Here is a 113,904-nt window from a genome sequence, read left to right as displayed (position 1 = left end):
GGCATCTTTGGTGGCACCCATTATCAGTGTCGTTGTCACCGTATTCTCGCCTGTTGTGGCAGCAGTACGTCTGTTGGTGCGCGGCGTTTTGCGCCTCTTCGGCGTTCGGATCGATCCCGACAGCAACATTCTGGCTGTCCGGGAAGAGATCGCCGGTGCATTGCAACTGGGACACTCGGAAGGTGTGGTCGAAAAGGAAGACCGCGACCGAATTCTTGGCGCGCTCGATCTGGGTGACCGCGCAGTTGAAGAGATCATGCTGCACCGCTCGAACATCGAGATGATTGACGCAGACGACGCGCCCGAGGCGATCCTTCAACAATGTCTGAAAAGTCCTCACACCCGCCTGCCCGTCTTTCGGGACGAACCCGAGAACATCGTAGGCGTCGTCCACGCCAAGGACCTGTTTCGTGCCATGTATGCCCACGCCGGGGATCGCGAAAGTCAGCCGAACCAGTTGGAGAGTTTCGATATCTCGAAGGTGGCCAACGATCCGTATTTCGTGCCTGAAACCACCACTCTTGACGATCAGATGCGAGAATTCCTGCGGATGCACAGCCATTTTGCGCTGGTCGTGGATGAGTATGGTTCGCTGCGCGGATTGATCACGCTCGAGGATATTCTGGAAGAGATCGTTGGTGAGATCGCGGACGAGTTTGATCTGGAAGAAGATGTCCCCGTCACACGCACAGATGATGGTCAATATCTGGTTGAAGGCGCGATGACGATCCGTGACGTGAACCGGGCCATGGAATGGTCCCTGCCAGACGAAGAGGCAAACACCGTCGCGGGTCTTGTCATTCACGAGGCGCAGATGATCCCCATCGTAGGTCAGGTCTTTTCCTTCCACGGCTTCCGTTTCGAGGTCACCGCACGCGAGGGTAATCGGATCACCGAGCTCAAAATCCGACCGTTGTAACGAACAATCCGCGACACCTCGTGTCGGGAACGGAACAGTAAACCCGCACCCGCCCTTGCAGGTTCGGGTAAATGCGGATGGAGGCGAGGACGTGAAGACGACAACGCAAGTGGCAGTTATCGGCGGCGGCGTCGTCGGCTGTTCAGTCCTTTATCACCTGACCAAGCTGGGTTGGTCCGACGTCATGCTATTGGAGCGCTCGGAACTTACCAGCGGGTCCACGTGGCACGCGGCGGGCGGGTTTCACACGCTGAACGGCGACACCAATATGGCCGCGCTGCAGGGCTATACGATCCGCCTGTACAAAGAACTGGAAGAGATTACCGGCATGTCCTGTGGCCTGCACCATGTTGGCGGGATCACTTTGGCGGACAATCAGGATCGGTTCGACATGTTGTTGGCCGAACGCGCCAAGCACCGCTTCATGGGGCTGGAAACCGAGATCGTCGGACCGGATGAAATCAGGAAAATTGCGCCAATTACCAATACGGACGGCATCATAGGCGCGCTTTATGATCCCCTGGACGGGCATCTGGACCCATCCGGCACGACTCATGCCTATGCCAAGGCTGCGCGCTTGGGTGGGGCCACGATTGAAACCCATTGCATGGTGCACGAAACCCTGCAACGGCGGGATGGCACTTGGGATGTGGTCACCGACAAGGGCATCATTCACGCGGAGCACGTGGTGAATGCAGGCGGCTTATGGGCGCGCGAGGTCGGGGCGATGGCGGGCGTCTATTTCCCGCTGCACCCGATGGAGCATCAGTATCTGGTCACCGACACGATCCCTCAGATAGAAGCCATCATTGATGCGGGCGGAGAGCATCCGCATGTGATGGACCCAGCCGGAGAAAGCTATTTGCGGCAGGAAGGGCGCGGGCTTTGCATCGGGTTTTATGAACAACCCTGCAAGCCTTGGGCCGTGAATGGGACGCCTTGGGAGTTCGGGCATGAATTACTGCCCGACGACTATGACAAGATTACCGATAGTATCGAATTCGCATATCGCCGCTTCCCGGTCCTAGCCGAAGCCGGGGTGAAGTCGGTAATCCACGGGCCTTTCACCTTTGCGCCGGACGGGAACCCTCTGGTCGGCCCCGTCCCCGGGTTGCGCAACTACTGGTCTGCCTGTGGTGTAATGGCGGGCTTCAGCCAGGGCGGTGGCGTGGGTCTGACGCTGGCGCAATGGATGATCGAAGGCGAACCCGAGCGCGATGTCTTTGCCATGGACGTGGCCCGGTTCGGCGACTGGATCAGCCCCGGCTATACTCGCCCCAAGGTGATCGAGAACTATCAGAAACGCTTTAGCGTTTCCTACCCGAACGAGGAACTGCCCGCCGCGCGCCCAAATCGAACCACGCCGATGTATGACATCTTCACCGATTTGGGTGCGGTCTGGGGTCAGCAATACGGGCTGGAGGTTCCAAACTATTTCGCCCAGCATGGTGAGCCCGAATACGAAACACCTTCATTCCGCCGGTCTGACGCATTTGCGGCCACTGGACGCGAGGTGCATGCGGTGCGCAATGCAGTGGGTATCAACGAGGTCCACAACTTCGGCAAATACCGTATCACCGGCCCTGATGCGCGAACATGGCTTAATCGGATCATGGCCGGGCGTATCCCGCAGCCTGGTCGCCTGTCACTGACGCCGATGCTGTCACCCAAAGGCAAGCTGATCGGGGATTTCACCGTATCTTGCCTGGATGAGACCGAGTTCCGCCTGACCGCATCCTATGGCGCGCAAGCATTTCATATGCGGTGGTTCCTGCAGCATCAGGAAGGCGATGTTCACATCGAAAACATCAGCGATCGCCTGAACGGGTTTCAGATTGCTGGCCCCAAGGCCACGGAAGTTCTAGCGGCGTGTACCCGAGACGACCTTTCGGACCTGCGTTTCATGGATGTCCGCCGAATGACCTTCGGTATGACTGACTGTATCGTGCAACGTGTAAGCTACACCGGAGATCTGGGTTACGAGATCTACTGCGATCCGATGGCGCAGCGGCAGCTTTGGTGGACGCTCTGGCAAGCCGGAGAGCCGCTCGGCATGACCCCTTTCGGTATGCGGGCCATGATGAGCCTGCGTCTGGACAAGTTCTTTGGGTCATGGATGCGGGAATATTCGCCCGACTACACCCCAGGTGAAACCGGGTTGGATCGGTTCATTTCATTCTCGAAACCTGATGACTTCATCGGACGTGCCGCCGCAGAACTAAAGCGCTCGGAAAAACCTGCGCGCAGGTTGGTTTCCTTCATCGTTGATGCCGAAGACGCCGACGTGAATGCTTATGAACCGATTTGGCTACAGGGTGAGGTTGTGGGCTTCTGCACCTCGGGTGGGTATTCCCACCATGCGCAACAATCGGTTGCTTTGGGTTTCCTTCCTGTTGAACACATCGCGGAGGGAACAGAGGTCGAGATCGAAATTCTTGGTCAAATGCGTAAGGCCCGGATGGTGTCGACGCCTTTGTTTGATGGTGACGGAACCCGAATGCGGGGATGACATCAGCCAGCCAGAACGTCATTCTAGGCACATGAAAAAAATACCAATTATCTTGCTGGCTGCCGGTCAGTCCAAGCGCATGCGTGGACAGGACAAATTGCTACAACAGGTGGACGGCATGACCCTGATACGCCGATCTGCGCTAACTGCAATGGATGTCGGAAAGGTTTTCGTCGCGCTGCCCCCAAGGCCACATGATCGGTATGCCGCATTGGACGGGCTGGACCTGCACAGGGTCGAGGTTGTCGATGCCGCGGAAGGGATGAATGCCAGTTTACGCCGTGCATTGGCTCAAATCCCAAACGATGTCCCGGCGGTCATGGTTTTATTGGCCGATTTGCCCGAGATCACGGCGCAGGACATAACCGCAGTCTTGTCCGCCGTGATCGATCACCCTGACCACCTGATTTGGCGTGGAGCCACAGCCTCGGGTAAGCCCGGTCATCCGGTGGTTTTTGACCAAAGTCTGTTTTCCGAGCTTAACACCCTGTCCGGTGATGAAGGAGCCCAATCCGTTGTGCGTGCCCATTTGGACAAGGTTTTCTTGCTGCCCCTGCCCGGCGAACATGCGCTACTGGATTTGGACACACCCGAGGATTGGGCTAGATGGCGCAATCAACGTTAAGTCAAAAGTAACACGGCCCGGTCTTTCCAGACCGGGCCGGTACCCAAAGCGGGACTACCACGTTTCACACGTTCCATAAGCGCAGCCAGAAATGCCTGTAGCACCTTGGCTATTCCGCTGCCGAACCTAAACAAGACCCCCTCGTTAACATGCCGCTGAGCGCTTCTGGTAACAGTGACGAGCTTTTGGCACCCCCTAGTGCCATCAGCTTCCCCTCGCTTGGGCATGCCTATCGTCACCGATCCGCCCCGCGCAAACAACGCTAAAACAGGAATTTCGGTTAATTTTCGACATATCAGAATGGTTTTTCCGCAACATCTCTGAAATCGGCAATCTACCTAAAGATGTTTATTAACCCCCGATGAATGCAGGGAAATTCGAATATGATCAGATCTATATGAAAATTGATTTATGTTGTTCATGGTTGTTTGCGTTTAAGTGGTCTCTTCACGAGAACAACCCACAACCTAAAGGCGATCTTAGGGGATGTAAAAACCCCCTTGCATCATTTGTTATCGAATTTGTCTCAATTCTTCACTTTTCTCTTTCTGGCCCCTCATTGGGAAACAATTTGGAAGATTCGCTGGTTTGATTCGTCCCGTTTTGCACCTTCCATCCATTCAGATCGGCGAATAAGACATCCGATTTGTGGCAAAATTAAGATTTCTTAACCTTTGTTAAAGGAAATGATCAGACTGGTGCCGCATCTGCTGTCTTAACGCGCGACCGCATCCGCGTGATATAAACAGGAGACCAAAATGAGCATCCGAAAATCTTCTCTTCTCATGCCGCGCACAACCAGTTGGGTTGGCGTCAGCGCCTTAAGCGCCGCGCTTCTTGCGACGACCGCCCTGCCCTCCAAAGCAGACGAAGCGCTGGCGGATCTGGTCGAAAGCGTATCGCCGTCAGTCGTGACCATTGTCGCGGAACAGAAAGCGCGCCAGATCCCGACCCAGGGACAGAACTTTGATTTTGAAGGACATCCGTTCGGTGAATTTTTCAAACGTTTCGGCGCGCCTGAAGGCTTCGATGCTCCGCAACGCGGTCCGGCACAGGGTCTGGGATCGGGATTTGTACTTGATGAGGCAGGCTACATTATCACCAACCACCATGTCGTCGACAATGCCGAGTCTGTGACCGTCCGTCTAAGCGACGACCGCACGTTCGAGGCCGAAGTCATCGGGACCGACCCTTTGACGGATATCGCCGTGCTCAAAATCGACGCTGGTGAGGACCTGCAAGCCGTCGAACTGGGCGACAGCGATATTATCCGTGTGGGCGAAGATGTTGTCGCCATCGGAAACCCGTTTGGGCTCAACTCGACCGTGACTACGGGGATCGTTTCGGCCAAGGGTCGCAACATCTCGCAGGGGCCATACGCCGAATTCATCCAGACGGATGCCGCGATCAACAAGGGTAACTCGGGTGGACCTTTGTTCAACATGGATGGAGAGGTCATTGGGGTGAACTCGGCCATTTACTCGCCAACCGGAGGATCGGTGGGCTTGGGCTTTGCAGTAACGTCCAACATCGTGGACCACATCGCCTCTGATCTGCGCGATGACGGTCAGGTTAGCCGAGGCTGGTTGGGTGTTTCGATCCAGAATGTCAGCCCCGAAATCGCCGCCGCGATGAGTATCGATGCTTCAACCGGCGCGCTGGTGTCTGACGTCGTTGAGGGCAGCCCGTCAGAGGGTATCCTCAAGCAGGGCGACGTTATTGTGACGTTCAACGACGAACCCGTCGAATCCAGCAGCGACCTGCCAATTCTTGTCGGAACGACCAAAGTTGGTACCGACAGCACTCTAACCGTTCTGCGTGACGGCAAGGAACAGCAGCTTGAGCTGACCGTCGGCCAGTATCAAAGCGCCTCGGCCGATATCGACACGTCTGTAGACGATGCGATCGAAGGCACCGCTCTGGGTGTGACGGTTGCCCCACTGACCGATGCCAACCGCACCGAGATGGGATTAAGCGAAAACGTCAGCGGTGTTGTGGTCACCGCGCTTGAAGCCGGTAGTCCAGCCGCCAAAGCCGGACTGCAACGTGGCGACGTGATCGTAAAACTGGGCAGTCAGAACACAACCACACCGGATGCGTTGAAGGCTGCACTGGACAGCGAAAAAACCGGCCCTGCGTTGGTTCTGATCAACCGAGCAGGCAACCAGATCTTTGTTGCGGTGGAAATCGCCTGATCTGACACCCGCGCGCGCCACGTGATGGGGAATATCTGGCGTGCGCCTCCCCGGCGGGTTGATTTGTCCGCTCTCCGCCGGGACTGCCGGGTGCGCAACGACGCACCCGGCACGTTTTTCTCCAAACACAGTGCGTGACCCGACATTCTGTGGTTAAATTCAAAGTGAAAGGAGTTCGCATCATGAGCCGTCGCCTGTTGATCGTCGAAGATGACGCAGACACCCGCGAGTTCATCGCCAAAGGCTTTGGCGAGGAAGGCTATGTGGTCGAACAGGCCGCAGATGGCCGCGAGGGCCTGTACCATGCCACCGATGGCGGGTTCGATGCCATCGTGCTGGACAGAATGCTGCCGGGGCTGGACGGATTATCTCTGATCCGTTCCCTTCGGGCTGCCGGAATGAAGACCCCGGTGTTGATGCTCACCGCAATGAGCGCCGTGGATGAGCGGGTCAAAGGGCTGCGGTCGGGCGCAGATGACTATCTGGTAAAACCTTTTTCGTTCCAAGAGTTACACGCCCGTATTGAAGCACTTTTAAGGCGACCACAGGAATCTGAGGAAAGTGCGACACTGACCTGTCGCGATCTCGAAATGGATCTGCTGACCCGCAAAGTAACGCGCGAAGGACACGAGATCACGCTGACACCGCGCGAATTTCAGATCCTCGAATACTTCCTGCGACGCAAGAACAGGGTGGTGTCCCGCACCATGTTGCTAGAAGGTGTGTGGGATTATCATTTCGACCCGAACACCAATGTTGTGGACGTCCATATCTCAAAACTGCGGAGGCAGTTGGATGAGGACGGTCGGACACCATTGATTGAAACCGTCCGCGGTGCGGGTTACATGATATCTGATGGATAACATACGGCTTTCGTTCAACAATTCTAGGACGCGCCTTGTCTTGGCCAGTATGGCCCTCAGCACATTGCTGACAGCGACGGTGCTTGCGCTGGTCTATGTAACAGCAAATCGCAGCATCGAGGGCGAAACGCGGTCGGTTGTGTCTGCAGAATTGACTGGCTTGGCGGATGAGTACGAGCGTCGGGGATTGATAGGATTATTAACAGCCATTGAGCGCCGCCTGCCCTCGGCCTCAGAACGAGATGCGCTTTACCTGCTAACTGACCGATTTGGCGCGAAACTTGCTGGTAACCTGAAACAGTGGCCAGCCGATATCACCGCGGGCAGCGGTTGGGTCGAACTTGAGCTCCACCGGGCAGACAATGACCAGTTGGTACCGATTTCGGCGGCTTCGATCCGCCTACCTGGTGGAGAACGACTCTTGGTCGGTCGAGACGCGTTGGCGCGGCAACAATTTGACCGGGTTTTGTTACGTTCGGTTGGAATAGCGCTGGGAATTGCCCTGGCGCTGAGTGTTTTGACCGGATGGTTGTTTACCAGGTTGGTCTTTTCGCGCCTGTCCGACATTGCCAGCACCGCGGAAAACATAGTCTCTGGGGACTTGTCCCGCAGAATGCCAATGCGCGGGACCGGAGACGAGTTTGATCAGGTGGCTGGAACACTGAACACGATGCTGGACCGCATCGAGGAATTGATTAGCAATCTGCGCACGACTTCGAATTCCATTGCTCATGACCTCCGCTCCCCTCTGTCGCGTCTCAAACAAAGGGTCGAGGCGTTGTCAGACCCCGCCAAAACGGATCACGAAAGAGAAATCGATGTCGCCCGTGCATCCGTTGAAATCGACCATGTTTTGCGTGTGCTGGGTCAATTGACCGAGATTTCACGCGCCGAAGCCGGTGTCGGTCGTGAACAGTTCGAAACCGTCGATCTGCAGCAGCTTGTCGGAGATGTTGTGGAACTCTATGAACCGGTCGCCGCTGATCAGGGGTTAAATCTTGAAGTTGTGGGGTCGGTCGCTCCGATACAGGGTCACCGTCCACTGTTGTCTCAGGCGTTGTCCAACTTGCTCGAGAACGCCCTGCGATATGCTCCTGAACACACAGCGATAACTGTAACAGTCAGCGAAGATGGCCCTAACGCCATCCTTAGCGTTCGTGACCACGGCCCCGGAGTTCCACCAGAAGATCTGCCGCGCTTGCAGGTGCCATTTGTCACGCTGGATCCTGCCCGTACCGAGCGTAACTCAGGGCTTGGATTGGCCCTTGTCGCCGCGATTTCACATATGCATGGCGGTGCCTTCACTGCGCGTAATTGCAACCCCGGCCTTGAGGCGACAATCAAACTGGCACGCCATTAATCGCCATTATTTTGTTCTTGTAGCGTTTATCTTCCGTGACATCCGCGCCAAACCAGTCCGGAGGCGCATAGGCTAGCGCCTCGGGTTCAGAAAGGAATTCCACCTCGACCAGGCGCAACGGGGCGAGATCGCCGAAGAAGATATCCAACTCGAACACCCGACCATCTTCCATGCGGCCCGTGTACCGCTCTTTTTCGACCCGACGTCCGTCAGTTTCAGGCCAGAAGGTCTCAAATTGCTCTGCCGATATCTCTGCCTCACGTTCGATCCGTACCAATGACCCGGCGCCCTTTAACGTCAAGTAGTAGCGGTCGCCTTTTTGCCGCAGGCGCAGCTCGGTGGAATCATCAGGTGCAGTCAAATAACCCTGACGCACCACTGCCCTTTCAGCCCTGCTCAGATCGGGCAGTTCCGCCACCAGGAATTTACGTTCAATCTCGGCGCTCATCTTTTTGAAACCAATACATCTTCCAGTTCATCGAACAATGCCTGATAAGCTGCACAGGCTTGACTACGCGGAGCGTAGATACTGATCGGTGCGCGGTTCTGGCCCATGCGTTCAATATCTGCGGCAAACGGAATTACGGTCTGCAAAAACCTTTTACGATACTGTTTGCGCATGCTTTCCATCGTTTCTTGGTGCAAGGACTTGCGTTGCTGAACCATCGAAAAGAAAGCCTTTATCTTCTTTCTGGGCAACTTCTTTTGCTCAAAGAAGCCAACCAACTGATCGAAAGTTCGTTCAGACAAAGTAGTGGGTATAACGGGCACGACGATCTGATCCGCTGCCTTGAAAATGTTCTCGGACAGGGTCGAAAAGTTCGGTGGGCAATCCAGTATGATTACGTCGTAGTCGCTCCCTGCACCAACCAAGGCCTTTTTCAACCGCGAGCGCTTGTTGCGCATACGCGACAGAAACACGTCGAAGTCCCTAAAAGTCATGTTGGCAGGCAGAACATCAAGCCCGTCGAAGTCGCTGGCACGGATGGATTTTGTAAACCTCTCAACGTCTTCGAAGAACGTGGCCTCAGTCAGTTTTTTGGACGGTTTGACGCGCAGATAAAAGCTGGATGCCCCCTGCGGATCAAGATCACACAAAAGAACAGTGCTCCCGTCCTTGGCAAAAGCGTAAGCTAGGTTAACTGACGTCGCGGTCTTACCAACCCCGCCCTTATTGCTGTAACAGGCAATGATTTTCACGCCCTAATCCTCCTTTTGGTGAAACAGGCTGCGAAACATGTTTCTGACTTGTGGGCTATCGAAGTTCTGGAAGTTAGCAATCACATGCGCGCGCTCGACTTTTTGCCGTTGGTCCAAGACCGCAATAAGACCTCCGACTGCCATCGCCAATTGCGCATCCGCTCGGTGCTGGGTGTTTGTCCGCTGCTGGATAAAGTCAATTAACGCCTCTTGCTGAACCGCGGCGTCATTGAAAAACCCAAGGTTATCTTGCAATTTTTTCAGAGGCTTGAGGATTTTTTTGAAAGTACTTTGGTCAAAGAGTGGGCCAAAAAACTCCATCAGGTAGCGTAACTTTTTGCAGTCAATCCTAAGATCATGAACCAAAGCATCTGGTGTTTCCCGAGTGATCATGCGCGCGCGTTTACAGACTTTACGATAACGCTTCCAAATCAACGCACAGGCGTAATCGTAAGCGCCGAGCTGCGCGTTGGGGCCGGGCTCAAAGTTGGATGCATCTGAAAACAGCTTCAAAGTCGCGCTGACCTGTTTATTGTATTTCGCTGATCGCAAACGCCTACACAACGCGGCCTGTACCTGCTTTCTCTCGTCTTCGAGCAATGTAAACATGATACCCGCACCATCATGAAGACTTGGCGGTAACAATTTGAAATAATTATTCTTCTCTAGCAGATAGACATCCAGATCCCGCACTCGCCCGGTTGGCGCCATAAGATCAGAAAACGTTCGTTTCAACTTGATGGTTTGCCGCTCGGAAAACACGCCTTTAAACAGGCTGAGAACTGACCGCACGCGCCGCAGGGACACGCGGTAGTCGTGAAGAAACTCGGTGTCGATGTCCGCAAGCAACCCCGCCTCATTCTGCCGCGCGACGGTCAGGAAGGTATGGATCAGGTCAGTCGCCACCTCGACCGAAGGCTCGGTTTTTCCCAGTCTTATTTCTGGCTTTGCCCGGTAAGGAACAACGTCTGGAAAGAGGGTAACATACAGAGATTGCAGTCCAACATTCACGTCCAAATCTATGTTATTACGCAATAATTGAAATGTTCGATCATAGCCTTTCATGCACCCAAATGTCAGAATACAGGCTTGGCCGCGCTCCGACGTCAACGTTGTCAACACCCCCCGCACCTGCGTTTTTTGCAGGTCGTCTAAGACAGATAAATCTTGGGTCGACATCACACCTGATCCGATGCGCATAAACGCTCGCAGTTTCGGAAAATCACCCAGTGCGTCGCGAACGGGGCCAGCAGTAAGATCGCTTAGAAAACAGCCTTCTGCCCGACCTTTCTGCGTCAAGACCATACCGTCGCCGACCAATTTCAGTTCATCGGATATCTGGAAAAGTACGCGACCCGTGGCTCGGATTGACTGGTCGTGACAATCCAAGACATGAAAAGGCTGGTGCGAAAGCCCTTTTTCGACCGATAAAACATACCCTTTTAGGCGTGACGAAATACGCCGCGCGTCGAAGCCGCCTGCCAAAATGAAAACAGCGTCAGTATCCGTCATCGCAAACAACCCCTGCCCGATGAGACAAGACGCTGTCAGGAGATGGCGATTCCGCCCCGAAATCAACCCTTTCTCACGCCTGCACAGGGCTTGGCGAACTTGCCGATGACAGAGCCGACGCATCGGGCTAAGACGTGACTATGTCTGATCCTGTTTCCTCGATCCGAAACCTTGGCCCTGCATTCGAACAGGCCTGTGCCCGCGCCGGCATCCATTCGGCACAGCAGTTGCGCGATCTGGGTGCGGATGCTGCGTATACCCGCCTGCTGCGCAGTGGCTCGCGCCCACATTTCATCGGCTATTACGTGCTGGTGATGGGGCTACAGGGGCGTCCATGGAACGATTGCAAGGGGGATGAAAAAAAGGCGCTGCGCGAACGGTTCGATGCGATCAAGGCCGGGGTCAATACCGCGCCTGAGATGCAGATCATCGCTGATCTGGATGCGATCGGCGTGCGGGTCTCGGCTGCGGACCTCAAACCCGAATGAAAAGGACCGCCCCCGGTGACGGGAGCGGCCCTGAATTCTACTGTGGCTAAAGATTAGCCGACCAGTTCAATGCCCGAGAAGAAATAGGCGATTTCTACCGCTGCGGTCTCAGGTGCGTCGGAACCGTGGACCGAGTTTTCGCCAACAGATTCAGCAAACTCGGCACGGATGGTGCCGGCCGCTGCGTCTGCAGGGTTGGTTGCGCCCATGACTTCGCGGTTCTTGGCAATGGCGCCTTCGCCTTCCAGAACCTGAACAACGACCGGAGCCGACGACATGAACTCGCACAGCTCGTCATAGAACGGACGCTCGGCGTGAACTTCGTAGAACTTGCCAGCTTGCTCTTTGGTCATGTGGATGCGCTTTTGCGCAACGATGCGCAGGCCTGCGTCTTCAAACTTGGCGTTGATCTTGCCAGTCAGGTTGCGGCGGGTTGCATCGGGTTTGATGATCGAGAATGTGCGTTCCAGTGCCATGTCGGCCTCTCCTTACAATGTGGCGCGTGGTGTGCGCCGAAATCCATCGCGCGCCGCCTAGCACGGTATGTGGCCCAAGAAAAGTGTTATATGGCGCTGCACTCAGATCGTGTCCGGCAATGGGTTAAACTGGTCGACCCGGCGAACATAGAGGATCGACAGAAGCCCGGCGAAACTGCTGAGACACATCATGCCGAGAACGAGATAAGGACCGTTCTCGGCAGTAACCAAGGCCCCAGTGGCCATGGTCAGCACGGCTCCCAACGCCACGGTCATCGCGCCCGACAATCCCGCCGCGCTGCCTGCCAGTTGCGGACGCACCGACATCAGCCCGGCAGTCGCATTGGCCACAGTCAACCCGTTGCCGAACCCCACTAGAATAGCCGAGCCGAAAAAGGTCCAGACGCTGCCGCCTTCGGCCGCGAAAACCACGAAACCCATCAATGGCCCGACCGAGGCTATCACCCGCCCCGTCAAAATCATGGAATTCAACCGGATCCGCGCCGCTAGACGCCCGGTCAGGTAGCTGCCCGCCATGAACCCCAGCGTGATGATCCCAATCCCCAATCCCAGCAGCGCGGGGTTCAGGTCGAACCACGTCGCCGCAACTAAGGGCGCGCCAGTGATGAAGGCGTAGAACCCGCCAATCGAAAACGCGGCGCAGAAGGAATAGCCCCAGAACCGGCGTGAGTTGAAAAGCTGCGGATAAAGCCTCATCTGCGCGGCGAAAGTAGCGGTTGTGTTAGTGTTGGTCTCGCCCAGATCGACCCAGATCAACGCCAAGAGGCCCGCGCCGAGCAGAACATACAAAACAAACGCGGCCCGCCAGCCGAATAGCATCTCGAGCAGACCGCCCAGCATCGGCCCCAGCATCGGGGCCAGCGCCATGGCCATTGAGACATAGCCAAGTTTGGCAGCAGCCTCATTCGGTGGGTGCATGTCGCGGATCGCGGCGCGGGCCAGCACCTGCCCCGCGATCACCGCGCCCTGCAGCATTCGGAACCCAAGAAACACCCAGATCGAATTTGCCAGCGCACAGCCGATTGAGGCCACCACGAAGATAACCATGCAGACCAGCAAAACCGGCCTGCGCCCGAAGCGGTCGGACAAAGGTCCCATGATCAGCTGAAGCACCGCCGACAGCGCCAGATATCCCGCGACCGACAGGTTCACCAAGGCATAGTCCGCCTCTAGCGATACACCTATGGCGGGCAGAGACGGCAGGAACATGTTCAGTGACAGCACTGACAACCCGGTCAGCAGGACCAGTGTGATCATCGACGGTGGTGTCTGCGCGGGCTTCATCGAGGGTTCCAGTTCATTCAAACATGTCAGCGCTATCACACTGATCGCATGATGAACATGCCAAGCCGCTGGCGGCGGCATCACGGCTCTGCTAAGAGCGGCCCATGCTACGGATCGAAGACATCAATTACGCCGTCGAAGGCCGCCCTTTGTTCGATGGGGCCAGTGCAACCATTCCCGATGGGCACAAGGTTGGGCTTGTGGGCCGCAACGGCACCGGCAAGACAACTCTGTTCCGCCTGATCCGAGGGGAACTGGCGCTGGAATCGGGCAATATCGTGCTGCCCAAACGCGCGCGGATCGGCGGTGTGGCGCAAGAGGTGCCCTCCTCCGATGTCTCGTTGATCAACACCGTTCTGGCGGCTGATACCGAGCGTAGTTCCCTGATGGAGGAGGCCGACAGCGCCACCGACCCCTCGCGCATTGCCGAGATTCAGACTCGCCTTGCCGATATCGACGCCTGGTCCGCCGAAGCCCGCGCAGCATCGATCCTGAAGGGCCTGGGGTTTGATGATGAGGATCAGCTGAAACCCTGCTCGGATTTCTCGGGCGGCTGGCGGATGCGGGTTGCGCTGGCAGCGGTGCTTTTTTCGCAGCCCGACTTGCTGCTGCTGGACGAGCCGACCAACTATCTGGACCTCGAAGGCGCTCTGTGGCTGGAGAGCTATCTGGCCAAATACCCGCACACGGTCATCATCATCAGCCACGACCGCGGGCTGTTGAACCGCGCGGTGGGGTCGATCCTGCATCTGGAAGATCGCAAGCTGACCTACTACGCGGTGCCTTACGACAAATTCGCCGAACGCCGCGCCGAACGCATTGCTCAGGCGGAATCGGAGAACGCCAAGGCCAAGGCCCGCATCGCCCATCTGCAAAGCTTCGTGGATCGCTTCCGCGCCAAGGCGACTAAGGCGGTGCAGGCCCAGTCGCGCCTGAAGATGATCGAGCGCATTCAGCTTGTTTCGACCCCGCAAGAGGCCGCCCTGCGCGCGTTCTCTTTCCCTGAGCCCGAGGAGCTGTCACCCCCGATCATCCACCTTGAGGGCGGTATCACAGGCTATGGCGACACCGAAGTGCTGCGCCGTCTGAACCTGCGCATTGATCAGGATGACCGCATCGCCCTGCTGGGTAAGAACGGTCAGGGCAAATCGACTCTGTCGAAACTGCTGTCCGACCGCCTGCCCCTGATGGCAGGCAAGATGACCCGCAGTTCCAAGCTGCGCATCGGCTATTTCGCGCAGCATCAGGTGGATGAGCTGTATGTGGACGAAACCCCTCTGGACCACCTGCGCCGCCTGCGCCCGGATGAGGCACCGGGCAAATGGCGATCCCGTCTGGCCGGGTTTGGCCTGAACGCCGATCAGGCGGATACAGAGGTCGGGCGTCTGTCGGGCGGTCAGAAAGCACGCCTGTCGCTGCTGCTGGCCACGATCGACGCGCCGCATATGCTGATCCTGGACGAGCCGACCAACCACCTGGACATCGAAAGCCGCGAAGCGCTGGTCGAAGCGCTGACTGCCTATTCCGGCGCGGTGGTTCTAGTCAGCCACGACATGCACCTGCTGTCGCTGGTTGCGGATCGGCTGTGGCTTGTCTCGGACGGGTCGGTAAAACCGTTCGAGGGCGATTTGGAGGCCTATCGTGCCCTGCTGCTGGCCCGCGACAAGCCGGTCAAGGAAAAGCCTGCCGCCGCGAAGCCAAAACGCCCCTCGCGGGATGCGATGCTGGCCCTTCGCGCCGATCTGCGCAAATGCGAAGAACGGATTGAGAAGCTGACGGATATGCATGAAAAGCTGTCTGCAAAACTTGCCGATCCGGCCTTGTATGAAGACGATCGGATCAACGATCTGGAAACCTGGAATCGCAAATTCGCTGAGGTGGTTGAAGCGATGCAAAAAGCCGAAGCCCTTTGGGTGTCCGCCGCAGAACGTCTGGAGGAAGCCGAAGCGTCATGACATCCCCCGTGTCCGATACCAACGCCATGATCTCTGGTATGCGCCCCGCGCTTCAGCCCGGTGAATATGCCTTTGTTGTCTGGCCGCCCGACGCAGAATGGCCAAGGGGCACGCGAGCCAGCTGTATCGAGGCCGAGGGCCTTTCGCTGATCGTTCCATTCGAGGCAGCGCAGAACGGCACTGTACCTATGCGCTGCATTACCCTGCGGGTGCATTCCTCGCTTGAAGGTGTCGGCCTCACCGCTGCCGTCTCAAGTGCGCTTGCGCAAGCTGACATTCCGGCAAACATGGTTGCGGGGTATCACCATGACCATGTTTATGTTCCCAGCGATCAGGCCGATAGGGCTGTGGCAATCCTGACAGAACTTCAGGGCGGTGCCACAGAATGATCGACCTAGCCTTTTTCGTCACCGCATTCACCACCCTGTTCGTGGTGATCGACCCGTTTGGCACCACGCCCATCTTCGTGGCGCTGACACAGGATATGGATGCCGCAACCCGCCGCAAAACCGCGATCCGCAGTTGCCTGACCGCTGTTTGCATCCTGATCGCCTTTGCGGCCTTTGGCGAGGCGGTGCTGGGCTTTGTTGGCATCTCGATGGAGGCGTTCCGCGTCGCTGGTGGGGCATTGCTGTTCCTGACCGCGCTGGACATGCTGTTTGACCGCCGCACCAAACGCCGTGAGGACCGGGCTGAGGAAGAGGAACACCCCGACCCGTCCGTGTTCCCGTTGGCCATTCCGTTGATCGCGGGGCCGGGCTCGATTGCCACGATCATCCTGCTGGCCGGGCAGCACCCCGGCGTTCTGGGTATCGTCGAGGCTTGCATCGTCATGCTGGCCGTCATGGCCGTTGTTTTCATTTTTTTCCTGTCGGGTGGCGTGATCGCGCGCATTCTGGGCAAAACCGGTTTGAACGTGCTGACCCGTTTGTTGGGAATGCTGCTGGCGGCTCTGTCTGTTCAGTTCATATTGGATGGTCTCAAAGCCTTTGGTTTTGCGTCCTGACCCCCCATATATCTTTCAATGGAATTGGATAGGATGATGGTATGGACGGCGACAGCTTTGCACGTTTGGCATATTTGAGCCTGCTTGGCGCGGCTGTTGTGGCGTGGTTTTTTTCGCAAAACCGGCAATCCCTGAACAAAACCTTGCAACAGGCGATGGCCTGGGTGTTCATTTTCATTGGCGTTATCGCCGTGGTCGGCCTATGGGAAGATATCCGCTCAACTGTTGGTCCTTCGCCTCAGATGACCGTAACCGGCGAGGTGATCGAGGTCCCCCGTGCGTATGATGGTCACTACTATCTGCCGGTCGAGGTTAACGGCCAGTCGATCACTTTTCTTGTTGATACAGGAGCCAGCCAGATTGTGCTGGCCCAGCGCGACGCCGAACGTCTGGGCATTGATACTGATCAGTTGAACTATATCGGCCGCGCCGCAACGGCGAATGGCGAGGTCCGGACGGCACCGGTGCGTCTGGATACGCTGACGCTGGGCCCGGTTACAGACCGCAATGTCTCGGCCTGGGTAAATGAAGGAGAGCTGTTCCAGTCGCTGCTGGGCATGGACTATCTGCATCTTTTCTCGAACATTCAGTTTGCGGATGGGCGCATGATCCTGTCTCGCTGACTTCAATCCCCCGTTGAGAACAAAATAAGAACATGCTAACCTGAATGCATGTCTGCACATCTTCTTGATCGTAAAGCCAAACGCACAGCAGCGGGCCTGGCACTGCATCCTCAGATCACCTTACAACTGGGCCGCGTGCACGAAGCCTGTGGCCCTGCTCGACGCAGTTTCGCCACCTGGCTGGCCGGCCAGACGCAAGGTCCCGTGCTGTGGATTTCCCCCGCGTGGGAGCCGGGCCAGTTGAACCCTGACGGCATGATGCCCTTTGTCGATCCCGGCCGCTTCATCTTTGTCCACCCAACCCGCGCCGAGGATATTTTATGGTGTCTGGAAGAGGCCCTGCGCAGCGGGGCGATCCCGCTGATCATCGGTGACCTGCCTGGTGCGCCCAGCCTGACGCCCGTGCGCCGAATGCATCTGGCCGCCGAACAGGGGGGCACGCTGGGGCGGGCTCCGCTGGGGCTGTTGCTGACACCGGGTGATGGCGGCGCGCAGGGGGTTGAGACGCGCTGGCACATGGCCGCGAACCATACTCAAGAGGCCCGCCGCTGGACCCTAACCCGCCGCCGTGCCCGCGCCCTGCCCCCGGTCACATGGCAGGCCACCCAGACCAAACCGCGCGCGGGATTGAACCTGCAAAGAACGGCAACCGACGAGGTATCGGCGTGACACCACAGCGTGATCACGAAAGAAGTGACTAGCCAACCCCTACCCTGCGCCCTAGCGTTCCGGGAATGAGCCACGCAATCCACGACAGCCGCTATTCTTGGCTACGCCTTACAATCACGCTTGCCATCGCGATGGTGGCGAATGTGGGCATGTGGGCGGTCATCGTGGTCATGCCCGCGATTGAGACACAGTTCGACGCGGGGCGGGCCGAAGCCTCGCTACCTTACGTTATGACCATGATCGGCTTTGCGCTGGGAAACATGTGGCTGGGGCAACTGGTCGATCGGCTGGGTGTGACCAAAGCGTTGATCGGAGCGGCCGTGCTCAGCACCGTCAGCTATGTGCTGGCAACCCTTGCTCCGAACATGGTCATGCTGTCGCTGGCACATCTGTTAGTGGGGCTGGGCACCTCGATCGGGTTTGGTCCGCTGATCGCCGATATCTCGCACTGGTTCATGAAGCGGCGCGGCATTGCCGTGGCACTGGTGGCCAGCGGCAACTACTTGTCGGGCGCGATCTGGCCCACCCTTCTGTCCGATATTCTGGCGCGCGACGGCTGGCAGCAGGTCTATCTGACGCTGGCTCTAATAACTCCGGTGGTTGTCATCCCCCTGTCCCTATTGCTCCGACGTCAGGTTCCGGCCGAGGCGCATCAGACCGCAGCCGCGAGCGCCAGCATCAAGGCAAACAGCGTCGGGATCTCGCCGCGCGCGTTGCAATACATTCTGGGTCTGGCCGGGATCGGGTGTTGCGTTGCGATGTCGATGCCGCAGGTCCATATCGTCTCGTATTGCGTCGGGCTGGGCTATGGGCCCGCCGTCGGGGCCGAGATGCTGTCACTGATGTTGCTAGGCGGCGTGGTCAGCCGCGTGATTTCCGGGATGGTGGCCGACAAGCTGGGCGGGTTGATGACCCTGCTGATCGGGTCAGTACTGCAATGCATCGCCCTGTTTCTGTTCCTGCCCTATGACGGGATGGTTTCGCTTTACATCATCAGCCTCATGTTCGGGCTGGCACAGGGTGGGATCGTACCCAGCTACGCGCTGGTTGTGCGCGAATACATGCCTCCGCAAGAGGCCGGAGCGCGCGTGGGCTTTGTCATGATGATGACCATCATGGGGATGGCTCTGGGCGGCTGGATGTCGGGCTGGATTTACGACGTAACCGGAAATTATCAATTGGCCTTTATCAACGGCATTCTCTGGAACGGGCTGAACATCGCAATCCTGCTGATGTTGCTGAAGCGCTCGCGCCCCCGCAGGCAGGAGGTCATGGTATGACCCAAGTAACACGACGCGCCGTACTGGCAGGCTTGGCTGTACTGACCCTTGCGGGTTCAGTACTAGCTGCGCCGCGCACGTACCAATTGGTGCCGGATGGAACATCCGTCGATTTCACCTTTGACCTTTCCGGCATCTCACAATCCGGCACCATGCCCATCGAGTCCGCCGACATTCGGATCGACCTGAACGACCTGCTGAACAGCCGTGTTGACGTGATCCTGAACGTCGCCAAAGCGCGCACCAAGCTGCCATTCGCACGCAAACCAATGCTGAGCGAGAGCGTCCTGGATGCCGAAGGGTTTCCGACCATCCATTTTGTGTCAACGAGCGTACAACTTGGCGAAAGCGGCCGCATCTCTCAAGGCGCCAAGATCAGCGGGGATTTGACCGTTCGTGGCGTCACCCGCCCAATCGAGTTGAAAGCTGATTTATTCCGACCTCCGGGCAGTGCCGCTGACAATCTGGACGATCTTTCCATCCGCCTGACCGGAGAGTTGAACCGGCACGATTTCGGAGCGTCAGGCTATGCTGATCTGGTACAGGACACCGTAGGCTTGGACATCCGGGCGGAAATCCAACGCTCACAATAGCAAAAAAACGACGCGTCAAGGTCGATAAGCTGCGCGCATCTCGCTGCGGATGTCCCAAGGTGGTGTCGTTATGCGCACGATGATTTCTTTTGCCGCCCTGTTTCTTTCGGTTATTCTGTTGCAGTTGTCGACCGGCGGCGTGGGGCCGCTTGACGCCATCTCGGGACTGACGCTGGACTTTTCAACCGAGCAGATTGGTATGCTCGGATCGGCGCATTTTATTGGCTTTTTTGTGGGTTGCTGGTGGGCGCCTCGTCTGATGGGCAGCGTGGGACATTCCCGCGCCTTTGCTGTCTGTACGGCATTGGGCGCAATGGGGTTGCTGGGGCATACTCTGACAGAAAACCCGAACGTCTGGGCCGTGCTACGGATCGCGTCAGGCACCTGTGTCGCTGGGTGCTATACAGTGATCGAGGCCTGGCTGAACGCCAAGGTCACCAACGAGTCGCGTGGCCGTATCATGGGCAGTTACCGCATCGCCGATCTGGGCGCGTCGCTCTGTGCCCAGTTGATCATCGCCGTGCTGCCGCCCGCATCTTATGTCTCATACAACTTGCTGGCCATTTTATGCTGTGCCTCGCTGTTGCCACTGACCTTGACCAAGGCCAGCCAACCCAAAACGCCCGACGCCCCTCGCCTGCGTCCTAAACTGGCATGGCGCAGTTCACCGCTGGCTGTGGCGGGCGTGATCGTCGCGGCGCTCAGTTCGGCATCCTTACGTATGGTCGGACCGGTCTATGGACAAGAGGTCGGACTTGGCGTCGACCAGATTGCTTTCTTTCTGGCGTCCTTCGTTCTGGGCGGGGCACTGGCGCAATACCCGGTGGGTTGGTTGGCCGACAAGTATGACCGTCGCTGGGTGTTGATCTGGCTGTCTGCAGCAGCGGTCCTGAGTTGCGGCATCACAATGGCAGCCGGTGGGGCGGGAACAATAGGCGTGATGTTGGCTGCGGGTATCTTTGGATTGACGACTTTCCCGATCTTTTCCGTCTCGTCTGCGCACGCAAACGACTTTGCCACAACCGAAGAACGGGTCGAGCTTTCAGCCGCATTGATGTTCTGGTTTGCGCTGGGTGCGATCGCCTCACCCTATGTATCGTCTAACCTGATTCAGCAGTTCGGCCCCGGCGCGTTGTTTGCTTTTGTTGCTTTGGGTCATGTCTTCCTGATCGTATTTGGCCTGGCACGAATGCGGTCGCGTCCGACACCGGATGAGCGAACAAACTATGTCTACGCTCCACGAACATCCTTCACGATTGGGCGACTGCTGAAACGGTCACGTGAGGCCGATAAAAACAGCCGCTGAACCGGTCGAATTGAGTTAACAAATAACACCACACGCAAAAGCCGGGCTTTTGCTGCCCGGTTACATAAGGTAGACGGGCGCGCAGACAGTTACGTGGACACGCAAAATGGCTCGGATTCTCATCACCTCGGCGATCCCCTACATCAACGGGATCAAGCACCTCGGCAACCTGATCGGCTCGCAGCTGCCGGCTGATCTGTACGCGCGCTATCAGCGTGGCCGCGGAAATGAGGTGATGTTCCTGTGCGCCACCGACGAACACGGCACCCCGGCGGAACTCGCGGCCGCCAAGGCGGGTAAGCCTGTGGCCGAATACTGCGCCGAGATGCATGGCGTTCAGGCCGATATCGCGAACCGGTTCGGACTGAGCTTTGATCACTTTGGCCGGTCGTCCAGCGATCAGAACAAGCACCTGACCCAGCATTTCGCGGGCAAACTGGACGAGGCCGGGCTGATCCGTGAGGTCAGCGAAAAACAGGTCTATTCCAACGCCGATGGCCGGTTCCTGCCCGACCGCTATATCGAGGGCACCTGCCCCAATTGCGGCTATGACCGCGCACGCGGCGATCAGTGTGAGAACTGTACCAAACAGTTGGACCCCACCGACCTGATCGAGCCACGCAGCGCGATCAGCGGCTCGACTGATCTTGAAGTCCGCGAGACTAAGCACCTGTATCTGCGTCAATCCGCGATGAAAGATCAGCTGGATGCGTGGATCGAAAGCAAAGCTGACTGGCCAATCCTGACCACCTCGATTGCGAAGAAATGGTTGCATGACGGAGACGGCCTGCAGGATCGTGGTATCACCCGCGATCTGGACTGGGGCGTTCCGGTCAAGAAAGGCGATCAGGACTGGCCGGGAATGGAAGGCAAAGTCTTCTATGTCTGGTTCGACGCGCCGATCGAATATATCGCCTGTGCCAAGGAATGGGCCGATGCCTGTGGAAAACCGGATGCCGAGTGGGAACGCTGGTGGCGCACCGACAAAGGCGCAGATAACGTGCGCTATGTGCAGTTCATGGGCAAAGATAACGTGCCCTTCCATACGCTCAGCTTCCCGGCCACCATTCTGGGATCAGGCGAGCCGTGGAAGATGGTCGATCACCTGAAATCCTTCAACTATCTGAACTATGATGGTGGCCAGTTCTCGACCTCTCAGGGTCGTGGCGTATTCATGGATCAGGCGCTTGAGATCCTGCCCGCCGATTACTGGCGCTGGTGGCTGCTGAGCCATGCACCCGAAAGCAGCGACAGCGAGTTCACATGGGAAAATTTCCAGCAGTCGGTGAACAAGGACCTGGCCGACGTGCTGGGCAACTTTGTCAGCCGGATCACCAAGTTCTGCCGTTCGAAATTCGGTGAGGCCGTGCCTGAGGGTGGCGTTTTTGGTGAGCGTGAACAGGAGCTTATCGCAGAGCTTACCCGCCGGGTGCGCGCCTATGAAGGCTTTATGGAATCGATGGAGGTCCGCAAATCAGCGCAAGAACTGCGTGCAATTTGGGTCGCAGGCAACGAATACCTGCAATCCGCCGCACCGTGGTCAACCTTCAAGGAAGACCCGGCACAGGCTGCCGCACAAGTACGCCTTGGTCTGAACCTGATCCGACTGTACTCCGTGTTAAGCGCACCGTTCATCCCGACCACCTCGGCTCGGATGCTGAGCGCGATGAACACGCTGGACACCGATTGGCCAGAAGACATCGCAGCCGCGTTGAACGCCCTGTCCGCTGGTCATGAATTTGCTGTTCCAGATGTTCTTTTCGCCAAGATTACGGATGAACAGCGCGAAGACTGGCAAACTCGTTTTGCTGGCACCCGCGACTGACGGTTCACCACATCACAAGAACACAGGGGGCCTTGGTGGCCCCTTTTTCGTTTAGGGTCGCTTCAATTCGGCGCATCAGTGAGTAAATATAAGGATCATCAGCATAATTTCCGCAACCAAAAGCCGGGTCGCAGCGTTCAACATGCTTGAGAAATCAACTTAAAACCGCCATCCTCACAGAGAGTTTAGTCGACTCGGCCGCCCTGCAAGTGCCGAGGCGCGTACAGTTTTACTTCAGTGAGGCGATTGCAATGCCCCTTTCACAGACGATTTCCAGACTCTGCCTATCCAGCGTGACGCCGGCTTTCGTGCGGCGCACGACCGCGGCGGCTTTGATCGGGGTGGCATCAACAGCCACGGCGCAAGACCAAAGCGAAGCCCCGCCGCCTAAGGTTTCTATTGCTGCGGCCTACACTCAGGAAATAACCGAAGAAGCGACGTTTATCGGCCGCGCCGAGGCGCTGGACAAAGCCGATATTGTTGCTCGCGTCAGTGGTTTTCTGGACAGCCAGAACGTCGAAGACGGGGCTTTGGTAAACGAAGGCGATCTACTGTTCACTATCGAACCCGACCTTTACCAAGCGACATTGGATGCCAGGAATGCCGATCTGGACCGCGCTGAAGCGAACTTGGAATTGGCCAAGGTCGAACTGACTCGTAAACAGGAACTCTACGAACGGGATGCCACACCAGAATCTGAGCGAGATATCGCGCGCGCCAATGAACTGGTCGCCGAGGCCGAAGTCAAATCCGCAAAGGCAGCGATCCAGCAAGCTGAACTGGATCTGAGCTATACCCAGATACACGCCCCCTTCACCGGCCGTATCGGCCGTGTCGCCATCAGTGTCGGCGACGTCGTTGGCCCCACAAACCCGCCATTGGTGAATATCGTCAGCGAGGCACCGATTTACGTCAATTTCTCGCTGAACGAAAAACAGTTCACCTCGGTTTTGGAAACGGTTGGCGAAAATGCAGCCACTCTGGCGGAAAGCAACAAAAGTCCGGTCGTCAAGTTGATCCTGCCCAACGGATCAGAGTTGGACGAGACCGGCCAGATCGTGTTCGTTGACAACCGCATCGACCCACTCACCGGCGCAATCACGATGCGCGCCGAATTTCAGAATGATAAACGTCTGATCGTGGATGGGGCTTTCTTGTCCGTACAGATTGAAGCACTCGAACCCACCCTGGAAGTTCTGGTTCCGCAAGCTGCGCTGCAACGCGACCAGCGTGGTGACTTTGTTCTGGTGGTGAATGACCAGCAAATGGTTGAACAGCGCTACATCACCACAGGCACGACCGAAGGGACAGCGATCATTGTAAAGGATGGTCTGCGTGAAGGTGAAAGCGTGATCGTTGAGGGCCTGCAGCGGGTGCGTCCCGGCGTGGCTGTAGATGCTGTAGTCGCCTCTGAGCAGCCGGGAGAGTAAAGAATGTTCTCTGCCCTGTTCATTAGCCGGCCCAAGCTGGCACTTGTTATTTCGTTGGTGCTGACCATCATGGGCGGTATCGGCTATCTGGTTCTGCCGGTTGCGCAATTTCCTGACATCACACCGCCCGTGGTCAGCGTTTCGACCACGTACACCGGCGCCAATGCCGAAACCGTAGAAAACACCGTCGCCGCGCCAATCGAGGCTCAGGTCAATGGTGTGGACGACATGATCTATATGACGTCGACTTCATCGGATAACGGCTCCTACTCGTTGAATGTCACATTCGAGGTCGGCACCGACCCCGATATCGCATCTGTCAACGTGCAGAACCGCGTGGCGCAAGCGATGTCGTCGTTGCCGACAGAAGTGACCGCGTCCGGTGTCGTGACCCAAAAAGCATCCACCAATATGCTGCTGTTGGTGACGCTAACGTCGCCAAACGGGACATATGACAGTGTTTTCCTCTCCAACTATGCCTCAATCAATCTCAAAGACGCGCTGGCGCGGGTTCAGGGGGTCGGTAAGGCGGATGTTCTGACCAATCTGGAATACGCGATGCGGATCTGGATGGACCCTGACAAAATGGCCGGCCTGTCCATCACACCCGGCGACGTGATCAGCGCCATTCGTGAACAAAACGTCGAGGTTTCGGCAGGCTCAATCGGCGCACCTCCGGTGCCTGAAGGGCAAACGTTTCAATATACCATCAAAACCAAGGGACGCCTGACATCCGCCAACGAGTTCGGTGAGATTGTTATTCGCACCGGAGATGCAGGCGCCATCGTGCGTGTCAAAGACATCGCCCGGGTCGAGCTTGGCGCACAGTACTACGCCGCTTCGGGCTATTTCCAAAGCGTACCTGCGACGGTCATCGGCATCTATCAGGCGCCGGGCGCAAATGCGCTGGCTGTTTCGGAACGGGTGCAGGCTGAACTTGACCGGCTGTCTCGGTCATTCCCGACAGATGTAGAATATGCTGTGCCGTTCAATACCACCGACTTTGTTGAACAATCGCTGAACGATGTGGTCTCCACCCTGATCCTGACATTCATTTTGGTGATCTCGGTGGTGTTTGTCTTTCTTGGCAGTTGGCGAGCAACCATCATTCCAGCGGTCGCAATCCCCGTGTCTTTGATCGGGACCTTTGCCTTCTTACTGCTATTTGGAATGTCCCTGAACACGATTTCGCTGTTCGCCTTGGTTTTGGCCATCGGGATCGTGGTCGATGACGCCATTGTGGTGGTCGAAAACGTCGAGCGTATCATCGCAGAAGAAGGCCTGCCTCCGGCCGAGGCGACCCGCAAGGCTATGGGCCAGATCACCGGTCCCGTCATCGCGACAACGCTGGTTCTTTTGGCGGTTTTCGTCCCCGTGACCTTCATGCCCGGCATCTCGGGGCGGCTATACTCGCAGTTCGCCGTGACGATCTCGACCGCGGTTGTGATCTCATCGATCAACGCATTGACGCTGTCGCCCGCGCTTTGTGGTCTTGTGCTGCGCGCACGATCTGGTCCACCGACAGGGTTGCTGGCTGTGTTCGAGCGGTTCATCGGTTCGGTGCGATCAGGCTATGTCGCCATCGTTCGCCGGTTGCTGATCTTGCCGATCGTTGCGCTGGGGATCATCGTAGCTTTGGCGATGGGGACCGGGACAATCATGTCCAAAACCTCCAGCGGGTTCCTGCCGCTTGAAGATAACGGCTACTTGTTCGTCGATGTGCAATTGCCCGATGCGGCAACTCTGGAACGTACCGAAGTTGTCACCAAGCGCGTGGATGACCAAATCCGAGAAATTCCGGGTGTGGCCAACACGGTTCTGATTAACGGCTTCTCGATCCTGAACGGGACGTCGACCAACGGTGCCGCGATCTTTGTGAACCTCGACAACTGGGACGAGCGTCAGGAAGACGACCTGAGCGCAAATGCCATTCTGGAGAAGGTGCTGGCCATTGCATATGGCGAAACCGCTGCATCCATCGTGGCCTTTAACCCCCCCCCCATTCAGGGCCTTGGCAACTCGGCCGGGGTCGAGATGGAGGTTCAGCAAACCGGTGGGGGTACCCCACAGGACCTCGCCTCGGCCGTTGGCTCTTTCGTCTATGCCGCGAACCAGCGCCCCGAGATTGGGCAAGCTTACACGACCTTCCGGGCAAACGTGCCGCAGCTGTTCGTCGATCTGGACCGCGAAAAGGCCAAGACACTGCAAGTGTCAGTCGCCGAAGTGTTCCAGACCATGCAAGCGCAATTGGGATCCTACTACGTCAATGACTTCAACCTGTTCGGACGGGTGTATCGTGTGATGATCCAGGCGGACGGGACGTATCGGGACAATGTCGACGATATCTCGAACCTGTATGTGCGATCGCAAAAGGGTGAAATGGTTCCTCTGGGCACTCTGATCGACGTTGAAAACGTACTGGGCCCGGTTTTGCTGAAACGTCACAACCTGTTCCGATCGGCCACGGTCACGGCTGTCCCCGCCGAGGGGCTATCGACCGGCGACGCCATCTCTGTCATGACCGAAGAATCTGCGAGCGCCCTGCCCCCCGGATACGCGTTTGAATGGACCGGCACGGCCCAGCAGCAGCTGGCCTCGGGCGGTCTGGTGATCGTGATCCTTGGACTGGCGATCTTGTTCGGATACCTGTTCCTTGTCGGACAATACGAAAGCTGGTCGCTTCCAGTTTCCATTCTGCTGTCTGTGATTGTCGCGCTTTTCGGAGCGGTTGCTGCCGTAGCTATCGTTGGCAGCGACATCAACCTATATACGCAGATCGGGATGATCATGCTTGTGGGGCTGGCGTCTAAGAACGGCATCCTCATCGTGGAATTCGCGATGGAACAGCGCGCCAAAGGACTATCAGTCAAAGAAGCCGCCGCCGAAGCTGCGCATCAGCGTTTCCGCGCGGTGATGATGACAGCGCTGTCGTTCCTTTTGGGGGTCGTTCCGCTCTTGGCCGCTAACGGAGCAGGTGCAGCAAGCCAGAAAGCGATCGGTGTGGCTGTGTTCGGCGGAATGCTGGCCGCTACCCTGATCGGCGTGATCCTTGTTCCAGTTCTCTACGCCCTGCTGCAAGGCTTGCGAGAATGGTTAAAGGGCACCAAGGATGATCCTGGCCCCGCTGAGGAAACCGCCTGAACCCAAAAGCCCCGCCATTTGAGCGGGGCTTTTTTCTAGCGATTTTCGATCCAGTCTTGGATATGGGCTATCTGATCCTGCGTCAGTCTTAGGCCCAGTTTATTACGCCGCCAGACGATGTCTTCGGCGCTGCGCGCGTATTCCTTCTCGACCAGCCACTCCAGCTCTTTCGAGGTCAGATTCGCGCCAAAATCTTCTCCCAAATCCTCGGTGATTTGCGCGTCACCCAGAATTGTACGAGCCTCAGTGCCATACGCGCGAACCAAGCGTTCTGCCCATGCCCTGTCTAGAAAGGCATAATCAGCTTCCAAACCTGCTATCACATCCTGCACACCATCAACGGGAAAGTCACCTCCTGGCAGGGACACACCAGCCGTCCATGGCCCCGGCAGATCAGAGAAATGCTCTGCCACCTTCTCCATCGCGCTTTCAGCCAGCCGTCGATAGGTGGTGATTTTTCCCCCGAACACGTTCAAAACCGGGGCACCACCTGTCGCATCGACCTTAAGCGTATAATCACGGGTCGCAGCAGTGGCGCTGCTGGCCCCATCGTCATACAAAGGTCGCACGCCGGAATAGGTCCAGACGATGTCGTCACGCGTGATCGGCTGCTCGAAATACTTCGTCGCAAAGGCGCAGAGGTATTCTTGCTCGACCTCGGTGCAGACTGGCGGCTCTGATGGATTGGGGTGGTCCTGATCAGTGGTTCCAATCAGGGTAAAATCCCTCTCATACGGTATGGCAAAGATGATGCGGCCATCTTCGCCCTGAAAAAAGTAACACTTATCGTGGTCAAACAGCCTGCGCGTTACGATATGACTGCCTCGGACCAAACGAACCCCCTCCCGAGAGTTCACACGTATCTTGGTCTGTATGATGTCCCCGACCCACGGCCCGCCCGCATTGATCAACATCTTCGCGCGGACGACGCGGGTTTCATCGGTTCCCTTATTGCGGATCGTGACGTGCCAGAGGTCCGCAACACTTTCGGCCGAAAGAACCTCGGTCCGCACCATGATATTTGCACCTCGGGCTTCGGCGTCGCGGGCGTTCAATACAACTAGCCTGGAGTCTTCGATCCAGCAGTCCGAGTATTCATAGGCCGTTTCAAACTTGTTTTTCAGCGGGGCACCTTCAGGCGCAGATCGCAGATCCAAAGAGGAGGTACCGGGCAAAATCTTGCGCCCTCCAAGGTGATCATACATGAACAAGCCCAGCCGGATCAGCCAGGCCGGACGACGCCCCCGCATCCATGGCATTACGGTGCTTAACAGCCTCGAAGTCGGCGTATCCGAGTCGAACCGCATGTCCTCGTGATACGGCAGGACGAAACGCATCGGCCAACTGATATGCGGCATCGCACGCAGCAGTGTTTCGCGTTCAATCAGCGCCTCACGCACAAGGCGGAATTCGAAGTACTCCAAATATCGCAAACCACCATGAAACAGCTTGGTCGAGGCCGACGAGGTGGCCGAGGCCAGATCGTTCATCTCGGCCAAAGTAACCGACAATCCGCGCCCGGCCGCGTCGCGGGCAATGCCACAACCATTGATCCCTCCGCCGATAATGAAAAGGTCGGCCACATCGTCTGTTTGCACTGTCATACCCGGTGAGTCCCGATGTTGAAAATCTGCCGCCATTAACCCGGTGTGACCTTGGGTCGTCAACGATATTTTTCGTTTATGTTCGTTTTGGCTCGCTCCTATTTGTCGCATTTCTGGACAAATTGCACATTCACCTGTTTCAAAGGTTGATATTTTTCAAAAAGAGAAGAAAACCGAAAAAGCATTCCAACCGGAGGATCACGTGTCCCTTTCGTTTCGACAATCCGATATTCTGGAAATCGCCAAGCAAGATGGCCGTGTCGCGGTTGAAGACCTTGCCGCGCGTTTTGAGGTCACTGTTCAGACCATCCGACGTGACCTGTCCGATCTAGCGGACATGGGGAAATTGGACCGCGTTCACGGTGGCGCCGTGTTGCGGTCCGGCGTGTCAAACATCGGCTACGAGGATCGACGCGCCCTAAATGCCGAGATCAAGACCCGGATCGCGCAGTCCTGCGCGCGCGACATTCCAGACGGTGCATCGGTGTTCATGAACATCGGAACCTCGACCGAGGCGGTCGCGCGCCAACTTTTGTCTCACAAAGACCTCATGGTGGTGACGAACAACATGAACGTGGCCAACATACTTGTCGAAAACCCACACTGTCAGATCGTGGTTGCAGGTGGCGTGCTGCGCCGGTCGGACGGAGGGCTGATTGGCAACCTTACGACCTCGACGATCGAGCAATTCAAATTTGACTACGCTGTGATCAGTTGCTCTGCGCTTGACGCCGAGGGCGACTTGCTGGATTTCGACTTTCAAGAGGTCCATGTCAGTCAAACGATCATAGCACAGGCGCGGCATGTCATGCTTGCGGCAGACAGTTCGAAATTCCAGCGCTCAGCACCAGCGCGCATCGCATCCCTGTCTGATGTGGATGTCTTCTATACCGATGCTCAGCTACAACGCAGCTTGGTCCAGAAATGCGCTGACTGGGGCACGCGATTGGAAATCTGCACCTGACCTCCATTTTAGGCGAACTTTGACCCTCAAGTTCTTGCCAGACGCGAGCTAAGCTGACAATATTTAAACATATTGCAATTCTTATGATTAGAGGGGTGCGAGACATGATCGCACTACTATTCGCGCTGCTTACAACAGCTATAGGGCTGATCTACTATCGGATGAAAAAGGCTGCCAACGCGGTTTTTTTCGTAACCCTGGCGCTGAGCGTCTACTGGTTCCGTTATCACGCGACCAGTCAACTGACCATTCAGCTTTAGGAGACGGCAGTGACACCCGAACTGTCTCGCAGCCTAAATGCGATTGGGGCCCTAGCGGTTAGCATGATACTGTTGCTGGCTTTCGTTTATCAGTTAGCCTTGTACGAACTGCCTTGCCCTTTATGCCTGTTGCAGCGCGTGGGTTTCATGGCGGTCGGGGTCGGATTGGCGCTAAACCTGATATACGGCGCGCAACCGCAACACTATGCGCTAATGCTGATCTCGGCGCTGTTTGGGATCAGTGTTTCGATCCGACAGATCTTTCTGCACATCGTACCAGGAACCGGCCATTACGGGTCGCCCGTTCTCGGCTATCACTACTACACCTGGGCCGCGATCTGCTTCTTGCTGATCCTGCTGGGAACCGCCATTATGCTGTTGTTTTCGCGCCAATACACCGACGTTTCAAATGAGCAACCCCGATTTGGCGGCAATATACTGGCAAAAGTCGCGTTCTTTACCCTATTGGGCCTCGGAGCTCTAAACACAGTGTCGGCCCTGCTGGAATGTGGTCCCGGTATCTGCGCTGACCCTCCGACAAGCTATAAATTGATTGACGAAGTGGATGCTAACAAATGAGGATGGGTCAACCTTCCCATAAGGAGGCACGAGCATGGGATTATTGGGGCAGCCGCTAGGCTACTATGACTACCTGACATTTGTCGCCCTCATTTTGCTGCTGGCTGCAGTGATGGCACTGTTTTTGTTCATCATGGGACTGCCAGGGCGCATTGCAATCAAGCGCAACCACCCCCATGCCGAGGCCGTTAAGATCATGGGGTGGATGGGGTTTCTGGCCATCGTGCCTTGGGTTCACGCGTTTATCTGGGCCTTCCACGATGGCACCACTGTCGATATCCGCCGTATGCCCGACGACGAACGCGATGCGGTGCGCAAGGAAATCAAACGGTTAGGCGGAACTCTGACCGAAGAATATCGCGACCCGCTGGATCCTGAAGACAGTCAGAGAAGCTAAGGCCAAAGGAAATCTCACACTATGTTTGTCGCCTTGGGCATTACGCTTTTTTACCTCATTTTTGTTTGGCTGATCTTTTTCAAACTGCAATGGCTCAGATTCAATATCGCCTGGGGCATCGTCTCGTTCTGGGTAGGGGCGCATCTGCTGTTGATCTTTCTTGTGGCCCTGCGGTTCTTTCAGCCGTTTTCCATCGACAGCCATGTGATCCGCTCGACCATTCAGATCGTCCCTCGCCTGACGCAACCGACCATCCTGACCGAGGTACTGGTCGAGCCGAATACGCAGGTCAAAAAAGGCGATCCACTCTATCGCTTTGACGATACTGTCTTTTCGCTTGAGGTAGATGAAGCCAAAGCGCAGTTGGTCGCTGCCCAGCAAAACGCGAAAATTTTGGAACAGGACGTGATCGTCGCCGCCGAAAATGTCGAGCGCGCAAACGCGCAGCTGGCTTATGCACTGACGCAACAGACCCGCTATGAAAACCTGGTGCCCGCAGGTGGCGCACGGCAGGATGAGCTGGACCGCTGGAATGAACAGGTGACCGAGGATCAGGCCCAGATCAAAGAGGCCGAGGCCAATCTGGAAAAAGCCCAACTGGCGCTGGATTCCCAAATTAACGGGGTCAACACAGGCATTCTGCAAGCGCAAGCGCAGCTGGATAAAGCGCAGTATTTCCTGGACAACACGACGATTTACGCTCCTGAAGACGGCATGATCGTCTCGCAACAGGCACGTCCCGGCATGGTTGTGGGGGAAATCCGGCTGGGCGCTATTGCCAGTTTCGTCACCATGGATAATCCTTATATCTTGGCCACTTACCGCCAACAGAACCTGAAATTCGTTGAACCGGGGCAAGATGTTGAGGTGGCACTGGACCTTTATCCCGGTGAAATCCTCACCGGCAAGGTCGAGGCGATCTGGTGGGCCACTCGTCAGGGGCAATACCTACCTTCGGGCCGCCTGCCCGGCTTTGAGCTGCCCAAGCTGCCGGGCCGCATTGCGGTGCAAATCTCGGTCGATATTCCTGATGGTCACACCTTCCCCGCAGGCGGCCACGCGGCGGTCGCGATCTATACCGGTCAGGGCAAAAGCTTTGAGTTCCTGCGGCGCATCAACATTCGCCTATACTCATTTGCGAACTTCATCCGCCCGCTGGATATCTGAGGACATAGCGCATGAAACGAACCCGCCTGACCCGCCAGATGATGGGCACCGCGCTATGCGCCGCCCTTTTGGTCGGATGCGCACCGGTGGGGCCGGATTTTGTGCGCCCGAACTCTCCGGTCGTGAAGGAATGGATCGAAGTCAACAGCCCAAGTGTCGGCGCCAGCGGATTGACCTCGCGCAGCGCGCCCGTGGTCAAATGGTGGGAGACATTCAATGACCCCACTCTCAATAGGCTGATCAACGAGGCCTATGCCCAAAACCTCGACTTGCAGGTAGCTGGGGCTCGCGTGTTGCAAGCCCGAGCGCAGTTGGGCATCGCATTTGGCGAGTTGTACCCGCAATCACAAGCCATCGGCGCCTCGATCGAGCGGCGTCAGGTCAGCGAAAACCTCGGCCCAATTGCCGATATTCGCGAGATCATCCCGCTGGACACCGAGTTTTCGACATCACAAGCCGGGTTTGACGCACAGTGGGAACTGGACGTTTGGGGCCAGCAACGGCGCGGCGTGCAGGCGGCGCGGTCCAATCTTGCGTTGCAGGTGGCCAATTACGATGACGCGCTGGTGACGCTGACGGGCGATGTGGCCGCGCTCTATGTCAATATTCGCGCCCTGCAGGAGTCGTTGGCGGTCGCACGGGACAATATCCAGCTTCAACAGGAATCGGCCGACCTGACCCAATTGCGCTTCAACAATGGCGTCACGACCGAATTGGACGTCCAGGAATCCACGGCCCTTTTGAACAACACCAAAGCGCTGGTGCCCGCGCTGGAAAGCGATCTGCAACAGACCAAGAATGCGCTGGCGGTTCTGCTGGGCACGACACCGTCGCGTATGACCAGTCTGTTGGGCAATTCCGGGCGTATCCCCTCGGCCCGGTCAAACGTCGCTGTGGGTGTTCCGGCCGAACTGCTACGCCGCCGTCCCGATGTGCGCGCAGCGGAACTGGCCGCAGCCACACAATCGGCGCAGGTTGGGATCGCGATCGCAGACCTGTATCCGCAATTTATCCTGTCAGGCTCGATCGGCGTGCAGGCGTCCGGTGGGCGTGACCTGTTCACATCAGCCAGTTCAACCGGTCTGGCCAATGCGGGCGTGGTGTGGAACGTGCTAAACTATGGGCGGATCAAGAATAATGTCCGCGCGCAGGACGCCGCCTATCAAGCGTTGATCGCGAATTATCAGAACACCGTCCTGACCGCCTATTCCGAGGTTGAAAGCGCCATGGTCGCTTATACCCAATCGCGCAAGCAGGTAAGGTTTTATGAAAACAGCGTCGCCGCCTCGCGCCGCGCGGCCGAGATTGCGGTCGACCAATACCGGGACGGCATCGTGGATTATTCCCGCATCCTGAACACGCAGACGGCATTGCTGAATTCGCAAGCCAATCTGATCGAGGCACGCCAGCAGGTGTCCAGCAATCTGGTCGCTGTTTACAAAGGTCTGGGCGGCGGCTGGCAGATCCGGCAAACTCAGGAATTCCTGCCTGAAACGGTACTAGCTGAAATGGCCTATCGCACCGATTGGGGCGACCTGCTGGAACAAGACCCCACACGCGCCAGCCTGAACTAAGGGCTATTTCGTTAGCCCTCGCAGCCCGCCCGAGATCAGGATGTTCACTTCGTACAAGATGCGGGGAGCCGCCAGCCCACCGGGGCTGGCCAGATAATTCGGGCTCCATTCCGGGTCAAATTTCTGTTTGAAACTGCGCAACCCTTCGAAGTGATAGAATTGCTCGCCATGTTCGTAAACAAACCCACCGACGCGATTCCAGAATGACGCCAGTTGCCGGTTCTCGATCCCTGAAAACGGTGCAGCGCCCAATGAGAACCACTGGAACCCCTGCTCGGCACCCCATGCCATCATCTCGGCAAATAGCGCGTCCATGACGAAGCTGGCGCTGTCAGGTTCATATCGCATCAGGTCCAGTGACAGCTCCGATTTATGGCCGCCCTGAAACAGGTTGGCGAAGGCCACGATCCGCCCGCCTTCGCTTTCACGCAGCACGGCGTGGTCGAAATAGGACAGATAGTCGTCATCGAACCCGCCAAGCGCGAACCCCTTCTCCTCTCCGGCCTTCTGGGCCAGCCAGTCATCCGAGATTTTCCGCAGCTCTGGCAGAATCGGCGCAAGGTCTTCCTTGCGAATGATCTCAAAGACATAGCCCTCACGCTCAGCTCGGTTTTTCGCCTGCCGGAACCGTTTGCGCGATTTACCATCCAGCGAGAAATCCTTGAGTGGCACGCGGGCGACCTCACCGATTTTCAGGATCGACAGGCCAAGATCCAGAAAGGTCGGCAGGTATTTCGTCGAGACGCTGTAGAACGCGCACAACTTACCTTCGCGATCCGCCATCTCGCGCAACTGCCAGATCAGTTGCTGCCCGGCTTTTTCATCACCCACTGGTTCGCCCTTGGTGATCAGTGCGTTGCCGGTATCGGCATAGGCCAGAAACGCGCTGTCATCGGGGGCGATCAGGAATTGCTTATCCCCGGTCAGGGAAATCTGCGCCTCGGTATCCTCGCTCTCCATCACCAACCGTTCAACCACCGGAGGGATCTCGGTGCGTTCCGGCACAGGAATTTCGCGTCCGAACAGAGAAGTCACGGCCACGATCCCAAGGATTAATGCTACCACTAGACTAGAGCGCAAAAACCGCGAGGCGTCGCCATTCCATGCGAATTCCCACCATAGGGCATTCTGATATTCGACATGGGAATAGGCAAACAGACCGATCCAGAAAATCACGGCCAACAGGGCCATGACGCTGACCAGCCACGGAATATTCAAACGAAAAATCGACGCGCCGCTTACCCGATAAAAGGCATCGCGGAACATGGCCAGCACCCCAATCGTGGCCAACATGCTGATCGCTTCATGCGTATCCAACCCTTTCGCAATCGAGGCCCCAAAGCCGGCCACCATAAGCAACATCGCAACCACCCACGCGCGGTACAGCTTACGAAACAGGCCGCGCGACACCAGCAAAAGCAATACGCCCACCGCGCTACCGACCAGATGCGATGCCTCAACAAATGACAGCGGCAGAACATCCCGCAAAACCCCAAGGTTTTCACTGCTGGCTGGCAGAGCACCCGACACCAGCAAAATGACACCTGCAACCGCAGCAACGCCGGCTGCGACCATTGGAACGATGGGTCGGATAACGCGATACACCCACGTGGCGGCACCTGTGATGTGGTGCCGGTGGCTCAGGGCCGAGGCGACCGCAATCGAGAGGCTGGCTATCACGAAGGGCAGAAACGTGTAAACCAGACGGTACAGCAGCAATGCGGCGATCACATCCGAACGACCCGAGGCCCCCAAACCTGCGATCATGGTGGCCTCAAACGCGCCGATACCGCCGGGAGCGTGGCTGACAATCCCGACCGCGATTGCCGCAATGAATATAGTGAAGAAATAGGGAAACCCGACGCCCAGATCACTGGGCATCAACGTATAAAGCACCATCGACGCGCCAAACAAATCCCCCAGTGCAGCAAGCGTCAGAAGACTGGCTAACTTGCCGTTTGGCAAGTTGAAGCCCACGCCCCCATAGGCCAGACGTCGCCCACCATTGGCAAGCCACAGGAACAGACCCAGCAATGCGGCAAGCATACACAGGCCGATCACCGTCTCGGTTGTGTCACTTATCGGAATAACCTTGGATATCCCATCGGGATGCAGCGTCAGAAGGATGCCCAGAAGAAGCACCATGCCTGACCAGAAGGCGATCCACGAGGTCGCGATGACCCCCGCAACCCTGCTCAGATCCAGACCCAAAGATGCATAGATCCGATACCGGATCGCGGTCCCTGTAATATAAGAGAACCCGAGGCAGTTCGACACAGCATATCCGCAAGCCCCGGCCATTCCCGCTACTGGCAATGGCACTTCGCCATCCGCTACGCTTTGCACAGCGAACACGTCATAGAGCGACAGCGACAGGAAGCTTACCATCGTCCAGCACAGCGCAAAAAACATCAACTTCCAAGAAGTGTTAGCCACATCCGACTGCACATCGGACCATTTTACGTGCGAAGACAACTCGTGCAGGACAGTCAAAGCCACCAGCATAACCAGAACGGGGACCAGGATTTTAATCCAGGGACGTTCCAGAAACCCGGCCACACGTTCAGCCAAACGAACAGCCCAGAGGTCGTGGCCGGTATCCTGATCGGTCATATTTGTTCTCTGCTCTTGAGGTTTTGGTTGCTTGCGTGCTGTAGCAGTTTTACACAAATTCGTTGAACCTCAAAGCACTACGGCTCTTACATCCGGCCCTTACGTGTGGACAAAAGCAGATTGGTTTCCGATCGGGTGATCCCCTCCATCCGGCGGATTTGAAACAGGACTTCGTCCAACTCGGCCAAGGTATCTGTGCTGATCTCGGCTATGAGGTCCCAGCTACCGTTGGTTGAATGAACGGCGCGCACTTCGGGCATGGCTGATATACGAGCCATCGTACGTTCGGTGCCGCGGCCCTCGATCTCAAGCATCATTAACCCGCGAACCGGACTTTGGGCCACATCCTGTCGGGTCAGGACTGTGAAACCCACGATCTCGCCCGATTGCTTGAGCCGCTGCAATCGACTGCGAACAGTCGTGCGTGTTACGCTAAGCGTTTCAGCAAGTTCAGACAGGGATGCGCGCGCATCGCGATGCAGTGCGCTTAACAACCGATTGTCCAGTTCGTCCATATCAACTTCCCATTTCGAGATATCAAAGTTCTTTTTGAGCATTTTGATGACTTTTCGCAACCCACTATGACTGCGTAAATAAGCACATGAAAAACACAAATATCATACTGGTTGGCAGCCCCATGGATTCGGGTAAACGCCGACAGGGCTGTCGGATGGGCCCCGACGCCTATCGGGTCGCAGGGTTGCAGACCGCTCTCAACAGTCTTGGGCATGCTGTTCAGGATATTGGCGACGTCGTCCCCGACCAATTGGATGTGGCTGAACACTCGCACCTATTCGCGCTGCCTGAATGTATCGGTTGGACCCGTGCATTGAACCGGGCCGCTCAGGCGGCGGCGCAAAAGGGCATGCCGATATTCATGGGCGGAGATCACGCCCTGTCGATGGGGACCGTTTCTGGTATGGCCGAACACGCACAGAAGCTTGGCCGCCCCCTGTTTGTACTGTGGCTTGACGCACATAGCGATTTTCACACACCGCAGAGTACCGACAGTGGCAACCTGCACGGAACACCTGTTGCCTATTTCACCGGCCAATCGGGTTTTGAGGCTTTCCCACCGATCACTGCGACAGTCCCGACGGACCGAGTTGGCATGATTGGGCTGCGCTCGGTCGACCCTGCCGAACGGGCCCAGCTGGAAAAAGATCACGTCATGTTGGCAGACATGCGCAGCATCGACGAACACGGCATCAAAGCACCACTTATGGCCTTTCTCGAACGCGTTCGCGCCGCAAACGGGATGCTGCACGTGTCACTAGACGTCGACTTTCTGGACCCCTCCATCGCGCCGGCTGTTGGAACGACCGTACCCGGTGGAGCGACCGAACGCGAAGCGCATCTGGTCATGGAGCTGCTGCACGAAAGCGGCCTTGTCTGTTCGCTTGATCTGGTCGAGCTCAACCCGTTTCTTGATGAGCGCGGCCGCACTGCAAAATTGATGGTCGATCTGGCCGCGTCCCTTCTGGGGCGGCGCATCTTCGACCGACCGACCCGGAGTTTCTGATGACCCAACCGTCCGATAAAGCCCTCGTTCCATTTGTATCTGTCGACAACATGATGCGACTGGTGCACCACATCGGCGTGGAACACATGATCACTCAGATCGCGGCGCAGATCGAAGCTGATTTCAAAAGGTGGGAAAGCTTCGACAAGACCCCGCGCATTCCCGCCCATTCTCCGCATGGGGTTATTGAGTTGATGCCCACCTCTGACGGCGAGGCTTATGGGTTCAAATACGTCAACGGCCATCCCAAAAACACATCTGAAGGCCTTCAGACTGTCACAGCATTTGGACTGCTGGCAGATGTCTACACCGGGTACCCTACCCTGCTGACGGAAATGACATTGCTGACAGCCTTGCGAACAGCGGCCACGTCGGCCCTTGTGGGTCGCTACCTTGCCCCCAAATCCGCCACAACGATGGCCATGATTGGAAACGGTGCGCAATCCGAGTTTCAATGCCTCGCCTTCAAGGCGATGTGCAACATCAACACCGTTCGCCTGTACGACACTGACGCCAACGCCACCGAAAAATGCGCCGCGAACCTCAAGAATTCAGGACTGACTGTTGTTCTCTGCAAAACGCCCGAGGATGCCATCGAAGGCGCGCAGATTATTACGACCTGCACAGCAGACAAGAAATACGCAACCATACTTACAGATAACATGGTTGGGCCCGGCGTTCACATAAACGCAATCGGAGGAGATTGCCCCGGAAAAACCGAACTCCACCGGGATATCCTTCTCCGCTCGGAGATTTTTGTCGAGTATCCTGAGCAGACAAGGATAGAAGGAGAAATTCAGGCCTTGGCCTCGGATCATCCCGTGACAGAGATGTGGCAGGTTATGACCGGTCAAGCCACAGGCCGTAAAGACGACCGGCAGATTACCCTGTTTGACAGTGTCGGCTTCGCAATCGAGGATTTCTCGGCGCTACGGTTTATCAAAACTGCCATCGAAGGCACGAATTTCTATGAACCGTTGGACATGTTGGCGGACCCGGACGACCCCAGAGATCTGTTCGGCATGTTGATGCGTGCCGGCTAAACCGGGGGCGCTGCCCCCGCCGCCCTGCGGGCGACGCCCCCGAGATATTTTTGGCCAGATGAAGCTAGGTATCCTATTTTCATCTGGCAGCAAATATCCCGAAGCGCGAGGCAGAGCCTCGCAAAGAGCTCTCTATCCCGCCAACGATGGTAAGTAGAGCACGATACCGGGAAACGCGACCAGAAGCGCGATAGTGACTGCGTCCGCGATAAAAAACGGTGTCACGCCCTTGAATACATCCTGAACGCTTAAATCTGGACGTACTCCGGCGACAACAAAACAGTTGAGACCAATGGGCGGTGTAATCAGACAGAACTCTGCCATTTTTACAACCAGTATCCCGAACCAGATCGCGCACATTGGACCAGACATACCAAAAGCGCTGTCAGCCGCACTGACTGTCTCGCCCCCGTTCAAGGCCATCACCGCAGGGTAAACCACCGGCAAGGTCAACAGAAGCATCCCTATGGCGTCCATGAACATTCCCAGAACCGCATAGGCCAACAGGATGCAGATCAGGATCAGCATGGGCGACATCTCAAGCGATGTGATCCAATCCGAGAATGCGCCGGGCAGATCGGCGAAACCGAGGAACCGTACGTAGATCAGAACCCCCCAGATGATCGAGAAGATCATCGCCGTCAGTTTGGCTGTTTCCAGCAGCGCGGATTTCAGTTCGGTCCAACGCATTCCGTGAAACAGGGCAAAACAGAAGACGATGAAGGCTCCGATAGCGCCGCCTTCGGTGGGGGTGCCCCAAGCCTTTTCGCCAAATGGGTTGTAGACGAAGCAGATGATGATGAGGATCACGGCGACGATGGGGAACGCGCCGGGCAAAGCGGCAAAGCGCTGTTTCCAGGTGAACCCGGTTACGGGCGGACCGACAGATTTGAAAACAACCGCGATACCCACAATCAACAGGCCGTATATGACTGCCGAGAATGCGCCCGGAATGAAACCCGCCAACAGCAGTTTCCCCACATCCTGTTCGACGATGATCGCGTAGATTACCAGAATCGCAGAGGGCGGGATCAGCGAGGCCAGCGTTCCGCCAGCAGCGACGACGCCTGCCGCGAATTGCTTGTTGTAGCCGACCTTTAGCATCTCGGGGATGGCGATGCGCGCAAACACGGCAGAAGTGGCGACCGAAGCGCCCGACACTGCCGCAAAGCCAGCCGTGGCAAAGACGGTGGACACGGCCAACCCGCCCGGCACCCACGCGACCCAGCGCTTGGCAGCCTCGAACAGCGCGCGGGTCAGGCCTGCGTAATAGGCCAGATATCCGATCAGGATAAAGGTCGGAATCAGGCTGAGCGTATGGGCTGCAACCTTGGAATGCGGCACCTGCCCTGCCGTTTTGACCGCCACGGTCAGTGCTTTGCCAAAGCGGTCGGGGTCATAGCCGAACTTGGCCCAGAAAATCCAAACCAACCCAACCAGACCTGCCAAACCTGCTGCAAAGGCCACGCGCATTCCAGTGACGACCAGAACCAGAAGGCCGCCTGTGACCCACAGGCCGATATCAATCGTGTCCATCTAGTCCTGCCCTTCGAATTGCTCGGCCTCGGCAGCCGCCTGGGCGGCGACATCCTGTATCAGGGGTACAGCTACGGGGTTTTCCAGCCCCAATACAAAAGCGCGACCATAGCCCCAGATTTGTAGGATCAGCCGCAGACACAGGACCGAAAACGCAACCGGAGCCAACAGTTTCGCAGGCCAAAGCGGGATACCGATGTCGATTGAGCTGTCGCGGCTCCACAACGGTGCGCCGAAATCGAATGAGCGGTCGAAATGGGACCAGCTGCCCCAGACCAGCGCCAGCATAAGCACAAGGATCAACACGACCGAGATCAGCTCGAACAGCCACAGCGCACGCCCGTGCAGGCGTGAGATGACGATATCCATTCGGATGTGACCGCCATCCCGTTGGACAAAGGAAATGCCAAGGAACGCGATCAGCGGCATGGCTTGTTCGATCCAATCCACATAGCCCGGCAAAGGCGCGTTAAACGCATTGCGCCCACTGACGGATACCACCGCCAGAACCATCAGCCCAAAGACAGCAATCCCGCTGATGAGCGCTAGGAGCTTCTCCAATCGCAATAGGTGATGATCCAGACGGCTGAGACGGCTGCCGTCTTCAAGCACCGTGGCCTGTCCTGCCATGCCGGTGTTCCCCTGTTGTCTTTATAAGTGTCCGGGCGCCGAACAGGCACCCGGACTTAGTGATCAGTTACCGCCGCGCTGTTGCTTCAACGTTGCCTGAACCAGATCATAGAGGTCTTGCGCAGGCAGACCCTGTGCTGACATATCCGCAATCCACTGCTCGCGGATCGGATCCGCGGCTTTTGTGCGGAACTCCTCGATTACGGCATCGTCGATTTCAACTTTCGCGACGCCTTTTTCGGACAGGACGCTGTCCCATTGCTCCAGCAGGCCGCCATAGTTGGCGAGGTAATGGTCAATCGCCTCATCAATCGAGCTATTCAGCGCCTCGCGGTGCTCGGCAGGCAGCGCTTCATAAGCGTCGATATTCACCACGACCGGGCAGTTCACCGTGCCGGGATTGAGGTTCGCGGTCCACCAATCCGCCTCGTTGATGGTGCCGAAGGACAGATGCGCATGCTGGGCGAAAGCCACAGTATCCACAACACCCGATTCCATCGCATTGAACGCCTCAGTCGCAGGAACCGAGGTCGGGACACCCCCAACCGCTTCGAACGCCTGCCCCAGACCGCCGGTGGCGCGCACACGCATACCATCAAAATCGGCCAGCTCGTCGCGCGGGTCACCTGTGCCGACAAGATTGTACTGTGGCATGGGTGAGGTCATGATGATGCGCGCATTCCACTGTGCCATCTCATCTTTCACCGCCGGGTGATCGTAAACCGCGTGGCTAACAGCAACCTCTTCTTCAAGGTTACTTACACCCAGAAATGGGAGTTCGAGCACAGTGATGGCGCGGTTTTTGTCCCGGTGATAGCCCGCGCAGAACTGCGCCATCTCGAACGCGCCGATTTCAATGCCGTCCAGATTCTCTCGCGGCTTGGACAAGCCCCCGTAGCTTACATTGATAGTGAATTCACCGCCGGTTTTTTCACTGACCAGCTCGGCCAGCTTTTCAACGTGCTCGGTAAAGGCGCGGCGTTTACCCCAGACCGAGGCGCTCCATTCGGTTGCCGCGGCCTCGGATACGAACGCAACGGTCAGGGCGGCGACAGCGGCACCGCTCAGCATCTTTTTCATTATGATCTCTCCCTTATCTGCGCCCCTTGTCGAAGCGCTTGATGCCAAAGCTAGCGCCAACATCTGAGTGTGCCAACCCCCGGAAGATTTCACGGAACCAAGATCATCAGATCAAGTGACCGCTAACACGCTAAAGATGAATTTCCGATGCCATTTTTGGGCCCAACCAACGCAAACACGAGGATCGAAATCCGTTACAATTATCATATTGATATTAATAGATAATTACCACCTTTATCCAAAAATGTTTTCACCTCAACGGCATTTAGAGAAATTTTTTTACAAACTAATCCATAGTTTCCGGTAATTTATTCCCTTGTTTTCTGTTCTCCGTATTATTCGGTATGGGGAGGAAGCGGGTCGACATTGTCAGTTTAGCAGGCAAAATTCGGCCCCACGAAATTTAGTCCAGAGGGAGGAGCCTCAGAATGACAACCGCTGCCCAGGCAGATGCCAAAACCTATCCGCCATCAGCAGACACTGTTGCCCGTGCACATGTCGATGCCGACAAATACAACGAGATGTATGCAGCCTCCGTCAACGATCCTGTTGCCTTCTGGGACGAACAGGGCAAGCGTATCGACTGGATCAAACCCTATACCCAAGTCAAGGACGTCAGCTTCGATTTCGGCTCGGTCGGTATTAACTGGTACGCCGACGGTACTCTGAATGTTTCGTCCAACTGCCTGGATCGCCATCTGAAAACCCGTGGAGATCAAACCGCGATCATCTGGGAGCCAGATGATCCAACTGATCCCGCTCAGCACATTACATATGCCGAGCTGCACCGTCGCACCTGCCGAATGGCCAACATCCTGGAATCAATGGGTGTGCGCAAAGGTGATCGAGTTGTCATCTACCTCCCGATGATCCCCGAGGCTGCTTACGCAATGCTGGCCTGTGCCCGTATCGGCGCAATTCATTCGATCGTGTTTGCCGGCTTCTCGCCCGATGCGCTGGCGGCACGGGTCAATGGCTGTGACGCCAAGGTCATCATCACAGCGGACGAAGCCCCGCGTGGCGGCCGCAAGACCCCGCTGAAATCCAACGCAGATGCGGCGCTGCTGCATTGTAAGGACACGGTGAAATGCCTCGTCGTCAAGCGGACTAACGGTCAGACCACATGGATCAACGGTCGCGACTACGACTATAACGAAATGGCGCTGGAGGCCGACGACTATTGCGCCCCCACCGAGATGAATGCCGAAGACCCGCTGTTCATTCTTTACACCTCTGGCTCGACCGGCCAGCCCAAAGGCGTCGTTCACACGACCGGCGGTTATCTGGTCTACGCCGCGCTGACCCATGAGGTAACATTCGACTATCACGAGGGTGATGTTTACTGGTGTACTGCGGACGTCGGCTGGGTCACAGGCCACAGCTACATCGTTTACGGTCCGCTGGCCAATGGCGCTACAACGCTGATGTTTGAAGGCGTCCCAACATACCCCGATGCAGGCCGTTTCTGGGAGGTTTGCGCGAAGCACAAGGTCAACCAGTTCTATACAGCCCCCACCGCGATCCGCGCGCTGATGGGTCAGGGCAACGAGTTTGTCGAGAAGCACGACCTGAGCGACCTGCGCCTTCTGGGCACTGTCGGCGAACCGATCAACCCAGAAGCCTGGAACTGGTATAATGAGGTGATCGGCAAGGGCAAATGCCCTATCGTGGACACTTGGTGGCAAACCGAAACCGGCGGTCATCTGATGACCCCCCTGCCCGGTGCGCACGCAATGAAGCCTGGCGCGGCAATGAAGCCGTTCTTTGGCATTCAGCCAGTGGTTCTGGACCCGCAATCGGGTGTGGAAATCAGCGGCAACGGGGTCGAAGGCGTGCTGTGCATCAAGGATAGCTGGCCCGGTCAGATGCGTACCGTTTGGGGAGATCATGAGCGGTTCGAAAAGACCTATTTCTCGGACTACAAAGGCTACTATTTCACAGGTGATGGGTGCCGTCGGGATGAGGATGGCGACTACTGGATTACTGGCCGCGTAGATGATGTGATCAACGTATCCGGGCACCGCATGGGCACCGCCGAAGTCGAAAGCGCGCTGGTCGCCCACGCTGCTGTGGCCGAAGCCGCCGTGGTGGGATATCCGCATGAAATCAAAGGACAAGGCATCTATTGTTATGTCACTTTGATGAATGATCGCACCCCCTCGGATGAGCTGCTGAAGGAACTGCGCACCTGGGTGCGGACCGAGATTGGACCGATTGCCTCTCCGGATGTGATCCAGTGGGCACCGGGCTTGCCGAAAACGCGCTCGGGCAAGATCATGCGCCGCATCCTGCGCAAAATTGCCGAGGATGACTTTGGCGCGCTAGGGGACACTTCGACGCTTGCCGATCCGTCGGTGGTCGAAGACCTGATTGAAAACCGCGCGAACAAGTGAGGATGTGATGGACGCTGCCACGATCACCACACCCGTCGTCCTGATCCTTCTCGGCCCTCCGGGTGCCGGGAAGGGTACACAGGCTCGTATGCTTGAACAGAAGTTCGGGTTGGTTCAACTCAGCACCGGAGACTTGCTGCGTGCCGCCGTCGCGGCCGGGACTGAAGCAGGTTTGGCCGCCAAAGCCGTGATGGAGGCCGGAGATCTGGTCAGCGACGATATTGTCATCGCGATCCTGCGCGATCGACTGGCCGAGCCGGACTGCGCGAAAGGAATCATCCTTGACGGCTTTCCCCGCACCACGGTTCAGGCACAGGCGCTGGACACTTTGTTGGCCGAATCTGGGCAAAAGATCAATTCGGCCATCAGCCTCGAGGTAGAAGACGCTGAAATGGTGATCCGGATTTCGGGTCGCTACACCTGCGGCATGTGCGGTGAAGGCTACCACGACACGTTCAAGCTGCCCGCGGTTGAAGGAAAATGCGACAAATGCGGCGGCTCAGAGTTCAAACGGCGCGCAGATGATAACGCTGAAACTGTTGCGTCCCGGCTGACGGCCTATCACGCGCAGACGGCACCTCTGATTGACTACTATCAGGCCCAGGGAGTGCTGAAGGGTATCGACGCAATGGGCCAGATAGATGACATCTCAATCGACCTGCAAGGGTATGTGCAAGAGGTCATGACTTAAAGGGTGGATCAAAGCGCAGGGCTTTAATCCTAAATCAGAATACTTCGAAGGAACTGCCTTGGCAGAACCGAGGAGTTTTACCTGACGTCACGGGGCGTTGGGCAAAATCGCAAAGCGACCTGACGCGCACGAGGAGTTGTGTGCCAGGCCGTACGGCGAAAAAGCGAAGGAGGAACCCGCAATGGCGGATCAATCATCAAACTCCGCGCAGGCTGCCGAGTCCGACAAGGGCTATTGGCAGGCCAACCTGCGCCTAATTTACATCAGCCTTGTGATCTGGGCGCTGGTGTCGTTTGGATTCGGCATTCTGCTGCGTCCGCTGCTGTCGGGTATTTCCGTGGGCGGTACAGATCTGGGCTTTTGGTTCGCACAGCAGGGTTCGATCCTGGTCTTTCTGGTGCTGATCTTCAACTACGCCTGGCGCATGAACAAGCTGGACGCTGAATACGGCGTGGACGAGGAGTAACAGCATGGACCAGTTTACCATCAACCTGCTGTTTGTCGGCGCGTCTTTTGCGCTGTACATCGGCATCGCGATCTGGGCCCGCGCGGGTTCCACATCGGAATTCTACGCCGCCGGTCGCGGCGTTCACCCGGTCACCAACGGTATGGCGACAGCAGCGGACTGGATGTCTGCGGCCTCGTTCATCTCGATGGCGGGCCTGATTGCCTTTACCGGCTATGACAACTCGACCTTCCTGATGGGTTGGACCGGTGGCTACGTGCTGCTGGCTCTGCTGCTTGCGCCTTACTTGCGTAAGTTCGGCAAATACACCGTCTCGGAATTCATTGGCGACCGTTTTTACAGCCAGACCGCCCGTGTCGTTGCGGTGATTTGTCTTATCGTTGCCTCGGTAACCTACGTGATCGGTCAGATGACCGGTGTCGGCGTGGCCTTTGGCCGCTTCCTTGAGGTGTCGAACACTTCTGGTCTGCTCATCGGTGCCTGTGTGGTGTTTGCCTACGCGGTGTTTGGTGGGATGAAGGGCGTGACCTACACTCAGGTCGCTCAGTACTGCGTGCTGATCACCGCCTACACCATCCCGGCCATCTTCATCTCGCTGCAGCTGACCGGCACCCCTGTTCCGGCGCTGGGTTTGTTTGGTGACACCGCAAGCGGTGAGCCTCTGCTGACCAAGCTGGATGCCATCGTGACCGAGCTGGGCTTTAACGAATATACAGCCCACCACTCGAACACGCTGAACATGGTTCTGTTCACCCTGTCGCTGATGATCGGTACTGCGGGTCTGCCGCACGTCATTATGCGCTTCTTCACCGTTCCCAAAGTGTCTGACGCCCGCTGGTCCGCTGGCTGGACGCTGGTGTTCATCGCACTGCTGTACCTGACCGCCCCTGCGGTTGGCGCAATGGCTCGTCTGAACATCACCGACATGATGTGGCCTAATGGTGGCATCGAGGGCGGCGCTGTTTCTGTCGAAGCAATTGACACCGACCCGCGTTACGACTGGATGGCCACGTGGCAGAAAACCGGTCTTCTGGATTGGGAAGACAAGAACGGTGACGGTAAAATCCAGTACTATAACGACGCAAACGCCGACTTGCAGGCAATTGCCGAGGAAAAAGGCTGGGTTGGAAACGAGCTGACCAAGTTCAACCGTGACATCCTGGTTTTGGCCAACCCCGAAATTGCCAACCTGCCGGGTTGGGTGATCGGTCTGGTCGCAGCTGGTGGCCTTGCGGCTGCGCTGTCGACCGCCGCGGGTCTGTTGCTGGCGATCTCGTCGGCGGTGTCCCACGACCTGATCAAGGGAGCGATCAACCCGCAGATCTCGGAAAAAGGCGAGCTTCTGTCAGCGCGTATTGCAATGGCTGTAGCCATCGCTGTAGCAACGTGGCTGGGCCTGAATCCTCCGGGCTTCGCGGCGCAGACGGTGGCCTTGGCCTTCGGCCTGGCGGCAGCCTCGATCTTCCCGGCGCTGATGATGGGTATCTTCTCGACCCGCATCAACAACACCGGTGCGGTCGCGGGTATGCTGGCTGGTCTGGTTGTAACACTGATCTACATCTTCCTGCACAAGGGTTGGCTGTTCATTCCGGGCACCAACTCTTTCACTGATGCTGATCCGCTGCTGGGTCCGATCAAGTCGACCTCGTTCGGGGCGATCGGTGCCATGGTCAACTTTGCCGTCGCCTACTTCGTGGCCGGTGCGACCAAGGAAACTCCGCAGGAGATCAAAGATCTGGTCGAAAGCGTCCGCATTCCCCGTGGCGCGGGTGCAGCTCAGAATAAATGAGCACGATGCGGCCCAAAGCCTACTTGCCAAAGGCCGCGTCTTTCGACTGACTACTCCCGCCCGGCACTCCACCGGGCGGGATTTTTAAACCGGAAACCGAGGAGTATTCCATGCCCCTGTCCCATGATGAGATCACCCGGTTTCTGAAATCCGTACACCCTTATGACGCCCTGCCAGCTAATGTCTTGGATGCCATCGCACACCAGATCGAGGTGTGGGAGGTCGAAGAGGACTTCACGGTCTACAAATTGGGTCATTCTTTACCCGGTGTTTTTGTGATCTATGAGGGACAGATTGAGATCAAAGACCGGAACGATGTCGTCGTTTCGCATCTTGGCCTACGAAACTCATTCGGTGAACGTGGGCTTTTGAAGGATGGCAAGGCAATCACCAAGGCACGCGCCGACGCCTCATCGGTGCTGTTGCTTTTGCCTCCGGATCTGGTGCGCGAATTGATCGCCGGACATGAAGTCGTCGCAAAGTTCTTCAACCGCAGCCGCACCACACGCGCGGGACCTCAGAGTCTAGCCACCAGTTCGATCGACGTTCTTATGGCGCGCAACCCAGCCACATGCCCGCCTGATACATCAGTCCGAGAAGCCGCGCAGCTGATGCGTGACAAGCATATCTCATCGCTGTGCGTGACGGATCAGGAAACTCTTCTTGGCATCGCGACCCTGCGCGACGTGTCTGGCAAGTTTGTCGCGGACGAAATGCCAGCGGACACGCCCGTTGCCTCGATCATGACCGCTAACCCGATTACCCTGTCACCTTCCGATATCGGCTCGGATGTTCTGCATATCATGATGGAACGGGGGATTGGCCATGTTCCAATCTCCGAAGGTGGGCGGTTAGTCGGTATCGTTACTCAAACCGACCTGACCCATTATCAGGCCGTCAATTCGGCCGAACTTGTGCGCCAGATTGCAGCCGCGCAGACAGCGGAACAAATGGCTACTGTGACCGATGAAATTCCACAGCTTCTGGTACAGCTTGTTGCCGCTGGAAACCGGCACGAGATCGTCACGCGCCTGATCACGGACATCGCTGACACAGCCACTCGTCGACTGTTAGCCTTGGCCGAAGCCAAGCTTGGCCCGCCCCCCGTACCCTATCTGTGGCTGGCCTGCGGATCGCAAGGGCGGCAGGAACAGACTGGTGTCTCTGATCAGGACAATTGCCTGATGCTGGACGACAGCGTGACCGACGGTGACATGCCCTATTTCCATGCGATGGCACAGTTTGTATCGGACGGGCTGGACACATGCGGGTACTTCTATTGCCCCGGCGACATGATGGCGACAAACCCGCGCTGGTGCCAACCGGTACAGGTGTGGCGCGACTATTTCAAAAGTTGGATCGCCAAGCCAAATCCCGAAGCACAAATGCTGGCATCCGTCATGTTTGACCTACGCCCGATCGGTGGCGCATTCGAGCTGTTCGACAAGCTGCAAGCCGATACGCTGGTTGCGGCCCGGGCGAATTCGATCTTTGTGGCGCACATGATTTCAAACTCATTGAAACACACGCCTCCGCTTGGCTTGTTACGGGGATTTGCGACGATCCGGTCAGGTGAGCACCGCAATACACTGGATTTAAAGCACAACGGTGTCGTTCCCGTCGTCGATCTGGCCCGGATTTACAGTTTGCAGGGCGAGCTTCCCGAGGCGAACACGCGCGCGCGTTTACGGGCGGCCGGAGCGGCTGGTATCCTTAGCGAGTCCGGAGCGCGGGACCTGCTGGATGCATATGATCTGATTGCTGAAACCCGTCTGGAACACCAGGTGCGGCTTGTAAAAAGTGGCGAAAAGCCGGACAACTTCATGCCACCCACGGCCCTGTCCGATTTCGAACGCAGCCATCTTCGGGACGCGTTCGTCGTGGTCAAGACGATGCAATCGGCGGTGGGCCACGGAAAAGGTATGCTGGGTTGAACCGGCCGAAATTGGGAGAAACACAATGTTCCTGGAACTGATCGCCACACTCTTCGCAGGCGTCGCATTTGCAGGCGTCGTGATGCTGGTGAACAAGGTGACGGGCGGTCGCTTGCCAAGGTGGGCTGCCCCTGTTGCAGCCGGTTTGGGGATGATCGGAATGACCATTTCCAGTGAGTATTCCTGGTATGACCGCACCAAAGATACGCTGCCTGAAGGCATGGCGATTATTCAAGAAATCGAAAGTCGCGCGTTTTACCGCCCCTGGACCTATGCGGTGCCGTTTGTTGAACGTTTTGCCGCGATTGACACAGCCTCGGTTCGGACCAACGAACAGGTGCCCGAGCAACGGTTGGTAGACCTTTACTTTTTTGGGCGCTGGTCCCCGGTTTCCAAGCTGCCGGTCGCTGTGGATTGCGCACAAAACCAGCGCGCCAATCTGGCGGACGGGGCCGAATTCGGATCCGAAGGTCAGCTGCTGAACGCCGACTGGATAAACGCAGAAACCAACGACCCCATCATCGAGGCCACCTGCGGAGTGTAACATGCTGACCCGGTTAAGCCTGCGCTTACGCATCTTCCTGTTTTTTTGCCTGCTGGCTGTTGGCGGGTTAGCTGTCAGTTCTCTCGCCTTGTGGATCAGTTATCGGCGCGTTGCAGATCCTGAATTGGTCAACGCCTTCATCTTTGCTGAAATCCTTATGGCTTTTGGCTTTGTGGCGCTGATAGCCGCCGTTTGGTTGCTGTTTGATGACAACGTCGCCAAGCCGATCGAGCGTCTTTCGGCTGAGCTGCGCGCGCGCGCGCACGCAGGCGTCAACCGGGAAATGGATGTTCAGGCCGCGCGTTACCTGGGTGATCTAGCCCCTGCTGCGGCTGGTCTGGCCGACCAACTGTCAGAGAAGACTATGAGCGTAGCCGAAGCCGTCGCTGCTGAAACCGCCCATCTGGCTGCCGAAAAGCAGAAGCTGACAGCCTTGCTGACCGACATTCCGGTGGCCATGCTGCTGGCCAGCCCGACGCATAAGATCGTGCTCTATGATGGTCAGGCGGCCGAAGTTCTTGCACAGATTTCACATCCCCGCCTGAATGCGTCGATGTCCGAGTATTTTCAGATGGGTCCCTTGGAACAAGCCTTTGCCAAACTTACCAAAACAGGGCTTGAGGTCGGTTGCGCTCTTACAACTATCGACGGCACACAAAACTATATGACGCGCATGAAACCCTTGGGCGACGCACCAGGTTACATGCTGATTTTTGACGACAGTGCCACAAACATCGCGCCCGAGGCCGCGCGGCCGCTGGTCTATGACTTTGCCCTATTGAACTCGGCTGCCAATAAGGAACTGCGTACACTTGACCTGCGCGAGCTTTGCTTTGTTGTGTTCGATACCGAAACCACGGGGCTGCTGCCACACAAGGACGAAATTGTGCAGATCGGAGCAGTGCGTGTCGTAAATGGCCGGATCATTGAAGGCGAACGGCTGGATATATTGGTCAACCCCGGTATGCCAATCCCTGCTGCCTCGACCAAGGTTCACAAGATCACAGACAATATGGTCTCGGGCGCGCCTGGAATCGCCGAGGCTGGCAGGGTCTTTCATCAATTTGCGCAGGACGCGGTGATCGTGGCCCATAATGCGCCATTCGACATGGCCTTTCTGCGCCGTCATGCGAACCGGATGGGCGTTGAATGGAACCACCCAATTTTGGATACTGTCCTGCTGTCCGCCGTTCTGTTCGGTGCCAGTGACACACACACGCTGGACGCCGTGTGCGACAGGCTCGACATCACTATCCCGCCAGAGTTGCGCCATACGGCGCTGGGGGATGCGGTCGCAACGGCCGAGGCGCTGGTTCGTATGTTACCGATGCTTGAGGCGCGCGGCATGACCACCTTTGGCGCGGTGATCGAGGCGACCCGTCAGCACGGACGCTTACTGGAAGATCTGAACTAGGCTGGAAAAATACAGTTTCAAGCGCAGCTTTTCGTGGACAATTTCATTGGGCCGTGGCACCTGAGGCGCGGCCACTGAATGAGCGCGTGATGACCGAGACCACTTTCACCCCATCCCCCGACCAAAGCATCGCTTTCCGCGAAGCATTGGGCTGTTTCGGAACAGGGGTCACCGTTGTGACAACGCATACCGAAATGGGGCCGCGGGCGATCACGGTGAATTCGTTTTCGTCGGTCTCGCTGGATCCACCTCTGGTTCTTTGGTGCCTTGCAAAGGACTCAAACCGGTTCGGCGCGTTCCATAACTGCCAGCATTATTCGATCCATGTCATGGCCGAAGATCAGCAGGATCAAGCACTGAAGTTTGCCGAAAATGGCGAAGACTTCTCGCACGCAGATTGGACAGCTGACCATGCCAAGCGTCCCCACCTGTCTGATTGCCTTGCTCGGTTTGATTGCACGCTAAACGCCCAACACGATGCCGGAGATCACCTTATCCTGATTGGCCAGGTCGAAAAGGTGATGTACCGCACAGGCAAGGGTTTGATTTTCAAGCGTGGACAATTTGGGGGTTTTGCCGATCTAATATAGATCAATAAGCCCAAATTACATTGCTATATCTGAATAATATAGCAATGTAGTGCGATGATCGGCACCAGGAATAAAATAGTCTTCGTCCACATACCCAAAACCGGCGGAAGCTCGGTCGCATGGGCGTTACGTAAGGAATTTGATCGGCCGAATCCGTTGCAGCGGATGTTAAAAAGCTTGGACGGTCGAACGATAAACAGGGGCATCTACCAAAAGTCGCGGTTCCAGCCACTTCCAGATCATGCCAAGGCGATAGACTATCTGGAACGCTTGGGCCCAGTGTATTGGACAATGCGCTCAGTTGCATTCGTTCGTAATCCATTCGACTTGTTGATTTCACTTTATAGCTACATCCAACAAACCGAAATTCATCATGACCACCAGGCGGTCAAAGGTATTTCTTTTAAAGAGTTTATATTGACGCGCTGCGGAGGCGAGCTTTCACCTTACAGACAAACAAGTTTTCTGTTGGACGAACAGAACCGATGTCTTGTCAGCTATGTTGGCCGAATGGAAAACCTAGGCACCAACTTCCAGAGTTTTTGCGCGAAAGTCGACATCCAAGCCAGTTTAAGCCACCAAAACAAGTCCAATAGATCAAGGGTAGTTGCGGATCACTACAACTCCGAGATGATAGATATTGTCGTCGAAACGTTCCGCGCGGATTTCAACTTACTAGGCTACAGCACTGATCCGAATAACCAATCCATAGACCAGATGGAGTTGCTGAAGCACCCTAAGCTGAAACCAATTTAGTTACTCGTCCAGCGACCCATGCACGGCCAGTGCCTCAAGCTGGGTTTCTTGCGGGGTGATGATGCGGAAAGCCTCATGCACACCTGTCTCGGATAGTTCACGCGCGACGGTCAGCAGGGTGTTGGGCGCATGTTCTTCGCATAGCTCGGACATATGAGTGATTTCGGCTTGCGCGACGCCCATCGCCGCCTCAACCGAAGGCGCGCCGTAGATTTTTACGAAATGCTCGGCCAGGTTCTGCGCAATCTGGTCGATCTCGGCTGGTTCCACTTGCGTCACTGCCACGAATGTCACCCGGCCAAAGGTCTCGACACCCAGCCATCCGTTCGCGAAAGCCTGCCGGGCCTTGCCCTCAAGATCGCCCTCGCCCCAGTTCGAAAACTCGAACCCGCCCGAGATACACCACTCGCCCGTGCGGGCCGGGGAATGAAATACGTTCATGTCGCTTTCGTCGAAATGGATCGCGCGGGCCAGTTTCATCTTTAGTTCTCCAGTAGATCCGTCAAGGGGCGCAGGGTTGTTTCGGCACCGTCGCGGATCAGCATTCCGAACCGCTCGTCGGCGCCCAGAAAGACACCTGTGTCAAAGGGTTCGCCCACCCCGCGTAGCAGCCCCATCCATTCGGCATGAAGAGGCGCATTTCCGTCCTCTTGCCAGCGGTTGAGCCATGTCAGCATATGCCTCGACCAGCTTTCAACCATTTGAGTCGGTGACACCTCAGCGCAGCCTTCATCATAAAGCGCTGTAATATCTGGGTTTTCGCCGGGCGCGTCGCTGGTTTGCAGCAGTGCCAGTTCCCAGCCGACGATCAGCCAATCGGGTTCTTCCTCGGGCGCAGTGCTTGAGGCCGCGACCTGAAACATCCCGCATTTAGCCCCGTTGACACAGATCGGACCGTCCCAGTCCAGATGGACCGCCACCTCGGGCGGGGCCAGCGCGCCCAGCGCGTTCTGAAACCCCACGGCGCAGAGCGGCAACATCGCCATCGCGTCCTGCAGCGGAACTTCGGGTGCAAAGACGATAGCCACGCGTAAGCGGTCAGCCTGAATGTTGTAAACCACGGTGCCCGCATCACATCCCAGCGCGGCCATGGCCTGCGCGCGCTGAAACGGATCTTGTCCCCCCTGGACCGGGTGACCGACCAACAGAGGGGGAAATACCGGCTCGCTCATGCGTTGCCCTTGGCGATCAAGTCGCGGGCGATTTTGCGGAACGCGTCGGCCTGCGGGCTGTCGGGTTTGCTGACCACGATGGGCGCACCCCCATCAGCGGCCACGCGAATGTCCAGATGCAGAGGGATTTCCCCCAGCAACGGCACACCCAGAGATTCAGCCTCGGACTTCACGCCACCATGGCCGAACACATGTTCCTCATGCCCGCAATTCGAACAGATATGGGTGGACATGTTCTCGATCATGCCGACGATGGGCGTTTTCAACTGGTTGAACATGTCGATCCCCTTGCGGGCATCGATCAGGGCTACGTCCTGCGGGGTCGACACAACAATCGCGCCATCCACCTGGAACTTTTGGCTCAGCGTCAGTTGCACGTCACCGGTGCCGGGCGGCAGGTCGACGATCAGCACATCCAGCGCGCCCCATTGCACCTGGTTCATCATCTGCTGCAACGCGCCCATCAGCATCGGACCTCGCCAGACAACCGCCTGCCCTTCGTTGGTCATCAGCCCCATGGACATCATGGTGACGCCGTGATTGCGCAACGGCAGAATGGTCTTGCCATCCGGGCTGGCCGGACGCCCCGAGACACCCAGCATCCGGGGCTGCGAAGGGCCGTACACATCCGCATCCAACAGACCCACGCGCCGCCCCTCGGCGGCCAGCGCACAGGCGAGGTTCGCGGACACGGTCGATTTACCGACACCCCCCTTACCCGAGGCCACGGCGATGATGCGATCCACGCCCGCCACCGGTTGCGGGCCGGTTTGCGAGGGTTTGGGTTTCGGCTTCAGATCCGGCGGCGCCTTGTCGGAATGCGCCGTCAGCATGGCCGAGACCTTGGACACACCATCAACCATCTGAGCAGCCTGCTCGGCCGCCGCGCGCACGGGTTCCATCTTTTCGGCGTTCTTAGGGTCGATCTCCATCACGAAGCGTACGGTGTCACCTTCGACATTCAGGGCACGCACGATCCCGGCGCTGACAATGTCTTGTCCGGACATGGGATCTGTGATTTTCTTCAGGTTCGCCAGAACTGCGTCACGAACACTCATGCCTTTTCTCCGTGTGTCGATCCAACCAAGTGGTTGATTTTCATTGCATGTGTCTCCGTCTCATTCAGTTTATTTGACGCAATCGGGGCGCTGCCGTTAGGCTGACCCCATGCGCGTTATCCTTTTGTGCCTGAGCCTGACGCTCTCCGCCACCCCCTCTTGGTCGCAAGAGGCGCTGGGACTGGCTGCCCCGCCCGAGGTTGCCGACTCTGGTCTGTTGCAACATATTCTTCCGCGCTTCTCGCTCAAGACCGGGATACGCGTTATTGCGGATGATACCGGCGTTTTGGTTTTGGAAAGCGGCCCGCCGGGCGATCCGGTCTTTGCCCGCGACGGTGTGATCTATCACCTCAGGATCGGCGAGGATGCCAAACACGAACGATTCCGCGACTGGCTGCTGTCCGATATCGGCAAGCGCACGGTTGAAGGGTTTGCTCCGGAAACCGGCGCGCCCTTCTCGGCCGAATTCGAAGTTGCCGCGGTGCAGGAAGAGGTGGTTGTTGATGGCGACGCCGCATGGGGCGAAGAACTGTCGATGACTCATTGCGGGCGGTGCCACGTGATCGGCCCGCAAAACCGCATGAATGGGCTGGGCTCGACGCCATCCTTTGCAGTCCTGCGCGCCATGCCCGACTGGTCGGAACGGTTCGAGGCGTTCTTTGCCCTGAACCCACACCCCGCCTTTACCCAGATCGACGGGCTGACATTGCCCTTTGACCCCGAACGCCCCTCGCCCATCCACCCCGTCCAGATGACGCTGGACGAGTTGGAGGCGATACTGGCCTTTGTATCGGTCATCAAAGCCGCGGATCTGGGCGCACCGTTGCAGCTTCAATGATCCTTGCGCTTTGAGAAATAATCCTCGGTCGTAACAACCTTGGGACGCGGCGCAGACTGGAACGGGTTGTCCTGTTGCTGAAACTGCGCGTTCACACGGCAGTTGTCACACATCTGGATCATCCGCGCCTTGTTCGAGGTGGCAAACATCGGATGCGTACCCGACAGCTTCTCCATGATCCTTTCAACTGTGGATTTCACACCGAACAGCGCGCCACATTCGACGCATGCAAAGGGTTCTTCCTCGTTCAACACCTGCTGAGACAGGGCCGCATCGCTCAGGTCCAGTTGCGGGACCAGCGTGATCGCGTCCTCGGGGCAGATTGTTCGGCACATACCGCATTGCAGGCAGGCATCCTGCTGGAAGTTCAACTGCGGCATGTCGGGGTTGTCGATCAACGCCCCCGACGGGCAGAGCGACACGCAACTCAGACACAGCGTGCAACTGTCTGTGTTCACCGCCACCGCTCCGTAAGGCGCATCTTCGGGCAATGGCAACGGAGCTTCGGCCTGAGGGTTGAGCGCCTGCGCGGCCAAGCGTGCGATTTGACGCCGGTTTCCCAAGGGCAGCACCGGATCAGCCAAAGGCTCTGGTACGTGCTGTGCGTATAGTTCGTCAGACATCGCATCCGGATCGGCCTGATCAATCAGGCCCAGCTTCCCCGCGCCTGCGATGGCCTCGGCCAGTGCCAGTTCACGATCCAGCGCATCCCGCTCGGTCGTTGGCGCCAGCAATACATCAACCCGAGCAAATCCATGGGCCAGAGCGGCCAGCATTTCGGAATGGCCAAACCCCGAGATGACGTTCAGTTCCAACGGGATCACGTCGGCAGGCAATCCGCGACCAAAGCGGGCGGACAGTCGGATCATCTCAGCCCCGTGGGCATCATGAACCAGCAGTCGGGGCGCGTGACCCTCGGCCCGTCTAAAGGTGCGCGCCAGAATATGCATCCGGGACAAAAGTGCTGCAACTGGCGGGTCTTCGTAGGTGATCGCAGTCGAGGGGCAGACCGCCGCGCATTCACCGCATCCGGCACAGATCATAGGATCGATTGACACGTGTTCGCCCGCAGAGGTGATCGCACCGGTTGGGCAGATGTCCAGACAGTTCGAACACCCTACCTGTTCGGCGCGGGAATGGGCACACAGCGTCTCTTCCATCCGCACATAAAGAGGTTTTTCAAAGGTGCCGACCAGTTGCGCGGCCTCAAAGGCCAGGCGTTCAACGGCGACCGTATCCTTGGGATCGGCCCTCAGATACCCCTCGCGCTTGGCAGGGGCCTGCACGAAAGGCGTATCCCCGGTCAGATCCAGCACGATATCGCAGGAGGAGCCCGCCCCGTCGCGCGGTTCAGACCATGCAAACGCCCCGCGCCCGCCGGGTTCTAACTGTTGTAGCGCATCCAGTCGCAGGGAAAATCCGCCCAAAGCACCGGTCAGCGACCGAACGCGCCCGCGCACCACATCATAGGCGCGCGACATCGGCTCGCTATCGTCGGTGCTCAGGACCGTGATGGCCAAGGTCGACGACAGATGCTGGGCCAGATCAAACGCCTCCGCGCCGGGGCCGATGATAAAACACGTGCCTTCGCTGACGACATCTACGCTGGGCGTGATCGGCTGCGGCAACAGCGCCTCGGCCGCTAGTGCTGCCATCTTGGGGGCGGCATCCGCGCCCTCATCCGACCATCCTGCGCGGTCACGTAGATCGACGAAACCCGGTGCCTCGACCCCAAGCTCATCGGCCAGGTTGCGAAAGACTTCCTGCTCTTGCCCACAGGCGACGATCACGTCACCGTCCTGCATAAACTTGGCAGCTGCCTCCAACTCGCGCGTGCACAGGGCCGTGTGGACTTTGGAACAGGTCGCATCACAGGCGGATGCGATCTTGTCTGCGTCCACGCGCTGAGTGCCCGCGCAGTCGCATAGTAATATCTTGGTGCTCATATCCCCTCCCCGGATGTCGCGCCATTTTACAGCACAGTAAGCTGTATTCCGGGAACGGCAATGTAAACCCCATCGCAAACACGCCAAATCCAACCCCGGACGCGCTACACAACCCTGTTTTTCTACCCGGGAACAAGGCCCCTCACGAACTCGCTATCGACGTATGCGACTAAAGTCGTAGTGCTTGGACTTGGCAGAAGATCATTTTGTGTACCATAGTGGACACGGGGAAGGCAGGGGAGAGCCTTCCGGGGAGGATTTACGTGGCGAAGGCCGCTACTCAGATTGAAATGCCGATAGGCGTTGTTGTGCGCAAAACACCCGGTGTCACTCGCTGGGCGAAATGGAACTGGCGTGCGATTGCGGTGTTGCCCGGTGCAGGCCCTGCCGATTGGCACGAAATGCGCCGGGAAGGCGAAGCTGTGGAATACCACGCTGCAACCCTCCCCCTCACATTGTGGGCGGATGAGACCGAGGCGTATATGGTCAACCTGTCCGACGGCACGCCCTCGATATACCTTGTGCTGCGCGATGCGCTGGACGGGCAGCGCCCGATGGATGCTGTGCTGGTTACTGCCTCACCCTATGAAGGGCAGGATTACGCGGATACCGGTGAAGAGATTGTCGAAAAGATCCCAATGACGGACGGGCTGATCGCTTGGGTGCGGGATTTCGCTTTGGAACATCACCGCGATGAAGTCTTCGTTAAACGTAAGCGCGACAAGAAACGCACTGATCTGGTAGAAGATGGCAAAGGCGATGCGCGCATACGGCAAGAGTCCGATGTTTACCGCGCCCCGCGGAGGATCATCCAATGACCGAAGCCCGCGATTTCTGGTCCCGCCGCAAAGCCGCCGTTCAGGCCGAGGCTGAGGCCGAAGTAATCGCAGCCGAAGAACAGGTAATCGCAGACCAACGCGCTGAGCTGGAAGAAAAGACCGACGCCGAGATTCTGGCCGAGTTCAACTTGCCCGATCCCGATCAATTGCAAGCGGGCGATGACGTCTCGGGCTTTATGGCCAAAGCCGTTCCCGATCGTCTTCGCCGCCGCGCCCTGCGCCGGTTGTGGCGTCTGAACCCGGTATTGGCCAATGTGGACGGCTTGGTGGATTATGGTGAGGACTACACCGACGCGGCCTGTGTGATCGAAAACCTGCAGACCGCCTATCAGGTCGGTAAGGGCATGTTGGCTCATGTCGAAGCGCTGGCTGCCAAGGCCGAAGCCGAGGCGGAAGAAACCGAGATCGATGTCCAGGCCGAGGAACCTCAGCCGGAACCCGAAGAAATCGACCTGCCCGACCCAGAGCTCGTTCTCGTGGCGGAAATAGAACCTAACGCGCCAGAGGAGGCGGAAGCCGCCCCTGCCCCGCGCCGCATGAAATTTGAATTCGAAGGATAACCGAATGACCGCAAGTGAAGCGCAACAGATGGATGTCTCGGCCGAGGATCGCCTGCGCGCGGATTTCTACAACTTTCTGGGCCTGCTGCTGGCCGGTCCGCCCGATCAGATGCTGCTGGACCAGATGGTGGGTCTCAGCGGCGATGACAGCGATCTGGGTCAGGCTATTCAGGCAATGGCTCGGGTGGCCAAAGTCACCAAACCCGCCGCTGCTGAACGTGAGTTCAATGCCTTGTTCATCGGTTTGGGGCGTGGCGAATTGCTGCCCTATGCCAGCTTCTACCTGACCGGGTTCCTGAACGAGAAACCTTTGGCTCAGCTGCGCAATGATATGGCTGTGCGCGGTATCACGCGGGCGAAAAACGTCTATGAACCCGAAGACAACATCGCCTCGTTGATGGAGATGATGGCGGGCATGATCGTCGGCCGGTTCGGCACGCCCGCGTCTTTGGACGACCAGAAAGCGTTCTGGAACAAACATATCGGCCCTTGGGCCACGCATTTCTATTCGGATTTGGAAGGCGCCGAGAACTCGGTCCTCTATGCCTCGGTCGGTACTGCCGGTCGGGTGTTCATGGAGATCGAGCGCGAAGCTTTCCGAATGTCGGCAGCGTGAGACGTTGTCATTCGCCAGCGTCCCTTGCGGGGCGTTAAACTGCAAATGGGAAAGGAGAACCCCATGAGCAAGACCAAGGAAGAAGGTGCAACGCGCCGCGACTTCCTCAAACTGGCCGGAACCGCAGCACCCGCTGCTGTCGCCGCAGCCAGCCTGACCGGACAGGCCGAAGCAGCCGAGCTGCCCACGGACGAAACCCGGATGCAGGACACCGCGCATACACGCGCATATCTGGAAAGCACCCGGTTCTAGGATCGGACGTTTTCACCACCCGACAGACGGTTGCGATTGGCCCTGACGTCGGTTTTGCGAAGTACCAAGCAGCCGTGGCTGACACGGCACGCAAGGGAGGAAAGTAATGCTTAGGAAAAAGACCAACGGGGTTGCGAGACGCCCCCAGCGGACAAGTATCCTGTCCCAGGTCGGCGAGAAAACCGTCGATCGCCGCGCATTTCTGCGTGGCTCGGGCCTGACGATCGGCGGCCTTGCCGCGATCAGCGCCACGGGTGGAACCGTGACGCCAGCCAGCGCCCAGACAGCGGCAAACACCGCCGTTGAAAACATCAAATCCGTGTGCACCCACTGCTCGGTCGGCTGTACAGTCGTTGCCGAAGTGCAGAATGGCGTCTGGGTCGGGCAGGAACCCGGTTGGGACAGCCCGTTCAACCTGGGCGCACACTGCGCCAAGGGGGCCTCGGTCCGCGAGCACGCCCATGGTGAGCGCCGCCTGAAGTACCCAATGAAAAAGGAAGGCGGAGAGTGGAAGCGCATCAGCTGGGAACAGGCGATCGACGAGATCGGCGACGGCATGATGAACATCCGGCAGGAATCCGGGCCGGACAGCGTGTACTGGCTGGGTTCTGCGAAACACAATAACGAACAGGCCTATCTGTTCCGCAAGTTCGCCGCCTACTGGGGCACGAACAACGTGGACCATCAGGCCCGTATCTGCCACTCGACCACTGTTGCGGGCGTTGCGAACACATGGGGCTATGGCGCCATGACCAACTCGTACAACGACATGCACAACAGCCGGGCCATCTTTATCATCGGTGGTAACCCGGCCGAGGCGCACCCCGTCTCGTTGCTGCATATCCTGCGTGCGAAAGAGCAAAACAACGCCCCTCTGATCGTCTGCGACCCGCGCTTTACGCGCACCGCGGCCCACGCGGATGAATATGTCCGTTTCCGCCCCGGCACCGACGTTGCACTGGTCTGGGGCATCCTGTGGCACATCTTCGACAACGGCTGGGAGGACAAAGAGTTCATCCGCACCCGTGTCTGGGGTATGGACCAGATCCGCGAAGAGGTTGCCAAGTGGAACCCCGACGAGGTTGAGCGCGTCACCGGTACGCCCGGCTCGCAGCTGCGCCGCGTCGCCCGGACCATGGTGAACAACCGCCCTGGAACCGTCGTATGGTGCATGGGTGGTACACAGCACACCAACGGCAACAACAACACCCGCGCGTACTGCGTGCTTCAGCTTGCGCTTGGCAACATGGGCACATCGGGTGGTGGCACCAACATCTTCCGCGGCCACGACAACGTGCAGGGCGCAACAGACCTTGGTGTTCTGTCCCACACCCTGCCCGGCTACTATGGCCTGTCCAAGGGTGCTTGGGGCCACTGGGCGCGTGTCTGGGGTGAAGATCCTGAATGGCTCGCGGGTCAGTTCGCCACGATCAAGGACAAGGAAGGCAAGGACAAGCCGCTACAGAACGAGCGCGGCATCCCGGTCTCCCGTTGGATCGATGGTGTTCTGGAAGACCCAGCCAACATGGATCAGGACAATAATGTCCGTGCCATGGTTCTGTGGGGCCACGCGCCCAACTCGCAGACCCGGATGACGGAAATGAAGACGGCGATGGAGAAGCTGGACATGCTGGTCGTGATCGACCCGTATCCCACCGTCTCGGCCGTTCTGCATGACCGCACGGATGGTGTCTACCTGTTGCCTGCCTGTACGCAGTTCGAGACACGTGGTTCGGCCACGGCATCGAACCGGTCGCTGCAGTGGCGCGACAAGGTGGTTGATCCGCTGTTCGAAAGCTTGCCGGACGAGGTCATCATGGCCAAGTTCGCCAACAAGTTCGGCTGGGCAGACCGCTTCTTCCGCAATATCGAGATGGAAGATGCCGAGACCCCGAATGTTGAAAGCATCACGCGTGAGTTCAACTCGGGCCTCTGGACCATCGGCTATACCGGTCAGTCGCCGGAACGTCTGAAAAGCCACATGGCCAACCAGCACACGTTCGACAGAACCACGCTGCAAGCCATTGGTGGACCAAACGACGGCGAGTACTACGGCCTTCCGTGGCCCTGCTGGGGCACGCCAGAGATGGGTCATACGGGGACACCAAACCTCTATGACATGTCCAAGCCGGTGGCCGAAGGCGGCCTGACCTTCCGCGCCCGTTTCGGTGTGGAACGCGACGGCGACAACCTACTGGCCGAAGGGGTCTATAGCGTAGGATCGGAAATTCAGGATGGTTATCCGGAATTCACGATGCAGATGCTGATGGATCTTGGCTGGGATGGCGATCTGACCGCCGAGGAACGCGCGGCGATTGACGCTGTTGCGGGTCCTGAAACCAACTGGAAGACCGACCTCTCCGGCGGTATCCAGCGGGTTGCGATCAAGCATGGCTGTGCGCCCTTCGGGAACGCCAAAGCCCGCGCGGTCGTCTGGACCTTCCCGGATCCGATCCCACTGCACCGCGAGCCGCTATATACCAACCGGCGCGATCTGGTGGAGGACTATCCGACCTACGAGGACCGTCAGGCCTATCGCCTACCCACCCTTTATGCTTCGATCCAAAAGAACGACTTTTCTAAGGATTATCCGATAATCCTGACGTCAGGTCGTCTGGTCGAATATGAAGGTGGTGGTGATGAGACACGGTCCAACCCGTGGCTGGCCGAGCTTCAGCAGGACATGTTCGTCGAGATAAACCCCCGCGATGCCAACAACCTTGGTATTCGTGACGGATCACAGGTCTGGGTCGAAGGTCCTGAGGGCGGAAAGGTCAAGGTGATGGCGATGCTGACCAACAGGGTTGGCGCCGGCGTGGCCTTTATGCCGTTCCACTTTGGCGGCCATTTCCAGGGCGAGGATCAGCGGCACAAATACCCCGCAGGTGCAGACCCCTATGTCTTGGGTGAAAGTTCTAACACCGCCCAGACTTATGGTTACGACTCAGTAACCCAGATGCAGGAGACCAAGTGTACTCTCTGCAAGATCTCGGCAGCGTAAAGGAGGACGAAAATGGCTAGAGCAAAGTTTCTCTGCGACGCTGAACGCTGCATCGAGTGCAACGCCTGTGTCACCGCGTGTAAAAACGAGCACGAGGTACCATGGGGCATCAACCGCCGCAGGGTGGTGACGATCAATGACGGCAACCCGGGCGAACGCTCGATCTCGGTGGCCTGTATGCATTGTTCGGATGCACCTTGCATGGCGGTGTGCCCGGTCGACTGCTTCTATCAAAACGAAGAAGGTGTCGTCCTGCACTCCAAAGACCTGTGCATTGGCTGCGGCTATTGCTTCTACGCGTGCCCGTTCGGTGCGCCGCAATACCCGCAGGCGGGCAACTTCGGATCGCGCGGCAAGATGGACAAATGTACCTTCTGCGCCGGTGGTCCCGAAGAAACGCACTCGACCGCAGAGTTCGCCAAATATGGTCGCAACCGGATCGCCGAGGGCAAACTGCCCATCTGCGCCGAGATGTGTTCCACCAAAGCCCTGCTTGCCGGTGACGGTGACGTGGTCTCGGCCATCTACCGTGAACGTGTTGTGGCGCGCGGGTTTGGCTCGGGCGCGTGGGGTTGGGGCACCGCCTACGACCAGAAAGACGGCTAAGTTCGTCTTATTGAACCAAACAGACGACCCGCATGCGTGGGTCGTCTGAACTGGATTTATGACCGAGGTTCAGATGTTCCGCTTACTCACCGCATTGTTGCTAACTTTTACGATGGCAAACATAGCCGTTGCACAATCAAGTGACACCGACGCTCCTGCCGCGAACGAGCGCACGTCGACCGGTGGAGCGACAACGCTTGAAGACATTCTTGCCCGTCAACGTGGTGAGAAAGTCGACAATACCTATCGGTCTGAAAACACTGGACAGGGTAACGTCGAAGGGTTGTTGGGCCAGTTTGGAACACGCGGCGTGGCGTCCGACAGTGACGTCTATCGCGCTCTTCGTTACGGTTCGGCGGATGTGACCGTTTCGTCAAAAGGACCTGCTGCAAGCGTCTTGATCCAAGATGGTGGCATGTGGTGGTGGGCTTTCCGCACCGGACCACTGCGCGAATACGGCACTTACATCATCGCAGGCATGGCTGCAGTAATCTTGTTGTTTTTCCTGATCCGCGGAAAAATCCGCATTGATGGCGAAAAAACAGGCCGCACAGTCACGCGTTTCAACGGTTTCGAACGGTTTGGCCACTGGCTTTTCGCCGGATCGTTTTTGATCCTCGGGCTCACTGGCTTGCTGACGCTTTACGGTCGAGACTTTCTAATCCCAATCTTTGGAAAAGAAGGCTTTGCGACGATCGCGCAAGCCTGCAAATGGCTTCATAACAACTTGGCATGGGCCTTCATGCTGGGCCTTGTCATCGTCACTGTAAACTGGATCGCCCATAACATCCCAAACCGTACCGACCTAAAGTGGTTGGCCGCTGGCGGTGGGCTTTTCACCAAAAACAGTCATCCTCCAGCCAAGAAATTCAATGCAGGGCAAAAGGTCATTTTCTGGGCCTGCATTTTGCTTGGCGTGTCGATCAGCCTGTCGGGTTTGTCCCTGTTGTTTCCGTTCGAGATGCCCCTGTTTGCCAAAACATTCCAGATCGCCAATGCAACCGGGTTGCCTCAGGCAATGGGCCTGAATCTGCCAGTGCAAATGTCGCCGCAAGAGGAAATGCAATACGCCCAAGTATGGCACGTGATGATTGCCTATGTCTTTATCGCCATCATTATCGCGCATATCTACCTGGGCTCGGTGGGGATGGAGGGCGCGTTCGACGCCATGGGAACCGGCGAGGTCGAAGAACAGTGGGCGCGTGAACACCATTCGCTGTGGCTGGCAGAGGTGCAGGAAAAAGAGGCTACCAAGGGCGCAGCCTCGCCTGCCGAATAGATGCGCGTACTGGCGCTGATCCTTGCGCTGATCCCCCTGCCCGCGTGGTCCGAGTTCTTTACGCTAAAAGGCCATGGCGGGCCGATCATGGGGATCGCGACGGCTCCGGATGGCCGGATCGCCACGGCAAGCTTCGACAACTCGGTCGGCCTCTGGTTCGACCAGATGCCCGAATGGCTGGAAGGCCACGAGGCGGCGGTAAACGCAGTCGCCTTCAACGGCACCGCGATCTATTCCGCAGGTGATGATTTCACCCTGCGCCGCTGGCCGGGCGGAGAGGTTGTGGGCCAGCACAAGGGCAAGATCGTCCACATCGCAGCGTCGAAAACCCATGTGGCGACGGCCAGTTGGGACGGCACAATTGGCCTTTGGCCGGCGGATGGGTCGGACCCCACGGTTCTGTCTGCGGGCGGCGGCGTCAATGCGGTTGTGTTTACGCCCGACGGTTCACAGCTCTATTCCGCCGGGGTCGACGGGGCGTTGCGCCTGTGGGATGTCGCCAGCGGGCAAGAATCTCTGCGTGTGGTCGAGCATGGCTTTGGCATCAATGAGCTGGTCCTGAACGCGCAAGACAACTGGATCGCCTATGGCGCGGTCGATGGCGTGACCCGCATTCGCGATCTGACAACGGGCGAGGAACGAGATTTTACCCTCGACCGCCGCCCTATTCTGGCGCTGGCGCTCAGCCCGGATCGTAGCTTGTTGGCGGTGGGGGATGGCGAAGGCTATATCATGCTCATCGACACGGTCGATTGGCGCATCGCACAGGATTTCCGCGCCACGTTGCGCGGGCCGGTTTGGGCGCTGGCCTTTTCGCCGGACGGCCAGAACATCCATGCAGGCGGGATTGACGAGGCCATGTATAGCTGGCCCATCGCCACCCTCCGCGAACAGGAACAGATGGCCGCCGTGGCGCCCAGTTTCCTGAAAAACCCCGATCAGATGAGCAATGGTGAGCGGCAGTTTGCCCGTAAATGCTCAATCTGTCATAGCCTGACACCAGACGGCCAGCGCCGCGCCGGGCCGACGCTGCATGGGGTGTTCGGACGCAAGGCCGGGTCACTGCCGGGATATTTCTACTCGGATACGCTGCAAGACTCTGATATCATTTGGAATGACGAGACCATAAATGCCCTTTTCGACGAGGGGCCAGACCACTACATTCCGGGGTCGAAGATGCCGATGCAGCGGATCACGCAGCCCAGCGACCGGGACGATTTGATCGCCTTTCTGCGCCGCGCCACGGCACCGGAAAACTGAAAGACCGGAGGAGACAGATGAAAGCCTTCCTTGCCGCCGTGGCCGCCATGGTCGTCATTGCAATAGCTGCGCCTTTTGTGCTGAATCAGATCGGATTCAGTGCCGCCGATGCGGGAACCGGTTCAGCGGTGCGCCTCGACTGAATGCCTGAATTCCTGACCACAAAGGAACTGGCCGACCTGCTGCGTATCGGCGAGCGTAAAGCCTATGATCTGGCCTCATCGGGCGAGGTGCCCTGCGTACGCGCCATGGGAAAGCTGCTGTTTCCCCGCGCCGAGGTCATCGCCTGGCTGAACGCGTCGCGCAGTGGCCCGCAGGTGGCAGAACCGCCCTTGCCTCCGATTGTCGCGGGTAGCCATGATCCACTTCTGGATTGGGCACTGCGCGAAAGCGGTTCGGGGCTGGCGACGTACTATGACGGCTCGTTCGATGGCCTGAACCGGTTGAAAGACCGGACTGCGCAGGCTGCCGCGCTGCATATTCACGAAGATGGCGGGTTCAACCTTGGGGCTCTGCGCGGTGCGTTGGGCGAGGCGCCGGTGGTTTTGTATGAAGTTGCGCAGCGTCAGCGTGGATTGCTGTTGGCTCCAGGTGTGAGTGACATCTCAGGATTTGCCGACCTGAAAGGCCGTCGCGTAATCCTGAGGCAGGAGTCTGCTGCCAGTCAGCGCCTTTTTGACGGGCAGTTAGAGGCACACGGCCTCACCCGCGCGGATCTGGACACCCTGCCCACCTGCGCCCGTACCGAGGAAGAGCTGGCCATCGCCCTGCATGACGGCAAGGCTGAGGCCGGGTTTGGTCTGGGCGCGCTGGCGGGGCTGTACGATCTGGGCTTCTGTCCGACCCATGCTGAACGGTTGGACCTGGCCATCTGGCGGCGGGCCTATTTCGACGAACCGATGCTGAAACTGCTGGCTTTTGTGCAATCCGACCGATTTGCCGCCCGCGCTGCCGAGTTTGGTGGCTATGACCTAAGCCATCTGGGCACGATCCATCACAACGGTGCCAGCGGTTAAGACCCGCTGGCATTGGGAAAGAACAACTGCTGGCCGTCCAGCTTGTAAGACGCAATCGCCGCCTGCCCGTCTCGCCCGGTCAGCCAATCGATGAACCGCTGGCCCGCTGCAGCTCGAACACGTGGATGCTTGTCCGGATTCACCAGAATGACGCCATATTGGTTGAACAAACGCGGGTCGCCCTCGACCATCACCTCAAGATTGCCCCTGTTGCCAAAGGATTGCCACGTGGCGCGGTCGGTCAGCACGTAGGCATCCATCCCGCTGGCCACATTCAGCGTCGCCCCCATGCCCGAGCCCGTCTCGCGATACCATGCGCCCGATGCAGCCGTGGGATCAACCTCGGCCGCAGTCCAATGGCGCATCTCGGCCTTATGCGTGCCGCTGTCATCCCCGCGCGAGGCAAAGGGGGCCTCGGCCTCGGCCACAGCGGTCAAAGCCGCCACGATATCCGCGCCGCCTTTCACCTTGGCCGGGTCGGATTTCGGCCCAACCAGAACAAAATCGTTATACATGACGTCAAAGCGTTCGACGCCCCAACCATCGGCGACGAACTGATCCTCGGCCTGTTTGGCATGGACCAGCAGAACGTCTCCGTCCCCGTTGACCGCATTGCGGATCGCCTGCCCGGTGCCCACAGCCACCACACGCACGTCTATCCCAGTTTCGGCCTCGAACCCCGGCAGGATATAGTCCAGAAGCCCCGAGTTCTGCGTGGACGTGGTCGATTGCACGACAATAAAGGGCTCTTCGGCGAACGCAGGTGCGGCCAGGCCAAGCGAAAGCAATGCTGCCCGAAGAAAATTCCGGATCATTTCGATCTCCGTCTTATTGATTAAGTCACAAGCCCGCCCGCCAGATAGCGGCGTGCGGCATCACTTTGAGGCGCGTTTAAGACCTGTTTAGCCAACCCATGTTCAACCACATGCCCACCCTGCATCATGACGATATCCGCAGCCAGTCTGCGAGCCTGCCCAATGTCATGGGTCACCATGACAATCCGCACGCCGCGACTTGATGCTCGCAGGATCATCCGCTCGATCATCTGGGTCGCGTTTGGGTCCAGCGCGCTGGTGGGTTCGTCCAGAAACAGCGTCTCGGGGTCCAGCGCCAGCGCGCGCAGGATGGCCAGCCGCTGAGCCTCGCCCCCGGACAAGGATCGCGCGGGCTGACGCGCCTTGCCTTCCAGCCCGCCCTCATCCAACAGGCTTTCGATCCGTAGCTTGCGGGCACCGCGCGGCAGCCCCTGACGTTTCAGAACGAAATCAAGATTGGCCGCAACCGAGCGGCGCAGCAGCACAGGTTGTTGAAACACCATCGCCTGTTGCGCTTTGTGCCTATCGGTCAGCGGAGTCCCGTCCTGCTCAACCCGTCCCTGATCCGGTTCGATCAAGCCATGCAAACAACGTAAAAGTAGGCTTTTACCAGCCCCGTTCGGCCCTAGGATCAGTGTTGGACCCGGCCCGTCCAGCGAAAGGCGCGAAACGTTAAGCAGCGCTTTGCCGTTTCGAACAACGCGCAAATTTCGCACCAACAGGCTGCTGGCTGTATCACATAGCAGATCACGCATGACGCAGCCCCTCTTGTTCCGCCCGCAAGCTGACTGCGCTGACCATAGCGTTTACCGCGATTGCAATTCCGATCAGGATCGCGCCCAACGCCAATGCCAGCGCCAGATTGCCCTTGGAGGTCTCAAGCGCGATAGTTGTCGTCATCACCCGCGTCACGTGATTGATGTTGCCGCCCACGATGATCACCGCACCCACCTCGGCGATAGCGCGGCCAAACCCGGCCAGCAGCGCCGTGATCAACGCCAGCCGCGCATCCCATAGCAGCACCGGGACCGAGGCCAGACGCGACACGCCCAGCGATCGCAACTGCTCCGAATATTCCTCGGCCAGCATCTCAATCACCTGTCGTGTCAGAGCAGCTACGATCGGTGTCACCAGCACGACCTGTGCGATGATCATGGCCGTGGGCGTATACAACAGTTCCAGCACACCCAATGGCCCTGAGCGCGACAGCATCAGATAAACCAACAGCCCCACAACGACCGGAGGGAACCCCATCAAAGCATTCATCAACACGATCATCGCCCGCCGCCCCGGAAAGCGCGCAACGGCCAGTGCTGCCCCAACAGGCATCCCGATCAACGCAGCGATCAGTACGGCAAAAATCGAAACTTTCAGGGACAACAGAACAATCGCCCACAACTCGGCATCCCCGTTCAGGATCAGAGCCAAAGCCGATGTGAATTCTGATGCAAATCCCTGCATATTCTCCCCATATCAAGGAAATCGGAACCAAATGCGTTTATTTTCAAAGGAATACTAAGGCATTTTTCAACGAATGGCACACACTTTTCCGGCATCTCAAACGCAAAACGCGGCCCCCGAAGGGACCGCGTCAAATGCGTCTGACAGACGGCTTAATTCAGGGCTGCATCCGTGATCTGATGTGTCCAAGCGCCCTCGGGCTGCTTGGTGATCACTGGGTCCGACCCGCCAGCCAGCAGAGTGCCCACCGTGCGTTCAAAATCCGCAGGGTCCAGCGCACCGTTCGAACCAGCGGTCAGCTTGGCGATTTCACCCATCATGCGCTTTTGGTGCTCTTCGGTCTGGGCACCGGTCGCGTCGTTTTCCAGCACGATATCGGCCGCCTCATCCGGGTTTTCCTCGGCGTATTTCCAGCCTTTCATCGATGCGCGCACAAAGCGTTCCATCTTGTCCGTAAAGGCCGCATCACTGAGGTTTTCCTCAAGCACATAGAGACCGTCTTCCAACGTGGCGACGCCCTGATCTTCGTATTTGAACGTCACCAGCTCATCAGGGCTAACGCCTGCGTCGATCACCTGCCAATACTCGTTGTAGGTCATGGTGCTGATGCAATCGGCCTGACGCTGCAACAGAGGGTCCACGTTAAAGCCCTGCTTCAGAACCTCAACTCCGCTTTCGCTCTTGCCACTGGTGTCGATGCCCAGCTGGCTCATCCAGCTCATGAACGGAAATTCGTTGCCAAAGAACCAGACACCTAGCGTACGGTTCTTAAGATCCTCGGGCGAGGTGATCCCCGCATCCTTCCAGCAGGTCAGCATCATGCCCGAGCTTTTGAAGGGCTGGGCGATATTGACCAGCGGAAGCCCCTTTTCGCGCGCGGCCAGCGCGGCGGGCATCCATTCGACGGTTACATCCGCGCCGCCCCCTGCGATCACCTGCGTGGGTGCGATATCGGGGCCGCCGGGCAGGATGGTGACGTCCAGCCCCTCTTCCTCGTAGAACCCTTTGTCTGCCGCCACGTAGTAACCCGCAAACTGCGCCTGTGTGACCCATTTCAGCTGCAATGTCACCTCATCCGCCGACCATGCCGCACCGGCTGTAAGTCCAAAGGCAGCAAGCGCCCCGCTAAGTAGCTTATTCATCTTCATGTCTCCTAGTTGCTGTTGGTGCCCCGTTTTCGGGGTCTGTTGAAGTGTTATCCTCTTTGTGACGGGTGCCAGAAGGTCACCGCCTTTTCGATCATCGCGACCGCGCCATAGAATGCAGTTCCGGCTAGTGCGGCTACCACGATCTCGGCCCAGACCATATCCAGCGAAAGCTGACCGACGCTGGTGGAAATCCGAAAGCCCATACCCAGGGTCGGAGAGCCAAAGAACTCGGCCACGATAGCGCCTATCAGCGCCAATGTGGTGGAAATCTTCAACCCGTTGAACACAAACGGCATCGCCGCAGGCAGGCGCAGTTTCAGAAAGCTCTGCCAATAGGTTGCGGCATAGGTCTCCATCAGGTCGCGCTGCATCGCCGTCGCCTCACGCAGGCCGGCCACAGTGTTCACCAGCATCGGAAAGAACACCATCACAACGACGACTGCGGCCTTGGAATGCCAGTCGAACCCAAACCACATCACAAGAATGGGGGCCGTGCCGACGATGGGCAGAGCGGCAACGAAATTCCCCACGGGCAGCAGACCCAGACGCAGGAAATCCCAGCGGTCAACGGCGATCGCCATCAGAAACGCGGCACCACACCCGATGATGTAGCCGCTAAGCGCCCCTTTGACGATGGTCTGCACGAAGTCCGCCCACAGGATCGGCAGACTGTCCGCAAAGCGCACCGCAATCACCGAGGGTGCGGGCAGGATGACCAGCGGCACTTCGAGCCCACGCACCAGCAGCTCCCACATGCCGATAATCGTCAGGCCAAAAATCAGCGGGGCCAGAACGCCCACCATTCGCGTGTCAGCATAAGGCCCACTGGCCAGACGGCCATTCACCCACCAGCCCAGCAGCCACAGAAGGATTGCACCAATAACCAAGATCATTGCGCCATTCCCATTCGTTTCAGCACCGTCCGCTCGATCAAGCCCAGCAGCGCCACAAGACCGGCCGCCAGAATGGCCGCCGCAAACAGGGCCGACCAGATTTGCACCGTCTGGCCATAATAACTGCCCGCCAGCAGACGCGCGCCCAGGCCAGCGACGGCCCCGGTCGGCAGTTCACCAACGATGGCCCCGACCAGCGACGCAGCGATGCCGATTTTCAGCGAAGTGAACAGATACGGCATCGAGGCTGGCAGGCGCAGTTTCCAGAATCCTTGCGACCGGCTGGCACCATAGGTGCGGAGCAGGTCCAGCTGCATCGCGTCGGGGCTGCGCAGACCTTTGACCATACCTACGACCACCGGGAAAAAGCTGAGATAGGCCGAGATCACCGCCTTGGGAATGATGCCCTGAATGCCCACCGAATACAGCACCACGATAATCATGGGCGCCAGCGCGATGATCGGGATGGTCTGGCTGACAATGGCCCATGGCATCACCGACAGGTCCATCACCCGGCTATGCACAATCCCCACCGCCAGCAAAATGCCCAACCCGGTGCCGATGGCAAATCCCAGCATCGTCGCACTCAGCGTCACCCAGCCATGATAGATCAGCGACCGTTTCGAGGTGATCTTTTTCTGCACCGTCGTCTCCCACATCTCAATGGCGACCTGATGTGGCGCAGGAAGACGGGGGCGGTCCTGCTCCCACGTGGCAGGGATGGCAAAACTGTTGTTCAGCACCAGGCCGAACTCGGACATGTCGCGCCGATCCTTGGCCGAGGGCGGCTGCACTTCGGCCCCTGCCCGCTCTTGCTCGGTCAGCACGCCCTTGATGTTCATCGGCACGCAGGCCGCGTACCAGAACGCAACGATCACGGTCAGGACGGTCAGCACCGCCCAAAAGGCTTTCAGGCCGCTAGTCATCCGAATGCACCGCCCGCAGCCCTTCACGCACGCGATGAGCGACCTCAATAAACTCGGGCGTGTCGCGGATATCCAAAGGCCTTTCCTTGGGCAGAGGGCTGTCGATCACATCCGTAATCCGCCCGGGCCGAGGGCTCATCACCACGATCTTGGTGCTGAGATAGACCGCCTCGGGGATCGAGTGCGTCACGAATCCGATGGTCTTGCCCGTCCGCGCCCACAGCGCCAAAAGCTGTTCATTCAGGTGATCGCGCACGATTTCGTCCAGCGCCCCAAAGGGTTCGTCCATCAGCAGTATATCGGCGTCAAAGGCCAGGGCCCGCGCGATACTGGCCCGCTGCTGCATCCCGCCCGACAGCTGCCACGGGAATTTGCCGCCAAATCCTGCCAGATCAACCAGTTCCAGAACTTTGCTGACTCGTTCTTCCTGCTCAGTCGCCGAATAGCCCATGATCTCAAGCGGCAGCTTGATGTTCTTGGCGATGGTCCGCCACGGATACAGCCCCGCCGCCTGAAACACATAGCCATAGGCCCGCTTGCGCCGCGCCTCATCGGGGGTCATGTCATTGACGGTCAGCGTCCCGCCGGTCGGCGTCTCAAGCGCCGCGATACAGCGCAGGAAGGTGGTCTTGCCACAACCCGAAGGGCCGATAAAGCTGACGAAATCCCCCTTGTCGATGATCAGGTTCACGTCCCTCAGCGCGTGAACCGGGCCATCATTGGTTTGGAAGGTGAGGTCGAGATTGGCAGCTTCTACGACTGCGGAATTTTTGTTTGGATCGGTTGGCATTTCTTACTCAGGAATAGGCAGTGTGACACGCGCCGCAATCATTGCGGCAGGGACTCCGAAAATCAAAAGGAAGGCATTCCCCAAGGGCTGACTAGCTGAACTGAAAGCCCAAAACAGTATGCCAGCGCCAGCCCAGGAAAACACGGAAACAGCTATTGCCGCGATCAGTGTAGGCCCGTGGCGACCGATTGGTAGTCTGGTGGCAACGCAACGCATCGCCACAAAAACAACGCAACCCGGGAATAGCGCGCAAAGCAGTATCGGACCCCATATTGGCCATCCGAGCAGCAAAGTAAGCGTTAACATCGACAGCAGGCTGGGAAGCAAGTTCGCTAGCCCAATTTCGGGCAGTGCGAGCATTGCACCAATTACCCAAAACGCGAGCACAGCGATTAGCGTGGCGAGAACCGCGAACGCAATAAACTGAGTCGCAGTTGGGTATTCTGTGCTTTGCGTCAACTCTTAAACCCCCGTCGCCGGAATACCCGTCCGCTCGACCGGACGCGGCGCGGTCAACTCTTTCCAAGTGCTCAGCGCCCGGTTCACATGCCCGTTCGGCTCGCGTGCGACGAAGTCGCCATGACCCTCCTGCGTGCGGATTTCCCCGTCATGTACGGCCACCTGACCGCGTGTCAGGGTAAAGCGTGGCAAGCCCTTGACCTCTTTGCCTTCGAACACGTTGTAGTCGATCGAGGACTGCTGCGTCTCGGCGCTGATCGTCTTGGTTTTTTCGGGATCCCAAACAACGATATCCGCGTCAGCCCCAACCAGAATCGCACCCTTTTTCGGATAACAATTCATGATCTTAGCGATGTTTGTTGAAGTGACAGCCACGAATTCGTTCATCGTCAGGCGCCCGGTGTTTACACCATAAGTCCACAGCATTGGCATCCGATCTTCCAACCCGCCGGTCCCGTTGGGGATCTTGGTGAAATCACCCACGCCATAGCGTTTCTGATCGGTGGTAAAGGCGCAATGGTCGGTGGCCACCACGCTCAACGTTCCCGAATGCAGCCCGTTCCACAGGCTGTCCTGATGCTGCTTGTTGCGGAACGGAGGGCTCATGACCCGGCGCGCCGCGTGGTCCCAATCCTGATGGAAATATTCACTCTCATCCAGGGTCAGGTGCTGGATCAGAGGCTCGCCCCACACCCGCTTACCATTCAACTTGGCCCTACGAATGGCCTCATGCGCCTCTTCACACGAGGTATGCACCACATACAAAGGCACACCTGCCATGTCGGCGATCATGATGGCCCTGTTCGTGGCCTCGCCCTCAACTTGAGGCGGGCGGGAATAGGCATGCGCCTCGGGCCCTGTATTGCCTTCGGCCAGCAGCTTGGCGCTGAGCTCAGCCACCACATCGCCATTTTCAGCATGAACCATTGCGATCCCGCCCAGCTCAGCCAGACGTTTGAACGAGGCAAACAGCTCATCATCATTCACCATCAACGCGCCTTTATAGGCCATGAAATGCTTGAACGTGTTGATCCCGCGCGTCTCGATCACGGTCTTGATGTCGTCGAACACCTGCTCGCCCCACCAGGTGACGGCCATGTGGAACGAATAATCGCAATTCGCACGCGTCGATTTGTTGTCCCAACGCTTCAACGCATCCAGCAGGCTCTCACCCGGGTTGGGCAGCGCGAAATCCACCACCATCGTGGTGCCCCCGGCCAAAGCCGCCCGCGTCCCGCTTTCAAAATCATCGCTGGAATAAGTGCCCATGAACGGCATCTCAAGATGGGTATGCGGATCAATCCCACCCGGCATGACATAGCAGCCAGTCGCGTCAAGCTCCTTGTCGCCCTTTAGATCCAAGCCGATTTCGGTGATCACCCCGTCCTCGACCATGACGTCTGCTTTATAGGAAAGATCCGCGGTTACGACGGTCCCATTCTTGATAACAGTGCTCATTCTAATCTCCCTGACGCGGTCTGCGCCGCTTGCTTCATCTGGCTAAAAATACCTCGGGGGAGTCGCCCAGCGGGCGACGGGGGCAGCGCCCCCTACTCCACGATCTCCGCCGTCTCAACGACCGCATGAAACAGAACATCCGTCCCGGCTGCTGCCCAGTCCTTGCTGATCTCTTCGGCCTCGTTGTGGCTCAACCCATCCACGCACGGACACATCACCATGGCCGTCGGTGCCACACGATTGATCCAACACGCATCATGCCCCGCGCCCGAGATGATATCCGTATGTGAATAGCCCAGTCGCTCAGCCGCATCGCGCACTGCGGCCACACACCCTTCGTCGAATTGCACCGGATCAAACCCACCCACCTTCTCGAACTCGATCTGCAGGCCCATTTCATCCACGATATCCTCAGCCGCGACCCGCAGACGCGCCTCCATATCCTTGATCACCTCCAGATCGGGCGAGCGGAAATCGACCGTGAACACCACTTTGCCCGGAATCACATTGCGCGAGTTCGGGAACACATCGATATGCCCCGCCGCCCCAACGGCATGAGGCGCATGGGACCACGCGATCTCATCCACTTTCTCAAGAATACGCGCCATCGCCAGACCGGCATTCTTGCGCATGGGCATCGGAGTCGAACCGGTATGTGCATCCTTGCCTGTCACCGTGATCTGCGTCCAGCTGAGGCCCTGACCATGAGTGACCACACCGATATCCTTGTCCTCGGCCTCAAGGATCGGGCCCTGTTCGATATGCAGCTCAAAGAACGCATGCATCTTGCGCGCGCCAACCTCTTCGTCTCCACGCCAGCCAATCCGTTGAAGCTCATCACCAAACGCCTTGCCTTCGGCATCTTCGCGCGCATAGGCCCAATCTTGCGTATGCACTCCGGCAAACACGCCCGATGACAGCATGGCTGGCGCGTACCGGGTACCCTCTTCATTGGTCCAGTTGGTTGCAACAATGGGGTGTTTCGTCTTGATCCCCAAATCATTCAGCGTGCGGATGACCTCCAGCCCGCCCAGAACCCCCAGCACACCATCATACTTGCCGCCCGTCGGCTGCGTATCCAGGTGCGAGCCTACGTAAACCGGCAGCGCGTCCGGGTCTGTCCCTTCGCGCCGGGCGAACATGTTGCCCATCTGATCGAGCCCCATCGAACAGCCCGCATCCTCGCACCATTTTTGAAACAAGGCGCGGCCTTCGGCATCCTCATCCGTCAAGGTTTGACGATTGTTGCCACCGGCTACGCCGGGGCCGATTTTGGCCATCTCCATCAGGCTGTTCCACAACCTGTCGCCATTAATCCGTAGGTTCTGCGCCGGAGCTGCCATCTTGTTCTTCCCTGTCGCTTGCGATTTGGCTCGCTTTTGGTGTCTTGATTTGACCATCTGGTCAAACTCACGCTATCACGGGTTCGAGATCAGTCAAGAAATTGCAGGACACCGCCAGATTTTTTGACCTATTTCACGCCCGAATGCCGGAAAAAGAGACAGCCTGAAAACATGCCCAAAGACCGCGCCCCGACACGTATTCAGAAAAAGAACCGCGCCGCGATTCTCGAGGCCGCATTAAACGTGTTCTCAGCGCACGGATTCCGGGGTGCAACCGTGGATCAAATCGCGTCCGAAGCGGGTCTGAGCAAGCCAAACCTGCTATATTACTTCCCTTCGAAAGAAGCGATTCATACCGCCCTGCTGTCCGGCCTGCTAGACGTCTGGCTGGCCCCTTTGCACGATTTGGACGAAGCGGGCGATCCGATGCAAGAGATTCTCTCGTACATCCACCGCAAGCTGGAAATGAGCCGTGACCTGCCGCGAGAAAGCCGCTTGTTTGCCAACGAACTGGTTCAGGGTGCCCCCAGAATTCATGCGGCTCTGTCGAGTGACCTCAAGTCGCTGGTCGATGAAAAGACCGCTATTCTGGTCAGATGGATGGATCAGGGTAAAATAGCAAAACTGCATCCTTATCACCTGATCTTTTCGATCTGGGCCCTGACGCAGCATTATGCGGATTTTGATGTTCAGGTCCGTGCGATACTAGCTGATGAAGACCCATTCGAAGGCGCTGAACCCTTTATCGATACACTGTATCGCAAACTTCTGACGCCCTGATAAAAGGGGCCGATTGCCGGCCCCTTTTTTGTGATTACTCAGCCGCTTTGGCCATCGGGTTGTTCGGGTGAGTCGTCCAGTTCGCATAGTTGGGCTGCACTTCGCGGCCCGTGCGTGGGTCAACCTCTCCCGCGGCCATCGGCTCCATGGAAATACACCCATCTACAGGACACACATCCACACACAGGTTGCACGCAACGCATTCGTCGTCCATCACCTCAAAAACACGGTCCTCAGACATTGAAATCGCCTGATGGCTGGTGTCTTCGCACGCAGCGTAGCAACGGCCGCATTTGATGCACTGATCCTGATCGATCTTTGCTTTCGCGACGTAGTTGAGGTTCAAATACTGCCAATCCGTCACGTTTGGCACAGCCAGACCGACAATTTCAGAGACGTCTTTGTACCCCTTCTCATCCATCCATTTCGACAGCCCGGCGGTCAGCTCGTCGATGATTTTAAAGCCATAGGTCATCGCAGCCGTACAGACCTGAACTGTACCACAACCCAACGCCATAAACTCGGCCGCATCACGCCATGTAGTCACGCCCCCGATGCCGGAAATCGGCAGGCCATGCGTCGCTTGAGCCCGCGAAATCTCGGACACCATCGACAGGGCAATCGGTTTCACCGCCGGGCCGCAATACCCTCCGTGGCTGCCTTTGCCGTCGATCGAGGGTTCAGGGCTGAACGTGTCCAGATTGACGCTGGTGATCGAGTTAATCGTGTTGATCAGCGACACCGCATCAGCGCCGCCACTCTTTGCGGCTTCGGCAGGTTTGCGAATATCCGTGATGTTTGGCGTCAGCTTCACGATCACCGGGCGGTCATAGTATTTTTTGCACCACCGGGTGACCATCTCGATATATTCCGGCACCTGACCGACTGCGGAGCCCATACCGCGCTCGCTCATGCCGTGGGGACAGCCAAAGTTCAGCTCGATCCCATCTGCCCCGGTTTCGGCGACCCGTGGCAGAATAGCTTTCCACGCCTCTTCCTCGCACGGAACCATGATCGAAGCGATCAGCGCGCGATCCGGGTAATCGGCCTTGACCCGCGCCATCTCCTCAAGGTTCACCTCAAGCGGACGATCGGTGATCAACTCGATATTGTTCAGACCCAGCAACCGCCGATCCGCGCCATAGATCGCGCCGTAGCGAGGCCCGTTTACGTTCACCACCGGAGGCCCCTCGGACCCCAGCGTTTTCCAGACCACACCGCCCCATCCGGCCTCGAACGCGCGGCGGACGTTGTATTCTTTGTCAGTCGGCGGCGCCGAGGCCAGCCAGTACGGGTTCGGGCTTTCAATTCCCAGAAAGTTCGTTTTTAAATCAGCCATTTATCCGGCCCTCCTGATGCCATTCAGCATCCCAAATCCAGTTTTCACGCGGTCAGATTTGCGTGGATATCCATTGCCGCATCGCGGCCCTCGGCTACAGCGGTCACGGTCAGGTCTTCGCCGCCGGCAGCGCAGTCGCCTCCGGCCCAGACACCCGTGATCGAGGTACGCCCCGCGCCCGTGACAGCGATCTTGTTACCGTCGAGTTTCAGCCCTTCGGGCGCGCCCTCCAGCGTCTGACCAATCGCTTTCAACACCTGATCTGCAGGCAGGCGGATTACCTCGCCCGTGCCGGTCAGTTGCCCACCTTCGCTAGATGTATACTCCAGCTCAATCTCAGCCGCTGCGCCGTTCCCATGCACAGCCACGGGTTGCACATTGGTCATGATCTTGACCCCATGCGAGGCCGCCAAGTCCTGCTCGTACCGGCTGGCGCCCATGGCGTCGCGGCCCCGGCGATAAGCGATGGTCACATGCTCGGCCCCAAGCAGCTTGGACTTCACCGCCGCGTCCACAGCGGTCATGCCACCGCCGATCACGACTACGTTGCGCCCCACGGGCAGTGCTGCCAGATCACTGGCCTGCCGCACGTCCGAGATGAACTCGACCGCCGGGCGCACGCCGTCTTTGTCGACGCCACCGGCGCGCAGGGCATTCACCCCTGCCAGACCGATCGACAAGAACACCGCGTCGTAATTCGTGGACAACCCATCCAGCGAGATCGTGTCGCCCAGGACCGATCCCGTCTCAATCGTGATACCACCGATCTGCATCAGCCAATCTACCTCGGCCTGCGCGAAGTTGTTGGTCGATTTATAGGCCGCAATCCCGTATTCATTCAGGCCGCCGGGCTTGGGCTTGCTTTCGTGAATGACAACGTCATGCCCCAGCATCGCCAGCCGATGCGCGCAGGCCAGCCCAGCGGGCCCTGCCCCGATCACCGCGACGGTCTTTCCGGTCGGCGCGGCACGGTCGAACGGATGCGCCCCGTCCGCCATTACACTATCGGTCGCATAACGCTGCAAGCGCCCAATCTCGACCGGAGCCCCTTCGGCAGCCTCGCGTACACAGGATTCTTCACACAGTGTCTCGGTCGGGCATACGCGGGCGCACATACCGCCCAGAATGTTTTGCGCCAAAATGGTCTCGCCCGCTGCTTCGGGCTGCCCGGCCTGAATATGCCGCATGAACAGCGGGATATCGATCTCGGTCGGACAAGCCGCCACGCACGGCGCGTCATAGCAGAAATAGCACCGATCAGCAGCCACGGCAGCCTCGTGCGGGGCCAGTGGTGGATGCAGATCCGTGAAATTCGAGGTCAGCTCATCGCTGGAAAGCCGCCCGGAGACAATGCCGGAGGCCATCTGGCCCTGTGCCATCGCTCTACTCCCTGTAGATATGGTTGTTATGGGATCAGCTTGCCACAGTCTGAAATTTTATCAATTGGTAAAATTTGCCAAATGGTCAAAAAATCAAAAAACCGGGCTCAGCGGCCCGGTTTTCGGAAAAATATGCCTGTTTTTGATGCAGCGGCGAAATTCAAACCATCTGCGATAGATGCCCAGACTTGATCCAGACCCGCGCGCCGGCCTCTCCTGCCGTGGCGACGGAGTGGGTGCCGGGTGGCAAGCGAAGCCAATCCCAATCGGAAAACACCTCATCCGATTCCCGAACAGTGCCTTCGATGACAAACAGCTCAAGCCCCTTTTCGGCATTCAAATCCAGCGCTTCATTCGGCGACAAACTGAGAACCCGCACATCTTCAAGGTCATCCTTGAACAGCTGAAGTTTTTCCGCCCCCTCGATTGACCGGCGCACTTCGGTTCTGTCTGCAGGGTCGAACTGATGCAGCTTGACCAGAATCGTCGCGCCGTCCTTGGCCGAGGGCGTATGAGAGGACGTCGGCGGGTTGCGTACATAGCTGCCAACCGGAAAGTCGCCTGTTTCGTCCTGAAACACTCCATCCAGAACCAGGTACTCCTCACCACCATCATGGGTATGCGCAGCGAACGCGCTGCCCGGCGCAAACCGGACGATTGTAGTGGCGCGGGCAACTTCTTCACCGATACGGTCCAGCATTTTTCGCTCGACCCCGGCTGCGGGGGACGCGACCCATTCGTTCTGATCAAAGTGGACGGCGACGCGCTTTGTGAAATCTGCGTTGACCCTCATGCGGTATCTCCTTCTGGACATCTCAGCCTAAGATGGGGGCATCATGCCGGTTTTCAATTTTTGCATCATGCGATCGTCTTCACATCTGGTTTTGTCTGCATACCCTGCGTACTGTGCCGCAAACAGATAATACGAGCGACGACCACCGACCGATGCAGGCCACCCCTTCGAAATTCAATATTGTCATCATTGGCCAGAATAACCGGCTGCAATACGAGGCATTGCTGTTTGCCGCCTCTTTGCGCCACAGCAGCCCCGATTTCGCCGGCCGCCTGTTTGTCGCTGTTCCACAACCCAGCCAACATTGGTCACAAGATCCCAGCATCCAGGACGAAGATATCCTTAAAGCGTTGCGCCAATTGGATGCCGAGCTGCTGCCTTTTGAAAATCAGGTCTTTGGCCAGACTTACCCGCATGGGAACAAGATTGAGGCGTTGTCGGCTTTGCCAGAAGGCGAGCCGTTTGTGTTCTTCGACAGTGACACGCTGATCACCGGAGATTTGCACGCTGTTCCCTTCGACTTTGCCCACCCCGGTGCATCGCTGAAAGTCGAGGGGACATGGCCACGCCCAACGCTATATGGGCCCGGATATGATGGTATCTGGAAGGCGCTTTATCACAGGTTCAATCTTGATTTCGAAAGTTCGGTCGACACGAGCCAACCGCATGATTATTGGCGGCGGTATTTGTACTTTAACGCTGGCTATTTCTTCCATTCTTGCCCCCGCATCTTTGGCGACAGGTTCCGTGACTATGCGCGCACTATCCGGGATGAAGATATCCCAGAGCTGGCCGGCCAGACATTGGACCCCTGGCTTGACCAGATCGCTCTGCCCTTGGTGATCCATTCCCTTGGCGGGGGGCGAGACGCCCTGCCCCACGGCCTGTTGGATGGCACCGTGAGCTGTCACTATCGCCTGTTCCCACTGCTTTACGCACGTGAAAGCGACCATGTGGTCGAGCTGCTGGAGACGGTGGTAGCGCCAAACCGCATCAAAAAAGTGCTCAAAGGGTATGAGCCGATCCGAAAGCTGGTCATTCAGCGAAAGGGTCACAAGATCCGCGAGATGTTCGACCGAGACAACCTGCCCCAACGCGAGCAGGCTATACGTAACAAAATCAAGGCAAAGGGCCTATGGATGCGCTGACAGGATTGTTGTGCGCAGCCCGTCAATCGCCTACAGAGTCTGCAACCAAAAAATCAACGGGAGATTTCCAGAATGTCTGACGGCCCAAGCTACGGTTTCGACACGCTTCAGATTCATGCGGGCGCACGTCCCGATCCGGCGACAGGTGCGCGCCAAACGCCAATCTACCAAACCACCGCTTACGTGTTCCGCGACGCCGATCACGCCGCTGCGCTGTTCAACCTGCAAGAAGTGGGCTTCATATACTCCCGCCTGACCAACCCGACCGTGGCCGTTCTGCAAGAACGCGTCGCCACGCTGGAAGGCGGCGTTGGGGCTGTGTGTTGTTCCTCGGGTCACGCCGCGCAGATCATGGCGCTGTTCCCGCTGATGGGACCGGGGTGTAACGTCATTGCCTCGACCCGCCTTTATGGCGGCACGGTCACTCAGTTCAGCCAGACCATCAAACGCTTTGGCTGGTCCGCCAAATTCGTCGACATGGACGATCCCGAGGCGGTAAAAGCCGCGATTGATGACAACACCCGTGCGGTGTTCTGTGAATCCATTTCGAACCCCGGCGGCTATGTGACCGATATTCGGGCGATGGCTGACATCGCCGACGAAGCCGGCGTACCGCTGATTGTCGACAACACTTCGGCAACACCTTACCTGTGCCGCCCCATTGAACAGGGCGCGACATTGGTGGTGCACTCGACCACCAAATACCTGACCGGGAACGGCACCGTCACCGGCGGCTGCATCGTGGATTCGGGCAAATTCGACTGGTCAGCGAATGACAAGTTCCCCTCGCTCAGCGAGCCCGAGCCAGCCTATCACGGGTTGAAATTCCACGAGACCTTTGGCCCGCTCGCCTTTACCTTCCACGGCATCGCCATCGGTCTGCGCGATCTGGGCATGACCATGAACCCGCAAGCCGCCCACTACACGCTGATGGGGATCGAGACCCTGTCGCTGCGGATGGAGCGTCATGTCGAGAACGCACAAAAGATCGCGGCCTGGCTCGAGGCGGACGACCGCGTCGATTATGTGACCTATGCGGGCCTGCCCTCGTCGCCCTATCACGACCGGGTCAAGGCACAATACACCAAGGGTGCCGGTGCCCTGTTCACCTTTTCTGTAAAGGGCGGCTATGACGCCTGCGTCAAACTTGTGAACGCGCTGGAAATCTTCAGCCACGTCGCGAACCTTGGCGATGCGCGGTCGCTGATCATCCACTCGGCCTCGACCACGCACCGTCAGCTGACACCCGAACAGCAAGAGGCCGCAGGGGCCGGTCCGGGGGTTGTTCGCGTTTCGATCGGGATCGAAGACGTCAATGACCTGATCGCGGATCTGGACCAGGCTTTGGCAAAGGCGACTGCCTAAATCATGCCGAAGCACACGGTGAACGCACTTGGCCAACCCGTGGGCATGCCGGTCTCGGGTGAGTTTCCTCGCCCGACGCCAGCTCGCACGGGCATGCAGGGTCGGTTCTGTTCAGTGGTGCCTTTGGACGCGAAACAGCATACGTCCGGTCTGTACCGGGCGTTTGCCGAAGACAAGGACGGTCGAAACTGGACCTATCTGCCCGAAGAACCAATAACATCTGAAGTGGCTTTCGCTGATTGGATGGTTTGGGCTGAGAACAGCGCAGACCCGTTGTTTCACACGGTGCTTGACGGCGATGGAGCTCCGGTTGGGCATGCCACATATCTGCGCATTCAGCCCGACGCGGGGGTCATCGAGGTGGGATACATTCATTTCTCACCCTTGTTGCAGCGCACCCCTCTGGCCACCGAGGCCATGTATCTGATGATGCGCCGCGTCTTTGATGAGCTTGGCTATCGGCGCTATGAGTGGAAATGCGACGCCCTGAACGCACCCTCGCGCAGCGCGGCCGAGCGGTTGGGCTTTACCTTCGAGGGTGTTTTTCGCCAAGCAACCCACTATAAAGGGCGCAACCGGGACACAGCGTGGTATTCAATTCTGGATAGTGAATGGCCACGCATCCAGACTGCGTTCGAAACATGGCTATCGCCAGAAAACTTCGACCAATCGGGCCAGCAGCGTCACACACTGCAGGCCCGAGCGGCTGAGTAGTATTTATTCGGATATCGCAAATTCCATCGTAACATTGACCGAGACTGAAATCTCACCGCCTGCCACCGGAACCCCCGCCGAATCCGCAACTTTGAATTCGCGCATCTGCGCGGCAGGGCGGATACCTCCGACATGCTCGTTGATTTGTTGCACAGGTCCCAAAGTCAGCGAGGCAGCCTGCGCCAGTTGCTCTGCCTTGGCAGTTGCTTCGGCCACAGCTTTGGCGCGGGCTTGCGCCTCAAGCGGTTTAGGGTCCTGAACACCAAAGCTCAGCCCCCCGAAGTCATTTGCGCCATCTTGGATGACGGCATCCATTACGGCACCCAGTTGTGTTAGGTCACGAACCCGTACGAATACTCGGTTTGATGCCGAAAAGCCCGAAATCTCGGGTCGGTCGCCGTTGGGGTTATTTCGGCCCGACCAAACCGGCGAGAGCGACAGATCCCTTGTTTGGACATCCCGTGCTTCAATGCCCATCTGCTCCAGACGCGCCAATATTGCCGACACCGCGTCGGACGTGGCCTGCATCGCGTTTGCGGCCTCGGCATCCTCATGTGTCACTCCTAGTGTTATGGTCGCCATATCGGGCACCGCCAGAGCGGTCCCAAGGGCGTCGACAGTAATGCGACGTTCTTCCGCATGGGCCATCCCTGCCGCCGTTGCAGCCATCAAAGCCGCTAAAAAAGCGTATTTCTTCAAGGTCTTCCCTCCGATCTCTTTGTCATAAACATGGGGTGGCAACGGTCTGCCGAACAAGGGGGAAACCCGGCTTTTTCTTTCCCTCGGCAAGATCCTGCTTTAATGTCAGTCTGCGGACAGAATGACTGTCTGCTTAGACGATGACAATTATGGTTCTTCCGGATTATGAAACCCGCTTTTGCGCTGTCTTTTTCTACTGCCGGAATTTCTTTGCACCACTTTTCAGATGGTGACTGGTTCTGCGTTGGTGATGTCTCGCTGGATGCCCCGGATTTTTCGGATCAGGTCAAAGCACTGCGCGACAAAGGATTCGCGCTGGAAAATGACCTGAATTGCAAGCTGGTCCTACCGGCCGATCAGGTTCGGTTCCTCAGCCTTGAAACCGGCGATGAAGATGCCACAGGACAGAGCCTATTGGTTCAGACCGCGTTAACGGATGCGACGCCCTATACGCTTGAAGACCTGAGATACGACACCGCATCCGACGGCGCGGTGATACATGTGGCAGCGATCGCCCGGCAGACGCTGGATGAGGCAATGGCATTCGCCAACGACTACGGCTTTGTTCCGACCCAGGTCACGACCAACACCGACGAGCAGGACTACCCATCCGAGCCTGAATTCCTGGCACCAAGAAACCCGGCCCCCGCAGAAGAGACTCCCGTTTCGGCGCTTCCGGTGCACGCGATCGCGGCCGAAGAAAAGCCAACGGAATTCCGCGCAGCGGCGGCTGCAGAGCACCACGAGGCGTCACTTTCAAACCGTCTTGAAGGATACGGTATACCTATCAGCGCCGCGGCTGCCCTGGGTATCGCCGCCGTTTTGATGTGGGCCTTCCTTGGGTCGGGTGATGATGATGCCACTCTACCGGAAACGGCACTTGTCGAAGAAGCAACGCAGGAGACACCACCCAAAACCGCCGTGTCTGAAGCAGAAACCCCGGAATCGTCCCCAATCACAGCCGAACCCAAACCAGCTGAAAAGCCAACGGAATTGACCGCTGTCGAACCGGCACCAGAAACCTCAGTTGAAGACACCGATCCCAAAGCGCCCAAGGTTTCGCCGACCGATGCCGCCATTCTTGAGGCTTTGAAGATTGCACCCACCGAAGTCGAGCCGATTGAAACACCCCACGAACCAGAGCAGCTGCATGCTGGCGCGCAAATAGGCTCGGTTGAGCCTCTGTCTGGTCCTGCGTCGGAATCGCCTGATGCCCAATTTATAGCGTCAACCGATCGATCAGACCTGTCGCGCGATGCCGTGGCTCCGCCATTGGTGACCGGGTTTGCGATGGGTGACATATACTCCCAACCCAGAGAACCCAGCGCCTCAGGGACGCGGTTTGATCTGGACGAACGCGGACTTGTGAGCGCAACAGCAGAAGGCACGCTGAATCCGGACGGTGTTCTAGTTTTCCTTGGCCGACCGTCAAAAGTCCCGCCAGAAGTACCAGTCCGTTTCGAACAGGAACCAATTGAAGAAGAGCCAACGACCAGACTGGCAGAGCTGCGGCCCAACCCTCGTCCATCCGATCTGATAGAACGGTTCGAACGGCAGCAACTTGGCGGACGAACTCTTGCCGAATTGGCGGTTCTTCGGCCCAAGCTACGTCCGGCGTCGTTGCAACAAAGCCCACAGGTAGACGAAACACCAACCGCGCTGGCAGTTGTTCGCGTCCCACGCCCGAAACTGCGCCCTGCCGGTGTTAACAGACCTGCGAGCACCAACGCTGTTAGTCTTGGGTCGACCGCCGCGATAGAGCGCAGCACCAACGAACCTGACACTTTCCAACCGCGGGCGGTGGCTCCGAAAATTCCGTCATCGGCGTCGGTTGCACGGCAGGCAACGATCGACAACGCGATCAACCTGCGAAAACTGAATCTCATAGGCGTGTATGGCACCCCGGCAAACCGCCGCGCGTTGGTGCGGTTGCCCAGCGGGCGCTACAAAAAGCTGAAGGTTGGGGATCGTCTGGATGGCGGCAACGTTGTCGCGATCAGTGACAGCGAATTGCGATATCAAAAACGCGGTCAGAACGTTACGCTGAAAATGCCCAGAAGTTAAAGGCAGCACAGGTGATGCGCCGCCCAATATACGCAGTAGATAACCAGCTCAGGCCGCTGATATTTCACCACTTTCGATCTGCTCGCGCTCGATGGATTCGAACAGCGCCTGAAAGTTGCCCTCGCCAAATCCATCGTCACCTTTGCGCTGGATGAACTCGAAGAATATCGGCCCGATCACAGTTTTTGAGAAAATCTGAAGCAAGATCCGCGTTTCGCCGCCGTGCAGAACGCCTTCGCCATCGATCAGAATGCCGTGTTTCATCATCCGATCCAGTGGCTCTTCGTGGTCGACCACGCGGTCTTTGGACATATGGTAGTACGCTTCGTTTGGACCGGGCATGAATTTCAAACCCTTTTCGGCAATCGCATCCGTCGACGCATAGATATCCTCGCTGCCGACGGCGATATGCTGGATGCCTTCACCCTTGTACTTTTTCAGATAAGAGACGATCTGCCCGGTCTCGCCGCGATCTTCGTTGATCGGGATGCGAATACGGCCACAGGGCGATGTCAGCGCGCGGCTGTAAAGCCCTGTGAACTTACCCTGAATATCGAAAAAGCGGATCTCACGGAAGTTGAACAAATCGCCGTAAAACTTGAACCACTTGTCCATATTTCCCTTGTAGACGTTGTGGGTGAGGTGATCGAGGTAATAAAACCCGTCACCCCGCGGCTTGGACTGTTCGGTCCACTTGAACTCTTGGTTGTAGGGAGACGTCTCATAATATTGGTCGATGAAATAGATCAAAGACCCGCCGATCCCTTTGATCGCAGGTAAGTCCATCGTTTTGTCCGCAGCATCATAGGGCTCGGCGCCCTTGCTGACCGCGTGTTCATAGGCTTTTTGCGCATCCACGACGCGCCACCCCATCGCCGGTGCACAAGGGCCATGTTCTGCAACAAACTTAGCTGCAAAACTGTCCGCATCCGCATTGAGGATGTACGTCACATCGCCTTGCTGCCAAAGTTCCACCGATGGCTTCGTCTTATGGTGACCGACCAACTCAAAGCCCATCTTGGTGAAAAGATCACGCAGCTCTTGCGGGTTGGGATGGGCAAATTCGACAAATTCGAAACCGTCGGTTCCGGCGGGGTTTTCGTTGCTGATGGCAGATTTCGGGGCGTTATGCGGGAAGGGTCCCATGGCGCGTCTCCGTGAAAACAGGAATTTCTTTGCTGATTCCAAAATACGCCTTATTCGGCGCTGTTTCTGCGCATTGTTTTCGAGTAAACTAGGTGGAAACGCGTGATGTCCGCACCAAAACAGATTTTTACGAAAGAAGTCCGCATATGCTGGATTCCACCGATACGCGACTCTTATCAGCACTTCAGACAAATGCGCATCTGACGGCGCATCAGCTGGGTGAGATGCTGAACCTGTCGCCCAGTCAAGCCGGCCGCCGTCGTCAAAGGCTGGAGGCTGAAGGATACATCACCGGCTACGCCGCGCGTCTGGACCCGCTGAAGCTGGGGCTGCAGGTACAAGGCTTTGTTCAGGTCCATCTCGGCACTCACGGTCCGGAACAATCCGAAAGCTTTGCCCGCATGGTCGACACCCGGCCCGAAATCACCAGCGCTTGGACGATGACAGGTGAGGCAGATTACCTGCTTCATGTCTATTGCGACGATCTATCCGCCCTCAATCGCTTGCTTCATCAGGTGATACTGCCGCATCCTGCGGTAGCACGTGTGCAAAGCCAGATCGTTATGGACCAACTCAAGCGCGACGCGCCCCTGCCTACCTGACCCAAAGAGGATAATATGGACGATTTCCTTTACCAGGCTTCGATCTATCTGGCTGCCGCCGTGATCGCTGTGCCGCTGTCGGCGCGCCTGGGGCTTGGTTCGGTCTTGGGATACCTAGCTGCAGGGATCGTCATAGGGCCCATGTTTGGACTGGTCGGCGCCGAAACCGAAAGCCTGCAGCATGTGGCCGAGTTCGGCGTGGTCATGATGCTGTTCCTGATCGGGCTGGAACTGGAACCTCGCGCTTTGTGGGACATGCGCGAGCGCTTGCTGGGATTGGGTGGCCTTCAGGTTTTGCTGTCTACCGGAGTGATCGCGGGCGTTGCCATCTACGCCAATCATCCGTGGTCCGTAGCACTGGCAGTCGGTTTGACCTTGTCTTTGTCCTCAACAGCGATCGTTTTGCAAACCTTGTCCGAAAAAGGCTTGATGCAAACGAACGGAGGGCGCGCGACTTTCTCGGTGCTTTTGACGCAAGACATTGCAGTGATCCCGATCCTTGCGCTGCTACCGTTGCTGGCCCTGCCGGCGATTCCGCAAATTCAGAATGACGGTTCCATAAACAGGGCCGCAACGGACCTTCACGACAAGGCGCATCACAGCTTGTCACTGGTCGAAGGCCTGCCGGGCTGGGCCGTCACATTGGTCACTATCGGTGCCATTGCCTTTGTTATTCTGGCTGGAGTCTACCTGACCCGCCCCCTATTCCGCTTTATCCACGCCACGCGCCTGCGCGAGATGTATACAGCATTGGCATTGATGATCGTTGTCGGGATTTCCTTTTTGATGACGTTGGTTGGCCTTTCCCCGGCCCTCGGTGCGTTTCTGGCGGGGGTAGTACTGGCCAGCTCGGAATTCCGGCATGAGATGGAAAGCGATCTGGAACCCTTTAAGGGTCTGTTTCTTGGCCTGTTCTTCATCACCGTCGGGGCCGGAATTGACGTCGCCTACTTCTTCAATGATCCGTTTGATCTGATCGGGTTGGCCCTTTTAGTCATCCTCGTCAAAGGGATCATTCTGTTTCTGGTCGGCCGCGCGTTCAAATTGCGTGGTCGCGATCATTGGCTGTTCACGCTGGGGCTGGCGCAAGCGGGCGAGTTTGGGTTTGTTCTACTTGCCTTTTCGACCCAGCAGAACGTCATCCCGCCCGATTTGTCACAAAAGCTGCTGATGATCATCGCTTTGACCATGTTGATCACGCCGCTTCTGTTCATCATCTATGACCTGTTGTCGCGCCGGATGAGCGACGGCGCTCCGACACCCGAACCCGATGAGATAGATGAAAAAGGCCCTGTGATCATTGCCGGGATTGGCCGTTTCGGTCAGATCGTCAACCGGCTGGTTCAGGCCAGTGGAACCAAGACGGTCGTTTTGGACCACGACATTGAGACGGTCCAACTGATGCGTCGGTTCGGCGTCAAAGGGTTTCTGGGCGACCCCACCCGTCCTGAACTGCTGCGCGCCGCTGGCCTGGAAAAAGCTGCTGTTTTGGTGGCCGCGATGGACGATCCTAAACAAGTTACTCGTCTGGTTGGGTTCGCACGTCGTCAGCGACCCGATTTGCACATTATCGCCCGCGCCCGGGACAGAACCCATGTCTATGAACTGTATCAGGCTGGCGCCAATGATATCGTGCGCGAGATGTTTGACGGATCACTGCGCGCCGGTCGGTATGTTCTGGAAAACATCGGCCTGAGCGAATACGAGGCCGCGCAGGCCGAACAGACCTTCTATCATCACGACAGGATGTCGGTACGCGAGTTGGCCGAGCTTTGGATTCCCGGAATGCCGACAGCCGAGAACAAGAAATACATCGAACGGGCCCGACAGTTCGAAAAGGATCTCGAAACCGAGCTGTTGGAACTGGCCGAAAAACACGCCAAAAAGTCAGCCTGACCCAAAGGGTCAGGCCATAAGATCAACCGTCTGACACGCCCGCCTCGGCAAAAGTTGCCATGCCAGAATGACAGGCCATTGCGCTTTTGAGAATATTGATCGCCAGAGCGCCACCCGATCCCTCGCCTAGTCGCAAACCAAGGTTCAGCAGCGGCTGTTTGCCCAGCTTTGCCAAAACCGCGCCATGGGCACCTTCGGCACTTTGATGTCCAGCGACGGAATGATCCAACGCGCCGTCGGCGACATCCGCCAAACACGCAGCGGCGGCCGAGCAGATGAAACCATCCAAGATGACCGGGATGCGCAATACCCGCGCTGCCGCGATCGCTCCAGCCATGGCGGCGATCTCGCGTCCGCCGAGACGGCGCAGAATTTCGATCCCATCACCCGTGCCGCCATGCAGCGCAACGCCTTCGGCCACAACACGGGTTTTATTCGCAAGACCAGCGTCGTCTACACCGGTGCCCCGGCCCGTCCAGTCCGCAGCGTCACCGCCAAACAAGGCGCAGGCAATTGCGGCAGCCGGGGTGGTGTTGCCAATTCCCATCTCGCCAACCACCAACAGATCGGCGGCTGCGTCTACCGCGCCCCACCCCGTGCGAAGCGCGGCCAACACCTCGGCCTCAGACATCGCAGGACCCGCGGTGAAATCCGCTGTTGGACGGTCCAACTCAAGCGCATGTACATCCATGGTCGCGCCTGCCGACTTGGCAAGCTGGTTGATGGCCGCTCCGCCATGCTCAAAGTTCATCACCATCTGAACGGTGACTTCCGGTGGAAACGCAGACACACCCTGCGCCGTTACGCCATGGTTTCCGGCGAAAACAATCACCTGCGGTGCCGAAATCTGTGGCCGCGCATCCCCGCGCCAACCCGCATACCAGATGGCCAGATCCTCAAGCCGCCCCAATGCGCCGGGTGGCTTGGTCAGTTGCCCATTTCGGTCTACGGCTCCGTTCACAGCGTCCTGATCAGGGCCCGGCGCACGAAGAAGGGCATCTCGAAAGGAATTTAGGTCTTTAAGTTCAGGCAGCATCCAAAGCCTCGTTGCATCAGAGTGGTCCTGTGTGTTTAACCGAAGCTATCCATCCAACAAGACCCTGAAAGGCGTGGAAATGGCAAAAAACGACACGGTGCCCATTTCCTTGTGGGATATTCCGCTGGCTTTGGTCTTGTTGACGCGCTTGCCCGTCCCCAAACTGCCTTCGCAAGTATTTGCGCGACAGGCCAGCGCTGCATGGGCCTTTCCTCTCGTCGGAGCTATTCTTGGCGCTTTGGCCTGCTGTGTCGGTTGGGCTGCGATGTCGATCGGGCTGAACGCCACGGCCAGCGCCCTTTTGGTGGTAACCTCACTAATTCTGTCCACTGGCGCCATGCACGAGGATGGCCTGGCAGATACAGTTGACGGGTTTTGGGGCGGCTTCACCTCCGAACGTCGGCTGGAGATCATGAAAGACAGCCACATTGGCACGTATGGCGTTTTGGCGTTGATCCTGTCACTTTTCTTACGCGTCACCTTGATCGAGACGCTGATCGCGGCCCAGTATTTCTCGGCAATTTTGGCCGCAACTGTCTGGTCGCGCGCGATGATGCCCCCTGTTATGGCCAGCTTACCGAATGCACGAGGGTCGGGGCTGAGCCAATCGGTTGGCGCCCCAAAGATATCTATTGTCGCAGGCGGCGTCGGATTGGCGTTCGGGATTTGCGCAGTTCTGATCGGGATTTCCGCTTTAGCGGCCGTTCTGTTGAGCGCGCTGGCAGTTTTGGCTCTGGCAATGGTCGCAAGGTCCAAGATCGGCGGTCAGACAGGCGACGTACTGGGCGCGACTCAGCAAATCTCTGAAATCGCTATGCTGCTGACATTGGTTACTTTGCTTTAGGACGAGCCACCTGTCTCAATCCGCAGCACCTCGCCGCAGTGTTTGCAATGAACTGCATCGGGGTCGTGACGGAATAGGCCGCAACTCGGGCATTTGTAGCGCACCTTCTGCGGCATGAAAATTGCCTGCGCGAGACGCACAAATAGCGCAACACCTACCACCATAATGAAAACTGAAAAGAGTTTACCACCCGGAGTGGCCAATGTGATGTCCCCGAAACCAGTGGTGGTCAGCGTCGCCATCGTAAAATATAGCGCGTCGATATAGGCTGTCTGGCTGTTCTCAGGGATGAAGAATACCAAAACAGCTGTCGAGGTCACGAACACAAAAACCAAAAGGTTGATGGCCGCGATCACCGCATCTTCATGTGTGCGGAAAAACGAGCTGTCGCGGCGCAGGTCTCGCAGCAAGTGATACGAATGAATCAAGCGCAACGCCCTGAGAATACGCAAAAACGCCAGATTACCAGTGATCAGGGGGTCAAGCATCAAAGACAGAATGACTACCACATCCGCCAGTGTGTAAACCTTGAGGAAAAGCTGCCAGGGTTTCTTTGCGATCCACAGACGGGCAGAAAAATCCAACAGGATCAAAAAGCCCACGATCATGCTGGCGGCTGAAATTCCGGGACCATGAGGAATATGCGCCGTGGCAATAAAGAAAACGATAGTTCCGGCGTCGAACAGGATCAGACAATATCGGAACCAGACCGACACCGGATCGTGGCCGATATACAGATACCTGAGAGTTTTCTTTATCCTTGCCATCTATCCGCCTCTACCAAAACGGAAATTAGCGGATTTTCCTCAGTTCACCAAGCCCGTCAAACGGAAAAGACCGCCTGTGATACAGGCGGCCCATCGAAATTTGTAGCCGGTGGATTAGGCGGCGCGCGATGTCAGGACTTCGTCCACCTGTTTGGCCGCAGACACCTCGCCTGCCCCTGAAACGGCGGCAACTTCACGGGTCAGACGCTCAAGCGCAGCCTCGTACAGCTGACGTTCGGAATAGCTTTGTTCGCGCTGATCATCGGTGCGGTGCAGATCGCGGACAACTTCGGCGATCGAGATCAGGTCGCCTGAGTTGATTTTCTGCTCATATTCCTGCGCCCGACGCGACCACATTGCGCGCTTGACCTTGGCCTTACCCTTCAAGGTTTTCATCGCCTGACTGATAACGTCCGGTGAACTCAGCGACCGAAGACCAGATTCTGTTGCCTTGTTGGTCGGAACGCGCAAGGTCATCTTGTCTTTTTCAAAAGAAATCACGAACAGCTCGAGCGAATATCCCGCGACTTCCTGCTCCTCGATCGAGATGATCTGTCCTACGCCATGGGCTGGGTAGACAACATAATCGTTCGGGCGGAACTCAAGCTTTTTCGACTTAGACATACAGGTTCATCCTTGGTTAAATGAGCTGGACAACAGACAACAATACGCCCCAACCCGCGCACTCTGGCCCGGTCAGGCGGTTTGTTTGTCTAAAAATCAAAACTCCAAAGCGTACATACTTACGGAGTCATCCCCAGCTCAGTCATCATTCAGCTACTAAGTATATCACAAAAATGCGACACACGAAAGCAGCGTGGATAGTCAAAGCACTAAATTTGACTAAAAACAGAATCTTAAGAGGATTTCTTGCTCTTAAACTAAAGAGTTTAGGCGGCGAATCGCTTAACCGCCTTCACCCGGTGCTTCCGAGAAATACTTCTCCATTTTACCCTCTTCACCGTCGCGTTCTTCAGCTTCGGGCAGCGGGTCTTTTTTGGTAATGATAACCGGCCACATTTCCGAGTATTTCCGGTTGAACTCGACCCATTGGTCCATGCCCGGCTCGGTGTCGGGGCGGATGGCGTCGGCGGGGCATTCGGGTTCGCAAACGCCACAGTCAATGCACTCGTCCGGATGAATGACCAGCGTGTTTTCACCTTCATAGAAACAATCCACCGGGCACACTTCGACACAGTCGGTGTATTTGCAGCCAATGCAGTTTTCAGTGACAACGTAGGTCATGTTCGGATTCCCGTTTGCGCTTTGGACGTCTAGCTAAATCAGTATGGCGTCGGCTTCAAGATAGGATCAGCTATCGAGATTGCGAGAAAGATCAAGCGCGCGCCGATCTTTCTTGGTTGGACGACCTTTTCCTTCAAAGCTTGGATTTTGCGGCGGCTTGTACTGCTTTTCGGTCAAATCCGTATATAGCGTTTGTGCCTCGGGGGCCGGGCCGCGGCGTTCACCCAGTTTTTCCACCCGCACAACACGCACAATGCGGCCCTGCGGAAAGGTCAGAACGTCTCCGGGGCTGATAGCTATCGCCGGTTTCAGCACCCGGTTGCCGTTCAAGCGCACATGGCCGCCGCTGACCTGTTTGGCCGACAGGCTGCGGGTCTTGAAGAACCGCGCCTGCCATAGCCATTTGTCGATCCGCAGCTTGGCCTCGGACATGCGCGTTTAGTTGCTGTCCTTCAGCCCCATCAACGCAGCGGCGAAGGGGTTGTCGGGGTCAATGGCTTTCTCTTTCTTGGGCGGACGGGCCGAGAAGGATTTCGCGCCTTGCGGCTTGCCACCCTTTTTGCCCTGCGGGCGGCGGTTGTCCTGAGGTTTGCCACGCGGCTTGCCCTTGCCCTGCCCCTGTTCGCGGCGCGGGCCACGATTTTGCTGACGCTGACGGCCCCACGTGAAGGTGTAGAACACCTCAACCTCGGGCTCATCACTTGCGGGTTCTGCGACCGGAGCCTCGGCTGCCGCCTCGGTACTTTCGGTGGCCTCGGCTGCCGCCTCGGCGGGTGCGGCGGCCTCATCTGTCGCACCTGCGTCTGCCGGGGTTTCCTCAGTCACAGGTTGCTCGGACGCTTCTGCCGCAGGTTGTTCAGCAGGAGCGGCTTTGACCTTTTCACGCTCGCCACGCTCGGCCTTGTAACCCAAGCCTTGCATCAGGTCGGCGAATTGTTCCAGAGTCATACCGGTGATCGAGAGCATGTCGGGCTTGGCTTCGAACCCACCACGACTGTCCTCGGAGCGCAGCATGTCGGCCAGACGTTCCAGCATGTCGATGCGGATCGAACGCTCACCGGCATCGCGGTAACCGCACATTGTGTCATAGCCCCGCGGCGCGTCCTTGGCGACGGGCACCGTGACCAGACCCGGAGGTGGCGCTTCGGGAAATTCCTGCAAACCACCCGCAAGCGCCCACAGAACAAGACGAAGGCGCGTCGGCGCAGGTTTCAGCAGCAGCGGCATGAAGATGGTGAACTGCCCGAACCGGATGCCGTGCTTGCGCAGCGCGCCGCGGGCGTCCTGATCCAGATCCTTCACGTCTTGCGCGACCTGCGCGCGAGGCAGAATGCCCAATGCCTCGACCATGCGGAAGGCAAACCCCTTGGCCAGACCGCTCAGCTCCTCGTCCCGTGACAAGTTCAGCAGCGGTTCAAACAGCGCAGCCACCTTGCGGTCGATGAAGTGCTGCAAGCGGCGCTGCACTTTTTGTTCGACGTCGGGGCCTGCGGCTTCATCCACGAAGACCTCGACCATGGGCTTGAGCGGTTCTGCCCCGGCTACCAGCTTGCCGACGGCATATTCGCCCCACATAAGGCCACCTTGTTCGGTGAAATCAATTTCGGTATCGGGCGCGTTGTAGAAGCGATCGGCGCGCAGATGGAATTGCGGCGCGAGGGCCTGCAAGGACGCCGATTTCAAAGCTTTCGCCTCGGTCCCCTGCGCAGCCTTGTCCGGGCTAAACCGGAACCCTTCCAAACGACCGACGAATTCGCCTTCGACGGTCACTTCACCCTTGTCATTTACTTCGGCCAAAAGGGCCTCCTTCTGTTTGAGCCGCCGCAGCAAAACGGATGTGCGCCGGTCCACAAATCGTTGGGTCAGACGGTCATGTAATGCATCTGACAGCCTGTCTTCTACAGTGCGCGTTTCCTCACGCCAATGGGATTCGTCACGCACCCATCCGTTTCGTTGCGCAACATATGTCCAGGTGCGAATATATGCTAGCCGTTTGGAGAGCGCATCAATATCTCCGTCCGTCCGATCAATCCGGCGGATTTGCCGCGCCATAAAGTCATCGGGGATCGACTGGCGTTCGTGCAGATGCCCGTAGATCACCTCGAGCAGGCTGGCATGTTCCGAATGGCTGATGCCGCGAAAATCGGGGATTCGGCACACATCCCACAGCAAGCGCACGGATTGAGGATCGCTGGCGCGGGCCATGACCTCGGTCACTTGTGACAGCGATTTCAGCACGTTCAGATCGTCGGCGGGCCGTGCTTTGAGCAGGTTTTCGTTGTCGGGACTGACTTCTAGCGAGTCGATCAGCGCCTCGATGGATCCGAACCGCAAGGCAGCATTCCGCCAGTTCAGCTTTTTCATCGGCGTGAAGCGGCTGTCCATGATCGCTTGTGCTGTGCCTTCGTCCAACGGCGGGGCCTCGCCCGTGACGCCAAACGTGCCATCCGACATCCCACGCCCGGCCCGGCCCGCGATCTGGGCCAGTTCGTTTGGGGCCAAGGGCCGCATCCGCCGACCGTCAAACTTGGTCAGCGAAGAAAACGCCACGTGATTCACGTCCAGATTCAAGCCCATACCGATGGCGTCGGTGGCGACCAGATAATCCACCTCGCCATTCTGATAGAGATCCACCTGCGCATTCCGCGTGCGCGGGCTGAGTGCCCCCATGACCACGGCCGCCCCGCCCTTTTGACGACGCAGCAGTTCCGCGATGGCATAGACGTTATCAACCGAGAACCCGACGATGGCGCTGCGTGGAGGCATCCGGCTGATCTTTTTCGACCCGGCATAGACCAGTTGAGACATCCGTTCGCGCCGCACAAACTGTGCCTCGGGCACCAGCGCTGATATGGGACCACGCATGGTGTCCGAGCCTAGAAACAGCGTCTCGCTTGTACCGCGAGACCGCAGCAGACGGTCGGTGAAAACATGGCCGCGCTCGGGGTCGGTACACAGCTGGATTTCGTCGATTGCCACGAAATCGGCACCCATGCCTTCGGGCATCGCCTCGACCGTGCAGACCCAGTATTGGGTGCGCGGCGGCACGATCCGTTCTTCGCCCGTAACAAGCGCCACGACGGACGGCCCGCGAATGGCGACGATCTTGTCATAAACCTCGCGCGCCAGCAGACGCAGCGGCAGGCCGATAACACCTGTCCGGTGGCCCAGCATCCGCTCGATCGCGTAATGAGTTTTGCCTGTATTGGTTGGGCCCAGTACGGCCACGATTCGGGATGACCCGCTCACTCTTGCCCCCTGCCCCTTAGAGGGACGAGCCCTCGACCTGAGGCTTCAGTCGATTCACCGCATTGGTTACTTCTTCATGATGGGGATGTATAGCCAATGCACGCTCGTAGACAGCCAGCGCTTTGTCCGGTTGGCCAATAATCTCAAAGATCAGGCCAAGACCGTAGATCGCTTCGTAATGGTTCGGGTTAAGTGTCAGCGCATATTCCAGATCAGCGGCTGCCAAGCCAAACCGTTCAACCCCAAAAAATGCCGACGCGCGTACGTGCCACCCTTCTGCAAAGTCAGGCGCATGATCGGTCAGCGCCGTCAGATGTTCGATAGCCGCCTTTGTATCACCGTCATCCAGCGCCTCACGTCCCCGTTCCAGCAACAGATCAGCCGAGGCTGAACCCGATAACGACCACAGAGACTTGAGTTGACGATCAATGCCAATCGCTTGATCGGGTGTTGATTGCGCCAGTTGCTGCAATAGCTCGGCTTCATCCCGTGAATCTGCCTGCTGTGCAAGACAAGGGATGGAAAACGTGACTAGCAGCGCGGTTGCCGCGACGATACCTTTGAGATTGGTGCTTGCAATGCTCATAACAACGGTCAGTGTAGCGTAGCGCAGGAGGATGTCCATTCCCTGTGCTCAAATCAAAGTGAGGAGAACCATGAGCGACACTCTGGAAAAAGCCGCAGCGGCGCTGAACGAAAAACTGGCCGACAGCGGCTTTGGCGCATCCGCCAAGTTTGCCATTGAAGGTGTGGGTTCGATTGTTCTGGACGGCAGCGGCGCGCGTGTCAGCGACGAAGATGCTGACGTCACCATGAACGCTGATGTCGACACGTTCGAACAAATCCTTAGCGGTGAGCTGAACCCGACCGGTGCTTTCATGTCCGGCAAGCTGACCGTCGATGGTGACATGGGTGTCGCCATGCAACTGGCATCGGCACTGGCCTGATGGAAATGTCGTCGGCCCCTTTGTTCGAAGACGTGGCCGGCGCACCCGCCGGTGGACAGGCCCATTGGCTGACGACCTCTGACGGGGTTCGCATCCGAGTGGCTCATTGGCTGCCACAGGGTGATGCGGTCGGGACTGTGTTCATGTTTCCCGGCCGTACCGAATATATCGAAAAATACGGAAATGCCGCGACCGAGTTCGTCGGGCGTGGATTTGCGTTTCTGGCAATCGACTGGCGTGGTCAGGGGCTAGCCGATCGCCCTCTGGACGACCCGCGTGTCGGACATGTCGATACGATACCGGATTATCAGATGGATGCTCAGGCCGCTTTTGCGCTGGCCACAGAGCTGGACCTACCCAAACCGTGGCACGTCATCGGTCACTCGATGGGCGGTGCCATTGGCCTGCGGGCTGTACTTGAAACTGACAAGTTTGCCACCTGCGCCTTCACGGGACCGATGTGGGGGATTTTCTTCACGCCGCTGATGAAACCGCTGAGCCGTTTGACCGCCTATTGGGGCCCTCGGTTCGGGCTGGGTGAGAAAACCCCGCCCACGACATCTTTGGAAAGCTACGTCCTGTCGCAACCGTTTGAAGGCAACGTGCTGACACGCGATCCGGCGATGTACCAGATGATGAAGGATCAGCTGAACGCCCACCCCGAGTTGACGCTTGGCGCACCCTCGACAATCTGGCTGCGCGAGGCGCTGGACGAATGCGCCTGGTTGATGGAGCAGACCGCCCCCACCATTCCGTGCCTGACTTTCCTTGGAACCCATGAACAGATCGTCGACCGCAAGGCGATCCGCGCCCGTATGGCCAACTGGCCCAGCGGCACGCTGGTGGAAATCCCCGACGGCGAACACGAGGTTTTGATGGAAGCGCCTGAGGTCCGCGGCCCCGTTTTCGACCAGTTGGCGGCGCATTTCATGGCTGCCGAACGTGAACCTGCCCTGTCTGACTAACACCCCGCTTGTGATCCCTGCCCGGCACGCCTAGATGTTGGCGAAAGCTGTTATTTCGAGGTGATCCATGCGCGACCTTCCCTTTCCCTTCCGTGACGCAAACGCAGTCGGCGGGTCCGACAATCTTGGCAACCTACCGGAATGGGACCTGACGGATCTGTACAGGTCGGAAGAGGCGCCGGAACTGTCGCGCGATCTGGACTGGCTGGAAGGCGAATGTGCGTCCTTTGCCGCAGACTACGAGGGCAAGCTGGCCGATCTGGATGCCGATGGCCTTCTGCAATGCGTCCTACTTAACGAAAAGATCAACGCCATTGCCGGGCGGATCATGTCCTTCGCCGGTCTGCGGTACTACCAGCTGACCACCGATGCGGACCGCGCCAAGTTCCTGTCGGATATGCAGGAAAAGATTACCATCTTCACAACGCCGCTGGTGTTCTTCACGCTTGAGATCAATCGTATCGACGATGACGCGCTGAAAGCCCGGTTCGACGCCAACGCGGATCTGGGCCGGTACGAACCCGTCTTCCGCCGCATCCGCGCGATGAAGCCCTATCAACTGTCTGATGAGTTGGAGAAATTCCTGCACGATCTGGGTGTTGTCGGCGATGCATGGGAACGTCTGTTTGACGAAACCATCGCCGGCCTGACCTTTGACATCGAAGGCGAAGAGCTGAACATCGAAGGCACCCTGAACCTACTGACCGAGCAGGACCGGAGCAAACGCGAAACCGCTGCTCGGGAATTGGCGCGGGTGTTTCAGGACAACGTCAAAACCTTTGCCCGTGTTCACAACACACAGGCCAAAGAGAAAGAAATCGTAGACCGCTGGCGCAATATGCCAACCGCTCAAACCGGTCGCCACCTGTCAAACGACGTGGAACCCGAAGTGGTTGAGGCTCTGCGCGAAGCCGTCGTCGCCGCCTATCCTAAACTGAGTCACCGCTACTACGAGCTCAAGCGCAAATGGCTGGGGCTGGACGTGATGCAGGTCTGGGACCGCAACGCGCCCTTGCCGATGGAAGACACACGCATCGTCGGTTGGGACGAGGCCGAAAAGACCGTAATGGATGCCTATAACGCGTTTGACCCGCGCATGGGCGATATCGCCGCCCCCTTCTTCAGCAAAGGCTGGATTGATGCCGCGGTGAAGCCGGGCAAGGCACCGGGTGCATTTGCCCACCCGACCGTCACCGACGTGCACCCCTACGTGATGCTCAACTATCTGGGCAAACCGCGCGACGTGATGACCCTGGCGCACGAGCTGGGTCATGGTGTCCACCAAGTACTGGCCGCCGGTCAGGGCGAGATGCTGTCCTCTACCCCGCTGACACTGGCCGAAACGGCCTCGGTCTTTGGTGAAATGTTGACCTTCCGCAAGATGCTGGATCAGGCCGAAACCCCCGAACAGCGCAAAGTGCTATTGGCGGGCAAGGTCGAGGACATGATCAACACGGTCGTCCGCCAGATTGCGTTCTATGATTTCGAATGCAAACTCCACGCCGCCCGCCGCGAAGGTGAGTTAACGCCCGACGACATCAACTCCCTGTGGATGAGCGTTCAGGCCGAAAGCCTTGGCCCCGCGTTCGAATTCATGGACGGGTACGAGACCTTCTGGGCCTATATCCCACACTTCGTCCACTCACCCTTCTACGTCTACGCCTACGCGTTTGGCGACGGCTTGGTGAACGCTCTCTATTCCGTCTACGCAAGCGGGTCCGATGGGTTCGAGGACAAGTATTTTGACATGCTGCGCGCCGGTGGTTCGATGCATCACAAGGAACTGCTGGCCCCGTTCGGGTTGGACGCGAGCGATCCCAAGTTCTGGGATAAGGGCCTGTCTATGATCTCGGGCTTTATTGACGAATTGGAAGCGATGGAGGGCTGATCATTTCTGGTTTTTGGTGGTCAGAAACACGGCCAGCACGATCAGCACACCCCCAAGGGCCGCAATCGGCGTGATTGCGGCCCCCAGAAACAGCGCCGAATTGACAAAAGTGAACACGACCGAGGCCGCAAACATCAAGGTTGCGGTCAAGGTCGAAACCCGCGCAGCAGCCTCGTACCACAAGTAATAGGCGCAGGCGGTCGGCAACACGCCCAGCAGGATCAGGAACACGACGTCATTCACCGTTGGAACCTGCATCGAAAACGCGGCAAGCGGCAGCAGAAGAACCCCAGAACACAAGAAGATGCCGAACAGGAAGTTCAGCCGCTCTCCGGTCGATTTCGAATTGCGCATAGCCCGACTGCTTGAGATCAGGAAGACCGCCCAGCTTAGTCCGGCACCGATTTCAAGAAGATCCCCGAATAGGGGCTCTCCACCTCCTTGAAAGTCCCGGAAAACGGTCAGAAAAACGCCCAGAATTGCCAAAACTGTGGCCAGAACATCGGTTCGCGTGACCGGTGTATCCGCAAAGAAATAAAGGAAAACCAGCACGAAAAAGGGCGCTGTGTTCTCCAAAACCATCGCATTGGCCGCGCCGGTATGTTCAAGCCCGATGTGGAACAGGATATAGTTCACAACGGTCGACAATACGGCCAGACGGAAATTCCAGTCACTCAACCGGATCGAGACGGAAACCCGCATCAGACGCAACATGCAATAAATCGCCAACGCCGCGATGAACAGGCGCGAGACCGCGATTTGCAACCCGCCCAGATCGCTGGTCAGATAGCGCACGATGACGCTATGGGTACCCCACAAGAACGCAGCCAGGAACCCAAGAACCAATCCATTCTGCAACAGGGGCTGTTTTGGCATGGGCACAGTCATGGACTATTTCAACTGACTGTCCTTGGACCCGCGCCGATTGATCCCGGACCGCGCTTTAAACGCACCGTCCCTATCCTGCTGGCAATCCAGACAGAGTTTCACCCCCGGCAAGGCAAGTCTGCGTTTCTCGGGGATCGGCTCTTCGCATTCTGCGCAATGGGTCAGGCTTTCGCCCTGAGGGCGCTTTTGCGCCTGCATCCGGGCCAGTTCGTCGGATATCGACGCCTCGATCTGTTCACTCACCGCGCCGTCACGCGCCCAGCCGCCAGCCATTGGTCGCCTCCTGTTTGGGTGGCAACCAGATTAAGTCACGGGGCCCATGTGTGGCAAGTCAGAGCGGCACTGCACCTTCGAACACGCGGTCAATCACCTCTTGCGTCCCTCGTGAAAACTCAAGCGCGCAAGGATAATCCGCCCCTTCACGCACTGAACGACAGAATGCCTCGACCTGCAGTTTATAGTGATCGTCGCCGGGGAACCGTGTGACCTGAACCTCAAGCCCCGGACGATGCAGTTCGACGCGTGCTTCGCCAAAGACTCGCGCGTTGAACGGTGCCGTCAGGCGAATAACGCCGCCCTCGCCGTGAAAGACCATCTCTTGATGGGGATGCATACGGATCGAAACGTAACTGGAATATGTAAAATCAGGGAATTGAGCACGAATTTCGGTGAAGGCATCAATACCGTTCTCCCACCGGATTGCAGATTGCACCGACACCGGTTCCTGCCCGGTAGCGAACCGTGCGCTGCCAATCACATAGACGCCGATGTCGCGCAGCCCTCCGCCACCGGTTTCCGCACGATTGCGGATGTTTTCGGTTTCCGCACGATTGTCAAAACTGAACGCCCCCGTCACATGCACGAGCTTACCAATAGCGCCATCTGCGATCAGCTTGCGCGCGAACTGCCACTGTGGATGATGCACGATCATATAAGCCTCGGCCGCCAGCAACCCGGTTTCATCCCGTTTAGCGATCAAGGCGTCAAACTCATGTGCCTGCATGGTCATCGGTTTTTCGCACAACACATGTTTGCCAGCGTCCAGCGCCTTCAAAGACCAATCTACATGCATGTGGTTCGGCAATGGAATATAAACCGCCTCGATCTGCGGATCAGCCAGCATCGCATCATAACTGTCGTAAACGGTCAGGTCCGGGCAAAACGCCTGAAAAGGTTCGGCCTTTTCCGGGCTGGACGTCGCCAATCCGGCAAACCGCGCCCCGTCCGCTGCATGAATGGCCGGTGCCATGAACCGACGCGCAAAATTCGCGGCGCCCAGTACACCCCATTGAACAGGTTTTTGCATTGATCCCTCCCACATTCTCGCAACGTCGTTATCGCTAACGGCAAAATCTCTGCTGTTCTAGCAATGTCTGGACGCGAAGTCAGGCTTTTATCTGCTTCAAACGAACGTAAGCTGACATCGCATACTGAAAGGAACCGGTAATGCGCAGATTTCTTAAATGGGTCGGCGGGCTGACAGGAGCAGCAATGGCCGCTGGATTGTTGATTTTCTTTGTTTTTTTGCCGCCCTATATCGAAGGAAAACGCAACAACGTCATCGACCACGCTCCGTACCCAGTGACAGATGAAGCCGCCGCGTTACACGAAACTTTGATCGTGGGCGACCTGCACGCTGACCCCCTGCTATGGAGTCGCGACCTGACCGAACGCGGTACGCGAGGACAGGTGGACATCCCCCGACTGATCGAAGGAAACGTTGCCCTGCAGGTCTTCACCGCGGTCACGAAATCCCCTGCTGGTCAGAACTATGAGGCCAACTCGGCCGATGCGTTCGACAATATCACCCTCCTGGCGATCGGGCAGCTTTGGCCGCTTCGAACCTGGGACAGCCTCATGCAGCGCGCAGTCTATCAGGCTGAAAAGCTGCATCAGTTCGAGGCAACCTCGGGTGGAAAACTGAAAGTTGTCAAATCCCGCAGTGATCTGGAGGACGTGCTGGCCGCACGTGCGAGCGGCCAAGCCGTCGTTGGTGGTATCCTGGGTATCGAAGGGGCCCACGCGCTTGAGGGGGATCTGACCAATCTGGATGCCCTGTTTGACGCCGGTCATCGGGTGTTTGGCCTTCAGCACTTCTTTGACAATGAATTGGGCGCATCTTTGCACGGACAGGCGAACACCGGACTGACGGAATTCGGTCGCGACGTCGTTGCCCAATTGGCCGAAATGCCCGTCGTCATCGACCTCGCCCATTCCAGCCCTCTGGTCGCACGGGATGTGATCGCGATGACGGACGTTCCACTGATAGTCAGCCATGGCGGGCTACACGGCTTCTGCGCCGTCAAACGGAACTTTCCCGATGATCTGATGCAAGAGATCGCGGCCACCGGAGGCGTGATCGGCATGGGATACTGGGCCGACGTAACCTGCGGAGATATCGCCCTTGCAGGCGTGGCCAAGATGATAAAGGCGGCAGTCGATACTGTTGGGGAAGATCACGTCTCGCTTGGGTCGGATTACGACGGGTCGGTCGAGACCGCGTTTGACACGTCTGAACTTGCGGCGCTGACCTCGGGCCTGTTGAGCGAAGGTCTGACCGAGGCGCAAATCCGCAAGGTGATGGGCGAGAACATGGTTCGCGTGTTTCGCCAGCAGTTGGCCCAATAAAAAAGCCCGCCGAGGCAGGCGGGCTTTTAATCACACCGGCCTGATTACATCTGGCCCAGCATTCCCTTCTCACGCGCGAGATCGCGCATTTTCTTCTGCAGTTTTTCGAACGCTCGTACCTCGATCTGGCGAATGCGTTCGCGGCTGACGTTATACTGCGTGCTCAGTTCTTCCAGCGTCACAGGCTGATCCATCAGGCGGCGCTGGGTCAGAATGTCCTTCTCGCGGTCGTTCAGAACCTCCAGCGCGGCCGCCAGCAGTTCACGCCGAGCGTCCAGCTCGTCGCGCGCCTCATAGTCGCTTGCCTGATCAGCGTCTTCATCCTCAAGCCAGTCCTGCCACTGCATGGTGCCTTCGCCTTCGGAACCGACGGTAGCGTTCAGCGAGGCATCGCCACCGGACATCCGGCGGTTCATGCTGATGACTTCCTCTTCAGTCACACCAAGATCATTGGCGATCTGAGCGACATTCTCGGGGCGCAAGTCACCCTCTTCCAACGCGCCGATACGCGCCTTGGCCTTGCGCAGGTTGAAAAACAGCTTTTTCTGCGCCGAGGTCGTGCCAAGTTTCACCAGTGACCACGACCGCAGGATGTATTCCTGAATCGAAGCGCGAATCCACCACATCGCATAGGTCGCCAGACGGAAACCTTTTTCCGGGTCGAACCGTTTGACGGCCTGCATCAGGCCGACATTGGCCTCGGAAATCACCTCGGCCTGCGGCAGACCATAGCCGCGATAGCCCATGGCAATCTTGGCCGCCAGACGCAAATGCGACGTGACCATTTTATGAGCCGATTCAGTATCTTGCTCTTCAACCCAGCGCTTGGCGAGCATGTACTCTTCTTCTGGCTCAAGCAGGGGAAACTTACGAATTTCCTGCATATAGCGGTTAAGTCCGCCTTCCGGCGTCGGCGCGGGGAGATTTGCGTAATTTGCCATAATTCATGTCCCTCCGACAAATGTTTAAGTTGTTAACATAGGATATGGGAGGTCATCCCCATCCGTTCAAGAGGTACCGTTAACAGTTTGGGATTAACGATTGATAAAGGAAAGATAAGAACGTGTTACTCACAAGTGTTTGCGCATTATGACAACGGCTTCCGCAGCTGTTCAATCAGATTTTCCATATCGGCGGGCAGATCCGCTTCAAACCGCAGGTTTTCGCCCGAAACCGGGTGTTCGAAACCCAGAACAGCGGCGTGCAGTGCTTGACGTGGGAATGCACGAACAAGCTCTGCGGTTTCCGCGCTGAACGCCTTAGCGGCCAGTTTTCGCTTACCGCCATAGACCGGATCGCCAACCAGACCGTGGCCCGCATGGGCCATGTGCACGCGAATCTGGTGCGTACGACCCGTTTCCAACCAGCACTCAATCAACGCCAAACCCGCCGGAGCGCCAAAAGTTTCAACCAGCCGCGCCCGCGTCACCGCATGGCGGCCTCCGTGGAACAGAACGGCCTGTTTCTGACGGTCGGTTTTGTGTCGCGCCAGTTGCGTGGTCAGACGCATGACATTTCCGGGCTCGAAACTCACGCCCTTTACGCCACGCAAGCGCGGGTCGTTTGCGTCGGGTACACCGTAACACACCGCACGATAATAACGCTCGACGCTGTGGGCTTCGAACTGGGTCGCCAACCCATGATGTGCAGCATCCGATTTAGCAACAACCAGCAAGCCGCTGGTTTCCTTATCTATCCGGTGTACGATCCCCGGGCGTTTTACCCCCCCGACACCGGACAAGTCATCGCCACAATGATGCAGCAGCGCGTTTACCAAAGTTCCGCTGGGCGATCCCGGGGCCGGATGCACCACCATGCCTGCGGGCTTGTTCACAACAATCAAATCGGCGTCTTCGTAAACGACGTCCAGCGGGATATCCTCGGGGCCGATATGGCTGTCTTCGGCTTCGGCAACTGTGATCACCACAACTGCCTCGGCGGACACCTTGGCCTTGGGGTCGCGCACCTCGGACCCGTTGATCAGGACAGCGCCCTCTTCGATCAATTTGCCCAAACGGGTGCGAGACAGGTTTTCCTCGGGTGGAACATCACGCGAAAGCGCCTTATCAAGACGAGGCGGCGGATCGTCCGCGATGTAAAATTCAATCTGGCGAGTGCCCATGACTGTCCCTTCCGAACCTCAAGAACCGCTGGAAACGCCGCAGATTCGACTGCTGCGGCGGATGGTCATGTTGCTGACCGCGGTGATGATTGGCGGCGTTCTAGTGACATTCGCACTGATTGTCATCCGGCTAACGGACAGAACCCCCACCCTTCCTGACGAGATCGCCTTGCCCGATGGTGCCAAGGCCCAAGCTTTGACAATCGGCAGCAACTGGTACGCCGTCGTTACAAATGACAACCGCATTCTGATTTTTGACAAGACGACCGGACGCCAGCGTCAGGAAATTAAGCTAGATTAGGTCGCGATCAGCTCTCCAGCGCCATTCGAAAGACGATTTCGGACGCTTTGCTGAACGCCTGATATTCCTGCGGAGTGTCCCGGCGGAACTCAAGCTCACTCGCGTTAAGCTGTTTCGGTGCGAACACCTGCGACACATCAGGAAAGAACTCCTGCTGAAACGCAACATCCTGCTTTTCCATATGGGTATCCAACCATTCCCGTTCGTCCGGCTCCAGAACGTCGTGACGGCGCACCATAACGGGGTCTTCGGATATCAATCGTCTGAGCTGGCGACTTTTCTTGCGCCCCAGCGCCCGCGTGACGACCCCAAAGGCTTCGCTGGCGGCGCGCGATTGCGACGGGTTGGATGGTGACCCTGTAACATATCCTTCTGGCAATGGCGTTCCGATCCGCGACAGAAAATCGTCCACGACATGGCCATTGGTCATCTGTTCGCGCTCATACACCGAGGGAACAATCGTCACGCCCGGAAACGCCTTTCGGATTTGCTCAACCCGCGACGTGAAGCTAAAGGCTGCAGGGTCCGCTTCAATTTGGGACAATTGGGAACGGATGTAATCAGTACCGACAATGGGTAAGCGTCCGTTCTTGGCGCGTTGTTTGTAATCGGCTTCGAAAAAATCCGAGTACCGGCGGCAGTAAAATGCAATTCGCAGGTCGCGCGCCGGAATTTCAGCAAATACCTGCGCCAGCTTTTCGAAATCGCAGGAATAGAACATCTCCGATGACACGACACAGGTTTGCCCTGAATGCGCATCAAATTCCGAGGTCATCCCAGCCCGGAAAGGATCCATTGGCTGATCGCTTTGATTCATGTGGAACGCGATGATGTTATGGCTGATCGCAAGTCGAGGATTACCGTCCAGCCTGCGTCGGCCGGTTTCCATGTAACGCAAGCCGATCTGATCAAGAACGGGCTGGTTGCCGCGCAAGAAACCCTGCAGCGCTGTTGTTCCGGTTTTGGGCATACCCAAATGCAGCCACAGCATCATATGTCTCCGACGTCAGGATACAACTGCATCATGAGGCGGTATTCTCGGCCGAGACAGACGTCATTTGCTGCATCAACTCTTGCATTTCAGGCTGCTCGCGTAGCTGCGCGATCTGCTGCCTGTGGAGATCACAAGACATGTGGTGCAATCGCGCGATTTCCGGGTCAGCCAGCATCTCGTAATACAGCGCGCGCTTACGCTCCAGAACAGCGTCAATGGATGTGCAGGTCGTCGCGTTCTGGTTCATCATGTTCCAATATTCCAGACCCAGACTCTCGCCCAAGTGGTGCGCCCGCCCGCGCATCTTTTTGACCAGATAACTTTCACAGGATTTAAGGGCATAATGGTTGAGTTGAACATATTCATACCCAACAGACGCGCGTGTCGAACGCCAGCTTTTGTCATAGTAATGCTCGGGCATTTTCTGGCCAGAACCGTTGTACCAGTGACACTCTTCCATCGTTTCGACGGTCGCGCGTTTCGGCCGGTGGACGCCCAGCGCGTCCCATAGCCCGCGCTGGAACATCGTCTTGAAGCCCCATGCCTGTGGCGGGCGAATAATCCTTTCGGGCGCGGCTTTGCGGAACTGGTCGGACAGGAACCGATCCTCATATCGGACAATTCCCGCATTTCCGAACAACCGCCACGTCATCGAAATCGTTTTGGCATCCGGAATAGCCTGTGTCAGCGCACGCAGAGTGTTGTCGCCCGTCTTGATGTTGATATGTTCATCCGCGTCGATCACGATCACCCAGTCCTGCGGGCGTGCAATCTCCATCTTAAGAAACGCGTTATAAGCGCGCTTTTGCGGGCTTGTCCGGCGACGAGAGTTGTTGTCGACATGGGTCACCACACCCATCTCATCAAGCCTCTGTAACAAAGCATCTGTACCGTCGGTGCAATCATTGGTCATCACGACGATCTGATCAACGCCAATCGCCCGATTATGCGCCACCCATTCCAGCACGAAGGGCCCCTCGTTTTTCATTGGGGTGATGCTGATAAACCGTGATTCTTCGTCGCTCATTCCTGGGTGCCCCAATCGCCCTGTCGATACCTTGTTCTGGCTGAACATATCATTTTTGATCTTTCAAACTTCCTACGTTCAATTCCGAGTGTAACCAAGCAAAATCAAGATGCTCCTCCTCCTGCGCGCTGCAGTTGGTTGGAAAAGCGTTGATATGTCGGACACAAGTCTTTCGCAGCCCGCAAATAAAGCCGGGCCGCTTTCCTTTCGCCCCTTTGCAGAAGAATGCGCCCGGCTTCGCCCTGAATAGCTGCCGTGTTCTTGTCCATGTCTGCGGCTTGAATAATCTGCTTGTGCCCCTGTTCTGTTGCACCAATCCGTTGAAGGCAGCGCCCCATCGCAAAGACAAGAAATGGGTTACCTGGATCACAAGCTAATGCATCTGCCATCGCAAGACGCGCGTTGGTCGCGTCTCCTTCGGCTTCAAAGAGCCCGGCCAGTCGTTTGTGATACAAAGGGTTCTCGGGCGCTTCGGCAACAACGCGACGCATCAAGTCGACCGCTTTGGTTGCGGTGATTTCCCCTGTATGCACGCTCAGCACGGTTTGAAAGCTCTGCACTCGGACATCTGTGTTCGGAAAATCCGTCATGCGGGCAAGACCATCCACAAGGCGCTGCAACCGCGGTGTGCTGCTGAACAATCTGCGGGCTTTCTGGTCCAGCGACAAATCCCACCAGTCCATAAGCAGGAAATCGAAGTTACATGGCAGCCGTACGAGGACTTTTCGTTGTGCAACGTGAGCGTTGAAGTTGAACCATGGCCTGCGAATAACCTTCTGCAACTCCCAATCGGTCGGAGGGAACAGCCGAAGTGAAATGTGATCCCGGTACACCACCCTCGACCCAAACACCAAAACGTCGGGCCGGATCGGCTTTGCCCAAAATCCCTGGCTGAACGCTTGCGCCGCCTGCCAGCGCTTGCGTTTTTCGCCCAACGCAGCAGCCTTAAGAGCGCACAGAACGGCATGGTCTTCGGGCCACACATTAGGATCCTGCAAGACAGCGTCCACAAGTCCTAAAGCGGCATCCCATTGTCCTTGGTAGAACAGGTTCAGGGCCTGCAAAAGCGGTAGGAATGCGTTATCGGCGCCTGCGTGTAACAGCTTATCACCCAAGCTGGACGCCTCGTCGGTACGATCTTCGGCATTCAGGCGATTAAAGTGGAATAACACTTTGGAATAGATATGCGCCGCCTCAGACGGGTTCAAAAACTTATCCAAGGGGCCGTTCAATCGGGTGATCGCAGCCTCATAGGCTTCGGACATCTCGTCCTCGGTCAGGACGTCGCGAAACACTTTGCGCTGTCGCCCCGAAATGCGCGCGGCCGCCATTGAGAAGGCGCTGATAACGGGTGCAACCACCTGATCTGCGCGCGACATCGTGTAAAGCTCTAGAAAGTCGCGCTGTGCCCGTGTCATGCCCGAGACGTCCGCGATATCCGACATTTGCAACAGGTTCGGAAACCGCCTTTGAAACCGCGTGATCAGTTCTGGCTGGTCCGAGAACATGATCGCCGCACGACCAGCCGCTTTTTCAAGATGCGCCTCGTAGAACTCCTCAGGTTCGATCTTGGCAGGCCAGGTCGTGTGCTTCCACGGTAGGCCATTCAGGATATCACCACGCCGGATATGATAGGCTGAAACCCCCTGCCCCGATAACCGCTCATCTGCCCGATTCATGATCAAACGGAGTTCATCCGTGAAGCCAATCCGGTGAATGAAGTCACGATAGCGAGGGCGGATCGCTTCGATATCCTCCCACGGAAAGGCGAGCACCTCAAACCCTTCTTCCACAAGCACCGAGCGGCCTGCGTCGAGATGCGCGATCAACTTGTCCGGGGTTGCATCGCCTTGAAATGCCCAGATCGGTTTGGCGTCTTTGCTCAGCGCGTCAAAGTCGTCGGCGTTTGCAAAATGAACATCCATCCATTCTTGCGTGAACAGCTCGTGCGGGTAGTCCAACTCTGGCGCGTCCGCCCCCTGCGGGAACCAGTTGACACGGTAGTCGGTACCATAATCCTCGGCCAGGCGAATACAGGTCAGCATCATCAGTAAGCGCGCACCCATACGGTCGCGGCGCTGACCGATGAAGACACCACGCGCAGAGCTCATGATGCGTCGTCTGCCGCAGCCATTGCAGCCCGGCGAAGCCTGCGAAACCGCTGACGCGCTTGCCGAACCAACATGTCATGACGGTCGCCTGCCATACCCTCGATGCCCCGCATAAACATCGGTAGCCTGCGACGCGCGCGCATCATCTTGTAAAAAGCCGCAGGCTCTAACGATCCATCCATCGCCCCCAGCATAACAGGTTTCAGGATGTCCAGCTTACGCAACATCGGCGCGGCAAAATGGTTTGAAAACCACGTTTTTAATAGAAGAACATTGTCGCCCTGCAGCCGTTCGACCTGCCGTCGGTCAAGGTCAAAGAACGGATCATAGAAAACGTAGGCCCGACCTGCACTTACTACCGTTTGCGCAGCATCCCCCAGTGGCAAATCCCAATCCTGAACCTGACCAAACCGGTATCGGGTTTCCCAAGGCACAAGACGTTCATCCAACGTGGTCTGAGGATTGAAGGCAATAACCGTCGCACCGGGTACCAGTGCGGAAAAGGTCAGCGCCCCGAACCCGCCCATTGACGCCCCGGCAAATACAACCTTGTCGAACCTGCCAAAGAACCCCTCAGCCGCCTTACCCTGAAAATATGAGATGATTTCAGGATCGCGGTACCACGCCTTAGAGCGCGCAAAGACACCCATATGCGACCACCCTTCATCCCGGAAGAACTTCCAACCCCAGGGTTCGCGCGCAAAAGACAGGTCGTTGGCGTTAGCGATATTGTCAAAGCTGATCACCAGTTGTGACGCCGAGCGTTGGTGAAACAGGATCGAATGACGGTCGAGTTTCTGCATGAACCCCGTTCCGTCGCCACCCGGGTAAAGCTCGACAAACCACGGTGGCGGCGGATCTGTAAGGATCCGCTCATACCCCGTCTTACGCTCGGGATGCTCGGGTTGAAGCTGTTCTTTTGAAAGATCGTCCGCCATGGCTATCAGATCAGGTTCTCAGCCAGCCAGCCGCGAAACTCGACCCAGTCGGGGCGCAGCTTGATTTCCGCGATCTTGGCCCGATGCCAGTCGCAGGCCTGTTGGTGCAGCCTGTTCAATTCAGGATCCGCTTTCAGTTGTTCAAGAACCGGAGCAGCCTTGCGAGCGGCAGGCAGGATCGATTGGTCGACCTCTTTATTGGCATTCATGTCCGTCCAATAGGATTGCCCTTGGTCCACGCGGATATGGTTGGTTCTTCCCCGATCACGCTTGATCAGGAACCCGTCCAAAGACCGAACCGAATAATGGTGCAAACGCCCAAGCGAATGGTCAAACCCCCGCCAGGCCCGCCACCCCACCTTATCTGCTGGAAACAGTTTGCCGCCAGCATCCGACCACGCAATGTCGGCCGCCGCTTCGTCTTCGAACCCTTTTGGGCGGTGCGGCCCGAAACGCGTGAATTTTCCATTGTTTCGAAACAGGGTTTTCAAGCCATACGCCCGACCCGAATGGTACGGATAAGGCTGATCCGCCATCGAGAACGCCTCGGTCACCGGTTTATCTTCGAAACTGATATTCCCTGAACTGCCGAAAAGCTTCCAGGCAAACGAAATAGCATCGACGGGCTGACCAGCCCGGTCCTCAACCTCGGCGATCAAAGCTCCGAATCCATTATCACGGCATCTGATGTTCCAGAACTCGTCCACGTCGAGGCATAACAGCCAATCAGCCTCTTTGACTTTGGGTTGCCGCCGTGCACGTCGCAACATCTGATGCTGAGGGTTACCGCCTTCTTTCACCTCGTTGGGAACGTGTGTGGCAACGCCCATATCCTGAAGCCTGCGCGCGATGTCGTCCGTGCCATCTTCACAAGCGTTGGTGAAGATCACAAAGTGTTCCACCCCAAGGGATTTATGGAAGGCCACCCACTCTAACATATAGGGGCCTTCGTTTTTCATTGTCGTGAAGACGGTAATGGCCTGAGACATCTGCACCTTTCCCGAATGGTCTTGCCTCCGACTCATACACATCCCTAACCGCACGGGCGAGACAGGAAATAGAGGTTTGCACAGTCCGGTCCGAACTGGTGCATCTCTACATAAGATTTCCTTAAGAAACGACTGACATCTGAGTGGGAGATGGTGCGGTCGAGAAGACTCGAACTTCCACGGGTGTTACCCCACAGCGACCTCAACGCTGCGCGTCTACCAATTCCGCCACGACCGCACTGTATGTGACTTGGTAGAGGCGCGTATAGACGGTGCGGAACGGGATGTGAAGACTCAAAAACACGCCGGATTGAATTCCTTTTTTCTGCTCATATCTGTACCGGTGAATTCTTTGCTTACCGCCCTGAACAGGAGCCCTCCGACATGACCACACCAGACCCACGCCCCGTCATTCAGGTGGATATCGTATCAGATGTGGTCTGCCCCTGGTGCATCGTGGGATTTCGGCAATTGGACA

105 protein-coding genes, 1 tRNA gene and 1 pseudogene (2 of these 107 cut by a window edge) are annotated in these 113,904 nt (G+C 57.5%); 60 read left to right on the top strand and 47 right to left on the bottom strand.

All coding sequences use genetic code 11. The features are described from left to right. From ACR0DX_RS04340 to ACR0DX_RS04315, 6 genes are all read left to right on the top strand, one after another. Positions 1-919: the 3' portion of an HlyC/CorC family transporter gene (locus tag ACR0DX_RS04340; protein WP_414478911.1), read on the top strand. 371 nt of this gene lie to the left of the window's left edge; only the last 919 of its 1,290 coding nucleotides appear in the window; the start codon falls outside the window, past its left edge; the stop codon is at positions 917-919. A gap of 91 nt (positions 920-1,010) precedes the next feature. Further along, positions 1,011-3,428: a GcvT family protein gene (locus ACR0DX_RS04335; RefSeq protein WP_170352982.1), complete on the top strand. Its 2,418-nt coding sequence runs from the start codon at positions 1,011-1,013 to the stop codon at positions 3,426-3,428. A 31-nt stretch (positions 3,429-3,459) separates the two neighbouring features. After that, the gene (locus tag ACR0DX_RS04330) at positions 3,460-4,053 is read left to right on the top strand and encodes a nucleotidyltransferase family protein (RefSeq protein ID WP_170352980.1); all 594 of its coding nucleotides are present in this window, start codon (positions 3,460-3,462) and stop codon (positions 4,051-4,053) included. 758 nt (positions 4,054-4,811) lie between these two features. Next, positions 4,812-6,248, top strand: coding sequence for a Do family serine endopeptidase (locus ACR0DX_RS04325; protein ID WP_480845278.1), 1,437 nt, complete (start codon positions 4,812-4,814; stop codon positions 6,246-6,248). 182 nt (positions 6,249-6,430) lie between these two features. Further along, positions 6,431-7,111, top strand: a complete 681-nt coding sequence (locus tag ACR0DX_RS04320; RefSeq protein WP_170352976.1) for a response regulator transcription factor — start codon at positions 6,431-6,433, stop codon at positions 7,109-7,111. Positions 7,112-7,160: 49 nt separating this feature from the next. Next, positions 7,161-8,471: a sensor histidine kinase gene (locus ACR0DX_RS04315; protein WP_480845276.1), complete on the top strand. Its 1,311-nt coding sequence runs from the start codon at positions 7,161-7,163 to the stop codon at positions 8,469-8,471. On the opposite strand, the gene ACR0DX_RS04310 is transcribed toward ACR0DX_RS04315, so the two are convergent. Genes ACR0DX_RS04310 through ACR0DX_RS04300 form a run of 3 tightly spaced genes read right to left on the bottom strand, consistent with a single transcriptional unit; the run spans position 8,452 to position 11,183 of the window. Then, positions 8,452-8,919: a CYTH domain-containing protein gene (locus ACR0DX_RS04310; RefSeq protein WP_170352972.1), complete on the bottom strand. Its 468-nt coding sequence runs from the start codon at positions 8,917-8,919 to the stop codon at positions 8,452-8,454. The two genes, ACR0DX_RS04315 and ACR0DX_RS04310, sit on opposite strands and share 20 nt — an antisense overlap. Next, entirely contained in the window at positions 8,916-9,671 is a 756-nt protein-coding gene (locus tag ACR0DX_RS04305) for an AAA family ATPase (protein ID WP_170352970.1), read from the bottom strand. Before ACR0DX_RS04305 ends, ACR0DX_RS04310 begins: the two co-directional genes overlap by 4 nt. A gap of 3 nt (positions 9,672-9,674) precedes the next feature. Further along, a complete protein-coding gene (locus ACR0DX_RS04300) occupies positions 9,675-11,183 on the bottom strand; it encodes a CHAD domain-containing protein (protein WP_170352968.1) in 1,509 nt (502 codons plus the stop codon). Positions 11,184-11,323: 140 nt separating this feature from the next. Here ACR0DX_RS04300 and ACR0DX_RS04295 point away from each other — a divergent pair, with 140 nt between their 5' ends. Beyond that, a complete protein-coding gene (locus ACR0DX_RS04295; RefSeq protein WP_170352966.1) occupies positions 11,324-11,671 on the top strand; it encodes a TfoX/Sxy family protein in 348 nt (115 codons plus the stop codon). Positions 11,672-11,724: 53 nt separating this feature from the next. On the opposite strand, the gene ndk is transcribed toward ACR0DX_RS04295, so the two are convergent. Both ndk and ACR0DX_RS04285 read right to left on the bottom strand, forming a co-directional pair. Further along, positions 11,725-12,147, bottom strand: coding sequence for a nucleoside-diphosphate kinase (gene ndk / locus ACR0DX_RS04290; RefSeq protein WP_170352964.1), 423 nt, complete (start codon positions 12,145-12,147; stop codon positions 11,725-11,727). 102 nt (positions 12,148-12,249) lie between these two features. After that, positions 12,250-13,452 (bottom strand): multidrug effflux MFS transporter, encoded by a 1,203-nt coding sequence (locus tag ACR0DX_RS04285; RefSeq protein WP_170527357.1) that lies wholly within the window; start codon positions 13,450-13,452, stop codon positions 12,250-12,252. A 104-nt stretch (positions 13,453-13,556) separates the two neighbouring features. Here ACR0DX_RS04285 and ACR0DX_RS04280 point away from each other — a divergent pair, with 104 nt between their 5' ends. From ACR0DX_RS04280 to ACR0DX_RS04230, 11 genes are all read left to right on the top strand, one after another. Further along, entirely contained in the window at positions 13,557-15,407 is a 1,851-nt protein-coding gene (locus ACR0DX_RS04280) for an ABC-F family ATP-binding cassette domain-containing protein (protein WP_170352960.1), read from the top strand. Next, positions 15,404-15,796 carry an ACT domain-containing protein gene (locus ACR0DX_RS04275; RefSeq protein WP_170352959.1) on the top strand — a complete coding sequence of 131 codons (393 nt, stop codon included), beginning with the start codon at positions 15,404-15,406 and terminating at the stop codon, positions 15,794-15,796. The genes ACR0DX_RS04280 and ACR0DX_RS04275 overlap by 4 nt, the downstream gene beginning before the upstream one ends. Continuing rightward, the gene (locus ACR0DX_RS04270; protein WP_170352956.1) at positions 15,793-16,413 is read left to right on the top strand and encodes a MarC family protein; all 621 of its coding nucleotides are present in this window, start codon (positions 15,793-15,795) and stop codon (positions 16,411-16,413) included. The genes ACR0DX_RS04275 and ACR0DX_RS04270 overlap by 4 nt, the downstream gene beginning before the upstream one ends. Positions 16,414-16,454: 41 nt before the next feature. Then, a complete protein-coding gene (locus tag ACR0DX_RS04265; RefSeq protein ID WP_170352955.1) occupies positions 16,455-17,036 on the top strand; it encodes a retropepsin-like aspartic protease family protein in 582 nt (193 codons plus the stop codon). Positions 17,037-17,084: 48 nt separating this feature from the next. Then, positions 17,085-17,705 (top strand): hypothetical protein, encoded by a 621-nt coding sequence (locus ACR0DX_RS04260; protein ID WP_170352953.1) that lies wholly within the window; start codon positions 17,085-17,087, stop codon positions 17,703-17,705. Positions 17,706-17,770: 65 nt separating this feature from the next. Beyond that, positions 17,771-18,985: an MFS transporter gene (locus ACR0DX_RS04255; protein WP_480845269.1), complete on the top strand. Its 1,215-nt coding sequence runs from the start codon at positions 17,771-17,773 to the stop codon at positions 18,983-18,985. Further along, a complete protein-coding gene (locus ACR0DX_RS04250; RefSeq protein ID WP_170352949.1) occupies positions 18,982-19,578 on the top strand; it encodes a YceI family protein in 597 nt (198 codons plus the stop codon). Before ACR0DX_RS04255 ends, ACR0DX_RS04250 begins: the two co-directional genes overlap by 4 nt. A gap of 70 nt (positions 19,579-19,648) precedes the next feature. After that, entirely contained in the window at positions 19,649-20,884 is a 1,236-nt protein-coding gene (locus tag ACR0DX_RS04245; protein WP_170352946.1) for an MFS transporter, read from the top strand. Between the two features lie 106 nt (positions 20,885-20,990). Next, positions 20,991-22,709 (top strand): methionine--tRNA ligase, encoded by a 1,719-nt coding sequence (gene metG / locus ACR0DX_RS04240; RefSeq protein WP_170352944.1) that lies wholly within the window; start codon positions 20,991-20,993, stop codon positions 22,707-22,709. Positions 22,710-22,960: 251 nt separating this feature from the next. Next, on the top strand, positions 22,961-24,139 hold the full coding sequence (locus ACR0DX_RS04235; RefSeq protein ID WP_170352942.1) for an efflux RND transporter periplasmic adaptor subunit: 1,179 nt from the start codon (positions 22,961-22,963) through the stop codon (positions 24,137-24,139). 3 nt (positions 24,140-24,142) lie between these two features. Continuing rightward, positions 24,143-27,280, top strand: coding sequence for an efflux RND transporter permease subunit (locus ACR0DX_RS04230; RefSeq protein WP_170352941.1), 3,138 nt, complete (start codon positions 24,143-24,145; stop codon positions 27,278-27,280). A 35-nt stretch (positions 27,281-27,315) separates the two neighbouring features. Here the strand turns inward: ACR0DX_RS04230 and glpD are convergent, their stop codons facing one another. Beyond that, complete coding sequence (gene glpD / locus ACR0DX_RS04225; protein WP_170352939.1) at positions 27,316-28,884, bottom strand: glycerol-3-phosphate dehydrogenase; 1,569 nt, start codon at positions 28,882-28,884, stop codon at positions 27,316-27,318. A 202-nt stretch (positions 28,885-29,086) separates the two neighbouring features. On the opposite strand from glpD, the gene ACR0DX_RS04220 reads away from it, so the two are divergent. From ACR0DX_RS04220 to ACR0DX_RS04195, 6 genes are all read left to right on the top strand, one after another. Further along, positions 29,087-29,848, top strand: a complete 762-nt coding sequence (locus ACR0DX_RS04220; RefSeq protein WP_170352937.1) for a DeoR/GlpR family DNA-binding transcription regulator — start codon at positions 29,087-29,089, stop codon at positions 29,846-29,848. Between the two features lie 104 nt (positions 29,849-29,952). Next, positions 29,953-30,108 (top strand): DUF5993 family protein, encoded by a 156-nt coding sequence (locus ACR0DX_RS04215; RefSeq protein WP_170352935.1) that lies wholly within the window; start codon positions 29,953-29,955, stop codon positions 30,106-30,108. Positions 30,109-30,117: 9 nt separating this feature from the next. Then, complete coding sequence (locus tag ACR0DX_RS04210) at positions 30,118-30,687, top strand: disulfide bond formation protein B (protein WP_170352933.1); 570 nt, start codon at positions 30,118-30,120, stop codon at positions 30,685-30,687. Positions 30,688-30,721: 34 nt separating this feature from the next. After that, the gene (locus ACR0DX_RS04205; protein WP_170352930.1) at positions 30,722-31,084 is read left to right on the top strand and encodes a DUF3302 domain-containing protein; all 363 of its coding nucleotides are present in this window, start codon (positions 30,722-30,724) and stop codon (positions 31,082-31,084) included. A 21-nt stretch (positions 31,085-31,105) separates the two neighbouring features. Continuing rightward, positions 31,106-32,251 carry an HlyD family secretion protein gene (locus ACR0DX_RS04200; RefSeq protein WP_170352928.1) on the top strand — a complete coding sequence of 382 codons (1,146 nt, stop codon included), beginning with the start codon at positions 31,106-31,108 and terminating at the stop codon, positions 32,249-32,251. Positions 32,252-32,262: 11 nt separating this feature from the next. Beyond that, entirely contained in the window at positions 32,263-33,825 is a 1,563-nt protein-coding gene (locus ACR0DX_RS04195; protein ID WP_170352926.1) for an efflux transporter outer membrane subunit, read from the top strand. A 3-nt stretch (positions 33,826-33,828) separates the two neighbouring features. Here ACR0DX_RS04195 and mprF read toward each other — a convergent pair whose 3' ends face one another. Together mprF and ACR0DX_RS04185 are read right to left on the bottom strand one after the other, a co-directional pair. Next, the gene (gene mprF / locus ACR0DX_RS04190; RefSeq protein WP_170352924.1) at positions 33,829-36,438 is read right to left on the bottom strand and encodes a bifunctional lysylphosphatidylglycerol flippase/synthetase MprF; all 2,610 of its coding nucleotides are present in this window, start codon (positions 36,436-36,438) and stop codon (positions 33,829-33,831) included. Positions 36,439-36,524: 86 nt separating this feature from the next. After that, a complete protein-coding gene (locus ACR0DX_RS04185) occupies positions 36,525-36,953 on the bottom strand; it encodes an Lrp/AsnC family transcriptional regulator (RefSeq protein WP_170353151.1) in 429 nt (142 codons plus the stop codon). Positions 36,954-37,039: 86 nt separating this feature from the next. Here ACR0DX_RS04185 and rocF point away from each other — a divergent pair, with 86 nt between their 5' ends. Next, positions 37,040-37,960 carry an arginase gene (gene rocF, locus ACR0DX_RS04180; RefSeq protein WP_170724170.1) on the top strand — a complete coding sequence of 307 codons (921 nt, stop codon included), beginning with the start codon at positions 37,040-37,042 and terminating at the stop codon, positions 37,958-37,960. After that, positions 37,960-39,003 carry an ornithine cyclodeaminase gene (locus ACR0DX_RS04175; protein ID WP_170352920.1) on the top strand — a complete coding sequence of 348 codons (1,044 nt, stop codon included), beginning with the start codon at positions 37,960-37,962 and terminating at the stop codon, positions 39,001-39,003. Before rocF ends, ACR0DX_RS04175 begins: the two co-directional genes overlap by 1 nt. A gap of 132 nt (positions 39,004-39,135) precedes the next feature. On the opposite strand, the gene ACR0DX_RS04170 is transcribed toward ACR0DX_RS04175, so the two are convergent. The 3 genes from ACR0DX_RS04170 to dctP form a co-directional block, all read right to left on the bottom strand. Further along, complete coding sequence (locus ACR0DX_RS04170) at positions 39,136-40,539, bottom strand: TRAP transporter large permease (RefSeq protein WP_170352918.1); 1,404 nt, start codon at positions 40,537-40,539, stop codon at positions 39,136-39,138. After that, positions 40,540-41,169, bottom strand: coding sequence for a TRAP transporter small permease (locus tag ACR0DX_RS04165; RefSeq protein ID WP_170352917.1), 630 nt, complete (start codon positions 41,167-41,169; stop codon positions 40,540-40,542). It abuts the gene before it with no gap. Between the two features lie 63 nt (positions 41,170-41,232). Further along, positions 41,233-42,249, bottom strand: a complete 1,017-nt coding sequence (dctP, locus tag ACR0DX_RS04160) for a TRAP transporter substrate-binding protein DctP (protein WP_170352915.1) — start codon at positions 42,247-42,249, stop codon at positions 41,233-41,235. Between the two features lie 428 nt (positions 42,250-42,677). On the opposite strand from dctP, the gene acs reads away from it, so the two are divergent. From acs to ACR0DX_RS04115, 9 genes are all read left to right on the top strand, one after another. After that, entirely contained in the window at positions 42,678-44,642 is a 1,965-nt protein-coding gene (gene acs / locus ACR0DX_RS04155) for an acetate--CoA ligase (protein ID WP_170352913.1), read from the top strand. 7 nt (positions 44,643-44,649) lie between these two features. Next, entirely contained in the window at positions 44,650-45,333 is a 684-nt protein-coding gene (locus tag ACR0DX_RS04150; protein WP_170352911.1) for an adenylate kinase, read from the top strand. 181 nt (positions 45,334-45,514) lie between these two features. Next, positions 45,515-45,799: a DUF4212 domain-containing protein gene (locus tag ACR0DX_RS04145; RefSeq protein ID WP_170352909.1), complete on the top strand. Its 285-nt coding sequence runs from the start codon at positions 45,515-45,517 to the stop codon at positions 45,797-45,799. A 4-nt stretch (positions 45,800-45,803) separates the two neighbouring features. Then, positions 45,804-47,588 carry a sodium:solute symporter family protein gene (locus ACR0DX_RS04140; RefSeq protein WP_170352907.1) on the top strand — a complete coding sequence of 595 codons (1,785 nt, stop codon included), beginning with the start codon at positions 45,804-45,806 and terminating at the stop codon, positions 47,586-47,588. Between the two features lie 110 nt (positions 47,589-47,698). Further along, positions 47,699-49,522: a DUF294 nucleotidyltransferase-like domain-containing protein gene (locus tag ACR0DX_RS04135; protein ID WP_170352905.1), complete on the top strand. Its 1,824-nt coding sequence runs from the start codon at positions 47,699-47,701 to the stop codon at positions 49,520-49,522. 25 nt (positions 49,523-49,547) lie between these two features. Further along, on the top strand, positions 49,548-50,066 hold the full coding sequence (locus tag ACR0DX_RS04130) for a hypothetical protein (RefSeq protein WP_170352898.1): 519 nt from the start codon (positions 49,548-49,550) through the stop codon (positions 50,064-50,066). Between the two features lies 1 nt (position 50,067). Next, positions 50,068-51,480, top strand: a complete 1,413-nt coding sequence (locus ACR0DX_RS04125; protein WP_170352896.1) for a 3'-5' exonuclease — start codon at positions 50,068-50,070, stop codon at positions 51,478-51,480. An 89-nt stretch (positions 51,481-51,569) separates the two neighbouring features. Next, positions 51,570-52,070 (top strand): flavin reductase family protein, encoded by a 501-nt coding sequence (locus tag ACR0DX_RS04120; protein WP_170352893.1) that lies wholly within the window; start codon positions 51,570-51,572, stop codon positions 52,068-52,070. A gap of 54 nt (positions 52,071-52,124) precedes the next feature. Next, a complete protein-coding gene (locus tag ACR0DX_RS04115) occupies positions 52,125-52,826 on the top strand; it encodes a sulfotransferase family 2 domain-containing protein (protein ID WP_480845255.1) in 702 nt (233 codons plus the stop codon). Here the strand turns inward: ACR0DX_RS04115 and ACR0DX_RS04110 are convergent, their stop codons facing one another. The 3 genes from ACR0DX_RS04110 to ACR0DX_RS04100 are packed head-to-tail and all read right to left on the bottom strand — an operon-like array spanning position 52,827 to position 55,056. Continuing rightward, positions 52,827-53,306: a DUF6505 family protein gene (locus ACR0DX_RS04110; RefSeq protein WP_480845253.1), complete on the bottom strand. Its 480-nt coding sequence runs from the start codon at positions 53,304-53,306 to the stop codon at positions 52,827-52,829. Between the two features lie 2 nt (positions 53,307-53,308). Then, positions 53,309-53,998 carry a biotin/lipoate--protein ligase family protein gene (locus ACR0DX_RS04105; protein WP_170352889.1) on the bottom strand — a complete coding sequence of 230 codons (690 nt, stop codon included), beginning with the start codon at positions 53,996-53,998 and terminating at the stop codon, positions 53,309-53,311. After that, on the bottom strand, positions 53,995-55,056 hold the full coding sequence (locus tag ACR0DX_RS04100) for an Mrp/NBP35 family ATP-binding protein (protein ID WP_170352888.1): 1,062 nt from the start codon (positions 55,054-55,056) through the stop codon (positions 53,995-53,997). Before ACR0DX_RS04100 ends, ACR0DX_RS04105 begins: the two co-directional genes overlap by 4 nt. A gap of 109 nt (positions 55,057-55,165) precedes the next feature. Here ACR0DX_RS04100 and ACR0DX_RS04095 point away from each other — a divergent pair, with 109 nt between their 5' ends. Beyond that, positions 55,166-55,894, top strand: coding sequence for a hypothetical protein (locus ACR0DX_RS04095; RefSeq protein WP_170352887.1), 729 nt, complete (start codon positions 55,166-55,168; stop codon positions 55,892-55,894). On the opposite strand, the gene ACR0DX_RS04090 is transcribed toward ACR0DX_RS04095, so the two are convergent. Beyond that, on the bottom strand, positions 55,888-57,840 hold the full coding sequence (locus ACR0DX_RS04090) for a 4Fe-4S binding protein (protein ID WP_480845249.1): 1,953 nt from the start codon (positions 57,838-57,840) through the stop codon (positions 55,888-55,890). The two genes, ACR0DX_RS04095 and ACR0DX_RS04090, sit on opposite strands and share 7 nt — an antisense overlap. A gap of 263 nt (positions 57,841-58,103) precedes the next feature. Here ACR0DX_RS04090 and ACR0DX_RS04085 point away from each other — a divergent pair, with 263 nt between their 5' ends. The 10 genes and pseudogenes from ACR0DX_RS04085 to ACR0DX_RS04040 all read left to right on the top strand — a co-directional run bounded on the left by ACR0DX_RS04085 (position 58,104) and on the right by ACR0DX_RS04040 (position 67,269). Continuing rightward, the gene (locus ACR0DX_RS04085) at positions 58,104-58,658 is read left to right on the top strand and encodes a DUF3305 domain-containing protein (protein WP_170352885.1); all 555 of its coding nucleotides are present in this window, start codon (positions 58,104-58,106) and stop codon (positions 58,656-58,658) included. Continuing rightward, positions 58,646-59,239 (top strand): annotated as a pseudogene (locus ACR0DX_RS04080) (DUF3306 domain-containing protein); the annotation flags it as partial. The gene ACR0DX_RS04085 and the pseudogene ACR0DX_RS04080, both read left to right, overlap by 13 nt. 4 nt (positions 59,240-59,243) lie before the next feature. Beyond that, the gene (locus ACR0DX_RS04075; RefSeq protein ID WP_170352883.1) at positions 59,244-59,855 is read left to right on the top strand and encodes a molecular chaperone TorD family protein; all 612 of its coding nucleotides are present in this window, start codon (positions 59,244-59,246) and stop codon (positions 59,853-59,855) included. 63 nt (positions 59,856-59,918) lie between these two features. After that, positions 59,919-60,107 carry a ubiquinol-cytochrome c reductase iron-sulfur subunit N-terminal domain-containing protein gene (locus tag ACR0DX_RS04070; protein WP_170352882.1) on the top strand — a complete coding sequence of 63 codons (189 nt, stop codon included), beginning with the start codon at positions 59,919-59,921 and terminating at the stop codon, positions 60,105-60,107. A gap of 106 nt (positions 60,108-60,213) precedes the next feature. After that, on the top strand, positions 60,214-63,108 hold the full coding sequence (locus ACR0DX_RS04065) for a formate dehydrogenase subunit alpha (RefSeq protein WP_170352881.1): 2,895 nt from the start codon (positions 60,214-60,216) through the stop codon (positions 63,106-63,108). Between the two features lie 12 nt (positions 63,109-63,120). Next, a complete protein-coding gene (gene fdh3B, locus ACR0DX_RS04060; protein ID WP_037307340.1) occupies positions 63,121-63,714 on the top strand; it encodes a formate dehydrogenase FDH3 subunit beta in 594 nt (197 codons plus the stop codon). A 73-nt stretch (positions 63,715-63,787) separates the two neighbouring features. After that, positions 63,788-64,993 carry a formate dehydrogenase subunit gamma gene (locus tag ACR0DX_RS04055; protein WP_170352880.1) on the top strand — a complete coding sequence of 402 codons (1,206 nt, stop codon included), beginning with the start codon at positions 63,788-63,790 and terminating at the stop codon, positions 64,991-64,993. Next, positions 64,994-66,253: a c-type cytochrome gene (locus ACR0DX_RS04050; RefSeq protein ID WP_170352879.1), complete on the top strand. Its 1,260-nt coding sequence runs from the start codon at positions 64,994-64,996 to the stop codon at positions 66,251-66,253. A gap of 17 nt (positions 66,254-66,270) precedes the next feature. Next, positions 66,271-66,396, top strand: a complete 126-nt coding sequence (locus ACR0DX_RS04045; protein WP_269149587.1) for a hypothetical protein — start codon at positions 66,271-66,273, stop codon at positions 66,394-66,396. Continuing rightward, on the top strand, positions 66,397-67,269 hold the full coding sequence (locus tag ACR0DX_RS04040) for a helix-turn-helix transcriptional regulator (protein WP_170352877.1): 873 nt from the start codon (positions 66,397-66,399) through the stop codon (positions 67,267-67,269). Here the strand turns inward: ACR0DX_RS04040 and ACR0DX_RS04035 are convergent. From ACR0DX_RS04035 to ACR0DX_RS03995, 9 genes are all read right to left on the bottom strand, one after another. After that, the gene (locus ACR0DX_RS04035) at positions 67,266-68,084 is read right to left on the bottom strand and encodes a substrate-binding domain-containing protein (RefSeq protein ID WP_170352875.1); all 819 of its coding nucleotides are present in this window, start codon (positions 68,082-68,084) and stop codon (positions 67,266-67,268) included. The two genes, ACR0DX_RS04040 and ACR0DX_RS04035, sit on opposite strands and share 4 nt — an antisense overlap. Positions 68,085-68,104: 20 nt before the next feature. Beyond that, entirely contained in the window at positions 68,105-68,839 is a 735-nt protein-coding gene (locus ACR0DX_RS04030) for an ATP-binding cassette domain-containing protein (RefSeq protein WP_170352873.1), read from the bottom strand. Continuing rightward, on the bottom strand, positions 68,832-69,545 hold the full coding sequence (locus ACR0DX_RS04025) for an ABC transporter permease (protein ID WP_170352871.1): 714 nt from the start codon (positions 69,543-69,545) through the stop codon (positions 68,832-68,834). The genes ACR0DX_RS04030 and ACR0DX_RS04025 overlap by 8 nt, the downstream gene beginning before the upstream one ends. 152 nt (positions 69,546-69,697) lie before the next feature. Continuing rightward, positions 69,698-70,687, bottom strand: coding sequence for an ABC transporter substrate-binding protein (locus tag ACR0DX_RS04020; RefSeq protein WP_170724175.1), 990 nt, complete (start codon positions 70,685-70,687; stop codon positions 69,698-69,700). A 53-nt stretch (positions 70,688-70,740) separates the two neighbouring features. After that, a complete protein-coding gene (locus ACR0DX_RS04015; RefSeq protein ID WP_170352867.1) occupies positions 70,741-71,586 on the bottom strand; it encodes an ABC transporter permease in 846 nt (281 codons plus the stop codon). Further along, positions 71,583-72,500: an ABC transporter permease gene (locus ACR0DX_RS04010; RefSeq protein ID WP_170353150.1), complete on the bottom strand. Its 918-nt coding sequence runs from the start codon at positions 72,498-72,500 to the stop codon at positions 71,583-71,585. Before ACR0DX_RS04010 ends, ACR0DX_RS04015 begins: the two co-directional genes overlap by 4 nt. Positions 72,501-72,504: 4 nt before the next feature. Then, positions 72,505-73,302 carry an ABC transporter ATP-binding protein gene (locus tag ACR0DX_RS04005; protein WP_170352865.1) on the bottom strand — a complete coding sequence of 266 codons (798 nt, stop codon included), beginning with the start codon at positions 73,300-73,302 and terminating at the stop codon, positions 72,505-72,507. Positions 73,303-73,764: 462 nt separating this feature from the next. After that, a complete protein-coding gene (gene hydA, locus ACR0DX_RS04000; protein ID WP_480845242.1) occupies positions 73,765-75,219 on the bottom strand; it encodes a dihydropyrimidinase in 1,455 nt (484 codons plus the stop codon). A 92-nt stretch (positions 75,220-75,311) separates the two neighbouring features. Next, the gene (locus tag ACR0DX_RS03995) at positions 75,312-76,562 is read right to left on the bottom strand and encodes a Zn-dependent hydrolase (RefSeq protein ID WP_170352861.1); all 1,251 of its coding nucleotides are present in this window, start codon (positions 76,560-76,562) and stop codon (positions 75,312-75,314) included. A 171-nt stretch (positions 76,563-76,733) separates the two neighbouring features. Here ACR0DX_RS03995 and ACR0DX_RS03990 point away from each other — a divergent pair, with 171 nt between their 5' ends. Continuing rightward, a complete protein-coding gene (locus ACR0DX_RS03990; RefSeq protein ID WP_170352859.1) occupies positions 76,734-77,342 on the top strand; it encodes a TetR family transcriptional regulator C-terminal domain-containing protein in 609 nt (202 codons plus the stop codon). A 34-nt stretch (positions 77,343-77,376) separates the two neighbouring features. Here the strand turns inward: ACR0DX_RS03990 and preA are convergent, their stop codons facing one another. From preA to ACR0DX_RS03975, 3 genes are all read right to left on the bottom strand, one after another. Further along, the gene (preA, locus tag ACR0DX_RS03985) at positions 77,377-78,681 is read right to left on the bottom strand and encodes an NAD-dependent dihydropyrimidine dehydrogenase subunit PreA (protein WP_170352858.1); all 1,305 of its coding nucleotides are present in this window, start codon (positions 78,679-78,681) and stop codon (positions 77,377-77,379) included. Positions 78,682-78,725: 44 nt separating this feature from the next. Then, complete coding sequence (locus ACR0DX_RS03980; protein ID WP_170352857.1) at positions 78,726-80,060, bottom strand: NAD(P)-dependent oxidoreductase; 1,335 nt, start codon at positions 80,058-80,060, stop codon at positions 78,726-78,728. A 160-nt stretch (positions 80,061-80,220) separates the two neighbouring features. Continuing rightward, positions 80,221-80,853, bottom strand: a complete 633-nt coding sequence (locus ACR0DX_RS03975; RefSeq protein ID WP_170352856.1) for a cupin domain-containing protein — start codon at positions 80,851-80,853, stop codon at positions 80,221-80,223. A 152-nt stretch (positions 80,854-81,005) separates the two neighbouring features. Between ACR0DX_RS03975 and ACR0DX_RS03970 the strand changes: the two genes are divergently transcribed. From ACR0DX_RS03970 to ACR0DX_RS03960, 3 genes are all read left to right on the top strand, one after another. Next, positions 81,006-82,001, top strand: coding sequence for a hypothetical protein (locus ACR0DX_RS03970; RefSeq protein ID WP_170352855.1), 996 nt, complete (start codon positions 81,006-81,008; stop codon positions 81,999-82,001). Positions 82,002-82,073: 72 nt separating this feature from the next. Continuing rightward, positions 82,074-83,366, top strand: a complete 1,293-nt coding sequence (locus ACR0DX_RS03965; protein ID WP_170352854.1) for an O-acetylhomoserine aminocarboxypropyltransferase/cysteine synthase family protein — start codon at positions 82,074-82,076, stop codon at positions 83,364-83,366. Positions 83,367-83,369: 3 nt separating this feature from the next. Next, positions 83,370-84,080: a GNAT family N-acetyltransferase gene (locus ACR0DX_RS03960; protein ID WP_170352853.1), complete on the top strand. Its 711-nt coding sequence runs from the start codon at positions 83,370-83,372 to the stop codon at positions 84,078-84,080. 3 nt (positions 84,081-84,083) lie between these two features. Here ACR0DX_RS03960 and ACR0DX_RS03955 read toward each other — a convergent pair whose 3' ends face one another. Beyond that, positions 84,084-84,749, bottom strand: coding sequence for an SIMPL domain-containing protein (locus tag ACR0DX_RS03955; RefSeq protein ID WP_480845238.1), 666 nt, complete (start codon positions 84,747-84,749; stop codon positions 84,084-84,086). A gap of 195 nt (positions 84,750-84,944) precedes the next feature. Between ACR0DX_RS03955 and ACR0DX_RS03950 the strand changes: the two genes are divergently transcribed. Continuing rightward, entirely contained in the window at positions 84,945-86,843 is a 1,899-nt protein-coding gene (locus ACR0DX_RS03950) for a hypothetical protein (RefSeq protein ID WP_480845236.1), read from the top strand. Between the two features lie 48 nt (positions 86,844-86,891). Here ACR0DX_RS03950 and hppD read toward each other — a convergent pair whose 3' ends face one another. Further along, on the bottom strand, positions 86,892-87,989 hold the full coding sequence (hppD, locus tag ACR0DX_RS03945; RefSeq protein WP_480845233.1) for a 4-hydroxyphenylpyruvate dioxygenase: 1,098 nt from the start codon (positions 87,987-87,989) through the stop codon (positions 86,892-86,894). Positions 87,990-88,135: 146 nt separating this feature from the next. Here hppD and ACR0DX_RS03940 point away from each other — a divergent pair, with 146 nt between their 5' ends. Both ACR0DX_RS03940 and ACR0DX_RS03935 read left to right on the top strand, forming a co-directional pair. Beyond that, entirely contained in the window at positions 88,136-88,591 is a 456-nt protein-coding gene (locus ACR0DX_RS03940; protein WP_170352849.1) for an Lrp/AsnC family transcriptional regulator, read from the top strand. Positions 88,592-88,606: 15 nt separating this feature from the next. After that, positions 88,607-90,487 (top strand): monovalent cation:proton antiporter-2 (CPA2) family protein, encoded by a 1,881-nt coding sequence (locus ACR0DX_RS03935; protein ID WP_170352848.1) that lies wholly within the window; start codon positions 88,607-88,609, stop codon positions 90,485-90,487. 22 nt (positions 90,488-90,509) lie between these two features. Here ACR0DX_RS03935 and cobT read toward each other — a convergent pair whose 3' ends face one another. Continuing rightward, a complete protein-coding gene (cobT, locus tag ACR0DX_RS03930; RefSeq protein ID WP_170352847.1) occupies positions 90,510-91,523 on the bottom strand; it encodes a nicotinate-nucleotide--dimethylbenzimidazole phosphoribosyltransferase in 1,014 nt (337 codons plus the stop codon). Positions 91,524-91,602: 79 nt separating this feature from the next. Between cobT and cobS the strand changes: the two genes are divergently transcribed. Next, the gene (gene cobS, locus ACR0DX_RS03925; protein WP_170352846.1) at positions 91,603-92,367 is read left to right on the top strand and encodes an adenosylcobinamide-GDP ribazoletransferase; all 765 of its coding nucleotides are present in this window, start codon (positions 91,603-91,605) and stop codon (positions 92,365-92,367) included. Here the strand turns inward: cobS and ACR0DX_RS03920 are convergent. From ACR0DX_RS03920 to ACR0DX_RS03895, 6 genes are all read right to left on the bottom strand, one after another. After that, on the bottom strand, positions 92,364-93,134 hold the full coding sequence (locus ACR0DX_RS03920; protein ID WP_170352845.1) for an ion channel: 771 nt from the start codon (positions 93,132-93,134) through the stop codon (positions 92,364-92,366). The genes cobS and ACR0DX_RS03920 overlap by 4 nt on opposite strands. 114 nt (positions 93,135-93,248) lie before the next feature. Further along, positions 93,249-93,758 carry a CarD family transcriptional regulator gene (locus ACR0DX_RS03915; protein ID WP_170352844.1) on the bottom strand — a complete coding sequence of 170 codons (510 nt, stop codon included), beginning with the start codon at positions 93,756-93,758 and terminating at the stop codon, positions 93,249-93,251. Between the two features lie 282 nt (positions 93,759-94,040). Then, a complete protein-coding gene (gene fdxA / locus ACR0DX_RS03910; RefSeq protein WP_170352843.1) occupies positions 94,041-94,379 on the bottom strand; it encodes a ferredoxin FdxA in 339 nt (112 codons plus the stop codon). 66 nt (positions 94,380-94,445) lie between these two features. Further along, positions 94,446-94,811, bottom strand: coding sequence for an RNA-binding S4 domain-containing protein (locus ACR0DX_RS03905; RefSeq protein ID WP_170352842.1), 366 nt, complete (start codon positions 94,809-94,811; stop codon positions 94,446-94,448). A 6-nt stretch (positions 94,812-94,817) separates the two neighbouring features. Next, positions 94,818-97,628, bottom strand: a complete 2,811-nt coding sequence (locus tag ACR0DX_RS03900) for a helicase-related protein (RefSeq protein ID WP_170352841.1) — start codon at positions 97,626-97,628, stop codon at positions 94,818-94,820. 16 nt (positions 97,629-97,644) lie between these two features. Then, on the bottom strand, positions 97,645-98,253 hold the full coding sequence (locus ACR0DX_RS03895; protein ID WP_170352840.1) for a tetratricopeptide repeat protein: 609 nt from the start codon (positions 98,251-98,253) through the stop codon (positions 97,645-97,647). 31 nt (positions 98,254-98,284) lie between these two features. Between ACR0DX_RS03895 and ACR0DX_RS03890 the strand changes: the two genes are divergently transcribed. The 3 genes from ACR0DX_RS03890 to ACR0DX_RS03880 all read left to right on the top strand — a co-directional run bounded on the left by ACR0DX_RS03890 (position 98,285) and on the right by ACR0DX_RS03880 (position 101,428). Further along, the gene (locus tag ACR0DX_RS03890; RefSeq protein WP_170352839.1) at positions 98,285-98,575 is read left to right on the top strand and encodes an SCP2 sterol-binding domain-containing protein; all 291 of its coding nucleotides are present in this window, start codon (positions 98,285-98,287) and stop codon (positions 98,573-98,575) included. After that, complete coding sequence (locus ACR0DX_RS03885; protein WP_170352838.1) at positions 98,575-99,540, top strand: alpha/beta hydrolase; 966 nt, start codon at positions 98,575-98,577, stop codon at positions 99,538-99,540. Before ACR0DX_RS03890 ends, ACR0DX_RS03885 begins: the two co-directional genes overlap by 1 nt. Before the next feature lie 67 nt (positions 99,541-99,607). Then, the gene (locus ACR0DX_RS03880; RefSeq protein WP_480845227.1) at positions 99,608-101,428 is read left to right on the top strand and encodes a M3 family oligoendopeptidase; all 1,821 of its coding nucleotides are present in this window, start codon (positions 99,608-99,610) and stop codon (positions 101,426-101,428) included. Here the strand turns inward: ACR0DX_RS03880 and ACR0DX_RS03875 are convergent, their stop codons facing one another. Genes ACR0DX_RS03875 through ACR0DX_RS03865 form a run of 3 tightly spaced genes read right to left on the bottom strand, consistent with a single transcriptional unit; the run spans position 101,429 to position 103,622 of the window. Further along, on the bottom strand, positions 101,429-102,304 hold the full coding sequence (locus tag ACR0DX_RS03875) for a DMT family transporter (RefSeq protein ID WP_170352836.1): 876 nt from the start codon (positions 102,302-102,304) through the stop codon (positions 101,429-101,431). 15 nt (positions 102,305-102,319) lie between these two features. Continuing rightward, positions 102,320-102,589, bottom strand: coding sequence for a DksA/TraR family C4-type zinc finger protein (locus ACR0DX_RS03870; protein ID WP_170352835.1), 270 nt, complete (start codon positions 102,587-102,589; stop codon positions 102,320-102,322). A 58-nt stretch (positions 102,590-102,647) separates the two neighbouring features. After that, complete coding sequence (locus ACR0DX_RS03865; protein WP_170352834.1) at positions 102,648-103,622, bottom strand: Gfo/Idh/MocA family protein; 975 nt, start codon at positions 103,620-103,622, stop codon at positions 102,648-102,650. Positions 103,623-103,762: 140 nt separating this feature from the next. Here ACR0DX_RS03865 and ACR0DX_RS03860 point away from each other — a divergent pair, with 140 nt between their 5' ends. Then, a complete protein-coding gene (locus tag ACR0DX_RS03860) occupies positions 103,763-104,944 on the top strand; it encodes a dipeptidase (protein WP_480845223.1) in 1,182 nt (393 codons plus the stop codon). 44 nt (positions 104,945-104,988) lie between these two features. On the opposite strand, the gene rpoH is transcribed toward ACR0DX_RS03860, so the two are convergent. Both rpoH and ACR0DX_RS03850 read right to left on the bottom strand, forming a co-directional pair. Beyond that, positions 104,989-105,885 carry an RNA polymerase sigma factor RpoH gene (gene rpoH, locus ACR0DX_RS03855; protein ID WP_170352832.1) on the bottom strand — a complete coding sequence of 299 codons (897 nt, stop codon included), beginning with the start codon at positions 105,883-105,885 and terminating at the stop codon, positions 104,989-104,991. Positions 105,886-106,031: 146 nt separating this feature from the next. Next, the gene (locus tag ACR0DX_RS03850; protein ID WP_170352831.1) at positions 106,032-107,066 is read right to left on the bottom strand and encodes an RluA family pseudouridine synthase; all 1,035 of its coding nucleotides are present in this window, start codon (positions 107,064-107,066) and stop codon (positions 106,032-106,034) included. Between ACR0DX_RS03850 and ACR0DX_RS03845 the strand changes: the two genes are divergently transcribed. Next, positions 107,065-107,367, top strand: a complete 303-nt coding sequence (locus tag ACR0DX_RS03845) for a DUF6476 family protein (RefSeq protein ID WP_170352830.1) — start codon at positions 107,065-107,067, stop codon at positions 107,365-107,367. The genes ACR0DX_RS03850 and ACR0DX_RS03845 overlap by 2 nt on opposite strands. 7 nt (positions 107,368-107,374) lie before the next feature. Here the strand turns inward: ACR0DX_RS03845 and ACR0DX_RS03840 are convergent, their stop codons facing one another. The 6 genes from ACR0DX_RS03840 to ACR0DX_RS03815 form a co-directional block, all read right to left on the bottom strand. Beyond that, the gene (locus ACR0DX_RS03840; protein WP_170352829.1) at positions 107,375-108,358 is read right to left on the bottom strand and encodes a hypothetical protein; all 984 of its coding nucleotides are present in this window, start codon (positions 108,356-108,358) and stop codon (positions 107,375-107,377) included. A 31-nt stretch (positions 108,359-108,389) separates the two neighbouring features. Further along, positions 108,390-109,388, bottom strand: coding sequence for a glycosyltransferase family 2 protein (locus ACR0DX_RS03835; RefSeq protein ID WP_480845219.1), 999 nt, complete (start codon positions 109,386-109,388; stop codon positions 108,390-108,392). A gap of 104 nt (positions 109,389-109,492) precedes the next feature. Next, positions 109,493-111,499, bottom strand: a complete 2,007-nt coding sequence (locus ACR0DX_RS03830) for a tetratricopeptide repeat protein (RefSeq protein WP_170724183.1) — start codon at positions 111,497-111,499, stop codon at positions 109,493-109,495. Beyond that, complete coding sequence (locus tag ACR0DX_RS03825) at positions 111,496-112,437, bottom strand: hypothetical protein (RefSeq protein WP_170724186.1); 942 nt, start codon at positions 112,435-112,437, stop codon at positions 111,496-111,498. Before ACR0DX_RS03825 ends, ACR0DX_RS03830 begins: the two co-directional genes overlap by 4 nt. 5 nt (positions 112,438-112,442) lie before the next feature. After that, complete coding sequence (locus tag ACR0DX_RS03820) at positions 112,443-113,426, bottom strand: glycosyltransferase family 2 protein (RefSeq protein ID WP_170724188.1); 984 nt, start codon at positions 113,424-113,426, stop codon at positions 112,443-112,445. 151 nt (positions 113,427-113,577) lie between these two features. Further along, a tRNA-Leu gene (locus ACR0DX_RS03815) sits at positions 113,578-113,664 on the bottom strand. A 146-nt stretch (positions 113,665-113,810) separates the two neighbouring features. Here ACR0DX_RS03815 and ACR0DX_RS03810 point away from each other — a divergent pair. After that, positions 113,811-113,904: the 5' end (the start) of a DsbA family oxidoreductase gene (locus ACR0DX_RS03810; protein WP_170527363.1), read on the top strand. The gene runs 566 nt beyond the window's last position; 94 of the gene's 660 nt are visible here — the first part of the coding sequence; its start codon is at positions 113,811-113,813; its stop codon lies beyond the right edge, outside the window.

It is taken from the genome of Ruegeria sp. D3, from assembly GCF_056534465.1.
The sequence above is the reverse complement of the archived record's forward strand: the minus strand, read 5'-3'. Positions and strand labels throughout refer to the sequence as shown.

What these genes read in the sequence shown, in the direction of transcription:
- ACR0DX_RS04330 (WP_170352980.1), top strand. Translation starts at nt 3,460, where the DNA reads ATGAAAAAAATACCAATTATCTTGCTGGCTGCCGGTCAGTCCAAGCGC.
- ACR0DX_RS04325 (WP_480845278.1), top strand. Translation starts at nt 4,812, where the DNA reads ATGAGCATCCGAAAATCTTCTCTTCTCATGCCGCGCACAACCAGTTGG.
- ACR0DX_RS04320 (WP_170352976.1), top strand. Translation starts at nt 6,431, where the DNA reads ATGAGCCGTCGCCTGTTGATCGTCGAAGATGACGCAGACACCCGCGAG.
- ACR0DX_RS04315 (WP_480845276.1), top strand. Translation starts at nt 7,161, where the DNA reads ATGGCCCTCAGCACATTGCTGACAGCGACGGTGCTTGCGCTGGTCTAT.
- ACR0DX_RS04310 (WP_170352972.1), bottom strand. Translation starts at nt 8,919, where the DNA reads ATGAGCGCCGAGATTGAACGTAAATTCCTGGTGGCGGAACTGCCCGAT.
- ACR0DX_RS04300 (WP_170352968.1), bottom strand. Translation starts at nt 11,183, where the DNA reads ATGACGGATACTGACGCTGTTTTCATTTTGGCAGGCGGCTTCGACGCG.
- ACR0DX_RS04295 (WP_170352966.1), top strand. Translation starts at nt 11,324, where the DNA reads ATGTCTGATCCTGTTTCCTCGATCCGAAACCTTGGCCCTGCATTCGAA.
- ndk (WP_170352964.1), bottom strand. Translation starts at nt 12,147, where the DNA reads ATGGCACTGGAACGCACATTCTCGATCATCAAACCCGATGCAACCCGC.
- ACR0DX_RS04285 (WP_170527357.1), bottom strand. Translation starts at nt 13,452, where the DNA reads ATGAAGCCCGCGCAGACACCACCGTCGATGATCACACTGGTCCTGCTG.
- ACR0DX_RS04280 (WP_170352960.1), top strand. Translation starts at nt 13,557, where the DNA reads ATGCTACGGATCGAAGACATCAATTACGCCGTCGAAGGCCGCCCTTTG.
- ACR0DX_RS04275 (WP_170352959.1), top strand. Translation starts at nt 15,404, where the DNA reads ATGACATCCCCCGTGTCCGATACCAACGCCATGATCTCTGGTATGCGC.
- ACR0DX_RS04270 (WP_170352956.1), top strand. Translation starts at nt 15,793, where the DNA reads ATGATCGACCTAGCCTTTTTCGTCACCGCATTCACCACCCTGTTCGTG.
- ACR0DX_RS04265 (WP_170352955.1), top strand. Translation starts at nt 16,455, where the DNA reads ATGGACGGCGACAGCTTTGCACGTTTGGCATATTTGAGCCTGCTTGGC.
- ACR0DX_RS04260 (WP_170352953.1), top strand. Translation starts at nt 17,085, where the DNA reads ATGTCTGCACATCTTCTTGATCGTAAAGCCAAACGCACAGCAGCGGGC.
- ACR0DX_RS04255 (WP_480845269.1), top strand. Translation starts at nt 17,771, where the DNA reads ATGAGCCACGCAATCCACGACAGCCGCTATTCTTGGCTACGCCTTACA.
- ACR0DX_RS04250 (WP_170352949.1), top strand. Translation starts at nt 18,982, where the DNA reads ATGACCCAAGTAACACGACGCGCCGTACTGGCAGGCTTGGCTGTACTG.
- ACR0DX_RS04245 (WP_170352946.1), top strand. Translation starts at nt 19,649, where the DNA reads ATGCGCACGATGATTTCTTTTGCCGCCCTGTTTCTTTCGGTTATTCTG.
- metG (WP_170352944.1), top strand. Translation starts at nt 20,991, where the DNA reads ATGGCTCGGATTCTCATCACCTCGGCGATCCCCTACATCAACGGGATC.
- ACR0DX_RS04235 (WP_170352942.1), top strand. Translation starts at nt 22,961, where the DNA reads ATGCCCCTTTCACAGACGATTTCCAGACTCTGCCTATCCAGCGTGACG.
- ACR0DX_RS04230 (WP_170352941.1), top strand. Translation starts at nt 24,143, where the DNA reads ATGTTCTCTGCCCTGTTCATTAGCCGGCCCAAGCTGGCACTTGTTATT.
- glpD (WP_170352939.1), bottom strand. Translation starts at nt 28,884, where the DNA reads ATGACAGTGCAAACAGACGATGTGGCCGACCTTTTCATTATCGGCGGA.
- ACR0DX_RS04215 (WP_170352935.1), top strand. Translation starts at nt 29,953, where the DNA reads ATGATCGCACTACTATTCGCGCTGCTTACAACAGCTATAGGGCTGATC.
- ACR0DX_RS04205 (WP_170352930.1), top strand. Translation starts at nt 30,722, where the DNA reads ATGGGATTATTGGGGCAGCCGCTAGGCTACTATGACTACCTGACATTT.
- ACR0DX_RS04200 (WP_170352928.1), top strand. Translation starts at nt 31,106, where the DNA reads ATGTTTGTCGCCTTGGGCATTACGCTTTTTTACCTCATTTTTGTTTGG.
- ACR0DX_RS04195 (WP_170352926.1), top strand. Translation starts at nt 32,263, where the DNA reads ATGAAACGAACCCGCCTGACCCGCCAGATGATGGGCACCGCGCTATGC.
- mprF (WP_170352924.1), bottom strand. Translation starts at nt 36,438, where the DNA reads ATGACCGATCAGGATACCGGCCACGACCTCTGGGCTGTTCGTTTGGCT.
- ACR0DX_RS04185 (WP_170353151.1), bottom strand. Translation starts at nt 36,953, where the DNA reads ATGGACGAACTGGACAATCGGTTGTTAAGCGCACTGCATCGCGATGCG.
- rocF (WP_170724170.1), top strand. Translation starts at nt 37,040, where the DNA reads ATGAAAAACACAAATATCATACTGGTTGGCAGCCCCATGGATTCGGGT.
- ACR0DX_RS04175 (WP_170352920.1), top strand. Translation starts at nt 37,960, where the DNA reads ATGACCCAACCGTCCGATAAAGCCCTCGTTCCATTTGTATCTGTCGAC.
- ACR0DX_RS04170 (WP_170352918.1), bottom strand. Translation starts at nt 40,539, where the DNA reads ATGGACACGATTGATATCGGCCTGTGGGTCACAGGCGGCCTTCTGGTT.
- ACR0DX_RS04165 (WP_170352917.1), bottom strand. Translation starts at nt 41,169, where the DNA reads ATGGCAGGACAGGCCACGGTGCTTGAAGACGGCAGCCGTCTCAGCCGT.
- dctP (WP_170352915.1), bottom strand. Translation starts at nt 42,249, where the DNA reads ATGAAAAAGATGCTGAGCGGTGCCGCTGTCGCCGCCCTGACCGTTGCG.
- acs (WP_170352913.1), top strand. Translation starts at nt 42,678, where the DNA reads ATGACAACCGCTGCCCAGGCAGATGCCAAAACCTATCCGCCATCAGCA.
- ACR0DX_RS04150 (WP_170352911.1), top strand. Translation starts at nt 44,650, where the DNA reads ATGGACGCTGCCACGATCACCACACCCGTCGTCCTGATCCTTCTCGGC.
- ACR0DX_RS04145 (WP_170352909.1), top strand. Translation starts at nt 45,515, where the DNA reads ATGGCGGATCAATCATCAAACTCCGCGCAGGCTGCCGAGTCCGACAAG.
- ACR0DX_RS04140 (WP_170352907.1), top strand. Translation starts at nt 45,804, where the DNA reads ATGGACCAGTTTACCATCAACCTGCTGTTTGTCGGCGCGTCTTTTGCG.
- ACR0DX_RS04135 (WP_170352905.1), top strand. Translation starts at nt 47,699, where the DNA reads ATGCCCCTGTCCCATGATGAGATCACCCGGTTTCTGAAATCCGTACAC.
- ACR0DX_RS04130 (WP_170352898.1), top strand. Translation starts at nt 49,548, where the DNA reads ATGTTCCTGGAACTGATCGCCACACTCTTCGCAGGCGTCGCATTTGCA.
- ACR0DX_RS04125 (WP_170352896.1), top strand. Translation starts at nt 50,068, where the DNA reads ATGCTGACCCGGTTAAGCCTGCGCTTACGCATCTTCCTGTTTTTTTGC.
- ACR0DX_RS04120 (WP_170352893.1), top strand. Translation starts at nt 51,570, where the DNA reads ATGACCGAGACCACTTTCACCCCATCCCCCGACCAAAGCATCGCTTTC.
- ACR0DX_RS04115 (WP_480845255.1), top strand. Translation starts at nt 52,125, where the DNA reads ATGATCGGCACCAGGAATAAAATAGTCTTCGTCCACATACCCAAAACC.
- ACR0DX_RS04110 (WP_480845253.1), bottom strand. Translation starts at nt 53,306, where the DNA reads ATGAAACTGGCCCGCGCGATCCATTTCGACGAAAGCGACATGAACGTA.
- ACR0DX_RS04105 (WP_170352889.1), bottom strand. Translation starts at nt 53,998, where the DNA reads ATGAGCGAGCCGGTATTTCCCCCTCTGTTGGTCGGTCACCCGGTCCAG.
- ACR0DX_RS04100 (WP_170352888.1), bottom strand. Translation starts at nt 55,056, where the DNA reads ATGAGTGTTCGTGACGCAGTTCTGGCGAACCTGAAGAAAATCACAGAT.
- ACR0DX_RS04095 (WP_170352887.1), top strand. Translation starts at nt 55,166, where the DNA reads ATGCGCGTTATCCTTTTGTGCCTGAGCCTGACGCTCTCCGCCACCCCC.
- ACR0DX_RS04090 (WP_480845249.1), bottom strand. Translation starts at nt 57,840, where the DNA reads ATGAGCACCAAGATATTACTATGCGACTGCGCGGGCACTCAGCGCGTG.
- ACR0DX_RS04075 (WP_170352883.1), top strand. Translation starts at nt 59,244, where the DNA reads ATGACCGCAAGTGAAGCGCAACAGATGGATGTCTCGGCCGAGGATCGC.
- ACR0DX_RS04070 (WP_170352882.1), top strand. Translation starts at nt 59,919, where the DNA reads ATGAGCAAGACCAAGGAAGAAGGTGCAACGCGCCGCGACTTCCTCAAA.
- ACR0DX_RS04065 (WP_170352881.1), top strand. Translation starts at nt 60,214, where the DNA reads ATGCTTAGGAAAAAGACCAACGGGGTTGCGAGACGCCCCCAGCGGACA.
- fdh3B (WP_037307340.1), top strand. Translation starts at nt 63,121, where the DNA reads ATGGCTAGAGCAAAGTTTCTCTGCGACGCTGAACGCTGCATCGAGTGC.
- ACR0DX_RS04055 (WP_170352880.1), top strand. Translation starts at nt 63,788, where the DNA reads ATGTTCCGCTTACTCACCGCATTGTTGCTAACTTTTACGATGGCAAAC.
- ACR0DX_RS04050 (WP_170352879.1), top strand. Translation starts at nt 64,994, where the DNA reads ATGCGCGTACTGGCGCTGATCCTTGCGCTGATCCCCCTGCCCGCGTGG.
- ACR0DX_RS04045 (WP_269149587.1), top strand. Translation starts at nt 66,271, where the DNA reads ATGAAAGCCTTCCTTGCCGCCGTGGCCGCCATGGTCGTCATTGCAATA.
- ACR0DX_RS04040 (WP_170352877.1), top strand. Translation starts at nt 66,397, where the DNA reads ATGCCTGAATTCCTGACCACAAAGGAACTGGCCGACCTGCTGCGTATC.
- ACR0DX_RS04035 (WP_170352875.1), bottom strand. Translation starts at nt 68,084, where the DNA reads ATGATCCGGAATTTTCTTCGGGCAGCATTGCTTTCGCTTGGCCTGGCC.
- ACR0DX_RS04030 (WP_170352873.1), bottom strand. Translation starts at nt 68,839, where the DNA reads ATGCGTGATCTGCTATGTGATACAGCCAGCAGCCTGTTGGTGCGAAAT.
- ACR0DX_RS04025 (WP_170352871.1), bottom strand. Translation starts at nt 69,545, where the DNA reads ATGCAGGGATTTGCATCAGAATTCACATCGGCTTTGGCTCTGATCCTG.
- ACR0DX_RS04020 (WP_170724175.1), bottom strand. Translation starts at nt 70,687, where the DNA reads ATGAATAAGCTACTTAGCGGGGCGCTTGCTGCCTTTGGACTTACAGCC.
- ACR0DX_RS04015 (WP_170352867.1), bottom strand. Translation starts at nt 71,586, where the DNA reads ATGATCTTGGTTATTGGTGCAATCCTTCTGTGGCTGCTGGGCTGGTGG.
- ACR0DX_RS04005 (WP_170352865.1), bottom strand. Translation starts at nt 73,302, where the DNA reads ATGCCAACCGATCCAAACAAAAATTCCGCAGTCGTAGAAGCTGCCAAT.
- hydA (WP_480845242.1), bottom strand. Translation starts at nt 75,219, where the DNA reads ATGAGCACTGTTATCAAGAATGGGACCGTCGTAACCGCGGATCTTTCC.
- ACR0DX_RS03995 (WP_170352861.1), bottom strand. Translation starts at nt 76,562, where the DNA reads ATGGCAGCTCCGGCGCAGAACCTACGGATTAATGGCGACAGGTTGTGG.
- ACR0DX_RS03990 (WP_170352859.1), top strand. Translation starts at nt 76,734, where the DNA reads ATGCCCAAAGACCGCGCCCCGACACGTATTCAGAAAAAGAACCGCGCC.
- preA (WP_170352858.1), bottom strand. Translation starts at nt 78,681, where the DNA reads ATGGCTGATTTAAAAACGAACTTTCTGGGAATTGAAAGCCCGAACCCG.
- ACR0DX_RS03980 (WP_170352857.1), bottom strand. Translation starts at nt 80,060, where the DNA reads ATGGCACAGGGCCAGATGGCCTCCGGCATTGTCTCCGGGCGGCTTTCC.
- ACR0DX_RS03975 (WP_170352856.1), bottom strand. Translation starts at nt 80,853, where the DNA reads ATGAGGGTCAACGCAGATTTCACAAAGCGCGTCGCCGTCCACTTTGAT.
- ACR0DX_RS03970 (WP_170352855.1), top strand. Translation starts at nt 81,006, where the DNA reads ATGCAGGCCACCCCTTCGAAATTCAATATTGTCATCATTGGCCAGAAT.
- ACR0DX_RS03965 (WP_170352854.1), top strand. Translation starts at nt 82,074, where the DNA reads ATGTCTGACGGCCCAAGCTACGGTTTCGACACGCTTCAGATTCATGCG.
- ACR0DX_RS03960 (WP_170352853.1), top strand. Translation starts at nt 83,370, where the DNA reads ATGCCGAAGCACACGGTGAACGCACTTGGCCAACCCGTGGGCATGCCG.
- ACR0DX_RS03955 (WP_480845238.1), bottom strand. Translation starts at nt 84,749, where the DNA reads ATGGCTGCAACGGCGGCAGGGATGGCCCATGCGGAAGAACGTCGCATT.
- ACR0DX_RS03950 (WP_480845236.1), top strand. Translation starts at nt 84,945, where the DNA reads ATGAAACCCGCTTTTGCGCTGTCTTTTTCTACTGCCGGAATTTCTTTG.
- hppD (WP_480845233.1), bottom strand. Translation starts at nt 87,989, where the DNA reads ATGGGACCCTTCCCGCATAACGCCCCGAAATCTGCCATCAGCAACGAA.
- ACR0DX_RS03940 (WP_170352849.1), top strand. Translation starts at nt 88,136, where the DNA reads ATGCTGGATTCCACCGATACGCGACTCTTATCAGCACTTCAGACAAAT.
- ACR0DX_RS03935 (WP_170352848.1), top strand. Translation starts at nt 88,607, where the DNA reads ATGGACGATTTCCTTTACCAGGCTTCGATCTATCTGGCTGCCGCCGTG.
- cobT (WP_170352847.1), bottom strand. Translation starts at nt 91,523, where the DNA reads ATGCTGCCTGAACTTAAAGACCTAAATTCCTTTCGAGATGCCCTTCTT.
- cobS (WP_170352846.1), top strand. Translation starts at nt 91,603, where the DNA reads ATGGCAAAAAACGACACGGTGCCCATTTCCTTGTGGGATATTCCGCTG.
- ACR0DX_RS03920 (WP_170352845.1), bottom strand. Translation starts at nt 93,134, where the DNA reads ATGGCAAGGATAAAGAAAACTCTCAGGTATCTGTATATCGGCCACGAT.
- ACR0DX_RS03915 (WP_170352844.1), bottom strand. Translation starts at nt 93,758, where the DNA reads ATGTCTAAGTCGAAAAAGCTTGAGTTCCGCCCGAACGATTATGTTGTC.
- fdxA (WP_170352843.1), bottom strand. Translation starts at nt 94,379, where the DNA reads ATGACCTACGTTGTCACTGAAAACTGCATTGGCTGCAAATACACCGAC.
- ACR0DX_RS03905 (WP_170352842.1), bottom strand. Translation starts at nt 94,811, where the DNA reads ATGTCCGAGGCCAAGCTGCGGATCGACAAATGGCTATGGCAGGCGCGG.
- ACR0DX_RS03895 (WP_170352840.1), bottom strand. Translation starts at nt 98,253, where the DNA reads ATGGACATCCTCCTGCGCTACGCTACACTGACCGTTGTTATGAGCATT.
- ACR0DX_RS03890 (WP_170352839.1), top strand. Translation starts at nt 98,285, where the DNA reads ATGAGCGACACTCTGGAAAAAGCCGCAGCGGCGCTGAACGAAAAACTG.
- ACR0DX_RS03885 (WP_170352838.1), top strand. Translation starts at nt 98,575, where the DNA reads ATGGAAATGTCGTCGGCCCCTTTGTTCGAAGACGTGGCCGGCGCACCC.
- ACR0DX_RS03880 (WP_480845227.1), top strand. Translation starts at nt 99,608, where the DNA reads ATGCGCGACCTTCCCTTTCCCTTCCGTGACGCAAACGCAGTCGGCGGG.
- ACR0DX_RS03875 (WP_170352836.1), bottom strand. Translation starts at nt 102,304, where the DNA reads ATGCCAAAACAGCCCCTGTTGCAGAATGGATTGGTTCTTGGGTTCCTG.
- ACR0DX_RS03870 (WP_170352835.1), bottom strand. Translation starts at nt 102,589, where the DNA reads ATGGCTGGCGGCTGGGCGCGTGACGGCGCGGTGAGTGAACAGATCGAG.
- ACR0DX_RS03865 (WP_170352834.1), bottom strand. Translation starts at nt 103,622, where the DNA reads ATGCAAAAACCTGTTCAATGGGGTGTACTGGGCGCCGCGAATTTTGCG.
- ACR0DX_RS03860 (WP_480845223.1), top strand. Translation starts at nt 103,763, where the DNA reads ATGCGCAGATTTCTTAAATGGGTCGGCGGGCTGACAGGAGCAGCAATG.
- rpoH (WP_170352832.1), bottom strand. Translation starts at nt 105,885, where the DNA reads ATGGCAAATTACGCAAATCTCCCCGCGCCGACGCCGGAAGGCGGACTT.
- ACR0DX_RS03845 (WP_170352830.1), top strand. Translation starts at nt 107,065, where the DNA reads ATGACTGTCCCTTCCGAACCTCAAGAACCGCTGGAAACGCCGCAGATT.
- ACR0DX_RS03850 (WP_170352831.1), bottom strand. Translation starts at nt 107,066, where the DNA reads ATGGGCACTCGCCAGATTGAATTTTACATCGCGGACGATCCGCCGCCT.
- ACR0DX_RS03840 (WP_170352829.1), bottom strand. Translation starts at nt 108,358, where the DNA reads ATGCTGTGGCTGCATTTGGGTATGCCCAAAACCGGAACAACAGCGCTG.
- ACR0DX_RS03835 (WP_480845219.1), bottom strand. Translation starts at nt 109,388, where the DNA reads ATGAGCGACGAAGAATCACGGTTTATCAGCATCACCCCAATGAAAAAC.
- ACR0DX_RS03830 (WP_170724183.1), bottom strand. Translation starts at nt 111,499, where the DNA reads ATGAGCTCTGCGCGTGGTGTCTTCATCGGTCAGCGCCGCGACCGTATG.
- ACR0DX_RS03825 (WP_170724186.1), bottom strand. Translation starts at nt 112,437, where the DNA reads ATGGCGGACGATCTTTCAAAAGAACAGCTTCAACCCGAGCATCCCGAG.
- ACR0DX_RS03820 (WP_170724188.1), bottom strand. Translation starts at nt 113,426, where the DNA reads ATGTCTCAGGCCATTACCGTCTTCACGACAATGAAAAACGAAGGCCCC.